Genomic DNA, 113,451 nt, shown 5'->3' with positions numbered 1-113,451 from the left:
CGACGGGCCTGTTCGTGTTCGTGGTGCTGCTCGGCGCGCCGCTGCTCTCCGGCGGGCGCGGCGGCCTCGGCGTGCTGGCAAGCCCCACGGCGGGCTTTCTCATCGGCTATGTCGCCGGCGGCTATGTCACCGGCCTCCTCGCCGAGCGGCTCGCCGCCCGCAATCTGCCCGCGTTGGCCACGGCGCTCATCGCCGCCATCGCCGGCGGCATCCTCACCGTCTATGCGTTCGGCCTTCCCGGGCTGGCGATGATGGCCAACATCAGCCTCGCCAAGGCCTTCATCGGCACGTCCGTCTTCCTGCCGGGCGACCTCATCAAGGCGGTGGGCGCCGCGGTGCTCGCCACCACGGTCCTGCGCAGCTGGTCGGTGGCGGCGCCGCACCGGCCGTGAGCATCACGCGCCACCTCGCCCGCCACGCTCTGGAGCGGCCGGAGGCGCCGGCCCTCACCTGCGGCGGTGAAACGCTCACCTATGCCGCCCTCGACGCGCTGGTGGCGCGCTGCGCCGGGCGGTTCGCGGGGGCGCCGGCGGGCGGCATCGGGCTCGATCTGCCCAATGGCGCGGCCCTCGCCCTGCTGTTCCTCGCCGCCGCCCGCGCGGGACGGGAGGCGCAGATCCTCGATCCCGGCTGGCCGGAGGGGCAGCGCCGGCAGGTGCTGGAACGGGTCCGGCCGGGCCTGATCGTGAGCGCGCAGGCGGGCGACATCCGCCTCGATCCGGGGCAGGGCGCGGCGGGGCTCGCCGAGGCGATCGGCGCCGGCCCGGCGAAGGCAATCGCCGAGCCCGCTCCCGACCTGCCCTTCTATGTGGGCTTCACCTCCGGCTCCACCGGCCTGCCAAAAGGCTATCGCCGCGCGCATCGCTCCTGGACCGCGAGCTTCGATGCGGACACGGCGGAATTCGGCATCGGCGCCCACGACGTGCTCCTCGCCCCCGGCGCGCTCACCCATTCGCTCTTCCTCTATGCGCTGGCGCGCGGCATCGATGCCGGGGCCCATGTGCTGCTCTCGCCCAGCTTCCGCCCCCGCATCGCCGCTGAGTTGGCCCGCGCTCATGGCGCCACCGTGCTCTATGGCGTGCCGACGCAGATCGCGCTGCTGCTGGACCATCTCGCCGCCGAGGGCGAGACCCTGCCGGGCCTCACCCTCGTGCTCTGCTCCGGCGCGAAATGGCCGCCGGGGCGGCGGCAGATGCTGGCGCACCTTCTGCCGAACGCGGCCTTTGCGGAATTCTACGGCGCCTCCGAACTCTCCTTCGTCACCGTGGCGAAGGAGGCGGAAAACGTGCCGGCCGGCTCGGTGGGCCGCGCCTTCACGGACGTGCGCCTCTCCATCCGTGATTCGGCCGGGCGGCGGCTGCCGGCGGGTCGCACCGGGCGGGTGTTCGTGGCGAGCCCCTTTTTGTTCATGGACTACGCCACCGGCGACAGCCCGGACCTGTACGTGCAGGGCGACGAGGTGAGCGTCGGCGACATGGGCTTCCTCGACGACGCGGGCTTCCTGCACCTCGTCGGCCGCTCCCGGCGGATGATCGTCACCTCGGGCAAGAACCTCTTTCCTGAGGAAGTGGAGCGCGTGCTGGAAACTCACCCCGCCATCGCCGCCGCCGCCGTGCTGGGCGTGGCGGACGGCAAGCGCGGCGAACGGCTGGTGGCCTTCCTCTCCACGGCCGACGGGGAAGCGCCTGCCCGCGCGGACCTCATCGGCTTCCTCAAATCCCGCCTGCCCCTGTTCAAGGTGCCGCGCCTCTATGCGCGGGTGGCCGACTGGCCGCTGACGCCCACCGGCAAGACCGATTTCCCCGCCATCGCCCGCCTGTGGCCCGAGCGCTGCGAGCTTCTGCCATGAAGGTCGCGCTCCTCGCCGCGAAACGCACGGCGGTCGCCCCGCGCCGCGGCGCCTTCCGCGACGTGCCGGCCCATGAACTTGCGGCGGCGCTGATCGGCCCGGTGCTGGAGGCGGCGGGGGTGGGGCCGGAGGACGTGGACGAGGTCATCCTTGGCAACGCTCTCTCCGGCGGCGGCAACATGGCCCGCGTCGCCGCGCTGGCGGCGGGGCTGCCGGAGGGCGTGCCGGCGCTCACCCTCGACACCCAATGCTGCTCCGGCCTCGATGCCATCCGTCTCGGCGCCGCGCGCATCGCTTCCGGAGAGGCGCGCTATGTGCTGGCGGGCGGGGCGGAGAGCTTCAGCACCGCGCCGTTGCGCGCCCACCGTCCGCGCGAGAAGGATGGGGCGCCGGATTTCTATCGCCAGCCCGCCTTCACCCCTTGGCCGGACCGCGAGATCGCCCTCGACGCCTCAGCCGCCGGCATGGCTGAGGTGGAAGGCATCTCCCGCGCCGATCAGGAGGCGTTCGCTGTCGAGAGCCACCGCCGGGCGCTGGCGGTGCCGGCGGGGGAGGGCGAGATCGTGCCGGTGGCCGGCCTTGCCGCCGATGCCTTCGCGCGCCGCCTCTCGCCCGCGCTGATGGCGCGCCTGCCGGTGCTGGCGGGGGATGCGGCCCATGGCGTCACCGCCGCCACCATCGCGGTGGAGGCGGATGCGGCCGGGCTCGTCCTGCTGGGACCGGCGCAAGCGGGGGACGTGACGATTGCCGGGAGTCTGGCGCGCGGCGGAGACCCGCTGGTTCCCGCGCTTGCGCCCATCGCGGCGGTGGAGGCTCTGTGCACTCGCCTCGGCATCGCCCCGGGCTCGGTGGATCATGTGGAACTGATGGAAGCCTATGCGGCCCAGGCCCTTGTCGCCATCCGCCGGCTGGGGCTCGATGCGGCGCGGGTGAATGCGGGGGGCGGCGCCTTGGCGCGGGGCCATCCCATCGGCGCGTCGGGTGCAATCCTGGCGGTACGGGCGTATCATCGGTTGAGAACGATGGAGACAGGCCGCGCGCTGTGCGCCATCGCTGGTGCGGGTGGCATCGCCACCGCCTTGATGCTGGACCGGGACGGAACCGGCCCGGTGTGCGACCGTTGAGCCCCGGTTCCGGAGCAAAAATGCCCATGCTGGATGTCGCGACCCCCGATGCCGAACGCGTGACCCCGCCCTTGCCTCCGCCCCGCGCGGCGGGCGACGCGCTGGCGGACGCTCTCGCGGCGACCATCGAGACCGTGGCCGCGGCGGTGGCCGATCCCGATCCGGTGGAGATGGTGCACGACGCCCGCAAGGCCATGAAGCAGTATCGGGCGCTGCTCCGCCTCATCCCGGGCGAGGACGCGAAGGCCGAGCGGCGCCGCACGGCAGAGGTGGCGCGCCAGCTTTCCGGCGCCCGCGACCAGGTGGCGGCCCGCGATGCGCTGGACGTGATGGCCCAGGGCGGCTTCCTCCTCGCCTGCGACCAGACCGACGCCGCGGCGGTGCTGGGCGATGACGCCGCCGAGGACGGCGGGGAGCATCGCGCCACGCTCGGCGGCTTTCTCGTCTCCGCCCGCGCCGCGCTGGCCGATACGCTGGCGGCACAGGCGCGGGAGGCGGACGTGGCCAAGGGGCTGGTGAAGGCCTACAGGCACGCCCGCCGCGCGCCCTTCGACACTCCCGAGGCCATGCACGAGGCGCGCAAGCGCGTCGTCACCCACCGCTACCAGATGAGTTTCCTCGCCGAGGCCTTCGGCCATGGGGCGAAGCGCGCCCGCGCCGCGCAGCGGCTGCGTGACCTGCTCGGCGCCTATCAGGACATCGAAACCCTGCGGCCCATGCTGGACGCGGCGGGTGATGCGCTGGCGGAGGGCACGCGGGAGCGGCTCGGCCTCGCCATGGACCGGGCGCAGAAGCGGCTGCGCAAGCGGGCGCAGCGGCAGCACGCGGCGCTGTTCCGCCGCAGCGCCAAGGCCTTTCGCGACAGCTGCCGGGAGACCGTGCGCGTGGCGTCCAATTGACGCGTATCATTGCCGGCTCAGCCTCGGCGCGGCCTGATCGTCATCAAAGCGCCGCGAGAAGCGGCAAAAGCTGAGGTCGCAAAGCTCAAGCGTCCGGCGCGCTGCCGGGCGAGGCTCCGGCATCCGTTTCAAGTCCCGGGCGCCTCCCGCGCCCTGAAGAGATCGGCCGATGGTCAACCTGCCCGCCAATTCGCCCCGTATCCAGCCCCAGACCGTGGGCGGTACGCCCGCCGCAGTGCCGGAGCCGGCTCCCGCGCCCGCCGTGTCCACGCCGGAGGCGCCGGCTCCCGGCGCCGATCTCGCCCGCGCCGCCATGGATTTCTCCAAGCTGCCCGAGGCCGGGCGGCTGATCGCCCAGGCCTGGGCGCGCATGGCCTGCCATGACGAGGAGGATTTCGAGCACGGACCGGGGCCGGAAGCCCTGCGCGCGGTGGACCGTGCCGCCGCCGCGCTCTCCGCCCGCGCCACCTCGGGCCTCTCGCCCACCGCGCTGACTCTGTCGCTGATGGACTGGTGGATGCATCTGGCCGCCGCCCCCGGCAAGCAGGCGGAACTGGCGCTGAAGGCATGGCGCAAGTCCGCGCGGCTCGGCGCCTACATGGTCGCCTCCAGCTTCGACCGGAGCTTTCCCAACTGCATCCAGCCGCTGCCGGGGGACGAACGGTTCAGCGCCCCGGCGTGGCAGGACTGGCCGTTCCGCTTCTGGTACCAGTCGTTCCTGCTGAACCAGCAGTGGTGGCACAACGCCACCCACGGCGTGCCCGGCGTCGCGCCCCACAATGAGGCGGTGGTGGCCTTCGCCGCCCGCCAGCTGCTCGATGTCTTCTCCCCGTCGAACTCGCCCTTCACCAATCCGGAGGTGCTGCGCCGGGCGCGGGAGACGGGCGGGCTCAATTTCGTGCAGGGCGCGCGCAATTTCATGGAGGACGCGGCGCGCAAGGCCTCCGGCCAGCCGCCGGTGGGCGCCGAGGCGTTCGAGGCGGGCCGCAACGTGGCGGTGACGCCGGGCGAAGTGATCTTCCGCAACCACCTCGTGGAGCTGATCCAGTATCGCGCGACCACCGCCACGGTCGCCGCCGAGCCGGTGCTGATCGTGCCCGCCTGGATCATGAAGTATTACATCCTCGACCTGTCGCCGGAGAACTCGCTGATCCGCTATCTCGTGTCCAAGGGCCACACGGTGTTCTGCCTCTCCTGGCGCAACGTGACGGCGGAGGACCGCGACCTCGGCTTCGATGACTATCGCCGCGAGGGCGTGATGGCGGCGCTCGATGCCATTAATGCGGTGGTGCCGGGCGAGAAGGTCCATGCGGTGGGCTATTGCCTCGGCGGCACGCTGCTCTCCATCACCGCCGCCGCCATGGCCCGCGCCGACGACGACCGCCTCGCCTCCGTCACGCTGTTCGCGGCGCAGACCGATTTCTCGGAAGCCGGCGAGCTGCAATTGTTCGTGGACCCCGGCGAGCTCTACACGCTCGAAAGCATGATGTGGGACCAGGGCGTGCTCTCATCCGGGCAGATGGCCGGGGCGTTCGAGATGCTGCGCTCCAACGATCTCGTCTGGTCGCGCCTCGTCCACGAATATCTGATGGGCGAGCGCACGCCCATGAACGACCTGATGGCCTGGAACGCGGACGCCACCCGCATGCCCTACCGCATGCACTCCCAGTATCTGCGCCAGCTCTTCCTCGACAACGACCTCGCCGCCGGCCGCTACAAGGTGGACGGGCGCCCGGTCTCGCTGCAGGACATCGGCGTGCCCCTGTTCGTGGTGGGTACGGAGCGGGACCACGTGGCGCCGTGGCGCTCGGTCTACAAGATCCACCAGCTGACCGACACGGACGTGACCTTCGTGCTGACCTCCGGCGGGCACAATGCCGGCATCGTCAGCGAGCCGGGGCACAAGCACCGGCATTTCCGCCTGCACGAAACCCGCCACGGCGACCACCATCTCGGCCCCGACCAGTGGGTGGAGGCGACGCCCACGCAAGAGGGTTCGTGGTGGCCGGCATGGGAGGCCTTCCTGTCCGCCCGCTCCGCCCCCGGCCACGCGCTGCCACCCTTGGGCGCGCCCGGCTATCCGGTGCTCTGCCCCGCGCCCGGCACCTATGTGATGCAGCGGTAGGGCATTTCACGATACGCATTTTCTTCACGCGAACCGGAATCCACTTCGCTTGAAAATGCTTCAAGGCACCAGCACGGCCGCCCCTTCCAGCCGCCCGCCGCGCAGGTCGTCCAGCGCGCGGTTGGCCTCGGAAAGGGGATAGGGTGTGACGTGGGTGGAAACGCCGGCCTTGGGCGCCAGCGCGAGGAATTCGTGGGCGTCATCGCGGGTGAGGTTGGCGACGGAGAGGATTTTCCGTTCCTCCCACAGCCAGCGATAGGGGAAGGCGGGGATGTCGCTCATGTGGATGCCGCCGCACACCACCCGCCCGCCCTTGCGCACGGCTTTCAGTGCCTGCGGCACCAGTTCGCCCGCCGGGGCGAAGATGAGGGCGGCATCCAGCGGCTCCGGCGGCGGGGCATCCGAGCCGCCGGCATAGACGGCGCCCAGCGTGCGCGCGAAGTCCTGCGCCCGCGTGTCGCCGGGCCGGGTGAAGGCGTAGATCTCGCGCCCCTGCCAGCGCGCCACCTGGGCGATGATGTGGGCGGCGGCGCCGAAGCCGTAGAGGCCGATGCGCTTGCCCTCACCCGCCATCTTCAGCGTGCGCCAGCCGATGAGCCCGGCGCAGAGCAAGGGCGCGAGCGCGATGTCCTCGCCGGCCTCACCGAGGGGATAGACGAAGCGCGCGTCCGCCACCGTATGGCTGGCGAAGCCGCCGTCGCGGGTGCAGCCGGTGAAGACCGGCGCGTCGCACAGGTTTTCGGCGCCCTCTTCGCAATAGGAGCAGCAGCCGCAGGCGCGGCCGAGCCAGCCGACGCCCACCCGCTCGCCGATCGTGAGATGGGAGACCCCCGCACCCAGCGCCGCGACGCGCCCGACGATCTCATGGCCGGGGATGATGGGCAGCCGCGTCTGCGGCAGCTCGCCGTCCACCACATGCAGATCGGTGCGGCAGACGCCGCAGGCGCCGACCTTGATGAGGACTTCCCCCGGCCCTGGCACGGGATCGGGCCGTTCCTCGGCGACAAGGGGACCGCCGACCACTTTCAGGACCATGGCGTGCATGAGGTGCCTCGCGATATCCGAGGCACCCTCTCACGCCTTGGGAGCGGGAGACATGATCTCCCGCAACGGCATATGGGTCAGCTGCCGCCGATGAAGATGCCCGCCGCCAGCACCAGCGCGCCGCCGAGCACCACCTGGAACACCGAGCGCCAGAAGGGCGTCTCCATATAGCGGTTCTGGATGAAGGCGATGGCCCACAGCTCGACGAACACGACGATGATGGCGATGGCCGTCGCGGTCCAGAATTCCGGGATGATGTAGGGCAGAGCGTGGCCGAGGCCGCCCACCGCGGTCATGATGCCGGAGGAGAGGCCGCGCTTCAGCGGCGAGCCCCGGCCGGAGATGACGCCGTCATCGTGCAGGGCCTCGGTGAAGCCCATGGAGATGCCGGCGCCCACCGCCGCGGCGAGGCCGACGAGCAGGGTGGTGTGGGAATCCTGCGTGGCGAAGGCGGTAGCGAAGATGGGGGCCAGCGTCGAGACCGAGCCGTCCATCAGGCCCGCGAGGCCCGGCTGCACGAAGGTGAGCAGGAACTGCCGGCGGGCCTTCTCGTCCTCTTCCTTCTTCTTGTCGGCGGGCAGATAGCGGTCGGCGAGGTTGCCGGCGATCTCCTCGTGCTGCAGCTCGGTCTGGTAGAGGCTTTCGAGCAGCTTGCGGGTGTCGGGATCGGACGTCTTCTTCTGCGCCTTCAGATAGAAGTTGGCGGCCTCGTCCTCCATCCGCCCCACCTCGGCGCGGATGCGCTCGATGCCGAGGTTCACCACGGCCCACACCGGCCGGCGGCCATAATAGCCGGCAATGCTCTCGCGGCGGATCAGCGGCACGGTGCCGCCGTAGCGCCGCTCATATTCGCGGGTGAGGCTGGTCTGGTGGCCGCGCTCCTGCGCCGCCATGCTCTCGAACACCTTGGCCGTGTCGGGATATTCGCTGCGCAGCGCCTCGGCATATTCCATGTAGATGCGCGCGTCGTCTTCCTCGGAGGAGATGGCGAGCGCGAGGATTTCCCGCTCCGAAAGGTCTGCAAACCGGCGGCGGCCGGAGAGAAACGACAACATGCCGGGTGACTCCTGTTTAGAACTCTTCTAACAATCTGATGTTCGCGCGACAACAGCGACGGCAGTGCGACCAAAGCGCCGCACCGGGGGAGAGATGACGGAGCCGGGGCATATCCAGAGCGAGGCCGCCGCCGGGCGGAACCGGTACCTTCTGCTCGCCGCCGCCGTGCTGCCCCTCGCCGTGGGGCTGCTGCTCCAGCTCGCCGGGATGAAGGGGGCCGCCTCGGCCGCCTTCGCCGTGGGCACGGCGCCGGTTCTGGCGGTGCTTCTCCTCGACATCGCCCGCTCCCTGCGCGCGGGCCGGTTCGGCCTCGACGTGCTGGCCGCGCTCTCCATGGCCGCGGCTCTGGCCTTCGGTGAGCCCTTAGCCGGCAACGTGGTCGCGCTCATGTATGCGGGCGGCCAGCAGCTGGAGCGGTTCGCGGAAGGCCGCGCCCGGCGGGAGATGACCGCCCTCGTCGCCCGCGCGCCGCGCGATGCGATGCTCCATCGCGACGGCGGGCTGGTGGTCGTTGCGGCGGTGGATCTGGTGGCCGGCGACCGCGTGCTGGTGCGCTCCGGCGACACCGTGCCCGCCGACGGCGCGGTCATCGGCGGGCCGGCGGTGCTGGACCTCTCCTCCCTGACCGGCGAGACGCGCCCGGCGCGGCTGGAGGATGGCGAGGAGGCCCCCTCCGGCGCGGTGAACGCCGGTGATGCCTTCGATCTCGCCATCCTGCGGCCGGCGGCGGACAGCACCTATGCGGGCATCGTGCGCCTCGTGGAGGAGGCCGCGTCCAGCCGCGCACCCATGGTGCGCCTCGCCGACCGCTACGCGCTCGCTTTCCTTTTCGTCTCGCTGGCCCTCGCCATCGGTGCGGCGATCCTCGCCCACGATCCGCGCCGGGCGCTGGCGGTGCTGGTGGTGGCGACGCCCTGTCCCCTCATCCTCGCCGTGCCGGTGGCGCTCATGGCCGGCCTGTCGCGGGCGGCGAAGCGCGGCGTTCTGGTGAAGAGCGGCGGCGCGCTGGAGAAGCTGGCGCGCGTCCGCGCCTTGGTGGTGGACAAGACCGGCACCCTCACCCACGGCCGCGCCGAACTGGAAGAGGTGCGCACCGCGCCCGATTTCGACCCTGAGGAGGTGCTGCGCCTCGCCGCGTCGCTGGATCAGGCGTCGAGCCATGTGGTGGCGCGGGCGCTGGTCCATGCCGCGCAGGACCGGGGGCTCCCGCTCTCGCCGCCCCTTGGGGTGAAGGAGGACGGCGGCGCGGGGCTTGAGGGATGGGTCGAGGGGCGGGCGGTGGCGGTGGGCGCCACGGCCTATGTGGCTGCCCGCGCGTCCGGCGACTGGAGCGAACTTCGCGCGCTTCTTCCCCCCGCGAGCGCGGTGGTGGCGGTGGCCGTCGATGGCCGTCCGGCGGGTCTGCTGCTGTTCGCCGATCCGGTGCGGGACGACGCCGCCGACATGATCGCCGCGCTGCGCCGGGGCGGCGTGCAGCATGTGGCGCTCGCCTCCGGCGACCGGGCGGAGGCGGTGGATGCGGTGGGCCGCGACCTCGGCCTCGACGCCTGGACTGGGGAATTGAAGCCGGAAGGCAAGATCGCGCACATCGCCCTGTCGCGGGAGACCGCCAATGGCGGCGCGGTGATGATGGTGGGCGACGGCGTGAACGACGCCCCCGCGCTCGCCGCCGCCGACATCGGCGTCGCGCTCGGCGCGCGGGGCGCGGCGGCATCCGCCGAGGTGGCGGATGCGGTGCTGCTGGTGGACCGGCTGGATCGCCTCGCCGAGGCCATGGCCATCGCCCGCCGGTCGCTGGCCATCGCGCGGCAGAGCGTGCGCTGGGGCATCGGCCTGTCGCTGGCGGGCATGGTGGCGGCGGCGTTCGGCTATCTCCAGCCGGTGCAGGGGGCGCTGCTGCAGGAGGCCATCGACGTGGTGGTCATCCTCAACGCCTTGCGCGTGCTCATTCCGGGGCCGGGCGAGGGCGCGGACTGAGCCCTAAGCGGCGGCCTGAACCTGCCTCCGGCGCCAGAAGGTCGCGTCGGGCCAGCGCGTCTCTGCTGCATAGAAGCCCGCGCGCAGCCGTACGCCGGCGGTGAAGCGGGCGAACACGCGGTCCTGATAGACGGTGAAAGCGCCCGCGTCCCCCGCCCGCGCCCCGGCGATGGCGTCGGCGGCGGCGATGCCGTCCTCCAGCGCGCGCGTCAGGCCCTGCGACAGCAGGGGATCGAGGCAGGCGGCGGCATCGCCCACGGCCAGCCATCCGGGTCCGGCGACGGCGCTGAGGATGGCGGTGGGCGCGATGGCGATGCGCGGCGACGTATCGGCGTCCAGCGGGCGGCCGCGCGCGATCTGGGGGCCGATGAGGCGGGTTTCGGCCATGGCTACGCGGAAGGCGGCGGCATCGGCGAAGCGGGCGCCGGCATCGGGATCGGTGGCGAAGCCCACCACCACGCGCCCGCCGGGAATGCTGCTCGCATACCACCAGCCCTCCGGCACGGCTTCGAGGAAGGTGCGGGCGGGCATCTCCTCCGGCTCGGCGAGGGCGAGGAGGCTCCAGTGGAAGGCGATGGCATCCACGGGATTGCGCGCCACCTTGAGGCTGCGGAGCGCCGCCGCGCGCACGCCGCTCGCGTCCACCACCAGCCCGGCCGTGACCTCGAACGGCCCGTTCGCGCCTTCGAAGCGGAGGCGGTGGCCGCTCCCCTCCGCCGACATCATCCGCAGGCGCCCCCCATGGAGCGGCACGCCCGCCGCCAGCGCCCTCAGATCGGCTTCGAAGCCGGCGCGGTCGAGGTGCCAGCCGCCGCCGAAGGGATTGGCGAAGCCGTCATTGTGGTGGGGCTCGACCTTCCCCCACACGGCGGTCGATCCCAGCGAGGGCAGGTGGCCGCGCGCGGTGAAGCGATCCATGAGGCCGAGGCGGGAGAGCAGCGGCAGCGCGGCGCCGGGAATGGTCTCGCCGATGCGGGGGGCATCCCCCGTGCCGGCTTCGAACAGCATGACATCCCCGATGCCGTGCCGCGCCAGCGCGATGGCCGTGGCGCAGCCGGCCGGGCCGGCGCCGATGATGGCGATGCCCACCTCCTCCGTCGATGCGCTCACGGCGCCGGAGGGGTGTTGAAGGTGGGCCAGGGGGCGACCATCTGGCTGGTGTCATTCTCGAAGAAGCAGGCGACTTCGAGGAACGGGTCTTCCGGCGCGGCGGGGCGGGCGTCCGGATTGATCCGGCTCGCCTGCACCACGAATCCCACCTTGTGCCAGTTGACGAGGAAGTCCGACCCCTTCTGGAAGCGCCCGGCATTCGCGGGATAGACGGTGGTCGTCCCCGCCCCGCGCACGGCGAAGAGCTGGCGCCCCGGCACCCACCCCGTGGCGGGATCGAAGCGCGCCAGCGCCTGCGGATAGACCGCCACCGGCCGCTCGGCGGGCCAGGACCAATAGAGCGTCTGGTCGTTGCCGGGGTTCGGATCGCGCAGGTGGGAGGCGCAATGGTTGAAGTCCGAGTGCCAGGGGACGGCCATGAACTTGGTCATGTCGCCCGGCTCCAGCGGCCGGTCCCGCAGGGGGATGTAGCCCACCGACAGGAAGGGCGCGTCGGCGCGGGCCTTCGAATAGTCGAGCACGGCGGCGTTGACGCGGAAGGCGCCGCCGGGGCCGTTCGCCCAATCCTTCACATAGAGATTGGGGTCGCGCACGGGATAGGAGACCTCGATGCCGGGGCTGAAGCGCCCGCCGAGGCAATTGGCGAGCGCCACCCGGTCCAGTTCCTCGCCCGCCCCGAGCTTCAGGCGGCGGCCGGGCGTGAACACGCCTTTGTGCCACTGGCGCAGCAGATGGTACTGGGTGGGCGTCAGCGTCAGGAACGGCCGGTTGGTATCGCCCAGCGCCAGCGGCATCACGGGCGCGCCCAGGACGAGGCTCGCCGGGTCCGAAGGGTTGCGGATGGTTCGGCTGAAGTCGGGAATTTTCTCGGTCGGGCTGTCGGCGGGGGTGATGGCGCCGATGCGGTTGTGGGCGGCGATGGCGGGCGCCGGCAGGTTGGTGTTCCAGCGCTGCTGCATGATGGCGCGGAACAGGGGCGCGGCATCGTCGGCGAAGGCGGCGGAGAAGCCGTCGTTGAAGGCGCCATCGGCGTAAAGCGCCGGCTCCAGCGCGAGCGCGCGCACGAAGGTGTCGTAGACCTCGTCCCAGGCAGTGACGACGTTGCGGGTCTGCGGCGCGAAGCCGGGATCGCCGCAGGTCGCCCAGGCGCCGGCCGCATCCTGCGACGTGCCATCCTCGAAGACGATCCGGGCCGAGACCGGGCCGTCGCTCATGTCGTCGAACCAGTCGGTATTTTCCGCGCCCCATTGATCGCTGACGGAGGGGGCGCTGCCATCGCTCGTGATGCCTTCCGCCGCGCCGAAGCCGGCGGCGAAGATGAGCCGGCCGGTGCCCGCCTCGGTCCTCACGTCGCCGAGCCGGGTCACCGGATCCGCCGGGGTGTGCAGCCGGAAATGGTCCTGCGGGAAGCTCACCGGATAGGCGGGCAGGGGATGCACCGGTGCTCCGCCGCCGCCCGCCTCGGCAAGGCAGCTCGCGGGCGTGGCGCGATCGAACGCCAGGACGCGCCCCTGATCCGTGCGGGCCGAGAGGGCGCGCGGGCCGGGATCGATGACGAGGCGCCTGAGGCGGTCCGGGCTCTCCAGCGGGCCGTCCTGCGGGCGGCGGATGGGCATCAGCTTGCCGTCCGCGAAGCCCGGCAGCGCGGGGAAATGCCCGATGGGGTTCATCATGCCGAAGGTGTTCAGCTTCTTGTTGGCGACGTGCACCTGCCACACGATGTCCACCACCCGCTTGCCGCCGATGACCGCGCCCAGCGTGATCTCGGTGCTCTCGCCGGTGGGCCAGCCGGTGCGGGTGTAGGCATAGATGCGGAAGCGCACGGCCTGCCGCTTGAGCCGTCCCTGTGCGTCGCGAAAGCCGTCCGCGGTGAGGGGCTGGCCGGTCGCGGCATCAAGGGGCAGGCCGCCCCACAGGCCTTCGCCGGAGGGCGGCAGTTCGCCGGCCGCGGTCTCGGGGGCGAGGTAATAGTCCGGGCTGTTGCCGATGCGGGCGACGCCGATGGCGGGATGGATGCGCAGCACCGGGGTCGGGGCATCATCGGCCGCCGCGAGGCCGGAGGTGGCCGCGAGCAAAGTGGAGCCCGCAGCGCCTTTCAGAAGGTCCCGACGATCCATGAATTCCGCCCCCTATCCGGGACGGAGTTTGTCCAAGCCGATGCCGGGGGCAAGCGCAAAAAAAAAGCGCCTGTCCCCGGCGGTCGCGATCCTATTCGGAGATCTTCCTCACTCGGAGATCTTGCGGGCGCGCGAGCCCAGCGTGCGCAGGCGCAGCGCGTTGAGCTTGATGAAGCCGGCGGCGTCGCGGTGGTCGTAGGCGACGGCGCCTTCCTCGAACGTGACCAGCTCCTGGTTGTAGAGCGAATAGGGGCTCTTGCGGCCGATGACGGTGGCGTTGCCCTTGTAGAGCTTCACCGTCACCTCGCCGGTCACATAGGCCTGCGAGTAATCGATGGCGGCCTGCAGCATCTCGCGCTCGGGCGAGAACCAGAAGCCGTTGTAGATCAGCTCCGCATAGCGCGGCATCAGCTCGTCCTTGAGGTGCGCCGCGCCGCGGTCCAGCGTGATGCTCTCGATGCCGCGGTGGGCCGCCAGCAGGATGGTGCCGCCGGGGGTTTCGTAGATGCCGCGGCTCTTCATGCCGACGAAGCGGTTCTCCACGAGGTCGAGGCGGCCGATGCCGTTGGCCTTGCCCAGCTCGTTGAGCTTGGTCAGCAGGCTCGCGGGGGAGAGCGCCTCGCCGTTGATGGCCACCGCGTCGCCCTTGTCGAAGGCGATGGTGATGATCGTCGCCTCGTCGGGAGCTTCCTCCGGCGAGATGGTGCGCTGGTAGACATATTCCGGGGCGTCGTCGGCCGGGTCTTCCAGCACCTTGCCCTCGGAGGAGGAGTGCAAGAGGTTCGCGTCCACCGAGAAGGGCGCCTCGCCGCGCTTGTCCTTGGCGATCGGGATCTGGTGCGCCTCGGCGAACTCCAGCAGGCGGGTGCGGGAGGTCAGATCCCACTCCCGCCAGGGGGCGATGACGGTGATGTCCGGCTCGAGGGCGTAATAGCCCAGCTCGAAGCGCACCTGATCATTGCCCTTGCCGGTGGCGCCGTGGGCGACCGCATCGGCGCCCATCTTGCGGGCGATCTCGATCTGCTTCTTGGCGATCAGCGGGCGGGCGATGGAGGTGCCGAGCAGGTACAGCCCCTCATACACCGCATTGGCGCGGAACATGGGGAACACGTAGTCCCGCACGAATTCCTCGCGCACGTCCTCGATGAAGATGTTCTCAGGCTTGATGCCGAGCAGCTCCGCCTTCTTGCGCGCCGGCTCCAGCTCCTCGCCCTGGCCGAGGTCGGCGGTGAAGGTGATCACCTCGCAATTGTAGGTGGTCTGGAGCCACTTCAGGATGACCGAGGTGTCGAGCCCGCCGGAATAGGCCAGCACCACCTTCTTCACGTCACGCGCCATCACGTCTCTCGGATGTTCGGGGAAAATCGGCGCGGACTATAGGCGCGCGCGGCGGCGTGGCAAGCCGTCTCGGTCAAGGATGGAGTCAGGCGGCGGGTCAGGCTGCTTGTCAGGCCTTGCCGAGAAGCCGGCGCAGGTTCGCCTGGAGAGCGAGGCCGGCATTGCCGATGGCGTCTTCCACAGAGGCATCGGTGGGGCTGCGCGACCGGTCGTAGAGCCAGAGCCGCATGGCGACGATGAGCAGGATGACCAGCACGCCGGAAAACACCACATCGGTGAAGAAGTGCCCGCCGAAGGCGATGCGCAACCCGCCGGCCAGCGCGCCGAAGGAGACCGCCGCCACCATCGCCACCGCCCCCGCCGGGCCGGACACGAGGCTCGCCGGGGCCACCAGCCAGAAGCCCAGCGAGCCCTCTCCGGAGACGAAGGAGCAGTTGCTGGGGCAGGTGCCGTCGGTGGCATACCAGGGGCGGAAGGTGTCCTTGCCGCCGAAGGAGTCCACATGCACCGGCCGCGGCCGGCCCCAATGCTCCTTCAGGATGCCGTTGACGAGGAGGCCCGGCCCCAGCGCCATGGTGACGGCGAGCAGCACCGCCGCCCGCGCCGGCATGAACATTTTACCCCGGGGAAAAATGAACTTGAGGAGGATGGCGGCGAAGGCCGGGCCGGCGAAGACCCAGGGCAGCCAGTTGGCGAGGGTGCGGATATTGGCCGCCCAGCCGAGGCCGGCCACGCCGAAAGTGCGCCGGCTGGCGTTCCAGAACAGGCTGGAGATGGCCATGTCCCATTCGGGGAACACCGTGAAGAGGATCGCCACCGCGGCCCCGATCACCAGCGCGAAGAACAGCACCCACTTCACCGCGTCGCCAGCTCCGATCCGGAATTGATTCAGCCGATTGATTCAGACCCTTGCACGCGGAGCTTCCCCCGCCGCACTCTTCCGCCGCGATGTACAGGCCGGAGACGCCCATGGCCAGCGGCAGCCTCGATTTCTATTACGAGTTCGCTTCGCCCTATTCCTATCTCGCCGCCTGCCGCATCGCCGCCTTGGCCGAGCTTGCGGACGTGCGGGTGCACTGGAAGCCGTTCCTGCTCGGCCCCATCTTTGCCGCGCAGGGCTACGCAAGCTCGCCGTTCAACGTCTATCCCCTGAAGGGTGCGCATATGTGGCGGGATCTCGACCGCCTCGCCGCCGCCCAGCGCCTGCCGCCCATCACCAAGCCGGCGACCTTTCCGGCCAACGGCCTTCTGGCGGCGCGGGTGGCGATGCACCTCAACGATGCGTGCCGCCCCTCCTTCACCCGCGCCTTGTTCTCCGCCGAATTTGCGCAGGGGCGCGACATTTCGGACCGGGAGACCATCCGTCAGGTGCTCGCCGGCCTCGGCCACTTCTGGGACGAGGTGATCGCCGACGCCGAATCCGAGGTGAACAAGGCGCGTCTGCGCGCGCAGACGGAGGAGGCGCAGGCCCGCGGCGTGTTCGGTGCGCCCACCTTCTTCACCACCGACGGCGAGCTGTTCTGGGGCAACGACCGGCTGGAAATGGCGCTCGACCACGCCCGGAGCCTCGCCCGGAAGGGATGAGGGACGACCGTTTGCCCCGGCGGCGATCTGCGGGAGCCGCATCCCAAGCCGCATCCCAGAAGAATGCGGTCCAGCACCGTTGCCCCTTTTCGGCCCGGAGTTGGCGGTACGTCGTTCATCCTTGATGAGCATGCCGTGCGTCAGCACCAAGGGGGATCGGTGGACGTTGTATTTCTGGACGGCGGTCTGAATGCCGTTGGCGGGCACAGCTACAGTCTGGTCAGGACGGTGGGGGCCGCGGTCGCGGCGCGGGGCCATCGCGTGCGGATCTTCGGCATGCGCAGCATGAATCGGGAGATGGCGGACGAGCTGGGTGCCATCCCCCATTTCAGCGCATCGCTCTATGACAGCGTCCAGCCGACGCGGTGGGAGATGGCCAGGCACCGCCTCGGGGGCGCCGTGCGCCTGCGACATGCCCGCTCGCACCTTCTGCGGGAGCGGCTCAGCGCGGAACGGCTCAATTCCGGCTTCCGCGCCGATCTGGAGGCCTTGCCCGCCGGTGTGCTGGCGCGGGGATCGCTCGTGATCTTCCCCAACGTCATGCAAAACCAGATCTTGGGTGTCGTCCAGGCGCTGAGCGCGCTGCCCGAGGCCGGACGGCCCCGCGTCGTCTGCCAGCTGATGTTCGCGCCCGACTGGCTTCCCTGGCGACGGTCCGGCCAGCTGGGACCGGGCATCTACAGGCAGGCGTTCGCGCTGGCGCGGCCGCTGCTGGGCCGCAGCCTCGTGTTCGGCACCGAAAATGCGGCCATCGCCGATCTCTACCGGGAGGGCTACGGCATCGATCCCATCCGCCTTCCGGTTCCGTTCGGCAATGTGGAGCGGGCGCGGCCGTTGCCGGAGCGGCCGGTGTTCGGCTTCTTCGGTGTTTCCAAGAACGACAAGGGGTTTCATCTCCTGCCCGAGGCCATCCGCCTGTGCCGGGCGCAGGGCCTCGCCGCGGATTTCGTGGTCCAGGTGCAGCAGTGCGGGCACGAGGCCGAGACGGCGGCGGCCGAGCGGGCGCTGCGTGCGCTCCCTTATGTGCGCGTCATCGACGGGGTTCTGACGGACGAGGCCTTCGCCGCGGAATCCCGCAAGGTGGATGCCATGCTGCTGCCCTATGACCCTGAGGTGTTCGGCATGCGCGGCTCGGGCATCTTCACCCAGTCCGCCGCCGCCGGACGGCCGGTGGTGGCCGCCGCCGGGACGTTCGCCGGCACATCGGTCGCCAGCGGCGCGGCCGAGGGGGAGGTCTTCGCCCCTTACGCCGCCGCCACCTTCGCCGGTGCGATCCTGCGGCTGGCCGGCCGACTCAGGGACAGCCATGCGCGCGCCGCGCAGCTCGCCGGCCGGTTCGCGCAGGCGACCAGCGCGGAGGCCTATGTGGATGCCTTGCTGGCGCAGGCGGAGCCCCCGTCCGCCTGAGCCCGGCCGGGCCGGCGCAGCCGGGGCGACCTGCGGCGCTTTTTCCCCTCGCGCGTCACCGGGCCTGTCGCAATGCCGCTCCGCTCTGATATATGCGCGTCACACACAAGCGACGAAACCGCGACGAAGGCTTCACTCATGGCGAATGTCACTGCTTTCCCGGACAAGGCTACCATCGCCGAGCAGACGGCGCGGATGCTGCTCGAGGTCGAGGCGGTGCGCTTTTCCTCCGGCGAGCCCTTCATCTTCACCTCGGGCTGGGCGAGCCCGGTCTATATCGACTGCCGGCGCCTCATCTCCTTCCCCCGCGTGCGCCAGACGCTGGTGGATTTCGGCATCTCCACCATCTACCGCGAGATCGGCTACGAGCAGTTCGACACGGTGGCGGGTGGCGAGACGGCGGGCATTCCTTTCGCCGCCTGGGTCGCCGACCGGATGATGCTGCCCATGCAGTATGTGCGCAAGAAGCCCAAGGGCTTCGGCCGCAATGCCCAGATCGAGGGCCACCTCGCCCCCGGCGAGCGGGTGCTCCTGGTCGAGGACCTGACCACCGACGGCAAGAGCAAGGTCAATTTCGTCAATGCCTTGCGTGAGGCCGGGGCGGAGTGCCAGCACTGCTTCGTGTTCTTCTATTACGACATCTTCTCCGAGGCCTCGGGCATCCTGGACAGCGCCGGCCTCAGCCTCCACCGCCTCGCCACCTGGTGGGACGTGCTGGCGCAGGTGAAGAAGATGAACCGCTTCGAATCGAAGCAGGTGGCCGAGATCGAATCGTTCCTCAACGATCCGCACAGCTGGTCCAAGGCCCACGGCGGCACCGCCACCACCGGCGAGTGACGCCCTTCATGGATCTCTACGCCCTTGTTCGGCCCTTCTTCGGGCTGGTGACCCCCGAGCGGGCGCACGGCTATGCCGTCCGCGCCATGGCGCGGGGGCTGATGCCGAACCTCTCCGGCCATGACGACCCGGTGCTCGCGACCCGCGTGTGGGGCCTCGATTTCCCCAATCCCGTGGGCCTCGCCGCCGGCTTCGACAAGCATTGCGAGGTGGCGGACGGCCTGTTGAAGATGGGCTTCGGCTTCGCCGAGATGGGCACCGTCACGCCCCGCCCGCAGCCGGGCAACCCGCAGCCGCGCCTGTTCCGGCTGGAGGAGGACGAGGCGGTCATCAACCGCTTCGGCTTCAACAGCGAGGGCCTCGCCCCGTTCGTCTACCGGCTGGCCAAGCGCCGCTCGGCGGGCGGCAAGGGCATCCTCGGCGCCAACGTGGGGAAGAACAAGGAGAGCGAGGACACGCTGGAGGATTACGCCGCCGGCGTGTCCGCCACCTGCCGGCTCGCCGATTATATCGTCTGCAACATCTCCTCCCCCAACACGCCGGGCCTGCGCGCCCTGCAGGCGCGGGCGGAGATGGAGGCGCTGCTCGCCCATCTCGTCGGCGTGCGCAATGCCTCGGTGCCCGACCCGGCCGAACGCCCGCCGCTGCTGGTGAAGGTGGCGCCCGACCTCGACGACGCCGGCCTCGCCGACGTGGCCGAGGTGGCGCTCGAGACCGGCATCGACGGCATCATCATGGGCAACACCACCCTGTCGCGCCCGGCGAGCCTGCACAGCGCGCACAAGGGCGAGGCCGGCGGCCTCTCCGGCAAGCCGCTGATGACGCTCTCCACAGAGCGGCTGGGCGCGCTTTATCGGCTCGTGGGCGGACGCCTGCCGCTGGTCGGCTCGGGCGGCATCAGCTCGGGCGCCGACGCCTATGCCAAGATCCGGGCCGGGGCGAGCCTCGTGCAGCTCTATTCCGCGCTGGTGTTCCACGGCCCCGGCCTCGTCGGCCGCATCAAGACCGACCTGGCCGCCCGCCTGAAGGCCGACGGCTTCGCCCATGTGGCGGACGCGGTGGGCGCGGACGTCCGCTGATCCCCCCGGTGGCACGCCGCGCTTGACCGCGGCGGCTACTCTGTTACCCCTGATGCTCCTTCCTCCTGACGGTGGGGCATCATGGCCGGGCTGGATCGACGCGCCTTCCTCTCTCTTCTCGGCGCGGCGGCGCTTCTACCGACCGTACGGCCTGCCGTGGCGCGGCCGGCGGTGTTTCCCCCGGCGGACCGGGAGCTGATGGTTCCGGTGAAGGGCGGGCGCATCTATGTGCGCACCAACGGGGTGAGCGCGGGCGGCAGACTGCCGGTGCTGCTCCTCCATGGCGGGCCGGGCGGGATGCATTCCACCTTCCACGACCCGCTGGAGCTGGCCGACGAGCGCATGGTGGTGCTCTACGACCAGCTCGACAGCGGCCGCTCCGACCATCCCGACGATCCCGCCAACTGGACCGTTCCCCGCTTCGCCGACGAGATCGACGCCGTCGCCGCCGCGCTCGGCCTCGCGCGCTTCCATGTGCTGGGGCACAGCTGGGGCGCGACCATCGCGCTGGAGTGGGCGGCGCGGAAGCCCGCGACGTTGGCCGGGCTGGTGCTGGCCAGCCCTTTCATCTCCGGCAAAAGCTGGATCGCCGATGTGACTGCCCGCCGCGCGGCGCTGCCGGCGGACGTGCAGGCGGTGATCGACGCCTGCGAGGGCAAAGCCCCGCCGCCGCAGGCCACCTGCGATGCCGCCGCCGGCGCCTTCTACGCCGCCTTCAACCGCCGCGAGCCGCTGCCGGCCATGCGCAAGGCCTATGAGGCGGCGCAGAACCTGAAACTCAACGAAAAGTTGTATGTGGCCATGAACGGCGCCGGCGAGTTCACCCAGACCGGCACGCTGAAGGATTACGATGGGGAACCCTTGCTGGCGCGGCTCGACGGGGCGCGCACCCTGTTCGTGATCGGCCAGTATGACGAGACGCGAATCTCCACCGTCGCGGCCTTTGCCGAGCAGGTGCCCGGCGGTGCCGAGTTCGCGGTGATCCCCGGCGCCGCCCACGGCATCTTCAATGACCGCCCCGACGAGTCGGTGGCGGTGGTGCGCGGCTTCCTGCGCCGGCAGGATGCGTTGGCGCAGAAAGATGCGCCGGCGGCGCAGGGCACCAAGCCCTGAGCCGCCCCGGTTTGGGCTTTACATGGTCGGCGGGGTGGGAGGGGTGGGCGACACCGGCGGGCGGGCGGCGGGCCGCTCGGAGGCGAGGATGTCGCGAATCTCCATCAGCAGGGCTTCGGTCTTGGTCGGCGCGGCCGGCGGCTTGCCGGCTTCGGCCCGGCGCAAGGCGTTGATGCCGCGCACCACGAGGAAGAGCACGCCCGCCACGATGATGAAATTGATGGCGATGGTGATGAACGATCCATACGCCAATACCGCGCCCTGCTTCTTGGCGTCGGCGAGGTTCGCGGCGGTGACGGACTTCGAGAGCGGAATGAAATAGTTCGAGAAGTCGAGCCCGCCCGTGACCGCGCCGATGACCGGCATGAACACGTCGCCCACCAGCGAGGTGACGATATTGCCGAAGGCGGCACCGATGATGACACCTATGGCCAGGTCCACCACGTTGCCGCGGACCGCGAACTCCTTGAACTCCTTGAGAATCGGCATTGCATGCTCCCGCCCGATATCGCGACCGGGGCGCCGATGCGTCCCGCCCCTTGGCGATACCATAGCCCAGTGCCCCAAGGGCAACGCCCGAGTTGCCGATCCGGTTCGCCCGGCGCGGCCGGATATCGCGCGCATCGTGCCACCCGTGACGCTTTCATGACTTTGAGCGCGCCCCTGCCTATGTTAGGGAGTGCCCGCCACCGATGGCGGGGGCGGCCCTTGCGGGCTCATCAACAGCAACCCTCGGCTGCCCTTGCGGGCGGTGCAGAGGCGGCAAACGGCGACACTGGCAAGAATGGCGGACCGGCAGACCAGCTTCGATTATGAGGATCTCCTCGCGTGCGGACGTGGCGAGCTGTTCGGGGCCGGAAACGCGCAATTGCCGCTGCCGCCCATGCTGATGTTCGACCGGATCACTGAAATCTCGGAGACCGGCGGCGAATTCGGCAAGGGCATGGTGCGCGCCGAGCTGGACGTGAATCCGGACCTCTGGTTCTTCGCCTGCCACTTCAAGGGCGATCCCGTCATGCCCGGCTGCCTCGGCCTTGACGCCATGTGGCAGCTCGTTGGCTTCCACCTCGGCTGGCTCGGCTCGTCCGGCCGCGGCCGGGCGCTGGGCCTTGGCGAACTGAAATTCTCCGGCCAGGTTCTCCCGGGCGTGAAGAAGGTGGTCTACGGCATCGAGTTCAAGCGCGTCATGCGCTCCAAGCTGGTGCTCGGCATCGCCGACGGCTGGCTGGCGGCGGACGGCGAGGTGATCTACCGCGCCAAGGATCTGAAGGTGGGCCTGTTCCAGGCCGAGACGGCACCCCAGCCCGCAGGCGCCGCGAGCGCCTGACAAGGCCTCGCCACGATCTGCGGCGACACTGGGTGCACTCCAATGGGGATTTGACATGCGGCGCGTCGTCGTCACCGGGATGGGCATTGTCTCGTCCATCGGCAACAACACGCAGGAGGTTCTTGCCAGCCTGCGCGAAGCCAAGAGCGGTATTTCCTTCGCCGAGGACTATTCCCGGCTCGGATTCCGGTCCCAGGTGCACGGTGCGCCGACCCTGAACGCGGAAGAGGTCGTTGACCGCCGCGCCATGCGCTTCCACGGCGGCGGCACCGCGTGGAACCACGTGGCCATGGAGCAGGCCATCCGCGATTCGGGCCTTGAGCCGAACGAGGTGTCCAACATCCGCACCGGCCTCGTGATGGGCTCGGGCGGCTCCTCCACCAAGACCATCGTCGACTCGGCCGACATCACCCGCGAGAAGGGGCCGAAGCGCGTCGGCCCGTTCGCGGTGCCCAAGGCCATGGGCTCCACCGCCTCGGCGACGCTCTCCACCTGGTTCAAGATCAAGGGCCTGAGCTATTCCATCTCGGCCGCCTGCGCGACCACCAACATCTGCATCGGCAATGCCTACGAGCTGATCCAGTATGGCAAGCAGGACATCATCTTCGCCGGCGGCTGCGAGGATCTGCACTGGACCCTCTCCGTGCTGTTCGACGGCATGGGCGCCATGTCGTCCAACTTCAACGACCGCCCGGCGGTGGCCTCCCGCGCCTATGACAAGAACCGGGACGGCTTCGTCATCTCCGGTGGCGCCGGCGTCCTCGTGCTGGAAGAGCTGGAGCACGCCAAGGCCCGCGGCGCGCGGATCTATGGGGAAATCGCCGGCTATGGCGCCACCTCCGACGGCGTGGACATGGTGGCCCCCTCGGGTGAGGGCGCCGAGCGCGCCATGAAGCTCGCCATCGCGGGCATCAAGGCGCCCATCGACTACATCAACCCCCACGCCACCTCGACGCCCATCGGCGATCTCAAGGAGATCGAGGCGATCCGGGCCGTGTTCGGCGACAAGTGCCCGCCCATCTCGGCCACCAAGTCGCTCACCGGCCACTCGCAGGGCGCCACCGGCGTGCACGAGGCGATCTATTCCATCCTCATGATGCAGAACGGCTTCATCGCCGAGAGCGCCAACATCGAGGAAATCGACCCGGCCTTCGCCGACATGCCCATCGTGCGCAAGCGGGTGGACAACGTGAAGCTCGGCCATGTGCTGTCCAACGGCTTCGGCTTCGGCGGCACCAATGCCAGCCTCGTCATCAAGCACGTGGATGCCTGACGCAGGTGGACGCCTGAGGCAGGTGGACGCCTGAAACTGCTGGACGCCCGCTGCTCCGATAGGGCGGCGTTCAGGATTGGTCATCAATGGTGAGCCGGCGCCGGCCGAAACGCGATGGCGTGGCCGGGCGCCGTCTGCTATCGGCGTCTCAGGCGCAAGAGGGTAGGTTATGCAGGACCTGATGAAGGGCAAGCGCGGCCTGGTGATGGGTGTCGCCAACGATCATTCCATCGCCTGGGGCATTGCCAAGGCGCTGGCGGGTCAGGGCGCGGAACTCGCCTTCACCTACCAGGGCGAGCAGGTGGCCAAGCGGGTGAAGCCGCTGGCGCAGAGCGTCGGCTCCTCCCTCCTGCTGCCGTGCGACGTGGAAGACCTCGCCAGCGTGGACGCGGTGTTCGCCGCGCTGAAGGAGAGCTGGGGCAAGATCGACTTCCTGGTCCACGCCGTCGCCTTCTCCGACAAGTCCGAGCTGAAGGGCCGCTACGCCGACACCAGCCGGGAGAACTTCTCCCGCACCATGGTGATCTCCTGCTTCTCCTTCACCGAGATCGCCAAGCGCGCCGCGGCGCTGATGCCGGACGGCGGCTCGCTGATCACCCTCACCTATGGCGGCTCCACCCGCGTCATGCCCAATTACAACGTGATGGGCGTGGCCAAGGCGGCGCTGGAGGCCTCCGTGCGCTATCTGGCGGCGGATTTCGGCCCCGTGGGCATCCGCGTGAACGCCATCTCCGCCGGCCCGGTGCGTACGCTGGCGGGCGCCGGCATCGCCGATGCGCGGGTGATGTTCAACTACCAGAAGCGCCACGCCCCCCTGCGCCGCACGGTCAGTATCGAGGAGGTGGGCGGCTCGGCCCTCTATCTCCTCTCCGACCTTTCGGCTGGCGTGACCGGCGAGGTGCATTTCGTCGATTCCGGCTACAACATCATCTCCATGCCGCACCCCGACGTGCTGAAGGCGCAGGAGGATGCGGAGGCGCAGGCGGCGGGCGAAGTGCCCACCAAGGCGGCCGAATAGGGCCGGCGGGCGTGGGCGCCCGGGCCGAGCAGCTTTGCCGTCCGCTGACCCGCCGGGGGCTTCTGGCCGCCGGTGCCGGCCTTCTTGCCGCAACGGCATCCCCCGCCGTCGCCGATCCCGTCACGCCCGACGCGCGCAAGCTGCTCGACGCCATGCCCGGCAAGGCCGTGCTGGGGGCGCAGAAGACCAGGCCCCTCGTCACCGAGCTGGTGGATTTCAACGCCCCCGACTGGCGCCGTTCCGCCTTCGACATGCGCGAGCTGCTCGCCGGTGACGCCAGGCTCGCCTATGCCATCGTGCAGACGCCGCGGGTGGACGTGGGCTCCATCGAGGCGGCGCGGGTGGCTCTGGCCGTGCTCGCCATGCAGCCGGCCAAGTTCGGCGACTTCTACCTCGCGCTCGCCGCCACCACCGGCGACATCGACGGGGTGAAGGCGCTCAACGTGGTGCGTGCCGAGGGGCTGGACCACTACAAGGTGTTCCGCGCCGCCAACCAGCCGGACATTACGGACATCCTTACCCAGGGGGTGGCGCTCGCCGCCGCGCTCCGGGTGCTCGATCCGCCCGCCTATGTGATCGGCGCGGACGTGGTCGCCGGCTATGCCGACCTTGCCCGCAAGCGGGCGCTGATCGCAGCCGCCTCCCGCTGATCGCCGCCCGATTTCGCCAGGGTCGGCCGCCCGCGCGCGATTTTCTCCCTTTACGCTACACAGCCGGCATCGTATCGGGCGATACGTTCGGTCGCCTGCGCCGATAATCAAGCAAGACTCAGACGGGAGTGCAGGCCGGGGGGAAGCCATGGAGGCTTGGCACGTCGCGTTACTGGTCTTCCTCGCGCTTGAGGGCGGCGCGCTGTTCGGCATGGGTTCGCAGCGCTGGCTGAAGGCCCATCACCTCTCCAAGGAAACGCAGGAGGCGGTGAAGCTGGGGGTCGGCATGGTCGCCGCCATGGCGTCGCTGATCCTCGGCCTGATGACCGCCTCGGTGAAGGGCAATTTCGACACCACCGGCAAGGACGTGCAGCAATATGCGACGTTCCTCACCATTCTCGATGCCACGCTCCAACACTACGGGCCGGCGGCCAAGCCGGCGCGCGAGGCCCTGCGCGCCTACACGGTCCACGCCATGAACGAGACCTGGCCCGACGCCAACAACGCGCCCGTGCTGGTCGCCTCCTTCAAGTCGGAGCAGATGCTGGAGCGCGTCGGCCACGAGATCCGCATCCTCGAGCCCTCCGGTGCCGAGCAGGCCGATCTCAAGGCGGAGGCGCTCGACCGGTTCAAAACACTGAACGCGTTGCGCTGGACGCTGATCGCCGAGGCCGTCACCGAGATCCCGCCGGTGTTCATCGTCGTGCTGATCATCTGGCTGACACTGATCTTCGCCAGCTTCGGGCTGTTCTCGCCGGTGAACCTCGTCTCGCTCATCGTCTTTCCCCTGTGCGCGCTGTCGTTGGCCGGCGCCATCTTCCTGATCCTGGAGATGAGCTCCCCGTTCGATGGCGTCATCATGGTGGGGCCGGAAGCCATCCAGCGCTCGCTCGAGCACATGAAGCTGCCCTAAGGGGCGGTGTAAGGCGGGTGTAACCTCCAGCTTGTCCGGGACTGCGACCCCGGCGCGGTTGCGCCGGGGCGCGGGGTTCGGTACGTCCTGCCGACCGCGCGGGACGGACCCGCGGCGCCGCCCCCGACGGCGTGCAGAATGGAGGCCGACATGAGCCGCAAGGTGCTCTGGATTGCGGCGGCGAGCGTGCTGGTCGGCGCCGTCGTCCTCGGCCTGAAGACGCTGGCATGGTGGGTCACCGGCTCGGTGGCGCTGCTGTCCGACGCGCTGGAAAGCATCATCAACGTCGCCGCCTCGGCCGCGGCGCTGTTCGCCATCACCGTGTCCGCGCGCCCCGCCGACGACAACCACCAGTTCGGCCATCACAAGGCGGAATATCTCTCGGCGGTGCTGGAAGGCGTGCTCGTGGTGGTGGCGGCCGTCACCATCATGCGCGAGGCCTATTACGGCTTCCTCGACCCGCACCTGCCCGACCAGCCCTTCACCGGCATGCTCATCAACGGCGCGGCGACGGTCATCAACGCCATCTGGTGCCTGGTGCTGCTGCGGGTGGGCAAGAGCATGCGCTCGCCGGCCCTCGTCGCCGACGGCAAGCATGTGCTGACCGATGTGGTCACCTCCGTCGGCGTGCTGATCGGCTTCGTGCTGGTGCCCGTCACCGGCTGGCCGGTGCTCGATCCGCTCATCGCCGGCCTCGTGGCGCTCAACGTGCTGTGGACCGGCTGGAGCCTGATGAAGGAATCCGTGGGCGGGCTGATGGACGCCGCGCCGCCGCCGGACGTGGTGGCGCGCATCCGCGAGCTGGTCTCGCTCCATGCCGCCGGCGCCATCGAGGCGCACGACCTGCGCACCCGCCATGCCGGGCGCATCACCTTCGTGGAATTCCATCTGGTGGTGCCCGGCGACATGACGGTGGCCGCCGCCCACGACATTTGCGACCGCATCGAGAACGCCTTCGAGCGCGACATGGACGATGCGATCATCACCATCCATGTGGAGCCCGAGGGCGAGGCCAAGCATCGCGGCGTGGTGGTGGTCTGAGGCGGCCTTACGCGCCTTTGGGCCGGAACGCGGCGCAGACGGTCGGATCGGTCTCGATGCGCCCGGCGCCGATGAGGTCCAGGCAATAGGGGATGGCCGGGAACACCGCCGCGAGGCACACCGCGATGGAGGCCGGCTTGCCCGGCAGGTTCACGATCAGCGTCTTGCCGCGCACCCCCGCCTCCTGCCGCGACAGGATGGCGGTGGGCACCTCGTTGAGGCTGATGCGCCGCATCTGCTCGCCGAAGCCCGCCAGCGGTTTCTCGATCACCGCCGCCATGGCCTCCGGTGTCAGGTCGCGCGGGGAGGGCCCGGTGCCGCCCGTGGTGCAGATGAGGTCCATGTGCTCCGCGTCGGCGAGGGTGATGAGGGTGTCGCGCACGCTCTCGAACCCGTCCGGGATCACCCGATAGTCGGCGACCCACGGGCTGGTGATGGCGCGGCGCAGCCAGGCCTCGATGGCCGGGCCGCTCAGATCCTCATAGGTGCCGGAGCTGGCGCGATCCGAGATGGTGACGATGCCGATGCGGGCAGGGGACGCGGCAGGGGTCATGGGGGAAAATCCGGCTGGAAAGCGTTCCGCCTGTGCTGGCGTGCCCGGCAGTCTAAAGCAAGCGCCGCACCAGCGGTGCCCCGTCGCAGGGTTACAATTTGGGCTTGCGACACGGCCGCCAGAGCACGCGCCGATCTGATTGCATCGCAATCAGATCGGATCACGCGTTTTCTTTCCTCGCGTGAGAGGGCGATTCACCGATCAAGTTGATTCAACTTGATCGGATCGCGCTCTAAGCCGTATTCATGTGAACATAAGAGAAAAGTGTCGTTTCCTCCGGCGCGCCCTGCGTGGTGGAGGCCAATCGGGCCGGGCCGGATGTCGGAATATCTCACCACCCGCGAGCTCGCGGCGCTGCTGAGGGTGCGCGAGCGCAAGGTCTACGACCTCGTCGCCACCGGCAGCCTTCCGGTGCGGCGGGTGACCGGCAAGCTGCTGTTTCCACGGCAGGAAATCCAGGACTGGATCGCCGGCTCGGCGGAAAGCGCCCCGGTCCACGCCGCCGCGCCGGATGGCGCCCACCATTCAGCGCCTTCGGACCATCACGCCCCGCCGGCGGTGATGACCGGCGGCCACGATCCCCTGCTGGAATGGGCGCTGCGCGAATCGCGCTCCGGCATCGCCTGCCTCATGGACGGCGCGCTCGACGGCCTCGACCGGGCGGACCGGGGCGAGTGCATCGCCGTCGGCCTCCATGTGCCGGAGGGCGACGACTGGAACGCGGGAGTGGTGGAGGAGCGCTTTGGCCGCGCGCCCTGGGTGCTGGTGGAATGGGCGCGGCGGGTGCGCGGGCTGATCTGCCGGCCGGGCCTTCCCCGTCCGCCCACCTGCCTCGCCGACGTGAAGGGCCTCAAATTCCAGACGCGCCAGAAGGAAGCGGCGAGCGAACTGGTGCTGGATCTCCTGCTCGCCGCGGAAGGGATGGGCCGCGACGCCCTCACCTGCGCCGGCACGGCGGAGCGCTCGGAGACCGACCTTGCCCTCGCCGTCGCCACCGGGCGGGCGGATGTGGGCCTCGGCATCGCCGCCGCCGCGCGCCTGCACAATCTCGATTTCGTGCCGCTGGTGGAAGAGCGCTTCGACCTCATGGTCTGGCGCCGGGCCTATTTCGAGCCCTCGTTCCAGAAGCTCGTCGCCTTCTGCCGGGAGCCCGCCTTCGAGGCGCGGGCGGTGGAGCTGGGCGGCTACGACGTCTCCGGCTTCGGGACGGTTCATTTCAACGGGGCGTGACGCCCTTTCGTCATTTCAACAGACAAAAAAGACCCGCCCGAGGGACCGGGCGGGTAAGTCAAGGGCAATGGGGGTGCCCTATCCGGGCGCGGCTCAGGCGAGCGGCGGCACGTCCAGCGCGCGGAAGATGGCGCAGCGGCGGAAGGCATCGATGGAGGGCGGCACGCCCTTCTGCGAGCAGTATTTCGCCACCAGCTTGGCGAGGCCCTTGATGTCGCGGCCCGAGGTCTCCGGGAACATCTCCACCAGCGTGTCGATGAGCTCGTTGGAGAGGATGAGGCCGAACTGGTCGCACATCACCCGCCAGATCTTGCGCCGGTCGTCCGGGCCGGGAGAGTGATATTTGATGAGGGCGATGCACCGCGAGACGATGGCCTCGTCGATGTCGTCCACCCGGTTGGTGGTGAGGAACAAGAGGCCGTTGAAGTATTCGAGCACGCGCAGGAACACGCCCACCACGGCATTCATGGTGAGGTTGTCCTGCCGGCGCTTGATGTAGACATCCGCCTCGTCGATCAGCATCACCGCGCCCCAGCGCTGGGCGCGCGTCAACGCATCCTTCAACGCCTGCTCCATGTGCGCCACATCGAGGCCGAGCTGGCCGGAATGCACGCGGTAGAGCGGGCGCTGGATGATCTCGGAATAGACTTCGGCGGTGAGCGTCTTGCCGACGCCGGGCGGGCCGGCGCAGAGCACGGTGGTGCCGCCGGACTTGCCCGCCACCACGTCGTCCATGAGCGTGTTCATCTCGGCGGTGAGGATGTCGATGAGGTCGGTCTGCTCCGGCGGCAGCACCAGCTTCTGCTTCAGTTCCGGGTGGTATTCGTAGGGCCTTATGTCGTCCACATGCACCCACACATGGTGGTGCAGCTCCAGATGGAACATCAGGATCAAGGGATGGACCGGCATGTCGGTGAAGGCACCCTTGGGGATGCTGTCCTTCGCCGCGCGTAGCGCCTCGTCCACGGCCATGTGGAAGAGGTTCTGCTTGTCCGCCTTCTTCACGATCTTGTCGAGGAAGAAGCCGGAGGTCTCCGTGCCCAGCGTGCGCTCGCCGAGCAGTTCCTCGTCGTTCACCAGCCGCGCCTCGCTGCCGGAGGAGGAGAGCACCACGGTCGCCTTGCGCGCCCAGTCGGTGTCGCGCCGGTTGGCGGTGGGGTCTTCGGCGAAGAGGCCGGTGCCACGCCCGGAGAACTGCTCGCCATAGCGGCCGCGCCATTCGAAATAGCGCACCATCTGGTCGTCGAAGGAGGCGAGGAGGCCGGCATCCTCCATCAGCCAGCCCTTGGCGGCGAGCGTGCCGGGAATGGTGAGGCCGCGCAGGTCCTTGGAGCGGATCAGCAAATTCTCGACGTGGGTCTTGCCGCGATTGTTGGCCTTCAGCTCCACGATCAGCCGCCCCGCCTCCTCCTCGCCGGGGGGCGTGTAGTCGAGGCGGGTGATGAGATAGGGCTCGGGCTTGCCGGCGGGGTTCATGCGGAACAGCCAGCCGCGAATGCAGTGCTTGACGAAGTAAAGCGCGATCGCCCCCGCCAGATCTTCCAGCTCGTCCGGGCCGAAGCGCCGGCCGTCGTCCCGGAACACGCCGACGAGGTTGGCGAGCTGCTCCTCCTGCCCGCGAATGGTGGTGCCGCCCGTCTTCAGCACCAGCTCGTGCAGGTGGGCCAGCTCATCGGGCTTCAGCGCATCGAGGCCCAGCTCCATGCGGCTCGAAAGACGCGGCTGGGCGAGGAGGTGCGCCTGGTCCGGGAAGGCGTCCACCAGGCTTTCGACCACCAGGCGTTCGACGATGAGTTTCATGGGGCAGCCTCATGTCTCGAACGATGTCGGGGCTTCGACATTTTTGGCCGACCTGTGACACGCCCTGGCATCGCGAACGGGGATGCAGGGGCGATAGCAAGATCGGGGCCGGAGCCCTGCAGGGCGTCGCCGGGCGCGGAAGGTTGGGCGCCGGGGCACCGGCCGCTCTGCCGCAGGCGTGTGCAGAAGGGCGCCCGCGCCGAGGGCAGGCGCTGCGCACGCAACCCTCTCAACTCGGCGCAAGCCCTTGGCGATGCAGCGCACAGGCGGGGAGGGCGCTTGCTGCGATGCAGTGAAATCCGCCTGAAATTTCAGCTTGAAGCCACGCCCAAAATAGCTTTGTATCAAACCTAATCGCTGCCCCGCTTCCGTGCCGTCCGCAATCTCCGGAGGGCGACGCCTCAGGCGGAGGGGGGAAGGGCAGCGCCCGCGTCACGGCGTACGAGAGGAAGGTTGCCCCGGCCCATGCTCGCGCAGCAGATCGTCAACGGCCTCATGCTCGGGGCCATCTACATGCTTGTGGCGGTGGCCTTCACCCTCGCCATCGGCGTGCTCAACTTCCTGAACTTCTCGCTCCCCGGCCTGTTCATGGTGGGCGGCATGCTCGCCTTCGGGCTGATGAAGGCGGGCTGGCCCTTCCTCATCGCCGCAGCGGGCGCGCTGGCGGCGGCGGCGTTCGTCTCGCTCCTGGTGGAGCGCTTCGCCTACCGGCCCATGCAGGGCGGCGACCCGGAAGTGCCGATGGTGTCCTCCCTCGGCTTCCTGGTGCTGCTCGAAAACCTGATGCTGATCCAGTACGGCTCGGACCAGCAGGCGTTCCCGGCCCTGCTGCCGGACCTCAACATCCGCCTCGGTGGGCTCGTCATCGGCATCGCGCAGCTCATCTCGCTGGCGCTCTCCCTCGGCCTCGTGGCGTTCCTGTCCTGGTATCTCTCCTCCACCGCCGGCGGCCGGCGCATTCGCACCGTGGCGGAGAACCGGGAGACGGCCCTGCTCATGGGCATCGACATCTCCCGCCTCGTGCCCCAGCTCTTCATCGCCTCGGCACTCTTGGCGGCGCTGGCGGGCATCCTCTTCGCCGTGAACTACCAGCAGGTGTCGCCCTTCATGGGCGAGGGCGTGGGCTTCAAGGGCGTCGCGGCCATGATCGTCGGCGGCATGGGCTCCATCTGGGGCGCGGTGCTGGGCGGGCTGGTCATCGGCCTCGCGGAGGTGCTGTCCATCTCCTTCATCGGCGCGGACGTGGTGAACATCTCCGTCTACGGCCTCCTGCTCCTCATCCTCATCGTGCGTCCGCAGGGCCTCATGGGCCGCGCCGCCAGCCGGGAGAAGCTGTGATGAGCGGCTATCTGACGGGCGTCCTCGTCGTCCTCGCCTTCAACGTCATCGCCGCCTATGCGGTCTATCTGCCGCTGGCGGCGGGGCAGCTGAACCTCGGCATCGCCGGCTTCATGGCCATCGGCGCCTATGCCTCGGCCTTCCTCACCAACGAATATATGTGGCCCATGTGGGCGGCCATCCCGCTCGGCGCGGGGCTCGCGGGGCTGGTGGGCCTGCTCATCGGCGTGCCGGTGCTGCGCACCCACGGCATCTATCTCGCCATGGCCACCTTCGCCCTGGGGCAGGTGATCTCCGCGATCTTCCTCAATCTGGAAGTGGTGGGCGGCGCGGCGGGCTATCCGGTCACGGACTATGCCGGCCCTTACGTGGTCTATGCGGCGGCGGCCGGCGTGGTGATGCTGATGCTGCTCGTCTCCCGCACCCGCTTCGCGCTCTGCCTCACGGCGGTGAAGAGCGACGCGACAGTGGCGGACCTGCTCGGCGTCTCGGTGCGCGGCATGAAGGTCGCGGCCTTCGCTCTGGGCGCGGCGGTGGCCGGCTTCGGCGGCGGGCTCTACGCGCACCATTACAGCTTCGTCGAAGCGCAGCATTTCAACGTGCTGCTCTCGGTCTTCACCGTGCTCTACGTGCTGTTCGGCGGCACGCAGACGGTGTGGGGGCCGCTGGTGGGCGCCGCCTTCTTCACGCTGGTGCCGGAGCTGCTGCGCGCCTCCGACCAGTGGCGCTACGCCCTGTTCGCCGTCTTCATCATCCTGTTCATGGCCGTGCGGCCGCAGGGGCTGGTGACGTCTTCCCTGTTCCGCCTGTTCCGGCGCAAGGCGGAGGCCGCGTGATGAGTGCCGCAGCCCTCGCCATCACCGGCCTGTCCAAATCCTTCGCCGGCGTGCGCGCCATCCGCGACCTGTCCTTCACCGTGCCGAAGGGCGTCACCACCGCCCTCATCGGTCCGAACGGGGCGGGCAAGACCACGGTGTTCAACCTGGTCAGCGGCGTCTACGGCGTCGATGCCGGGCGTATCGAGGTGAACGGGCAGGACGTGACGCACATGCCGTCGCGCAAGCGCATCTCCACCGGCGTCGCCCGCTCGTTCCAGAACATCCGTCTGATGCCGCACCTCTCGGTGCTGGAAAACCTGCTGGTGGGCCAGCATGTGCGCGCCTCTTCCCTCGGCGCACTGCTCACTCCCTACCGGCTCTTTCCCAACCACCGCTGGAAGCGCGAGGCGCGCGCGGCGCTGGAGGAGAGCGGCCTTGGCCGCTGGGCCGACGAGATGGTCTCCGCGCTGCCCTATGGCGTGCGCAAGCGCATCGACCTCGTGCGCGCGACGCTGGCCGGCGCGAGCCTCTTGATGCTCGACGAGCCCGCCGCCGGCCTCAATCCCAGCGAGACGAATGCCCTGCGCGATCATCTCAAGGCGCTGATGGCGAAGGGCGTCACCCTCCTCGTGGTGGAGCACGACATGCACTTCGTGGATTCGATCTGCGAGAACGTGGTGGTGCTGAACTTCGGCGAGAAGATCGCCGAAGGCCCGCTCTCCCGCGTGCGGCAGGAGAAATTGGTGCGCGAGGCCTATATCGGCACGGACGAGGAGGCCTGAACCATGGCGCTGCTCGAAGTCTCCGGCCTCTCCGTCGCCTACGGCCGCGTCGCGGCGCTCTCGGACGTGTCGCTGACCGTCAACGAGGGCGAGGTCGTCACCGTGCTCGGCGCCAACGGCGCGGGCAAGTCCACTTTGCTCAAGGCCATCCTCGGCGCGGTGCCGGCCAAGGCGGGGGGCATCACCTTCGCGGATGCCGACATCACCCGCCTGCCGCCGCACCGGCGCATGGCGGCCGGCGTGGTGCTGGTGCCGGAAGGCCGGCGCATCCTCATCACCCTGACGGTCGAAGAAAACCTGCGGCTCGGCGCCCACATGCGGCGCGACACGGCGGCGGTGGAGCGGGAGATAGCGGCCATCTATGACCGCTTCCCCAACCTCGCCGAGCGCCGCCACATGGCCGCCTCCTGCCTCTCCGGCGGCGAGCAGCAGATGCTGGCCATCGGCCGCGCCATGATGGCGAAGCCCCGCCTGATGATGCTGGACGAGCCGTCGCTGGGCCTCTCGCCGCTGTTCGTCTCCAAGCTGTTCGATCTCATCCGCGAGCTGAACGGGGACGGCCTCTCCGTGCTGCTGGTGGAGCAGAACACCGGCAAGGCGCTGAAGGCGGCGCATTCCGCCACCGTGCTGGAACTCGGCCGCGTGGCCATGGCCGGCGCGCCCGACGTGCTCGCGGCCGATCCCCGTTTGCAGGACGCGTATCTGGGCGGCGGGTCGGCCGCCCATTGAACCACGGTCCGAGGGCCCATGGGCCCTCGGGGCAAGCCCGCGCGGCGATTGAGCGTGCGCACCCGGCGCCGGTCGAAGACCGGGGCCGGGAAACAAAAGCCAAGAGGAGAACGGGACATGAAGAAGAGCGTGCTGTTCGGCGCCGGCCTTCTGGCGGCGCTGGTCGCCTCCGGAGCGGCGCGGGCGGAGGGCGAACTGGTCCTCGGCTACATGATGGCCAAGAGCGGCCCGTATGTGAGCCTCGCCAACACCAATGAGGTGGCCGTCGACATGGCGGTGGAGGAAATCAACGCCAAGGGCGGCATCAACGGCAAGAAGATCAAGGTGGTGAAGTTCGACACCGCTGGCGATCCCAAGCAGGCCACCACCGCGCTGCGCTCCTTCGCGCAGGATGCCAATGCGCTCGCCGTCATCGGCCCGTTCTCGTCCTCGGAAGTGCGCACCACCTTCCCGGTGGGCGAGCGCGAGGGCATCTCGCAGATGTCCATGGCCTCCTCGGCCCCCGGCCTCACCAAGGGCTTCACCTACGGCTTCCGCAACACCACGGACGAGGGCAAGGTCATCGACCAGGTGCTCGGCTCCATCAAGGACAAGAAGCTGCCCATGGCCTCGGGCGCGGCGGCCTATGCCACCGACGACGTGGTGTCCAAGTCCATCGGCACGGTGGTGGTGCCCAAGATGTTCGAGAAGTACGCCATCCCCTCCAAGGGCGCGGTGGACTTCCAGCTCGCCGCCTTCGACCTGTCGCCCCAGGTGGCGCAGCTGAAGCAGATGGCGCCTGATATCGTCGGCCTCGGCTCGCCCCCCGAGGGCGCGGTGAACCTCGCCAAGGAGCTGAAGCGCCAGGGCGTCTCCACCCGCATCGTCGGCGGCACCACCATCGCCGATCCCGAGCTGCCCAAGCGCATGGACGGCGCCGGCGACAACCTCACCATCGGCACCACCTTCTTCCCCGAGGTGAACGACAAGACCAAGGCCTTCACCGCCGAGTTCGGCAAGCGCACCAAGGCCGCCGGCCTGACCCGCACCGACCCGAACCAGATGGACGCCTCGGTCTATGACATCGTCTACCTCTATTCGGAGGCGATGAAGCGCGCGGGCGTGACCGGCGACAAGGCGAAGCTCGCCGAGGAGCGCGCCGCCATCCGCGACCAGCTCGCCAAGCTGAAGGACTACCAGGCGCTCGAAGGCGCCATCTCCTTCACCGACGGCGACGCCGTGAAGCCCGTCTACATCCTTGAGGTGAAGGGCGGAAAGTGGACCCTTCTCGACACGCGCACGCCGAACTGACCAGGGCACGCGCCGATCAGCTTGCATCGCAGGCTGATCGGGTAGCGCGTTCTCTGTCTTAGTTTGGAGGGCGATTCACCGAGCAGATTGCCCTGCCCGGATCGCGCTCCAGGTTGGCGCGTCGGCCGGCGCCTCCTTTCCTCCCCCTTTCGGAGGCGCCGGTCACTTCCCTGTCTTCTGAACGAGAGATCCCGATGGGCACGAAGCTCACCTTCACCCTCCACGCCGGCGGCGAGAGCCGCACGGAGACCCTCGCCATCCGCCATGCGGTGATCGCGGGCTGGACCGGCCGCGACAAGGTCGCGCTGGAGAAGCACATCGTGGAGCTGGAGGAGCTGGGCGTCGCCCGTCCGGCCTCGACGCCCATCTACTACCGCGTCGCCGCCGCCCGCTTCACCACGGCCGGCGAGATCGAATCCACCGGGCCGGAGTCCTCCGGCGAGGTGGAGTTCATGATCCTCCAGGCCGGCGGCCGCCGCTGGCTCGGCGTCGGCTCCGACCATACCGACCGCAAGGTCGAGACCTACGGCATCACCGTGTCCAAGCAGATGTGCGACAAGCCCGTCGCCGCCGACCTCTGGGCGCTGGACGAGGTGCTGCCGCACTGGGACAGCCTGCTCATCCGCTCCTATGCGGTCATCGATGGCGCGCGCGTGCTCTACCAGCAGGGCTCGGTGGCGGCCATGCTGCCGCCGGAGGAGATCATCGCCGGCTATGAGCCCGGATTCTCCGATGGCACCGCCATGTTCTGCGGCACGCTCGCGGCCATCGGCGGCATCCGCCCGGCGGCGCGGTTCGAGTTCGAGATCGAGGACCCGGTGCTGGGCCGGATCATCCGCCATGGGTATGACGTGACCGTCCTGCCCATCGCCGGCTGAGCGGGGGCAGGACAGGGGGCAAGGACCTCGGGGCGAGACCTTGGGGCAGAACGACCGGCACCGGTCAGGGAGAGGCGCCATGCAGCTCGATGCGCGCGACGTGGGTCGGGAGATCGCCGAGGATGTCGGGCCACCGCAGGTCCGCTCCCTCCGCGACACGGCCTATGACGTCATCAAGCAGCGCATCATCATGTGCGCCTTCCGCCCCGGCGAGGCGCTGAGCGAGGCGCAGGTGGCGGCCTCCCTCGGCCTCGGCCGCACGCCCGTGCGTCAGGCCTTCGACCGGCTCATGCGCGACGGCCTCGTGGAGGTGCTGCCGCGCAAGGGCATCATCGTGCGCCCCATCTCGCAGGACGAGGTGCGCGACATGGTGGAGGTGCGCCTTCTCAACGAGAGCTTCTGCGCCCGCCTTGCCGCCGAGCGGGCGGATGCAAACGTCATCGCCGCGCTGAAGGAGAATGTGCGCCGGGGCACCGCCGCCGCCGGGGACGGGGACATCACCGAGCTGATGGCCCTCGACCGCGAGTTCCACCTCACCATCTCCGGTGGCGCGCGCAATCCGGTGCTGGGCGAGATCCTGCGGAACCTGCACGAACGGGCGCAGCGGGTGTGGTTCGTCTCCCTGCGCGATGTCGCCCACCACCGCCGCGTGGTGGACGAGCACGCCGCCATCGTCGACACGCTGGCCGCCCGCGACGCCGACGCCGCCGAGCAGGCCACCCGCGCCCACATCCTCTCCTTCGCCGAAAACCTGAACCGGCAGCTTTAGGCCGGCTTCGTGCCCACCACCCCGTGGTGGGGGAAGGTGACGAACAGCTTGCCCTCGGCCTCGGCGGTCGCGAGGGCCGCGCGGAACACGGCCAGTTCCTCGGCCGAGAGGCGCGGCTCCAGCCGGCCGACGACGAAGCGCCAGAAGCCGCTGCCGTTCTCGAAGGACGGCATGGCCGGGCAGGGCACGAGATCCACAAGGCCCGCAGCCCGCATGCGCCGGTAGAGGCTGGCGTCGGCGGCGCCCCCGGGCGACACCATGGGCGGCACCATCTCCACCTTGGCGCGGATCGCATCGGGCAGATCGGCGCTGAAGATGTGCCGGCCGTCGATGGCGCGGACGATGACGCCCACCCGCCCGCCGGGCTTCACCACCCGGAACAGCTCGGCGAGGGCGCGGTCGGCGTCGCATTCCTCCAGCACCGTCACGCTGTAGGCATGGTCGAAGCTCGCGTCCGCGAACGGCAAATGCCCGGCATCCGCCTCGCGGAAGGTGATGCGATCCGACAGGCCGGCGCTCGCGGCGAGGTCCGCCCCCTCCCGCACCATGTAGGGATTGATGTCGCAGGCGGTGACATGACCCGCCCGCCGGGCCGCGATCCGCGCCAGCGCGCCGGAGCCGGTGCCCACGTCGAGGATGTGATCCGCGGGGCCGGGAGCGAGGATGTCGAGAAGCGTCCCGAACATGCCGCGATAGCTGGGGCTGCTGGCGCGGTCCTCCAGCAGGGAGACGCCGCCGAGATGCGCGCCGCCCAGCCGGATCACGGTGAAATGCGCGGCGAGGCGGGGCAGCGCCGCGTCCCATTGGGTGGGGGCGAGGAAGAGGGGGAACAGCACGAGGGTCGGCCCCGATCCCCTGATGTCGTAGCTGATGCCGGCATGGGCGCCGCATTCTGTCGTGCGCGTCAGCACGCTGGGCGTGCCCGGCAGATCCCTCAGGGCGTCCACCACCGCGTCCGTGCGGTCGCGCACATGGTCGGCCCATCCGGGCTGCGCATAGTTTTCGAGGACGCGCCGACGGCTCTCGGGAAGGGCCGCCGCGATCACTCCGGCGATCTGAGAGGAGGTGCCGCCATCCCCGGCGAGAACCGTCAGGCGGTCGGCAACGGATGCGAAGGCGGCGGGCTCGCAGCCCACCGGCTCATGGAACAGCAGACCCGCGATGCGCGCCGGATGGGCCGCCGCGAAGCCGGCGAGGCTGCCCGGCATCTGCGTCGCCACATGGGCGGCGTCGAGCCCCAGATGATCCCACAGGTCCGCCAGCCGGTCGGCGAGGCTTGCGCTCTGCGCCCCGGCATTGGGTGTTTCGCTCGGCATGGTCCCCCTCCGCGCCATCGAACCGGATCAAGCCGGGTCGCTGACGGCCATGCTAGCGCATCCCTGCGATGAGGCGACAACGGTTGCGCTGCCTTGCTTCACCTCCGTCGCCCTCCGGCGGGACCGGAGGGCCCATGTCGACGTTTGCACCGGCGGCGGGATGGGTCCTCCGATCAAGTCGGAGGACGACGGCGGTTCCAGACGGCGCATGGCCCTCAGCCGGCGAGCCGTTCCCACCCTGCTCCGGCGGAGAGGAACAGCGTCGGCGTGTCCACCTCCACGGCGAAGGCGTAGGCGGCGGCGGGCAAAGCGCCACTGCCGGTGAGGAAGGCGCGGCCGGCGCGCACCACGAGGCCACCGCCTTCGGGCAGGCGCACGCCGCGGGCATCGCCGGCGAGGCCCTCGCCCGTCGCCTTCAGCACCGCCTCCTTGCCGCACCATTGGCGCAATGCGGACGGGGCGCGATCGGCCTCGGGGAGGGCGGACCAGCGGGTGCGGTCGGCGTCATGCATGAAGTCGGGGGCGAGGCGGGTCCACAAATCGAGCCCACGCGCCTTTTCCACATCGACGCCAATGGTGCCGCCGCGCGCCAGCCCCACCGCCACCCAGCTCCCGGAATGGGTGAGGTTGAAGTCGATGTCGGAGGGCGCCACGAGTTCCGGCCGCCCGTTCGTCCCCCGCGCCACCGTCACCTCGGCCGGCGCGCGGCCGAGGGCGGCGCCGAGCAGGGTGCGCGCGAGGCTCCAGGCGGCGCGGCGGGCGGCGCGGTCGTCGGCCTTCACATGGCGGGCGATGCGCGCGTCCTCGTCGGGCGGCAGCACGATGTGGAGGTCCGGATTGACCAGGGCATCGGCGACCCGCGCGATGGCGAGGAGGCTCGCGCCCGGCGCAAGGCGCGCGGCGTCCGCTGGCGAAGAGGGCTCAGGCACGGGCGGCGCGCCAGACGGAGAGGGTGCGCTTGAGCAGAGTGAGCAGGCGTTCCTCGTCCTCGCGTACGAAGAAATGGCCGCCGGGCCACACCTCCACCGCCACCGGGCCGGCGATCACCTCGCGCCAGGCATGAAGGCTCGGTTCCGGGGTCCCGGCATCGTCCGCGCCGCCGAGGATCACCGCCGGGCAGGCCAGCGCCGGGCCGGGGGCGAAGGCATAGGTGTCGACCATGCGGAAGTCCGCCTTCAGGGCGGGCAGCGCCATGGCGAGGATTTCGGGGCGGCGGAACAGCACCTCGGGCGTGCCGCCGAAGCGCTTCAGCTCCTCGATGAGCGCGGCATCGCTCATCAGGTGCCGGTCCTGCCGGGGAAACGGCAGATGCGGCGCCGCCCGGCCGGAGAGCACCAGCCCGGCCACGCTGACGCCTTGGCGGGCCAGCGCCCGCGCCATCTCGAAGGCCAGCAGCGCGCCCATGGAATGGCCGTAGAGCACCACCGGCGCGGGACGGTGGAGGAGGGGGGCGGCGATGTCCTCGGCCAGCGCCGCAAGGCTCGCCGGCACGGGCGCACCGTGGCGGCTGCCGCGACCGGGCAGCTCGGGGCTGTCCACGGTGGCAAGGCCCAGGAACGCGGCCTTCCAGGTGCGGTAGAGCACGGCGGAGCCGCCGGCATGGGGCAGGCAAACGAGACGCACGGCTCAGGCGTCCCCATTCCGGGGCAGTCTCGCCCGTGTGTCTGGACAGCGACGCGGCATCGTGGAAGCCTCCCTTACCGAGATAAGCGGGAAAGGGCCGTCGGCTCAAGGCTTTCGCTGCAGTGCGGCGAAGATGCGGAAGAAAATAGGGCTCTCGCGCTACCGCGGTGCCGCCTTGGCGGGGCCGGATGGGCTTGACAACGGACGCGCCGGGAAATGTAATTCACTAGTTAGTTAAAACGGGACCGCAGAGTCCCGGCCGGGCTGAAACGCAACCTGAGGGAGGAAGCCGCATGGCGTCGCCGCGCCACAGGAATCCCGTGCTCGCCGTCATCGACGCGCCGTGGGCGCGGCCGGTGGGCCTGCTGGTGATCCTCATCGCCATCTGGGATCTCTCGGTCCGGATCTTCCAGATCCCGGCCTATCTCATCCCCACCCCGTGGGACGTGATGCTCGCCTTCCGCAACGATGGCGCCATGCTGGCGCGCGAGGCGGTGCCGACCACCATCGCGACCCTCGCCGGCTTCGCCCTCTCGGCAGCCATCGGCATTCCGCTGGCCATGCTGATCGCGGGATCGCGCACCATCGAGGCCTATCTCTATCCGCTGCTGGTGTTCTCCCAGTCCATCCCCAAGGTCGCCATCGCGCCCCTGTTCGTGGTGTGGTTCGGCTTCGGCATCGTGCCCAAGGTGATTTCCGCCTTCCTGCTCGGGGTGTTCCCGGTGGTGGTGGCCGGGGTGCAGGGTTTCAAGTCGGTGGAGGCCGACATGCGCGACCTCGCCCGCTCCATGAAGGCCTCGCGGCTCCAGACCTTCGCCATGGTGAGCCTGCCCCACGCCATGCCGGCCATCTTCGCCGGCCTGAAGGTGTCGGTGACGCTGGCGGTGGTGGGCGCGGTGGTGGGCGAGTTCGTGGGCTCGAATTCCGGCCTCGGCTTCGTGCTCCAGCGCTCCATCGGCAATTTCGAGCTGCCCACCATGTTCGCCGCCCTCATCGTGCTCGCGCTCATCGGCGTGGTGCTGTTCTGGGTGATCGACCTCGTGGAGCGCCTGATCGTGCCGTGGCATGCGAGCCAGCGCCATGATGCCTTCGTCACCGTCTGAGGAGGGCGCCATGGCCAGACCCAACACCCTGCGCGTGATCGCCCGCAACGAAGGCCCCTCGGCCCGCCGCCGGCTCATCGACATCCGCGGCCTCGCCAAGACCTATCGCACCCGCGACGGCGAGGTGCCCTCGCTGAAGCCCATGGACCTCGACATCACCGAGGGCGAGTTCATCTGCGTGGTCGGCCCCTCCGGCTGCGGCAAGTCCACCTTGCTGAAGCTGGTGGCCGGCCTCATCCCCGCCTCGGCCGGCGAGATCCTCATCGACGGCAAGGCCGTGACCGAGCCGCCGGACGATGTGGGCATCGTGTTCCAGAGCCCGGTGCTGCTCGCCTGGCGCACGGTGCTGCGCAACGTGATGCTGCCGGTGGAGGTGCGCCGGCTGGACCGCGCCAGCCATCTGGAGCGGGCGCGCCAGCTGCTCAAGACGGCGGGCCTCAACGGCTTCGAGAACAAGTATCCCTGGCAGCTCTCCGGCGGCATGCAGCAGCGCGCCGCCATCTGCCGGGCGCTGGTGCACGACCCCAAGATCGTGCTCATGGACGAGCCGTTCGGCGCGCTCGACGCCATGACGCGCGAGAAGATGAATCTCGAGCTTCAACGCATCCAGTACGAGACGGGCAAGACCATCATGCTCATCACCCATTCCATCCCCGAGGCGATCTTCCTCGCCGACCGGGTGGTGGTGATGACCGACCGCCCGGGCTCGGTGGCCGCCATCTATGACGTGCCGCTGCCCCGCCCGCGCGCGCTGGACATGATGGCGAGCCCCGTCTTCGCCGAACTCGCCAAGACCATCCGCGGCCACTTCTACGCCCAAGGCCATCTGGACTGAGGTCTCAGGCCATCGTCCCGGTCGCGACCGGGACGATGGGGCCTCGCTCAAACGCCGCGCGGGCTTGAGATCCGCAGGACAGAGAGGACGAACATGCCCTTTCCGCGCATCACCATCCGCGAGGTGGAGATCGGCGAGCGGCTGATGCCCTTCGTCCGCCCGTTCCGCTTCGGCCCCTCGGTGGTGGAGACGGCGCCGCAGGCCTTCGTGAAGGTGGCGGCTGACGTGGAGGGCTTCGGCCCCGCCACCGGCATGGCCGCCGAGATGATGATGCCGCGCTGGTTCGACAAGGCGCCGGCAAAGAGCCCTCTCGACACCGTGGACGATTTGCGCCGGGGCCTCGCCCAGGCGGCCCGCATCTATGCCAATGCGCTGCCGGCCAGCGCCTTCGGCCTGTCGGTGGCGGCGCGGGCACCGCAGCTCATGTGGGGCCAGCGCGAAGGCGTTCCGCCGCTCGCCGCCGGCTTCGGCCCGGCGCTGCTCGACAAAGCGGTGCTCGATGCGCTCCTGCGCGCCATGGGCCTCGGCCTCGTGGCCGGCCTCAAGGCCAATGTGATGGGGCTCGACGGGCGCCTCTCGCCCGATCTTTCCGCCGGCCAGATCGGCGCCTTCCTCGCTGCGCTTGTGCCCGCCCCGGCGGTGGCGCTGCGCCACACCGTGGGGCTCATGGACCCCCTCGACGGCCCGCACGGCCTCGCCGCCGAGATCGCCGCCGCGCGGCTCGCCTTCTTCAAGATCAAGATCGGCGGCGACCTTGCCGCCGACATCGCCCGGCTGGAAAAGATCGCCGCCATCCTCGCCGCCTCGGCGCCGGGCTATGTGGCGACGCTGGACGCCAACGAGCAGTACGACCCCGACCGCCTCATGGCCCTCGCCGAGGCGTTGAACGGCCCGCGCCTTGCCGCCTTCCGCGCCCGGCTCCTCTACATCGAGCAACCGTTCGACCGCGCCCAGACCTTCGCCGCGCCCCTGCCGCGGCTGGATGGCCTGCCCGTCATCATCGACGAGGCGGACGATGCGCCGGACGCCTTCCCGCGTGCGGCGGCGCTGGGCTATCGCGGCGTCTCCTCCAAGAGCTGCAAGGGGCTCTACAAGGCCATCCTCAACGCCGCGCGGGTGAAGGCGTGGAATGCGGGCGGGGCGCGCGCGCCCTTCCTCATCTCGGCGGAGGATCTCACCTGCCAGCCGGGCCTCGGCATCGAGCAGGACACGGCCCTCGTCGCCGCCCTCGGCCTCGCCCATGGCGAGCGCAACGGCCACCATTATGTGGACGGCTTCGGCCCGGCCCCGGAGCGGGAGGCCCGCGCCTTCTTCGACGCCCATCCGGATCTCTATGCCCAGCGCAACGGCCGGCTCGGCCTCGATGTCTCGCGCGGGCTGCTGCCCACCCGCAGCCTGCTGGAGGCGCCCGGCTTCGCCCGCGCCGCCGAGCCCGACTGGACAAGCCTCACCCCCATCGCGCCGGCCGCGGTGCCCGAACCCATCCCGCACGGGACGCTCGCCTGAGCGCCCGCGCCGCCTTTTCAGGATCGCCACCATGAACGAGCACGCCCGCGCCACCGCCCTTTCGCTCCGCCTGCCCGTGGCCGGCGGGGGGCTGGAGACCTTCCGCCTCTCCGCCCCGCGCGACTATCCCGCCCGCGCCTCCGGCCCCATGAATCGCATCGCCTTCTCCGCCGCCCATGTGGTGGCGGACCCACTGAAGGACTGCGACCCCTGGCTCGACGCGGCCATCGACTGGGACAGGACCATCGCCTACCGCGCCCGCCTGTGGGACCTCGGCCTCGGCGTCGCCGAGGCGATGGACACGGCGCAGCGCGGCATGGGGCTCGACTGGCCGACCTCGCTGGAGCTGATCCGCCGCTCCGTGGAAGCCGCGAAGGCGCACGGGCCGGAGGCACTGGTCTTCTCCGGCGCCGGCACCGACCATCTCGCCCCAGAGGCGGCGACCTCGCTGGACGACGTGATCCGCGCCTATGAGGAGCAGATCGCGGCGGTGGAGAAGGTGGGCGGGCGCATCATCCTCATGGCGTCGCGCGCGCTGGCCCGCGTGGCGAAGTCGCCCGAGGATTATGAGCACGTCTATGCCCGCGTGCTGTCCCAGGTGTCGGCGCCGGTCATCATCCACTGGCTGGGCGACATGTTCGATCCCGCGCTCGCCGGCTACTGGGGCACGCGCGACCTCGACGCGGCCATGGACACGGCGGTCGCCGTCATCAACGCCAATACCGCGAAGATTGATGGCGTGAAGATCTCCCTCCTCGACAAGGACAAGGAGATCGTCATGCGCCGCCGGCTGGACCCGGCCGTGCGCATGTATACGGGCGACGATTTCAACTATGCGGAGCTGATCGCGGGCGACGCGCAGGGTTATTCCCACGCGCTGCTCGGCATCTTCGACGCCATCGCCCCGGCCGCGTCCGCCGCCCTCACGGCGCTGGCGGCGGGGGACACCGCGCGCTTCCACGACATCCTCGGGCCGACGGTGCCCCTGTCGCGGCACATCTTCAAGGCGCCGACGCGCTTCTACAAGACGGGCGTGGTCTTCATGGCCTATCTCAACGGCCATCAGGACCATTTCACCATGGTGGGCGGGCAGGAGAGCACCCGCTCCACTTTGCACCTCGCCGAGCTGTTCCGCCTCGCCGACGCGGCCGGGCTGCTGACCGATCCCGACCTTGCGGTGACGCGCATGAAGGCGGTGCTCGCCGTGCGCGGCGTGGAGGGCTGAGGCGTCGCTGGATCAGCGGCACGCGGCCGAGAACAGGCGCGCCCGCCACAGCAGGGCGCCGGCGCGGCTCGGATGGATACCGTCCGTGGTGGAGACCGATTGCGGCGCCGGCACCACCACCGCGCCCGTCTCGGCGCCGATGGCGCGGATGGCAGCGTTCTGCTGCGCCACGTAGGTCTGGTCCAGCATGTCCGCATAGGGCGAGCGGCCGTGCTCCACCGGGTTCACCTCCACCAGCACCAATTGGCTGCCGGGAAAGCGGGAGATGATCTCGCGATAGAGGGTCCGCCACTCCGCGATGGAATGCTTCGGCTTCACCGCATCGTTGGCGCCGATGGCGATCACCACGCGCGCGGGCTGAAGGTGGGCTTCCAGCGCGCCGGCGCGGGAGACGAGATCGTCGATCTTGTCGCCGGGAACGGCGGCGTTCAGCACCTCTTCACCGCACAGGCTGCGCGGGGCGGCCTGATAGGTGATGCTGTCGCCGATGGCGAGCACCGGGGCGTTGCTGAAGCGGGCGCGCACATCCGCCTCCAGGGCAATGCGGGCGCGCAGGGGAATCTGATGCAGGGCCAGCGCCGCCAGAGCGGCCGCGCCACCGGCCACCGCGAGGGCCATCAGCCAGGGCCTGAGGCGCGCCCGCTGGCGCTGCGAGAGAGCGGGGACCAGCTTGCGGAGAGAGGGGAGGGTCCGGCTGCCGGCGTCGGGCCGGCCGGGATAAAAGCTCATCGGGGCTTCACCTTTCATCTGGAAGGCAACGCCCGGAACACCCTTCGGTGTCCGGTCGCAGCGTCGGGTGCCGCCCCTCGCTGTGTGGTCCGAACCAAATTCCCTCTTTCCAACACTCCTCTTCCTCCGCGCCGCGCCGCAGCGAGCCGGAGACAGACGCCATTTTGCCCCTCCGCATGTCGCAAATTGGACCGCGCCGCGGCTTTTGATGTCACGGGTGTGAACAAGTGTTTCCGGGTTGCGGGCATCGGAAATGAACGTTTTGGCCCCGTCCGACGTTCCTCCCTCCGCAGGCACTGTGAAGCCCAAGCGCCGCAGGCGCCGAAAGCCTGAGCGCCGCAGGCCCTGCAAAGCCCCGGCGCAGCTCTGCGCGGGCCATCAGAGCGAGGAGACGACCATGGCGATCGTGCGCAGCGGTTCGGCGGAATGGAGCGGCGGCATCAAGGACGGGCGGGGCAAGATCTCCACCGAGAGCGGGGCGCTGGCCGGCTTTCCCTACGGCTTCGCCAGCCGCTTCGAGGGCCAGCGCGGCAGCAATCCCGAGGAACTGCTCGGCGCGGCCCATGCCGCCTGCTTCACCATGGCGCTCTCCCTCATCCTCGGCGAGGCGGGCCTCACCGCCACGCAGCTGGAGACCACGGCGAAGGTATCGCTGGAGAAGCAGGACGCGGGCTATGCCATCACCCAGGTGGACCTCACCCTGGTGGGCACCGTGCCCGGCGCGACCGCCGAGCAGTTCGCCGAGCTGGCCGGCAAGGCCAAGGCCAACTGCCCCCTGTCCAAGGTGATCCGCGCCAACATCACGCTGGATGCCCGGCTGGAGGGGTAGCGGAAGGCAAGACACTGCAAGAGCCGTCATCGCCCGGCGCGTCCGGGCGATCCACGGTTGGGCTGGTTCGGCTTTTCGGGCATTGCACGGGCGGATGGGTGGATCGCCCGGACGCGCCGGGCGATGACAACGGAGAGGGAGGGCGACGCGGAGTCCGTCCTGCCCCGACGCTCACACCGCCGCTGCCTCCGCCTGCGTCCCGGCCAGAGCGCCCGTAACCTCCGCGATCATGCGGTAGGAGGCGAGGCGCTTGTCGTGGTCGAACACGTCGGAGACCACCATCACCTCGTCCACTCCCGTCTCGCGCACAAAGGCGGCGACGCCCTCGCGCACGCGGTCCGGTCCGCCGATGACCGAGCGGGCGAGGAAGCGCTGGGCCTGCGCCTTCTCCATGGGGGTCCAGTAGTCCTCGATGTCGTCGATGGGCGGCTTCGACAGGCCGCGCGCGCCGCGGAAAATGTCGGCCACCGACATCTGCTGGGTGCTGGCGAGGCGGCGCGCCTCGGCGTCGGTCGGTGCCGCGATCACGTTCAGGGCGGCCATGGCATAGGGCTTGGCGAGCACGTCCGAGGGCTTGAAGCGCGCGCGGTAGATCTCCAGCGCCGGCAGCAGGTCGGCCGGGGCGAAGTGGGAGGCGAAGGCGTAGGGCAGGCCCAGCGCCGCCGCGAGCTGCGCGCCGTAGGTGCTGGAACCGAGAATCCACAGCGGCACGTTGGTGCCCGTCGCCGGCACGGCAAACAGCGTCTGTCCGGGCTGGGCGGGGGCGAGATAGGCCTCCAGCTCCTGCACATCCTGCGGGAAGTTGTCGGAATTGGTGAGCGAGCGGCGCAGCGCCCGCATGGTCATCTGGTCGGTGCCCGGCGCGCGGCCGAGGCCGAGGTCGATGCGGCCGGGGAAGAGATGCTCCAGCGTGCCGAACTGCTCGGCGATGACAAGGGGCGCATGGTTCGGCAGCATGATGCCGCCCGCGCCCACCCGGATGCGCTTGGTGCCCGCCGCGATATGGGCGATGACCACCGCCGTGGCGGCGCTGGCGATGCCCTGCATGTTGTGGTGCTCGGCCACCCAGAAGCGGCGATAGCCCCAGTCTTCCGCATGGGCGGCAAGGTCGCGGGCATTGTCCAGGGCCTGGCGGGGGCCGAACCCCTCCCGCACCCGGACGAGATCAAGAATGGAAAGCTGGGCCATCAACTGCCTCGTCCGCCCCCGAACGACATATGGCCGTGAGATAGGGAGCGCGGGGGCGAAGCGGAAGGGGCGCCGCCGTCCGCCTGGCGCCGGGAGCGCACCGCGCGCAGGCGCCAGTCGGGCAGTGGTTGGACTTCAGTCCGACGCTCCTATCAGTTTGACGACTCCTGGATTCTGCATGTGCCACCGCTTATGGTGACGCATATCTGTATCGCTCTTGCGCTGGCCGACTGGACGTTGTTCTTGGCCCATGCGGCGCCGCAGTGCTTCCTGTCGGAACTGAGAGCAAAAGCTTTAGGACCCTTGCCCTTCATGTATTGACGGTAAATGGATAGGCACGCGGCAGTCAGAGGCTGACTTCCGGGGTTTTGGACAGCCGGCCCCGGATTGGAAGCGGTGCACTTTTTGAGATAAGCCTCACGCTCGGAGGTTCCAGCGTAGGCCCGGTTGGCATCAACGCGCAGGCACCAAGAGTAGTGCACGTTATAGTCCGTCGAGAAAACGCCCGCATGCAGGTTGCCGGTGTTGCACTTGGGATTGGAGCGCACCAGCTGGACGTCGTGAATGGCTTTCGACGCGTATTGATTGCAGAAACTGGGGGTTTCCGCGTAGGCGGCGCCGGATGCGCAGGCGGTGAGAGCAATAACAAGAGCCTGGCGTGACAACATTTCCATTTTCTCCGGTCGGCCGGGAGCCGGACCACGTTGGGTTCGAGAAAATGAGGCCGCCCCCGACGCCAACCTCGACCTTCACCTTATGGATTTGGGTTCGGTTTTCAACGGACAGGCGCAGCCGTTGTGCGCATCATAAATTGACAGTTCGGCATAAGTGGTGGTGGTGTTCGCCGGTTCGGCCCAGCCGCGCGGCGCGTTCCACATGACCATGGACGCGAACGACGCGCTGGAGACCGCCCGCGTCTTCCCCTGCGCGACGCTGTTCGCCGCCCATACGGACGGCTGGGTGCCCTTCAAGCAGAGCGCGGAGCGCCTCGCTGCGGCCTTCGCCAGCCTCGGCGTCGGGCACAGGCTGGCAGCGCCGGAGCCGGGGCGGCCCGTCGCCTTCGTGCTGTGAGCGTCAGGTCCCCGCCGGGCAGATGGGGGCGGTGACGATCGTGCGCAGGCCGGGGGCGTTCTCCTCGTCGGCGAGCACGCCGTCGAGGCCCTGCACCATGGCCTTGATCATGATGGTGCCGAAGCCCTGCCGCTCGCCCACCTTGCCCCCGCCGTGGTCGGCGACGATGAGGCGGAAGCGCTCGCGGTGCTGTTCCAGCGCCACCCTGAGCGGGCCGGGGGCGCCGCCATAGGCATATTTGGCGGTGTTGAGCACCAGCTCGGTCAGGATCAGCCCCAGCCGCACCGCGCGGTCCGCCGCCATCAGCACCGGCGCCACATCGAGCATGATGTGGGCTTCCCATTCCTTGCCGAGGGCGCTCGTCACCTCGCGGGTGAGGTCGATGAGATAGCGCGAGAGGTCCACCGCCTCCACCTGCTCGCCGGCATAGAGCTGGCGATGCACGAGACCCACCGCCGCCACCCGCCGTTCGGCCTCCGTCAGCGCCGTCGCCGCCTCGCTCTCGCCGAGCCGGCGCGATTGCAGGCGCAGGAAGGAGGAGACCAGTTGCAGGCTGTTCTGCACGCGGTGGTTCACCTCGCGCATCAGGAAGTCCTTGTGCTGCAACAGTCGCTCGTTCTCCACCACGGTCAGGGAGAGCTGGCGGTTGAGGTCGCGCACGCGCCGGTTCTGGCGCGCCTGCAACACGGCATGGCCGAGGCGGTTGATGGTCTCCACCTCCGCCAGCGACCAGGCGCGGGCCTTGCCGCGCACGGTCTCGCTCCACGCCTCGAACGAGGCGCGCGGGGTGAGCAGGGTGGAGGGATCGGCCGCGCCATCGCGATGCGGGTTGCCGGCCCAGTTGACCACCTCCACCTGCTCCGCGCGCAGCCACAGCAGCATCAGCGGCGTGTCGCCGGGGATGCTCACCGCCGCCACGCCGCTGGCCAGCGCGGCGAACTCGGCGGCGGCGGGCAGGAGGGAGGGCAGGGCATGGGTGCTGAAGGCCCGCGCCTGGGCCTTGCCCTCCGCCCAGCGCGCGATGCGCCTGAGCGCCGCTTCGTCCGGGCAGCGGCCGGATGCGCGCACGCGGTCGGCCTCCACCACGGCGAAGCCGTCGGCGCCCAGCGCCCGGCGCAGATCGTCGCCGTGGCGGGCCAGCACGTCCTCCACCGGAGCGTCGGCGGAGAGATAGTCGGCGAGGGAATCCTCGGCGCCGCGCAGCCGGATGCGGTCGCGATACTGCATCGCCTCCTCGCGGGCGCGGATCTGGCGGGCGAGGTTGGCGGCCAGGGACTGGCAGGCCATGCGCAGTTCGTAGGGCAGGCGGCGCGGCGTGCGGTTGTGGCAGGCGACGAGCCCCCACAGCACCCCGTCCTTGACGATGGAGACCGAGGCCGAGGCGCCCACCCCCATGTTGCTGAGATACTGGATGTGGATGGGCGAGACGGAGCGCAGCATCACGTCGGACAGATCGAGTTCCGCGAGCCCGGCCTCGGCCGGACGCAGCGGGGCGGGCTCGTAGGCCACGTCCGGGATCACCCGCACGCGGTTGCGCACATAGAGCGCGCGGGCCTGCCGGGGGATGTCGCTGCCGGGGAAGTGGTGGTTGAGGAAGGAGCTCATCTCCTTCACCTTCGCCTCGCCGAGCACCGTCCCCGCCTCGTCGTCGAGGAACTGGTAGATCATCACCCGATCGAAGCCGGTGATGCGGCGGAACACTGCGGCGGCTTCTGCACACAAATTGCGCAGGTCCGGCGCGCGCTCGAAGCTTACGAAAGCGGCATCGAGCCCGGCCAGCACCTCGGCGGCGCCAAGCCGCACCTCCGGTGCCGGCTCCAGCTCCACCAGGATGCCCTGCGGGGCGCGGTGCAGCAGCACCTCGAAAGTTTCGGCGCGCCCGGCGACGAGGCCGAGGCGGGTGACGCCGTTCTGCGGCGCCTCACGCAGCGGCGCCGACAGATCCTGTCCGAGCAGGGCGTCGAGGGGGGCGCCGAGCCAGTCCCCGGCGAGGCGGCCTTCGATGTCGCCGGCGCCGCCCACCACCGTGCGGGTGCGCGGGTCGGCCACGAGCAGAAGCCCGTGCGGCTGGATGGAGCCCGGAATGTGGATCGGCTCGCGGTCGCAGGCGCCGAGATCCGGCGTGGTGCGGGGCGCGGTACGGCTGGCAGAGGCATCATTCATGCGGGGCAGTTCGCGCTCGTGCTCGCGGCGCGGGCGATCCCGCGCCGATGATGGACCGGAGCCGGCCGCGCCCCCCGGCGAAGCCCCCGATGCCTGCGTCCCTCGCCGGCGGTAACCGAAGGCGGTGGACGCAGTTTGTTCTCCGTTCATCGCACGGCATCTGCTGCCAAGCCAAATGCCAAGCCGCGGCAGAGCCGCATTCTCCCTCACATATCGCGCCGAAGGCGTGCCATGCCGTACCCGGGGAAGGCGGGTGCCCCGTGGCGGGCACCCATGGGAATTGGCGCGGTTCCTGCTTAAATAGGGACAGCCATGAAGATGCATTCTCTCACCCGCGAACTCATCGAGGCCGGCGGCATCGACGCGCTGGTGGCGCGCGACGCGCCGGACCTTGCCGTGCTCACGGAGGCCGAGCGCGCCGCCTCCCTCAACGCCACCCTGGCGGCGCGGCCGGAGGGGCCGGCCTGGCTGTTCGCCTACGGCTCGCTGATCTGGAACCCGACCGTGCGGGTGGAGGAATGCCGCGTCGGCCGCATCGACGGCTGGCACCGTGCCTTCTGCCTGGAGACTGTGGTGGGGCGCGGCTCGCCGGCCTATCCCGGCCTGACCCTCGCCCTCGATGCGGGCGGCGACTGCACCGGCGTCGCCCTCCGCCTGCCCGAGGAGGGGCTGGAGCACGAACTTTCCCTGCTGTGGCGGCGGGAAATGCTGGCCGGCGCCTATGTGCCGCGCTGGCTGGAGGTGAGCGATCCCGCCGGCGGGCACATCGGCTGCGCCATCGCCTTCACCATGGACCGCACCAACCCGCATTATGCCGGCGGGCTGAGCGAGGCGGAGGTGGTCGACCGGCTCGCCAATGCCCAGGGCGCCATCGGCTCCGCCGCCGACTATCTGTTCGCCACCTGCGAGGGACTGGCCGGGCACGGGGTGCGCGATCCCGCCCTCGACGCGCTCGCGGACGCGGTGCGCAAGCGCCGGAAGGCGCAAAGCTCGCAAGGATAGCGCCGGCAGGCGCTCTAATCCCAGGATGACGCCGGAAGGCGGTCAGCCTGCCTGGCTGACGTCGGCCCGCTCGGCGCGGGCGACGCCGGCGGCCGCCTGGTTGGCCTCGGTGCGGAAGGCCGAGGGGGCGCGGCCGAAGGTGCGGCGGAACAGCCGGTTGAAGGTGGCGATGTCGTTGAAGCCGGCCTCGAACGCGATGTCCGACACCTTCTTCCCGGCATTGACGGGATCGAGCAGAGCGGCGCCCGCATATTTCAGGCGCGCGGCGGTGATGTGTTCCCTGAGCGTGGTGCCGTGCTTCTGGAACATCTTCTGGAGCGTGCGCACGTTGAGCTTGTAGCGCTGCGCCACCTGGGCCACGCCGTAATCCTGCTGGCGGCAGTTGGCGGCGATGTCGGCGAGGATGTCGCGGAAGAGATGGTCGCCGGTGGGCGGAGTGCCGCTCTCGTGCTCGCGTGCAACCGACAGTAGCGCGAGAAGGCCGGCCTCGCAGGCCCGCGCCAAAGCCGGCGGCAGATCGCGCCCGACAATGCACTGTGCCTGCGTGATGAGCAGGTCCACCGATGCATCCGGCGTCGTGGACAGCGCGCCGCCGCCCGCGCCCGCCTCTCCGGCGCCCGAAGAGCGGTCCGGGGCCGCCACCAGAATCACCGACCCGGCGGGAAAGTGGATGTCGGCGCCGCGGCGAACCGTTGCAAGGAAAGGCATATTGGCCGGGATCGGCTGGGCCGGCCCTTGATCGAGCGCGATGGTGGAGGATTCGCTGGCCCGCCCCGCCAAGGTCAGAGGCAGCTCCAGTACGGTCATGCGCAGGGCGCCCAATTGTGGCGCGTCTGCGCAAATAATCGCCACATTCGGTAACAGCGTCTGACGCACGGTTAACCGCTTGTTAACCGCTTTGACCTTGGGCAGAGCCTCATCGCTACCTTGCAACAGCGCACGATGAGACTGTGAATCTGGTGCAGAGCAATCATGAATACTCAAATATTGCGTCTGCGAAATCTTTTGAAATTCCCCCATGACTGGCCGCCACGCCTCCCTTGACGGGCGTTACAACACGTCAAACAGAGTCTAAACGCAATCCAGGCTACTAAATTACCGCCACCTATTCTGTCTGTGGCTGAGCTGTGGAGTGGTTGCAGGCAACCGCCATGCGTCGATTTTATGGTTAACTCATTGATTTAAAATCATAAATTAGACTATGGCAGAAGTGCAACACCTCACGCGAATATGAAGAAATTCGTATTTTGAGCAGTGATGATTCGCGTCCTGCGGAGAGGCGATTGCATCCGCTGGGTAAGTTCGCCTTAGTTCGAGGAGTGTGAGAATCGCTCCACAACCAATGGTCGCACAATGTGGCGGCCGAAACAGGTTCTGGCTGGCGGAGGGCTTCCTCCTGCCGCCACATGTTGGGGGTGAAGATGGTCAATACGGGCGGCACCATCCTGTCTGGCGCGAATGTTCGGTCCTCTGCAAAGGGGGCATCCGTCACCCGCGGCCGGACCCGGGCGCTCCTCCTCTCCTCGGCACTGGCGACGGTGCTTGCAGGCGTCATCCAGCCGGGAACGGCGGATGCGGCGTGCAGCGACGCGATCAATCTGTTCGGTAACGCGACGCTGAATTGCGACACCACCAAGAGTGGCGGCGTCATCGGTACGGCCGGGACGATTGGCGTGTTTAGCGGCAACCTGACCGTCAACCTCAATAACGGCGCCAATGTCACCAATTCTGGCGGAACCGGAATTGGTCTTCTTGGTGCCGCCAACGGTACCATCACCGTTAATTCCTCCGTCACCAACTCTGTCTCCGGCACGAATACCGGTATATCGCTGACGGCCGTTGGCGCCATCACGATGAACAACTACAACGGAACCGCGACAGGCACCGGCGGTTCGAGCACCGGCATTGCGGCCACGGGCACCGTTCTCACCTTCAACAACTTCTCGGGTACCGCGTCCGGCGGCGCAAATGGTTTGGTGCTGACCGGCACGACCATCAACCTGAACAACTTCTCCGGCACGGCGACCGGCACCACCGGGGATGGCATCCGCCTCACCTCGGGCAACGGCATTTCGGCCACCGGCTTCCATGGCACGGCCACGGGCGGCGACAACGGCATCTACGGCCTCGCCGCCACCGGCGACATCACCATGACGGGCTTCGCCGGCTCGGCGACCGGTACCGAAGCCGGCAGCAACGGCATCAACCTCACCGCCACGCTCGGCAGCGTGAACTTCTCGTCCACGTCGGCCGGCATCATCCAGGGCGGCACCAACGGCCTCGTGCTCAACGGCACGACCGGCGTCACCGTGAACAACTTCGCCGGCAGCGCCACCGGCACCACCGGCAACGGCATTCAGATCCTCTCCGGCAACGGGATCAACGCCAACAACTTCACCGGCTCGGCCACCGGCGGCACCAACGGCATCAGCGGCACCTCGGTGCTGGGCAACATTTCCATGACCGGCTTCGCCGGCTCGGCCACCGGCACCGGCGCCACCGGCAACGGCATCAACCTGAATTCCCTGGCCGGCGATATCACCTTCTCCTCGACGCCTGCCGCGTTCGTCAGCGGCGGTACCAACGGCCTGAACTTCAACGCCCTCGGCACCGTCAACGCGACCACCAACAGCGGCTTCTTCTCCGGCACCACCGGGTCCGGCGCCAACTTCCTCGCGCAGGACGTCAACCTCACCGCGAACAACTCCTTCTTCACTGGCGGCACCAACGGCGTGGCCGCCGCGGGCACCGACCTTGACCTGAAGTTCATCGGCGGCACCGCCACCGGCACCAGCGGCGACGGCATCAACGCCACCGCCGTCGGCGTCTCGGCTGGCCCGCTCCAGCTGCCGGCCATCTCCAGCGTCTCCACCAACGGCACCTTCGTGCAGGGTGGCACCAACGGCATCAACGCCTCGGCCTCGGCGGTCGGTCTCGGCGGCGTGGGCGTTGACGCCACCACCACCGTCACCGCCAACGGCGGCAGCGTGATCGGCGGCACGGGCGCCGGCATCAACGCCTCCGCCATTACCGCGCCCGTCTCGGGCGGCCCGAACACCGCCACCACCACCGTCCAGGGCTCTGCTGACGTGACCGGCGGCTCCAACGGCATCTTCGCCCTGGCCGGCAGCCTCAACGGGAATGCCAACACCACGGTGAACGTCTCCGGCGACATCGAGGGCACCAACGGCAACGGCATCTCCGCCATCGGCGCCAGCGTCGGCGACTTCTCCGGCTTCAACCCGAGCGACCCGTCCACCTGGAATTCGGCGGTCGGCACCGGCAAGGCCACGGTGGACGTCACCACCAAGGACAATGTCACCGCCGGCAACGGCACCGGCATCCTCGCGGTGGGCATCGGCACCGGCAACTCGGTGAAGGTGGACGCCCGCGACAACGTGGACGCCACCGGCGGCTTCGGCGTGCTGGCCGGCTCGGTCGGCACCGGCGGCGACGTCAACGTCAAGACCAAGGACGTGTCGGGCACCCTCGGCGGCGTGCTCGCCTTCAACACGGACGGCAACACCACCGTCAACACCACCGGCAATGTGAGCTCGGACGGGCTGATCGGCGTCGGCGCGATTTCCAACAACGGCAACGCGACCGTCAACTTCTCCGGCACCATCGACCCGCCGCTGATCGGCGTGGGCTCGGTGGCCATCGGCAACGGCACTGCCACCGCCAACACCTCGGGCAACATCGACGCCAACCTCATCGGCGTCATCGCGCTGAACGTGGGCGACGGCCGCGCGGTGGTGGACAACAACGCCTCCGTGGAATCGAGCGTCGGCACCACTCCGCTGCTCGGCGTCGGCGCCATCAAGGTGGGCAACAACAGCGCCCTTCCCGGCGCGGACGTGGATGTCCAGAACAAGGGCGTGGTCGAGGACTTCGCCATCGGCGTGGCCGGCCTCGCGGTGGGTGATGGCAACACCGTCGCCGTCAAGAACCTCGGCGTGGTGGATGCCGGCTTCCTGGGCGTGGGCGGCGCCGGCATCGGCGACGGCAACTCCGTCGGCGTGCAGAACTACGGTGTCGTCACCTCCGGCGGCGTGGGCGTGCTCGGCCTCACGGTCGGCGAGGGCAACGCGGTCAACGTCCAGAACTTCGCGGTGGTGAACGCCAACCTCGTGGGCGTCGCCGGCATCGGCATCGACAACGGCCCGGGCGCCGGCGTCACCAACGTCTCGGTGGCCAACAGCGGCGCCATCAACACCAACGGCATCGGCGTGATCGGCGCCGCCATCGACCTCGACGGCTCGGGCTCGGCGATCACCTCGGTCAGCAACGGCGGCGTCGTCACCGGCGGCTTCCTCGGCGTGGCCGGCATCGCGGTCGGCCAGGGCCAGGCCAACGGCCTGACGGTCACCAACAACGGCGCCATCGTCAACAACAGCGGCGTCGGCGTGCTCGGCCTCGCGGTGGGCGACAATTACGGCGCCACCGTCAACAACACCGGCGCTATCGACGCGGATGTGGGCGGCGTGCTCGCCGGCATCATCGGCGACAACGGCACCTTGACCGTCACCAACTCCGGCGCCATCACCACCCAGGGTGCGGCGGTCGCCGGCCTCGTGGTGGGCGACGAGGGGCAGGTGAAGGTCACCAACAGCGGCGCCATCACCGGCGGCGTGCTGGGCGTGGGCGGCATCGTCATCGGCGACAACACCACCGGCATCGCCACCACCGTGGAGGTGAAGAACTCCGCGTCCGTCACCAATGACGGCATCGGCGTGCTGGGCGGCGGCATCGGTGACAACCAGGTGGTGAAGGTCTCCACCTCGGGCGCCATCGACTCCGGCCTCCTCGGCGTGGGCGGCTTCTCCATCGGCGCCAACGGCAATGTGGACGTGAAGACCACCGCGGCCGTCACCTCCGGCGGCGCGGGCGTGGTCGGCGCCGGCATCGGCGACAATTCGGTGGTCAAGGTCACCACCGGCGAGCAGGTGGACGGCACCTTCCTCGGCGTCGGCGGCCTCATCGGCGGCGCGGGCTCGCAGCTCACCATCGTCACCGAGGACAAGGTGACCTCCTCCGACGGCTTCGGCGTCGCGGCCCTCGGCCTCGGCACCGGCCAGACCATCAACGTGACCACCCAGCAGGAAGTCTCCGGCGACCTGCTCGGTGTCGGCGCGCTGAACCTCGGCGGCGGCGGCACCACGGTGAACGTCGAGACGCAGGCCAAGGTCACTTCGGCCTCCGGCTTCGGCGTGCTGGGCGGCTCCATCGGCACCGGCGCCAACACGGTGAACGTCACCACCCAGAAGCAGGTCTCCGGCGACCTGCTCGGCGTGGGCGGCGTCATCGGCGGCACGGGCGGCACCCTCACCATCAAGACCATGGACACGGTGGACAGCGCCAACGGCTTCGGCGTGGCGGCGCTCGGCCTCGGCTCCAACACCATCGACGTGACCACCGACAAGGCGGTGACCGGCCGCTACCTCGGCGTCGGCGCGCTGGCGCTCGGCGACAGCAACAGCGTCACGGTCCACACCAAGGACACGGTGAAGTCCGCTGACGGCCTCGGCGTGTTCGGCGGCGCCATCGGCACCGGCGCCAACACGGTGAGCGTCACCACCGACAAGGCGGTCGAAGGCCGCTACCTCGGCGTCGGCGCCCTCGGCATCGGCGACACCAACACCGTCACGGTCCACACCCTCGACACCGTGACCTCCTCGGACGGCTTCGGCGTCTTCGGCGGCGGCCTCGGCACCGGCGCCAGCACTGTCTCGGTCACCACCGACAAGGCGGTGACGGGCGACCTGCTCGGCGTGGGCGGCCTCATCGGCGGCACCGGCGGCACCCTGACCGTCGAGACCAAGGACACCGTGGACAGCGCCAACGGCTTCGGCGTGGCGGCCCTCGGCTTCGGCTCCAACACCATCGACGTGACCACCGACAAGGCGGTGACCGGCCGCTACCTCGGCGTCGGCGCTCTGGCGCTCGGCGACACCAACGCGGTGACGGTCCACACCAAGGACACGGTGAAGTCGGCGGACGGCTTCGGTGTGTTCGGCGGCGCCATCGGCGGCGGCGCCAACACCGTGAAGGTCACCACCGACCAGACGGTCGATGGCCGCCTCCTCGGCGTCGGCGGCATCCTCGGCGCCACCGGCGGCTCGCTGGACATCAACACCAAGGCGGCCGTGACCTCCACGGACGGCTTCGGTGTCGCCGGCCTCGCCTTCGGCAACAACAACACCGTGAAGGTGCTCACCGAGGGCACCGTGAGCGGTGACCTGCTCGGCGTCGGCGCCCTCTCCATCGGCGACGGTGGCACGGTGGACGTGCACACGCTGGCGGCCGTCACCTCGGCCAACGGCATCGGCGTCCTCGGCGGCAACATCGGCGCCGGCCAGCAGGTGACCGTGGTCACCGACGGCACGGTCAACGCCGCCATCGCCGGCGTCGTCGGCTTCAACACCGGCGGCAACACCGACGTGACGGTGAACCAGAAGGTGTCGGTCGCGGCCGGCGGCTTCATCGGTGCGGCGGCCATCGCCGGCGGCACCGGCAACGCCACCCTGACGATCAACGGCGTCATCGACCCGCCCGCGATCGGCGGCGGCGCGCTGACCATCGGCTCGGGCACCGCCACGGTGAACGTGAACGCCGAGGTCCAGGCGACCACCATCGGCATCGTCGGCGCCAACATCGGCAACGGTGCCATCGACGTGAACGTCAATGCGGGCGGCACCATCAAGTCCGACGGCATCGGCATCCTGACCGTGAAGCTCGGCGACGGCCCGACCACCATCGACGTGGATGCGGCGGTCGGCGGCCTCAGCGGCGCGGCCACCGGCGGCGACGGCATCCATGCCTATGCCATCGGCGAGAGCCCGGTCACCATCCTCACCACCGCCAACGGCACCATCAATGCGGGTGACGACGGCATCGCGGTGAGCCAGCTCGGTGGCGGCAACGTCATCGTCACCACCAACGGCACCATCACCGCCGGCGACGAGGGCATCCAGGTGCGCTCGCTGGCGCTGACCACCGGCGACGTGACCGTGACCAACAACGCGGCCATCACCGCCACCGACAACGGCATCTTCATCCTGAAGGGCGGCGACGGCGCGGTGCTGGTGAACGCCAACGCCAACGTCACCTCCACCACCGCCAACGGCGTCGAGGCCAACGTCCTCTTCGGCACCGGCGACGTGACGGTGAACCAGGGGGCCTCGACCACCATCGCGGCCCAGGACTTCGGCGTGATCGCCTCGAAGACCTTCGGCACCGGCAACGTGTCGGTGACGACGGGCACGGCCTCGGCCATCAATGCCACCGCGGGCGGCATCTTCGCCGGCCGGTTCGCCGGCACGGGTGACGTGGTGGTCACCACCGGCCTCCTCAGCAACATCACCACCGTGGGCAACGGCATCGAGGCCCAGTCCATCGGCTCCACCGGCAACGTCACGGTCACCACCGGCACCACCAGCGGCGTGACCGCGGGCGGCGACGGCATCGTGGCGAACAAGTTCGCCGGCTCCGGTGACGTCTTCCTCACCACCGGCACTTCGAGCGCGGTGGCTGCGGGCGACGATGGCCTCACCGCCACCAACTTCGCCTTCGGTCCGGGCAACGACATCTTCGTCGCCACCGGCGTCAACTCCGTGGTCCTCGCCAACGACAAGGGCATCCGCGCCGGCGGCTGGGACAACGTCACCGTCAACACCTCCGACGGCAGCATCATCCGCGGCGACGCGGACATGACCGGCGTCGGCAACGCCATCCGCATCTTCTCGGCCGACTTCGCCACGGTGAACATCGGCACCAACAATGCGGTGATCGGCTCCGGCAAGAGCTGGGGCGAGGCGGTGATCTCGGTCAACAGCGATGATGGCACCATCATCAACGTGGGCGCCGGCACGCTGGTCAGCTCCTGGAGCTACCTGGGCGGCAACAACCTGCCCGGCCTGATCGTGGCGGCGAGCGACATCGTCATCGACACCGACGGCGGCGCCACCACCATCACCAACTACGGCACCATCGTCGGCCGCATCGGCCTCACCAACAACGACGACACCTTCAACAACCTGTCGTCGAACACCTGGATCACGGTCGGCAACAACTACTTCGGGGGCGGCAACGACACCCTGAACAACACCGGCCGCATCGTCACGGCGCTGCAGGGCGGGGTGGCCGAGACCACCACCTTCAACAGCCTCGAGACCTTCAACAACGGCGATCCGCTCTTCCTCCAGAGCGGCCTGCTGACCATGATCGACGAGACCCCCGGCCAGATCGCCGGCAACGGCACCCGCGACGTGACCTACGTGAGCGGCACCTGGAACGGCGTCGGCAACAGCAAGGTGGGCCTCGACAGCTACCTCGGCGCGCCGGGCTCCACCTCGGACCAGCTCGCGGTTGGCGGCCTCGACGTGAACGGTGTTGAGATCGCCGGCCTCGTCACCACCGGCTCCACCGGCCTCGTCATCCACGACGTCAACGCGGGACCGGGCGCCTTCAACCTCGCCGGCATCAAGGTGGTGGACGTGCAGAGCGCGGCCGGCACCACGGACCCGACGAGCTTCTACATCTCGCCCGGCTCCACCAACTACTCGCCGAAGTTCGGCGGCGTGATCGACAAGGGCCTGTTCTTCTATGACCTCACGGTCATCGGCAACGACCAGTACCTGATCGGCCTCCCGGACCAGGAAGTGTTCGAGCTGCCCAAGCTCGTCACCGGCGCCCAGGCCATCTGGCACGAGACCACCGGCGTGTGGCTCGACCGCCAGGCCGACCTGCGCACCTACCTGCAGGGCACGCCCACGCAGCTCGTCACCAAGGAAGGCATCAAGACCATCGACGGGGCTCCGGCCTCCGTCACCCCCGGCATCTGGGGCAAGGTGGTCGGCAGCTGGGGCTCTCGCGACGCCTCCAACACCTTCGCGGCTGGCGGCGGTCTCTACGGGTTCGACACCGGCTACAACCAGAGCATCTACGGCTTCATGGCCGGTGCCGACTTCGGCAAGGAAGGCGTGTTCGCCACCAATGACGCGGTGGTGTTCGGTGTCCTCGGTGGCTACGTCGGGTCCAACCTGAACTTCAGCAATTCGCCCACCTCGGCGGATTACTCGGGCGGGACGGTCGGTGCCTATGCCACCTACATCACCGGCAACTGGTACTTCGACGCCCTCATCAAGGCCGACTTCCTCTCCATGGACTACAACGCGCCGACGCTCGCGGGCATCGGCTACTTCGGAAAGTCCACGGACGCCCGGAACGTCGGCTTCGCGCTCGATACCGGCTACCGGCTCTACACCTGGGCCAATGGCGGGTTCGTCGACGGCCTCGCCACCCTGACCTACGTGAACACCAACATCTCCAACCTCGCCATTGCCGGAAACACCTTCGTGGACTTCGGCAACAACGACAGCCTGCGCGGCAGCCTCGGCGCCCGCGTCGGTGGCCAGATCTACGACGCCGCCACCTACAAGGTGCAGGCGAGCGTGACCGGACGCCTCTGGTACGAGTTCCTCGGCGACAACGCCGTCACGATCTTCAATCCGGGCGTGCCCTTCGGCACCGTCGACAACTTCGACGGCCTGTTCGGTGAAGTCGGCGTCGGGTTCAACGTCTTCGCCAAGGACTCGGGCTGGAACAGCTTCGTGAATGCCGACGTGAAGTTCGGCGACAACTACACGGCCGGCAGCGCCAAGGGCGGTGTCCGCTACCAGTGGTGAGCGGCACCTGATCCTCGATCAGTCCGGCGGGCGGCGTGCCTTGAAGGTGCGCCGCCCGTTTCTTCTCCGGGGACAAGATCGTGACGGAGCTTGGCTTTCGTTCCAGGCCGTCCCATCCTTCCCGTTCGGGTCAGAGCTGCGGGCGCAGGCCGCCCAGTTCGGGGCCCGCGTTTTCTGGCCCGTGTTTCGGGGCCGCGTTTCCTGGCCCGTGATTTCTGGCCCGCGTCGCGTCAGTCCCCGCATTTCGTCCCTTCTCCGGATTCCTTCTGTCCCCGGGTCCTCGTCCACGGAGGCGTCTCGTGATCCTTTCCCGTCTGTTCCGCACCACCTCTTTCCGCGCCAGCCCCTTTCTCGCCCTTGCCGCGCTCCTCGCGGCGACGCCCTTCGCCGTGCTGTTCTCCGAGGACACGGGCGCCGTCACCGTGGCGCAGACCCAGCAGGCTGCGCCGGCCCAGAACCGCATCGCCCAGAATCGGACTGCCCAGAACCAGCCGGCCGCCCCGGCCGCGCCCGCCGGCCCGGTGAAGACCGAGACCCAGTCGTTCGACAATTGGGTCCTCACCTGCCAGGAGGTGCCTCCGGCCGCCGGCGCCAAGGCCGGCAAGAAGACCTGCTTCGCCGTGCTGCGCATCACCGACAACCAGTCGAAGCGCGTGGTCGTGGTGTGGAAGATCGGCAAGGACGGCAAGGACGTGCCGACCATCGCCATCACCACCCCCACCGGCGTGCTGGTGCGCGACGGCGTGGACCTGGTGCTCGGCCAGAACACCCGCAAGCTCGCCTACCAGTGGTGCAACGGCACCGAGTGCGAGGCGAGCATTGCCTACGACGCGGCCCTCGCCAAGGAGCTGTCCGCCGCCAAGGAAGCCACCATCGCCTTCCGCCTGCAGGACGGCCGGCAGGTGAACGTCAAGGTGGGCGTCACCGGCGTCGACAAGGTGCTGGCCGGGCTCGCCAAGAGCTGAAGGGCCGGCTGAGCCAACGGGCTGAGCGGGCCGCCCCCCGTCGCCCTGTCGCTTCTGTCACGCATCCTCACCACCGTCATCCCCCGGCTTGTCCGGGGGATCCACTTTGCCGCTTGTCCGCTTCATCCGGCCTGACCCCGCTCCGGCGGAGAGGTGGATCGCCCGCACGAGGCGGGCGATGACGGCGCTCTTCTGGGCAGGCCGGGGCACGCTGGCCCGTGCGGCGAGACTCCTCCCAGCCCCTCCGTCCGCTCGCACCCCGCCGATCTTCACGCCGGGCCCCACCCGCGTTGCGCGCGCGGCGGCAGCTCTTTAGGGTCGCGCGCGAGTTGAGACCCGCGCCCCGGAGGCCCTGTTGCGTCGCCGTATCCTGATCGCCGCGTTCGTCCTGATCGCGGCTTGTGTCGCCATCCGGGCCGCCGTCGTCGCCAGCAACCTGCCCGAGGCGCTCACCGCCGCCCATTTCGAGGCGCTGCGGCCGGAGCCCAACCGCCAGCGCGCCTTCCTCCATCGCATGCCCAAGGGCGGCGACCTGCACACCCATCTCTCCGGCGCGGTCTATGCCGAGCGGCTGATCGCCTGGGCCATCAAGGATGGCCTGTGCCTCGATCCCGCCGCTATGAACATCCTCTCCCCGCCCGCCGATGCGAGCGCGGATAAGCCCTGCGGCACCGACCCGAAGATCGTCCCCATCGCCGATGCGGTGGCCGGCTGGCGCGGCCAGACCACCTTCGATCTTCTGGTGGATGCGCTCTCCCTGCGCTGGTTCCTGCCAACCCCTCAGGTGCCCTCGGGCCACGACCAGTTCTTCGCCTCCTTCTCCAAGTTCAATCCCGCCGCCGGCGGGCCGGACTGGACGCGCACCCTGGAGCGCACGGCCGAGATGACGGTGGACCAGCTGCGCCAGTACGGCGCCGACAACGTGCAATATGCCGAGCTGATGGTGACGCTGATCGAGGGCGAGGATCGCCGCCGCCTCGGCCAGGCCGTCGGTGCCGAGCGCGATCCCAAGGCCATGCTGGCGGCGCTGGACAAGGCCGGCATGGCCGAGGTGGTGCGTCGCCGGGTGGAGGACATCAAGGCCCTCGTCGCCCGGGTGGAGGCGCTGCGCGGCTGCGCGGCGGACGCGACCCGCCCCGGCTGCGGGGTGGATTTCCGCTACATCGCGCAGGTGAACCGCAATGGCGCGCCGGCCGAGGTGTTCGCGCAGACGGCGGTGTCGGCGGCGCTGGTGCGGACGATGCCGGACATCGTCGCCGGCTTCAACTATGTGGGGCCGGAGGACTACCGCACGGCCCGGCAGGACTACCGCGCCCACATGCAGTGGATCGGCTTCCTCGCGGGCAAGGACGTGCCGGTGGCGCTCCATGCGGGCGAGCTGTGGATCGGGCTGGTGCCGCCGCCGGATCTCGATTTCCACATCCGCGATGCGGTGGAGACGGCGGGGGCGCGGCGCATCGGCCACGGCACCGCCATCGGCTTCGAGCGCGACATGGACGGGCTGCTGGCGGAGCTGAAGGCGCGCGGCGTGGCCATCGAGATCGCGCTCACCTCGTCCGACGTCATCCTCGGCGTGCGCGACCGCCGCCACCCCATCCGCACCTATCTCTCGGCCGGCGTCCCGGTGACGCTGGCGACCGACGATGCGGGCGTCTCGCGCATCGACCTCACCAACGAATATCTGCGGGCGTCGCAGGACCACGGCCTCGGCTATCGCCGGCTGAAGGGCTTCGCTGAGACCGCCATCGACAAGGCCTTCCTGTCGCCGCCGGAAAAGGCCCGCCAGCGCTCCCGCCTCGATGCCGCGTTCACCGCCTTCGAACGCGAGGTGACGGACGCCCTGCCGCTGGGCACCCGCGTCAGCGCCTTCCTCCGCGCGATGGTGGGCGCGGGCGGGCATTGAAGGCGGGGCCGTTCCCCGCCATCCTCCGCGCAACGGGGGAGGGGTGATGGCCGGGGATGACGAGCGGGCCGCAGGCCCGGCGCCCATGCAGGGGGGCGGGTTCTACAATGACCATGCCCAGCATCAGGCGAAGGGCGGCGCCCACGGGCTGCCGCTGATCGACCGGGCGTTCGAGGGCATGGCGCTGCACGCGCCCGTCACGCTGGCGGACTATGGCAGCGCCACGGGGCGCAACTCGCTGGTGCCCATGGGGCTCGCGCTCGGCCATGTGCGCCGGCGGCTGGGGCCGGACGTGCCGGTGAGCGTCGTCCACACCGACCAGCCGGGCAATGATTTCTCCGCCCTGTTCGCGCTGCTGCGGGACGATCCCGAAAGCTATCTCCGGCGAGATGCGCGCGCCTTCGCCTCCGCCGTGGGGCGCACCTTCCATGAGCAGGTGCTGCCGGATGCCAGCGTGGATTTCGGCTGGTGCTCGTTCGCCGCCCACTGGATGAGCCGTGCGCCGGTGATGCCGGCGGGCCATGTGTGGCCGCGGCAGGCGGTGCCGGAGGTGCGCGCCGCCTTCGCCGCGCAGGCGGCGGCGGACTGGCAGGCCTTCCTCGCGGCCCGTGCGCGGGAGCTGAAGCCCGGCGGCGCCCTCGTGGTGGTGCAGCCGAGCCTGCCGGAGGACGAGCCCACCACCTTCCCGGTGCTGATGGCGTGGGTGGAGGCGGAGCTGGATGCCATGGCGCTCGGCGGCATGCTTACAAAAGACGAGCGCGGGCGCATGACCATCCTCGTCTTCGAGCGCACCGCCGCCGACGCCCGCCTGCCGTTCGCGGACGGCGCCTTCGCGGGGCTCACCCTCGTCGCCGAGGAGGCGCGGGAGATGCCGGACCCGTTCTGGCCGGCCTATGGGGTGGACGGGGACGCGGCGGCGCTGGCGGACAAGCACCTCGGCTTCTTCCGCGCGCCGTTCCTGCCCTCCCTGCTGGCGGCGCTCGATCCCGGCCGCGATGGCGCCTTCCGCGAAGCGTTCACCGCTGGGCTGATGGAGGCGCTGGGCCGGCGCATGCGCGCGGCGCCGCAGCCGCTTCTGTCCCCCATGGTGATCCTGACCGGGCTGTACCGGAAGGCGGGGGCAGACCCTCACGTCGGCGCGGAAAAGCCTGCCGCCAGCGCCACCGGCACGCCGTAGCCGTCGCGGGCCATCGCCGCGGCCTCGGCGATGGGGAGGGGGCGGCCGAGCAGGAAGCCCTGCGCCTCGGCGCAGGAGGTGCGGACGAGCAGCGCCCACTGCGCCTCGGTCTCGATGCCCTCGGCGACAGTGGCGATGCCGAGCCGGCCGGTGAGCACGGTGATGGCCTCGACGATGGCGGCGCTGGCCGAGCCCTCGGTGGCGTCCTGCACGAAGGAGCGGTCGATCTTGATCTTGTCGAGGGGCAGAAGGCGCAGCCGGCTGAGGCTGGAATAGCCCGTGCCGAAATCGTCGAGCACGATCTTCACGCCGATCTCGCGCAGCCGCTGGAGCACGGCGAGGCTGGTCTGCTCGCTCTCGAACAGGGCGGTTTCGGTGATCTCGCATTCGAGGCGGCCGGGCGGCAGGCCGCTGTCGCGCAGCGCCGCCTCCACCGTGCCGACGATGTCGCCGAAGGCGAGCTGCACCGGCGAGAGATTCACCGCGACCTTCAGATTGCCGGGCAGGGCGGCGATGTCGGCCACCGCCCGCCGCAGCACGAAGGCGCCGATCTCCACGATGCTGCGGGAATCCTCGGCCAGCGGCACGAAATCGGAGGGCTCGACGATGCCGCGGCGCGGGTGGTTCCAGCGCAGCAGCGCCTCGAACCCGGTGAGCGCGCCGGTGAGCACCGAGAAGATCGGCTGGTAGGCGAGATCGAACTGCCCTTCGGCCAGGGCCTCCCTGAGGTCCTGCTCCATCTCCAGCCGGGCGCGCAGATGGGTGTCCATCTCCGGCTCGAACACGCACATGGTGCCGCGGCCCCACGCCTTGGCGCGGTAGAGGGCGAGGTCGGCCTGCTTGAGCAGGGTGTCGGCGTCGATCCACGCCGCCTCGGCCACCGCGATGCCGACGCTGACGCTGACCGCGATGGTATGGCCGAGGGCCGAATAGGGCTCCCCGAGCAGGCCGATGATGCGCTCGGCCAGCTCGGTCGCCGCCTGCGGCTGCTGCGGCCCGATGCTGATGATGGCGAACTCGTCGCCGCTGAGGCGTGCCACCACGTCGGTGGCGTGAACGCAATTGGTGAGGCGGGCGGCGACCTTCCGCAGCAAGGCGTCGCCCACGGGATGGCCGAGGGTGTCGTTGACGTCCTTGAAGCGGTCGAGGTCGAGATAGAGCAGGGCCATCTTCTCGCCCCGCTCGGCGGCCTCGTAGAGCGCCTTGCCGATGCGCTCGCGGAACACCACCCGGTTGGGCAGGCCCGTGAGGTCGTCATGATGGGCGAGGAAGCGGATGCGCCCCTCGCGCTCGATCAGCGCCATGTTCTGCCGCTGCGCCTCGGCGGCGGCCTCGGTGGCGCGCAGGTTGGCCTCGGCAAGCTCCGCCTGCACCGCCTTGAGCGCGGTGACGTCGGTGCGGATCGCGACCACGCCGCCGTCCGCGGTGCGCCGGTCGGTCATCAGCAGCCAGCGCCCGTCGGACAGCCGCCGCTCCACCGGGCTGTGCTCGGGACGATGCCAGCGGGCCCGCTCGGCCACCTGCTCCTCGCTCAGCGGACCGGCCGTGGGGAGATGACGGGCCGCGACGCTCGCCCGCATGATCTCCTGGAAGCGGGCGCCCGGCGTCAGAAACGGCGCGGTGATGGCGAACAGCTCGCGGTAGCGCTGGTTGCAGGCGACGAGCCGGTCCTCGCCGTCCCACAGGGCGAAGCCATCGGACATAGCTTCGACCGCATTGGCGAGCACGGCCGTGGCGCGGGCGCGCTCGGCATCCACCCTTTCGCGCTGGCGCAGTGCCAGGAAGAGGGCCCCGGCGAAGGCCGTCACGAGCGTCCCGCCCATGGCGGCGGCTGCGATCAGGCGATCGCGGAAGCGCCGCCATGGCGCGAGGGCCTCGTCGAGGTCGGTGACCAGCACCACGCGCAGGTCCCCGGGCAGGGAGCTCCGCACCACGGCCAGTTCCGGCTGGCCCTTGTCGCCGGTGGCGACGAAGGCCCTGCCGTCGGGCGGTCGCGTGCCCAGCGCACCGTGCCGCCACTCGCCGACGGCCAGCTCGTCATGGGGCAGCGAGGCCACCAGCTGGCCGTTCGGCCGTTCGATGCGGATGCGCATGCCCGGGGCGAGGCCGGTCTCCGCCAGGATCTTCATGAGGGACTGGGTCGAGACGTCGGCGACGGCGACCACGCCGTCCCATCCGGGAACCGCCCGGACGGCATAGAGCGACCAGTCGCCGTTCACCGGATTCTGCACCGGCCCGATCATGGCGGCGGGCTGGATGCTGGTGGGCTGGGTCACCATGGGCAGCGAGCGCAGCGCGCCGCGTGGCCGGGCCGAGGCGATGATGGTGCCGTCGGGGGCGACCAGCATCATGTCGCGATAGGCGATGGTCTGCAGGTTGAAGCCGCGCAGCAGCTCGTTGGCGGCGGGCGAGGTGGCCGTGACCCCGGCGGCGGCGAACAGCGGCCGGATGGCGGCGAGCGCGCCATGGATCTGGAGCAGTTGACGGTTGAGCGCATTCTCCACGCCCTGGGCGGAGCGCTCGATGTCCGCCTCGGCGATGAGCCGCGTCGCCATGAGGCCGCGATGGGCGAGCAGGGCCGCCCCGACCATCAGCAGGCCCAGGATGACGATGGTCCCGGCGATGACGGAGAGCTTGAGGCGGTGCCAGATCATCGTTGGCGCCAGTCCCCAGGCTTGAGGGCGCCGCCGTCCCCGCCGGGGGAGGCCCTTCCGCCCGGATCATCCGGCCGGCTGCGATCACTCGGCTTTGGCGGTCGTCGCGTGCAGTTCGGCAAGATAGGCATTCCATGCATCGGCGCAAGCCGCGCCACACCGCTCGATCCAGCGCGGCAGGATGGTATTGGAGAGCAGGGTCAGGCGGCGGGCGGCATCGGCCTCGGATTGCGGCACCACCGCCAGCCGGTGGGTCATCGGCCGGCCGCATGCGACGGCGCCGGTGTTGCAGTCGAGCCCGCGGGCGGTGTCGGCCTGGGCCTGCTGCCAGATGCGGCCTTCGAGATCGGCGAGGCCTCCGCGGATCTGGGCCCGCACGTCCTCCGGCAGGGCCATCCAGGCGTTGACGTTGGCGCCGAAGAAGGAAAGCCCCCAGCTGATCGCCATGCTGTGGACGTGGGTGGTGACGTCGCCGAGGCCGATCTCGTGGCCGCTGAGGGTGCCGGTGATGGCGCAATCCACCACCCCCTGCCGCACCGCATCCACCACATCCGCGAACGGCACCACCACGGGAATGGCCCCGAGCGCCTTCATGAGGTCGGACTGGGCCACCGAGGAGGTGCGGACCCGGCGGCCGGCGATGTCGTCAAGGCCGCGGAAGCCGGAGCGGCAGAACAGCACCTGCGCCGGATAGGCATAGATGGCGAGCAGCTCGATGTCCCACCGGTCGCGCAGGATGTTGATGAGATGCACGCGGAAGGCGGCGACCGTCTTCTTCAGGGTCGCCATGTCAGGGTTGAGGATGGGCAGGTCCACGGCGTTGAGCTCCGGCTCCTCCGCCGAGACCACCGACATGAGGCCGGTGCCGAACGGCACCACGCCGAGCTGCATGAGCTGCAGCATCTCCTGCCCGCGCAGGCCGCCGCTGTCGTTGGGGATGATGGTGGCGACCACGCGCCCGCTGGTGCGCTCGGTGATCTCGCGCTCCCAGAACGGCTGCTCCAGCCGGGTGAACTGGGTGACGCCGCCGAGCCCGCCCACCACCTGCAGCCGGATGGGTTCATTCTTGGCGCTTGCGGGCGAGGCCGGGAACAGGGCCATGAGGATGAGGGCGAGGGCGGCCATGAGCTGCCGCAGGCCCGCCCGTGCCGTCCCGATTCGCCCGTGAACCGCCTTCCGCCCGCGTCGCGCCCGCATCTTCCGGCCCCGCCTTCAGGCCAGCCGCCCGCCCCGAACCGCAACGCCGGGAAGGGATATTTCTGTGAGAGTGAGCGCATGGGCGGGGGATGCGCAAGCACAAGCTTGCCCCGTGGATGCCGCTTTCAGCCCTCAATCGGCGGAGGAGCGTTGTGCCTTCTCGTATTTGCGGACGACCCGCTCCCGCTTGAGGCGCGACAGGCGTTGCAGCCAGAAGATGCCGTCGAGCTGATCGCGCTCGTGCTGGTGGCAGACGGCACGCAGCCCCTCGGCTTCTTCCTCCTGAAAGGCGCCGGCGAGATCCTGGTAGCGCACCCGCACGCGGGCCTTCCGCTCCACCTCCTCCACCGCGCCGGGCATGGAGACACTGCCCTCGGCATGGCGGATGGTCTCGGGCGAGGACCACACGATCTCGGGATTGATATAGGTGCGCGGGCCGTCCTCATGGGACAGCTCCAGCACCACCACCCGCGCGGGCACGCCCACATGGGGCGCGGTGATGCCGATACCCGGCGCGGCGCGCATCGTGTCGAGGAGGTCCGCCGCGAGGTCCGCCAGCGCCGCGTCGAACACCGTCACCGGCGCGGCCGGCAGCCGCAGCCGCGGGTCGGGGAATTTCACGATCTGGCGTACCGCCATGGGGGGCCTCCGTGTCGCGTCCCGATGCCTCCCGCCCGGACGCGCAGCGGGGACTCGGGGCAGGGGCGGGGATGTAATTTGATACCGTTTGAGGGGAGGCTGGGCGCGACGGCCTCGATCTTGGACCCGGCAGGAGCTGAACCCGTCCCGAACCGGTCCCGAATCCCGCCGATACCCCTGGTGCTACCCCCACTGAATCTGCCGATATGGGCCCCTATTGCGGCCGCCGCTCCCGCTCGTCCCAGCCGCCGATGACGTCCTGTTCCGGCTCCGGCGGACGGGGCATTCCGGCGAGGCGCAGGGTGCGGTCGAGCAGCACTTCGTAGATCGGCCTGCCGCCAAGTCCTTCTGCCACAAGGTTTGCGGTGACGCAGGTGAGGATGGTCGGCAGCAGGAGATCGTAGGCCCCGGTCAGCTCCGCCACCAGCACCATCCCCACCAGCGGCGCCCGCACCGTGGCCGAGAACAGGCCACCCATGGCGGCGATGCCGCAGGCCGCAAGCATCTGGGGCGGAAGGGGAAAAAGGCTCCCGAGCAAGGTCGCGAACAGCACCCCGACCGCCGTCGCCAGCGCCAGGATGGGGGCGAAGATGCCGCCGGGAATGCCGGTGGAATAGCTCGCCATGGTCATGGCGAACCGGATCAGGACGATCCCCGCCAAGGTCAGCGCCGGCAACCCCATGCCCGGCAAGGACACCGCCAGCATCTCCCCCCCGAACGTCGCCTCCGGCCGCAGCACCAGCAACGGCCCCACCGCCGCGCCGACCACCACCGGCAGGACATAGGGCGAGACCTTCAAAGCCAGTCCCCGTGCGGCATCCAGCGAAAACACCAGCGCCGCGTTGAAGGCGATTCCCACCCCCCCGAGAACCACGCCAAGCCCGATGAATGCGGGCAGGAAATGCAGCGGTACGGCCGCCACATCCATCTGCATGTCCGGCGCGGTACCGCCGATGACCTGGGCCACGATGGCGCTCGCCGCCGAGCAGATGATGACCGCGCTATAGGTCCGCAGCCCATAGGGAAACTGCCGCCGCGTCTCCTCGATGACGAACAGGATGGCCGCCAGCGGCGCGTTGAACGCCGCCGCCAGACCCGCCGCGGCGCCGGCCGCCAGCAGGCCCCGGCTGTCGCGGGTGCTGAGGCCGGCGGCGTCCGAGATGGCCTTGGCGATGGAGGCGCCCATATGGATCGTCGGACCTTCCCGGCCCGCCACCAGCCCCGACCCGAGGGCCAGCACGCCGCCGATGAACTTCACCGGCAGCACCCGCTTCCAGCGCACCTCGCGCAGGCCTTCCAGCGCGCCCTCGATCTCCTGAACGCCGGAGCCCGCCGCCTCGGGGGCGAAGCGGCGCACCAGGAAGACCGCGAGGGCCACCATCAGAGCGGCGCCGGCCGAGAGGGCGGCATAAAGCTCCGGCCCCTGGAAATGCTCGCGCAGCAGCAGCGGCCACTCGCCGGCCTTCACCGTCGCCCAGTGGAAACCGGCGCCGACGCCGCCCCCGATGAAGCCCACCAGAGCGGCGAGGGCGTAATAGACGATGTCACGGGGCTTCTGGGCGGGCTCGGCGGTTGTCACGCGGGACCTCGGGGCGGGGCAGCTGGGCAGCCTGATGCACTGCAGCAACAGACTTAGCTGAGGCGTGCGGTGGGGGGCAAGGACTACCGACCCGTCCTCGTCCCGCCCCGCCCGGTTTCAAACCGCCTTGAGCGCCGGGGGCGCGGCCGGTCCCAGCATTCGCGGCGATTCCTCGCCGTGGAGGTGGAGCACCCGGTCATGCAGGTCCACCAGAGTGTTGCGATGGCCGATGGAGATGAAGGTGCTCTCCGGCAGACGCTCCCGCAGCAGGCGGTAGAGCGCCGCTTCGGTCGCCTCGTCGACGGCGGACGTGGCCTCGTCCAGCAGCAGCACCTCGGGCTCTTCCAGCAGTGCGCGGGCGATGGAGATGCGCTGCTGCTCACCCAGCGAGAGCTCGTGCGGCCACAGGGCTTCCGCATCCAGCCGGCCGGCGAGGTCGGCGAGGCCGACGGCGGTCAAGGCCTCGGCGATGCGGGCCCGCGGCACATCGGCGACGGGGCGGGGATAGGCGAGGGCCACATCCAGCCGCCCGGCCGGGACATAGGGCTTCTGCGGCAGCACCATGAGGCGATGCTCGGCGTGCCGGTGCACGGAGCCTGTCGAGTAGGGCCAGATACCGGCGATGGCGCGCAGCAGGGTGGTCTTGCCGGCGCCGGAAGGGCCGGTGATGAGCACGCATTCCCCGTGCGCGATATGGAGTTCGTCGGTGGCGATGAGGGGCGCGCCGCCCGGCAGGCGCACATCAAGCCCGCGCAGCGCCAGGGCCTTGGTGGCGGGAAGGGAAGCGAGGCTCTCGGTGGGGCGGTTGGTCTGCGCCGCCGCGATGGCCTTTTCGAAGCCGGTGAGCCGCTGCACGACCGAGGTCCATTCCGCCAGCGTCACGTAACTGGAAATGAAGAAGGAGAACGATCCCTGCACAGAGGAGAAGGCGCTCGCCGTCTGCATCAATTGGCCGAGCTGGATCTGGCCGGAGAAATAGGCCGGGGCCACCACCACGTAGGGGAAGATGGTCGAGATCTGGTTGTAGCCGGCGGTGAACCAGGTGAGGCGCTTCTGCGCCTTCATCAGCTCGACGAAATTACCGAAGATGTGGGAGAAGCGCCCCTCGAGCTTGCGCTCTTCGGCCTGCGCGCCGTCCAGAAGGGCGATCTGCTCGCCATTCTCGCGCACCCGCACGAGATCGACGCGGAAGTTCGCCTCATAGCGCTGCTGCTCGAAATTGAGCTTCACCAGTGGTCGGCCGATGAAATGGGCGAGGAGCGTTCCGCCCGCGGCATAGATCAGAGCCGCCCAGAACAGGTAGCCCGGCACGTTCAGCTCGCGCCCGAACAGGTGCAGCGGCAGCGAGCCGGACAGATTCCACAGGATGACCGAGAAGGAGATGAGGGACACCACGGTGCCGAGCAGACCGACGCCCACCGAAATCGTGCGGCTGATGAAGGACTGCACATCCTCCGCGATGCGCTGGTCGGGATTGTCCGCCTCATCGCCGCCGAGCCGCAGGCGATAATGCACGTCGTCACCCAGCCACGCGCCGAGATAACGCCGGGTGAGCCAGCGCCGCCAGCGCACCTCCAGCCACTGCTTCAGGTAGATCTGGTAGACCGCCACGACGATGGCGCCTGCGGCGATGGCACAGAAGATCAGGATCTGCGTCTTGAACGCGGCGAAGTCCTTCTCCTGTATGGCGTTGTAGAAAGCCACGTTCCACTCGTTCAGCATCACCGTGGCGAATACCCACGCGAGCTCCAGAGCGATCACCGCGGCGAGGAGGCCGATGGCGATCCAGCGTTCCTCGCTCTTGAAATAGGGCACGGCGAGGCGGCGGATGTCGCCGAGAAGGGATAGAAGGGCACGCAAGGCCGGGCTCTCCGGGAGGGCTTCGCGGCAAGCATTGAACCCCCGCGCATGGCTGAACCATGGCCGCAGGATGAAGGATTGGAAAGGTGCCGGTGCGGCAGGGGAGGCGGGGTTACAGACAGGATTGCAAATCGTGTCTGTAACCCCGGGTCATCGGGCAATCACCCAGGGGGGAGCCTGACCAGTCCTCCCGAAATGGGGCGCGCTGGACATGGCTCGCGTCGTCCAGGTGACGCGCTCAGGCCTTCTTCACGAACTCCGTGCGCAGCACGAGGCCCTTCACCTTCTCCACCTTGCAGTCGATTTCTTCAGGGTCGCCGGTGAGGCGGATGCCTTTGACCAGCGTACCGCGCTTCAGGGTCACGGACGTGCCCTTCACCTTGAGGTCCTTGATGAGAGTGACGTTGTCGCCGTCCTTCAGGACGGCGCCGTTGGCGTCGCGGACTTCAATGTCGGACATCTTCCTCAAACCTCCTTGGCCAGCTCGCGCAGGCGGAACTTCTGGATCTTGCCGGTGGAGGTCTTGGGGATTTCCTCGAAAACCACGTGGCGGGGGCACTTGTACGCCGCCAGATGAGCGCGGCAATGGGCGATGATGTCCTCGGCCGTCGCGCTCATGCCGTCGCGCAGCTCGACGAAGGCGACGGGCGTCTCGCCCCACTTCTCGTCGGGCTTGGCCACCACGGCGGCCGCGGCGATCGCGGGATGCTTGTAGAGGGCATCCTCCACCTCGATGGAGGAGATGTTCTCGCCGCCGGAGATGATGATGTCCTTGGAGCGGTCCTTGAGCTGGATATAGCCGTCGGGATGTTTCACCCCGAGGTCGCCCGAGTGGAACCAGCCGCCTGCGAAGGACTTCTCGGTGGCCGAGGGGTTCTTGAGATAGCCCTTCATCACCACGTTGCCGCGGAACATGACCTCGCCCAGCGTCTCGCCATCGGCGGGGACCGGAACCATGGTTTCGGGGTCCATCACGTCGAGGGCCTCCAGCGCGCTGTAACGCACGCCCTGCCGGGACTTGAGGAAGGCCCGCTGCTTGGCGTCGAGCGCATCCCACTCCGCATGCCAGTCGTTGACGACCGCCGGGCCGTACACCTCGGTGAGGCCGTACACATGGACCACGTTGAAGCCGGCGTCCTGCATGGCGGCGAGCACGGCCTCCGGCGGCGGGGCGGCGGCGGTGATGAACTCCACCCGGCCGGGCAGGGGGCGCTTGTCGGCTTCGGCCGCGTTGAGCAGCGTGGACATCACGATGGGCGCGCCGCACATGTGCGTCACCTTGTGGTCGGCGATGGCGTCGAACATGGCTTTCGCCCGCACCTGACGCAGGCACACATGGGTGCCGGCCACCAGCGTGATGGACCAGGGGAAGCACCAGCCGTTGCAGTGGAACATGGGCAGCGTCCACAGATACACCGGATGCTTGCCCAGAGCGCACGTCACCACATTGCCGACCGCCAGCAGATGCGCGCCGCGGTGGTGATAGACGACGCCCTTCGGATCGCCCGTGGTGCCGGACGTGTAATTCAGGGCGATGGCGTCCCATTCATCGGCCGGCGTCTTCCAGGCGAAGTCTTCGTCGCCGGTGGCGAGAAAATCCTCGTATTCCATCACCCCGATGCGGTCGCCCGGACCGGTGAACTCGGGATCGTCATAGTCGATGACGAGCGGCTTGCAGACGGCGAGGGCGAGGGCCGCCTTGATGACCGGAGAGAATTCGCGGTCGGTGATGAGCACCTTCGCCTCGCCGTGGTCGAGGGTGAAGGCGAGGATGGCGGCGTCGAGCCGGGTATTCAGCGAATTGAGCACCGCGCCCACCATGGGCACGCCGTAATGGGCTTCCAGCATGGCCGGCGCGTTGGGCAGCATCACCGCAACGGTGTCGCCGACGCCGACGCCCACCTTTGCGAGCGCCGAGGCAAGGCGCCGGCTGCGGGCGTAGAAATCGCGGTAATTGCGCTTCAAATTGCCGTGCAGGATGGCGGTGTGGTCCGGAAAGACGCTCGCCGCCCGCTCGAGGAAGCCGAGGGGCGTCAGCGGCTGGTAGTTCGCCGCATTCCGATCGAGATCCTGGTCGTAGATGCCGGCCATCGTGTCTCCCCCCTCGTCCGAAAGCTTGTGTTCGCGCCGGGATTCCGGTCGAATTGGAGCGCGAACCTAGCCGAGGGCGGCAGGGCGGTGCAATCAGCGGTGCCCGATACCAAAGTACCAGTTCGCCGCATGTGGTTGCAGACCCGGGCGACAAACGTCTTACGCATTTGTGCGAGCTTGCGCTGTAAAAAAGCACCCGGCACTACCGGGCCAAAGAAGACCCTTGAGGGAGACGTCCATGTCCATTGATCGCGCGAGCCGCTACGCGCAGGCCTATGCCGGCTGGAAGACCGATCCGTCCGCCTTCTGGGCCGAGGCTGCCCGCGGCATCGACTGGACCCGGCCGCCGGAGACCATCTTCGATGCCGATGCCGGCGTCTATGGCCGCTGGTTTCCCGATGCGGTGGGCAATGTCTGCCACAACGCCCTCGACCGCCATGTCGCGGCCGGCCGTGGCGATCAGGCGGCACTGATCTACGACAGCCCGGTTGCCGGCACCAAGCGCACGCTCACCTATGGCGAGATGCTGAAGGAGACGGCGACGCTGGCCGCGGTGCTTCAGGACATGGGCGTCACCAAGGGCGACCGCGTTCTGATCTACATGCCCATGGTGCCGGAAGCGATCTGCGCGATGCTGGCGTGCGCCCGCATCGGCGCCATTCATTCCGTGGTGTTCGGCGGGTTCGCCGCCAAGGAGCTCGCCACCCGCATCGAGGATGCCGAGCCGAAGGTGATCCTCGCGGCCTCCTGCGGCATCGAGCCGAACCGCGTGGTGCCCTACAAGCCGCTCCTCGACCTCGCCATCTCCATGTCGGCCGTGAAGCCGGAGCACTGTCTGGTGCTGCAGCGGACCCAGGGGCCGGGCGCGCTTGTGGAGGGCCGTGATCTCGACTGGCAGGCGGCGGTCGATGCCGCAGCCGCGGCAGGCAAGGCCGCCCTCTGCGCCGACATGCTGGCAACCGATCCGCTCTACATCCTCTACACGTCAGGCACGACCGGGAAGCCCAAGGGCGTCGTGCGCGACACCGGCGGCTACATGGTGGCGCTCGACTGGAGCATGAAGAACCTCTACGGCATCAAGCCCGGCGAGGTGTTCTGGACCGCCTCCGACATCGGCTGGGTGGTCGGCCATTCCTATATCGTCTACGCCCCGCTGATCCTCGGCGCGACCACGCTGGTCTATGAGGGTAAGCCGGTGGGCACGCCCGACGCCGGCGCCTTCTGGCGGGTGATCGAGGAGCACGGCGTCGTCGCGCTGTTCACGGCGCCGACCGCGCTCCGCGCCATCAAGAAGGACGACCCGGACTGCCTCCTGAAGCAGGGGCGCGATCTTTCGCGCTTCCGCACCCTGTTCCTCGCCGGCGAACGGGCTGATCCTGATACCGTCGTGTGGGCACAGGAGCAGTTGAAGGTGCCGGTGGTTGACCACTGGTGGCAGACGGAGACCGGCTGGGCCATCGCCGCCAACCCCGTGGGCCTCGGCCTCCTGCCCATAAAACTCGGCTCGCCCACGGTGCCCATGCCCGGCTACGACGTGCAGATCGTGGACGAGGCGTCCAAGCCCGTTCCGGCCGGCACCATGGGCTCCATCGTGGTCAAGCTGCCTTTGCCTCCCGGCTGCCTGCCCACCTTGTGGCAGCAGGACGACCGTTTCGCCGAGAGCTACCTCGCCGAGTTCCCCGGCTACTACAAGACCGCCGACGCCGGCTTCGTCGACGATGACGGCTATGTCTTCGTCATGGGCCGCACCGACGACATCATCAACGTCGCCGGCCATCGTCTCTCCACCGGCGGCATGGAGGAGGTGCTGGCCTCCCATCCGGACGTGGCCGAGTGCGCCGTCATCGGCGTGAAGGATGAGCTGAAGGGCGAGGTGCCCTGCGGCTTCGTCGTGCTCAAGGCCGGCGAGCGGCGCGCGCCGGACGTGATCGAGAAGGAACTGGTGGGGCTGGTGCGCGACCGCATCGGGCCGGTGGCGGCCTTCAAGCTCGCGGTCACCGTGAACCGCCTGCCCAAGACCCGCTCGGGCAAGATCCTGCGCGGCACCATGAAGAAGATCGCCGATCACGATCCCTGGACCGTGCCCGCCACCATCGACGACGCGGGTGTGCTGGAGGAGATCGAGGGCGTGCTCAAGGAGCGCGGCATCGCCTGAGCAAGGTGCCGCTTTTTGACCCTATCGAGGCCGGGCGATTGCCCGGCCTTTTTGCGTCCGACAGCCGGGATTTCGGCCCCAAAACTTTAACGCCGACCGCCGCCGCGGGAGGGCACATAGCAGCTGTAGCCGATGAAGCACTGGGGATTGTCGCGCGTGGGCACCCATTCCGGGCGGGTCTCCTGGTCGTAGACGCAGAAGCTCTGGTCCCGCACATAGCGATCATAGAGGGTGGGGGAGGTGGCGAGCACCACGGCGCCCTTCGATTGAATGAGGGCCGCGGCCTGGGTGCAGGTGAAGGATCGGCTCTGCGTCTGCGCCGCCGCAGGCCCGGCGAGGGCGGCAAGGCCGGCCGCCATCACAAGGCCGAGAACCGGGCGGACCCGGCTGGTGGTGCACGTCGTCATGGCATCCTCCTTCGTGACGGACCTTTCGAGCCGGTCGTTCCTCACCGGAAGGAATTGTCCCGAGTCGGCACGTAGCAGGTATAGCCCACGAAGCATTGCGGATTGTCCTTCGTCTTGATCCATTCCGGCTTCAACTGCTCGAAGCCGGAGCAGTAGCGCAGCGAAATCACGTAGCGGTCGAAGATGTTGGGGCCGGTACCCATGACGACGGCGCCCTGGCTCGAGACGAGGCCGGCCGCGGCGGCGCACGTCATCGTGAGGCTGTCTGGCCGCGCCAGCGCGGCGCCGGAGGTGATTGCGGCGAGCGCCGCCCCGGCCGCGACCGACCGCGCAAAGGCGGGGAATCGGTAAGGTTGCATGGCGTCCTCCTTCGGGAGACCTACGAATCCAGACTAAATCCGGGCCTCTGAACGCAGCTTGAAGGCGATTGTTTTTACGAACAATTTACCTTTCGGATCCGGTCACCGCGCCGATAGCCGGCGAAGGGCGGCCAACACCGCTATGTAGCGGTAGCATACTAGGAATTTGGCTCCAGGGCGTGCTGATTTGGGGCGACTGTGGCAAGAATGTTACGGCATTCCGGCGAGACCCCTGCTAGATAGATGTCACTGGACGAAAGGACTTGTGGCCCGAGACGGTCGTCGGTGATTTCGCCCAAAGCACAAGTTACCCAAGCAAGGGGGTTTTGGTCATGAAGCGGTTCCTTCTCGCCACTGTCGCGCTGGCGGCGCTCTCGGCTCCGGCCGCGGCTGCTGACCTGGCGACGAAGTATCCCGTCAAGGCGGTTGCCGTCGTTCCGGTGTTCTCCTGGACCGGCTTCTACATCGGTGGCAACGTCGGTTACGGCGGTGACTCGTTCACCTACGACGTCAACTACTTCGGCGCCCCGGTCGCCTCGGCCAGCCTGAACTCCTCCGGCTTCTACGCCGGTGGCCAGATCGGCTACAACTACCAGTTCGCGAACAACGTCGTGCTCGGCATCGAGACCGACCTGCAGTGGGCCAACATCGCTGGCACCGTCAGCGCTTCCGTCCTCGGCCTGCCGGTCGTGAGCGCTGGCACCACCATCGACTACTTCGGCACGATCCGCGCCCGCCTCGGCTACGCGATCGACCGGTTCCTGCCCTACATCACCGGTGGTGTGGCCTACGGCAAGACCGCGACCACGGCTTCGATCCTGGGCGTGCAGGTGTTCGACCAGTCCAGCACCAACTGGGGCTGGACCATCGGTGCCGGCGGCGAGTTCGCCATCACCAACAACTGGACGTTCAAGGCCGAATACCTCTACGTCGACCTCGGCTCTGCCAACGTGGACGCCGTCGCGATCGCGCCCGGCCTGAGCGCTGGTACGGACTCCAAGTTCAACTCGTTCCGCGCGGGTGTGAACTACAAGTTCTGATCGAAGCTCTGCTTCATCGTGAAGCCCGCTGCCTCGGCAGCGGGCTTTTCTTTTGCCTGCGCGACCCCGGCTTGGCGATCCGATCCCGTTCCGGTCCAGGCCGCCGTTTCCGAACCATCCAAGCGCATCAGCGCGCGCCGATCCGCCCGGAGCCCGCCACCGCCGCGGGTTGTCGCTGAAGCCTCAACTGGGCTAGCGTTGCCCCATGAGCGACGAAATCGCCTTCGACCGAAGCTTTGACGTTCCAGCCGGCCGCCTCGATCAGGTGACGCCGTTGGTCCGGCGCATCGTGGCGCCCAATCCCTCGCCTTTCACTTTCACCGGAACCTGCTCCTACATCGTAGGCAGAGGCACGGTGGCGATCATCGATCCGGGGCCGGATGATCCCACCCATATTGCGGCGCTGCTCGATGCCGTGCGCGGCGAGACCGTCAGCCACATCGTCATCACCCATACCCATCGCGACCATTCCCCCGCGGCGCGCGCCATCCAGGCCGCCACCGGTGCGCCGACTGTTGCGGAGGGGCAACATCGCGCCGCCCGCCCGCTCGCCATCGGCGAGGTGAACCCATTGGACGCCAGCGCCGACATGGACTTCCGGCCGGACGTCGTCCTGCCCGACGGTGAGGCGGTGGGTGGTCCGGGCTGGACGCTGACGGGTATCGCGAGCCCGGGGCATTGCGCCAACCACATGGCCTTCGCGCTGGCCGAGGAAGATCTCATCTTCTCCGGCGATCATGTGATGGCATGGGCCACCTCCATCGTCGCGCCCCCTGACGGCTCCATGGGCGACTACATCCGATCGCTCGAGCGCTTCGCGGCGCGTACCGAGTCGGTCTACCTCCCCGGCCACGGCGGGCCCGTGCGCGGCGCCCCGGCGTTCGTGCGCGATTACCTCGCCCATCGCGTGGCGCGGGAGGCCGCGATCCTGCGGGCGCTGGACCGGGACGTGGAGACGATTCCCGATCTGGTGCGGGGCATCTATATCGGCCTCGACCCCCGATTGGTGGGAGCGGCATCGCTCACTGTTCTGGCGCATCTCGAGCATCTGGTGGCCAGCGGCCGGGTCGTTACCGACGGGACGGCAGCCATCACCGGCCGATTCCGCCGGGCGGCCTGACGCGAGAGAGACCGGCGCGGCCATGTGCGGACGGTTCGTCCAGCTGACGCCCCCAGCGGCCCTCGCCGCCCTGTTCGGGGTTGATCCGACGCTGGCGCCTCTGCCCAACGTCCCGCCCCGCTACAACGCGGCGCCGACTCAGACTCTCATGGTCGTCCGCCGAAATCCCGAGACGGGGCGACGTCATCTCGATCTGCTGCGTTGGGGATTGGTGCCGTCTTTCGCCAAGGACCCATCCGGCGGTGGCAGCCTCATCAACGCGCGTTCGGAGACTGTTGCCGAAAAGCCGACCTTCCGTGGGGCCTGGCGCGCCCGGCGCCGCTGCATCGTCCCTGCCGACGCCTTCTATGAGTGGAAGGCCGTGGACAAGCGGCGCCAGCCCTTCGTCATTTCCCGCGCCGATGGCTCTCCCATGTCCTTTGCCGGTCTGTGGGAGGGCTGGAAGGATCCCGGCACGGGCCAATGGCTCCGCACCTTCACCATTCTCACCTGCCCCGCCACAGAACGCCTGCGCCCGCTGCACGAGCGCATGCCGGTGATCCTGCACGACTCGGAAATCTCAGCCTGGCTGGAGGGGGAGGAGGGCGCCGCCCTGATGCACTCCTATCCCGGCGGGGCTCTTCGCCTGACCCCGGTTTCGGCCAGCGTCAATTCCGTCCGCAATGAAGGCCCGGGTCTGGTGGAACCGTTGCCACCGCAAGAGGCGGCGGCTGCCGTCGCGCTTCTGGGAACGCCTGCGGTCTGAGACTCAGCGCCGCCGCCGCTCGGCCGCCAAGTCCGCCATCAGCGCCTCGATGCGCTGGGCGTTGGTGCCAAGGTCATGGATGCCATAGCGGGCGGAGGACCGCACATCGACCCGCGCCCCCTTCGCGGTTGGCCGAATGCGGATCGAGACATCGCTGCGGAAACCCATGACGGGCGAAACCGCCACGGCCTCGATCTGACCGTCGCGCCGGGTTCCGCGCGGGGGAATCGCATCGAGGATGTGCCAGCGCCGCTTCTGCACCAGGGCAAGGACCGTATTGAACGCCTCTTCCGGCGTCGCCGTGAGGTCGACAGGCTTGATGCCGGGATAGGCCATACGCTGGGTCTCGGCCGCCGCCGACCCGCCGAAGGCAAGGCTGTTGGCATCCCGGGGGTGGGCCAGCATGAGGGCGCGAAAGCGGGGCGGATCGGTGGGGTCCGTCGCGATATCGGTGAGCTTCGGCAGCATCATGCCACGCGCGAGAACGGCGGCAGGCCCCGCGAGAACCAGGCCGCCTATGGCGACCGCAGCAATGGCGCGGCCTATGCCGAGCCATCCCGTTTCCCAGGTGATGAAGAAGGCGACGATACCCATGGCGGCGGCGATGAGCGCCATGCCGAGCCCCGCCGACAGCGTGGCGATGGCCGGTTGGAAATCCAGCATTCCCGCGCGATAGAGACCGGCTGCAAGCGCCACCACGGGCACCGAGAACAGCGCCAGCCGGAAGCTCCAGCGGGCCAGCGGTGAATAGCGCTCCTCGGTGTAAAGCCGGCGTCTGATCATCCTGCGGCCTGTGGTGCGCGTCCTGCGCCGTTGCCGGTTGGTTAGACCGCGTTTTCGGCGGCGAGGGAAGAGGCTTTGCCCCCCGAGGCGAGGAGGACCTCGGGCAGGTCGTCCACGCTGTCCACCACGAGATCCGCATCGGTGACGAGATCGTCCACCGGCGCCGGCCCGCTGCGCACCAGGATGAAGCGCGCGCCCGCCCCACGTGCGGCCGCAAGGTCGTGGGCACTGTCGCCGATCACTGCCATTGCGTATGGGCGGTGGCCGAACCGCTCGGCGAAAGCCGCCACCATTCCCGGACCCGGCTTTGAGCCGAAGCCGGAATCATAGCCGTGAACCGCGTCGAGAAGATCGAGAAAGCCGAGGGCTGCCGCCTGCTGACGGGCGTTCTCTTCCGCGTCATTGGTGACGATACCGAGGGCGAAGCCTGCCGCCTTCAGCCGTTGCAACGCCCGGGCGGGATGGCCAATGGGCGTGAGGTTGGCGAGGCCCTCGGCCGCGAACAGGCGATCAATCTCCGCGAGGAAACCGGCATCGGCGGGGCGACCCAGAGCGTGAGCCCAGAGCGGGCCATAATGGGCCGACGAGCCGGAAACGAGGGGCGAGGTGGGCAGGAAGCGCTCCTCGTCGGGGAGATAGTGGCTCACCGCCTCGAGCCGGGCGACGGCATGGGCGTCATCGCGTGCCATCTGCCGCATGACCGCACCGGCCGCCCGACCCCAGGTGCGGTCGAAGTGCACCAGGGTGCCGTCCTTGTCGAAAAGCAGCGCGGTCAGATCCTGCATGGGTTCATCCGCTGGGCGGGGAGGGGCTCCCGCAGGCCGGCTCGACCGCGGCGGAGGACGTCTTTAGTATCACGTGTATGTCATCCAGACGACCCGCCGCTCCGAGCCGTTCCCTGACCATGCCCGACGCAGCGCTGCGGAGGGCGGTGCCGTGGACGGCGGGGATACCGCTCGCCGTATGCATCGGCCTGGTCGCATTCACGATGCCCGGCCCATCCAGCGCGGCGACCCCGCTGCCACCCGTCAAGCCCAAGGATCTCAAGGCGTCCTCCTCTTCGGCGGTTGCGCGGGTGCCCTCCCTGCGCGCGGCCCCGCTTCCGCCGCGGCGTCCGCCGGAGCTGGCGGAAGAGGACAGCGCGGCTGAGGCCGATGGGCAGGACGCCGCGCGGCAGGAGGGACCGGTGGACGTAGGCAGGGCCGATCGCTTCGTGCGGGATCCCGTACGGCCTGCGCAGCGGCCGCAGGTGGCCTCGCGGGAGACGGCGCCCGACGCCGCGGTGACCTCCGGCGGCCCGAGAGTCCCGACTCCATCGGCCGTATCTCCGAGCGTGGTGCCGTCGGCACCGGCCGGCCCCATGGTGATGCCCGCCGCCTGCGCCGATCTGATCGCGGAGGGGGCGATCGAGGCCAGCCTCGAGACGTCCCTCACTCCCAGTCCAGTCTGCGGCACGTTCATCCCGGTCAGACTGACCGCGGTTCGGCTGGCCGATGGACGGATGCTTCCGCTGAAGCCGGCGGCGATCTCGCGATGTGAAATGACCATGGCTGCCGCGGCGTGGATGAGTGAGGCTCTGGCCCCCGCCGTCGCTGACGCCGGCGGGGAGCTGACGGCGATCCGCATCGCCGATTCCTACAATTGCCGCCCGCGCAACCGGGTGGCGGGCGCCAAGATGAGTGAGCACGGCCGCGGCAATGCGGTGGATGTGGGCGGCTTCGAGCTGGGCGACGGGCGGGTGTGGACGGTCGCGAAGGGGGGCCTGCCGATGGCCCTGCGTGCGTCCATGAAGGACAGTGCCTGCACCCGTTTCGCCACGGTGCTCGGCCCCGGCTCAGACGGTTATCACGAGGATCACATCCATGTGGACCTCGCCCAGCGCCGGAATGACTTCAAGCTGTGCCACTGGAATCTCGACGCCGGTTCAGCCGTGGCGTCGCGCAAGGACAAGCCTGCGGCGACCGCTCCGGCGGCTTCGACCGGGGGAGGAGATGACGAGGCGGCGGAGAAGGTCGGGGCAACCGCCGCCGGGAATGCCGAGTCCGAGCCCCAGGCCCAGAGTGCACCACTTCCCCCGCCCAAGGGCGGGGCTGCATCCGGCAAACCCGCCACCGGCAAACCCGCTACCGGGAAGGGCACGGCGAAAAGTGACGCGCCGGGCGCGGATCGCGCCGCAAAGCCCGGCCAGACGAAGACATCCCCAGCCAAGAATACTCAGACCAAGGATGGTGGCTCAAAGGGCTCCCAGCCAAAGCAGGGGCAGGCCGACTGAAGGCTTTGCCATCTTCCGTAAGGAGAGCACGCAAACAAAAAAGGGCGCGGCCAAGCCGCGCCCTTTTTGCGTCAGACAGCCGTCGGGCTCAGAGCACCACGACCTCGGCACCAACCGGAACCCGGCTGTAGAGATCGATCACGTCCTCATTGAGCATGCGGATGCAGCCCGAGGAGATTGCCTGGCCAATGTATTCCGGCTGGTTGGTGCCGTGGATACGGAACAGGGTGTCCTGATTGCCTTGGTAGAGGTACAGGGCGCGGGCGCCCATGGGATTGTGGGGACCGGGCGCCACATAGGAGGGCAGGCCGGCAATGCGCTGGTGGATTTCCGGCGTGGGAGTCCAGCTCGGCCATTCGGTCTTGCGACCGACCTTGGCCTGGCCGCGGAAGGCGAGGCTTTCCTCGCCGACGGTCACGCCGTAGCGGATCGCCTTACCGTTGCCTTCCACGTAGTAAAGGTACTTGTTCGGGGTATCGACGACCACCGTTCCCGGCTTCTTGTTGGTCGGATACTCAACGATATGCCGCGCATACTGACCCGAAGGCTTCACATTCGGGTACGGCTTGTTTGCAAGAAGCTGCTTGTCACGCGCCGTCATCGCCGTTTCCGGCGCCGGCGCAATTGTCTCGGACACGCAGCCGCTGAGCATCAATCCCGTCAGCAGTGCCCCGACGACCCGCCACATCATAGCTCGCCTCTTTAACTCTTCCCTTGACGCACAAGGAGGATTCGACCCGCAAAAATGAATTAACCCAATGTCCGCTCCGCTAGAAGGGTGTTCAGTTGAGGAGCGGATGCTTGTGAGAAAGCGTTGCAGAAATGCCTCACAGATTGCCCTTTCGGCACCCTCTTTGGAGTTTCGCAAGCTTTGGGGCGCCTACTCTTCGTATGACCGCGGAGAAGTCGCATCGGCTGCACAGTTTTGACGCAGTTGATCGCCATCTCTGAAGGGGTCACGCGAAGGTGCCGCTGCGTAACGGCGCACCACACAGGAGTTGGGACATGTCTACCGGACACCAAGGGCTCAGCCCCCGGGAGGAATCGGATCTGAAGCGTACGGCGCAGAGCCAGCAGTGGCGCGACATCGGCATTTCCGCCGTAGCCGCGGCCGCCCAGCAGGCGAGCGACAAGAAGGCGGTCGAGGCCAAGGCGGCGCAGGCCAACAAGGTCGTCACCCTCAAGGACATCGACTTCCTCGCCGCCTGAGGCGGGAGCGATGGTCCACCCGGAACCGGCGCGGGGGCCGGACCGGGGTGGTGAAAGCGGTGCGCTGGCCGCAAGATGTCACGCATCGACACCCCCACGTCCCGATCGGCGGCGACACCGTTTTGCCGCCGGACGTCCGGATGGGTGGTATCCGTAGCGGGGAGTGGAAGCGGCGGCGGTCGCACCTCCCGATCGGCTCGGTTCCCACACGCCTCGCGGCGGGCTAGAAGGGCGGGCCGATCAAGGACCGCCGCATGCTCTTCGCCTATATCGCCAGACAAGGAAGCCTTGAGGCCGTTCCGGTCACGGACGGACCCATCCCCGAGGCCGCGGTCTGGGTCGACCTGATCTCCCCCTCCGAGGCGGACGACGACCGGGCGGAATCGTTCGCCGGCATCTCCGTGCCCACGCGCGAGGAGATGGGCGAAATCGAGCAGTCGAGCCGCCTCTATGTGGAGGACGGCGCGCGCTACATGACCGCCACCATACTCTGCGGCGCCGATACCGAGACGCCGGTGATGCTGGCCGTCACCTTCATCCTCACCCGCGGCCGCCTCATCACCGTGCGCTACGGCGAGCCCCGGGCATTCCCCTCGGTCTCCAACCGGCTGGGCAAGTCGTGCCCTGCAACGGTGAAGGGCGAGGATATCCTCATCGAACTGCTGGAGGCCGTGGTGGACCGTTCCGCCGACGTGCTGGAACAGATCGGTGCGGACGTGGAGCGCATCTCTCGGCGCATCTTCGAGCGTTCCAGCGGTCGGGAGAATGCCAACCAGCGCTACCGCGCCATCCTGTCCCACATCGGCCGCAAGGAGGGTCTCGTCTCCTACGCCCGGGAAAGCCTTGCTTCCCTGCAGCGGCTCATTTCCTTCCTCGGCGCGGACACCGACGGCTCGACCATCGCGAAAGACGGCAAGGCCAACATCAAGTCCATGAGCCGGGACGTGGCCGGACTGTCCGACTACGCCAATTTCCTCGGCGACAAGCTGCAGTTCCTGCTGGACGCCACCATCGGCATGGTGGGCCTGGAACAGAACAACATCATCAAGATCTTCGCCGTGCTCTCGGTGGTGCTGATGCCGCCGACGCTGATCGCCTCGATCTATGGCATGAACTTCCAGCACATGCCGGAGCTGAGCTGGACCTATGCCTATCCGGCGGCGCTCGTCGCGATGGTGATCTCCGGCATCCTGCCCTACGTCTTCTTCAAGTGGCGCGGCTGGCTGTAGACCGCCGCGTCAGACGTGCTGGCCACCATTGATGTGGATCTCGGCGCCGTTGAGGTAGGAGGAGGTCTCCGTGCATAGCACGTAGATGATCTTCGCCACCTCGTCCGGCGTGCCGAGGCGCTGCATGGGAATCTGCGCCACGATCTTGTCCGTGCCCGGCGAGAGGATGGCGGTGTCGATCTCGCCCGGCGCGATGGCGTTCACCCGGATGCCCCTGCGACCAAAGTCGGAAGCCATCTCCCGCGTCAGGGAGGCCAGCGCCGCCTTCGAGGTGGCATAGGCCGCCCCCGCGAAGGGGTGCACCCGCGATCCGGCGATGGAGGTGACGTTCACCACCGAGCCCTGCGCCTTCTCCAGTTCCGCCGAAAGCCCGCGGGCGAGGATGATGGGGGCGAAGAAATTCACTTGGAACACGTCCACCCAGGTCTCGAGGTCGGTGTCCAGCGTACCGAGGCGGGTGCCGCCCTCGCCCTTGGGCGAGATGGCGGCGTTGTTGACCAGCGCGTCGAGCTTGCCCTCTGGCAGGCGGCTCTTGACCTCGGCGATGGCCGCCTTGGTGCTGGCAGGGCTCGAAAGGTCCACCTGCAGATGGTCTTCGGGGCCGGCACCCCACGGGCACTTCTCCGGAAAAGCATGGCGCGAGCAGGAGATGACGCGCCAGCCGGCGGCGGAGAAGCGCTTCACCGTGGCGTGGCCGATGCCGCGCGAGGCCCCGGTGAGGAGCATGATGCGCGGCCGGTCTTCGGTTTCGGATGTCATGATGTCAGCCTCGGCCACAGCGGGCGAACGTGATGCAGCATCCGCCCACGTCCGGGTCAAGTCCCGTCAGCCCCGCCGCCAACCCTTTCGGTCAGGGATAGAGCCGCGTCTTGGTCCAGGCCTCGCCCTCGCCGGCGCGGCGGAACACCACGCGGTCGTGCAGGCGGAAGGGTCGATCGTGCCAGAACTCGATGGCCACGGGCAGGATGCGGAAGCCGGTCCAGTGGGGCGGGCGCGGCACGGTGCCGAGGGCATATTTCGCGGTCGTCGTCGCCACGGCGGCCTCGAGCGCAAAGCGGCCTTCCAGCGGGCGCGACTGGGTCGAGGCCCAGGCGCCGATCTGCGAGAGGCGGGGGCGGGTGGCGAAATAGGCGTCCGCCTCCGCGTCGCTCACCTGCTCCACCGGACCGCGCACCCGCACCTGCCGGCGCAGCGACTTCCAGTGGAACACCAGCGCCGCCTTCGGATGGGCCGCCAGTTCACGTCCCTTGGCGCTGCCGGTGTTGGTGAAGAAGACGAAGCCGCGTTCGTCCAGCCCCTTCAGCAGCACCATGCGCGCGTCCGGCAGCCCGTCCTCATCCACGGTGGCGAGGGTCATGGCGTTCGGATCGTTGGGCTCGGACTTGCCGGCCTCCTCGAGCCATTCGGCAAAAAGACGGAAAGGCTCGGAAGATTCGGTGAAATCACCGGATGTTAAGGGATCACGGGGTTCCATGGTGTCGCTCGCCGTCATGTGGAGCCCCTCGTGTCTGACCGTTCGCACGCCTCTCCGGGCGGCTTCATCGTTCTATATAGAAGTGTCGGGCGCCCGCGCGAAGGGCTCGCGGCCATGGCAGGCGCGTGTCTTCTCGCCGCGCTCCTGTCCGGTTGCGCCAGCGCGCCGTTCCATGACGACGATTCGCTCGTCACCGGCTCCATCAAGGCGACGCAGGTCTCCCTGCCGGTGCCGGAAGGGCCGGCCCCGAAGGGCATCACCGCCGGCGACTGGACGCAGGCCAAGCTCGCCCTCGACCAGGCGCTCGCCGCCCGGGATGGCGACGTGTCGGTGCCGTGGGACAATCCGGAGACCGGCGCCCGTGGCACGGCGACCCCGGTCGGCCCGACCCAGGCCGGTTGCCGCGGCTTCATGATCTCGCTGGTGGACGGCAAGTCCGCCGACCGCTGGGTGCAGGGCGAGGCGTGCAAGGGCCGCACCGGCACAACGCTCAACCAGGTCCGCCTGCTCGGTCGCGCCTGAGCCTTCTCCCGAGGAGTGGCGCGGAAAACGGGCATGGCGCACAAAAGCGCAATCGGGTTGAGCGGTGCCGTTGCATTTTCTGCGCCGCGAACCACATGTTCCCTGCGGCTGGCCGCCTGAGTGCCGGCCGGCGAGGTGACTATTCATGCGTGATCCCTACGACGTCCTCGGTGTTTCCAAGACCGCCGACGAGGCAGAGATCAAGCGCGCCTACCGCAAGCTCGCGAAGAAGCTCCACCCGGATGCCAATGCGTCCGATCCCAAGGCCCAGGACCGCTTCGCCGAGCTGAACACGGCGCACGAGATTCTCTCCGACAAGGAGAAACGGGGCCAGTTCGACCGCGGCGAGATCGACGCGGAGGGCAAGCCGCGCGCTCCGGAATTCACCGGCTTCGGCGGCGGCGGCCCTCGGCGCGGGCCCGGCGGCTTTTCCGGCTTCGACGGCGACACGATTTTCGAGAGCTTCTCCTTCGGTCCCGAAGGAGCCCGGCGCACGTCCCGTGGCGGCGGTGGCGGGTTCGAGGATATCGGCGACATCTTCGGTTTCGGTCGGCAGCGACGGTCCGCCGGTGGCGGCTTCGCGCCCCAGCCGGGCGCCGACATGGAAATCACGCTCCCCGTCTCCTTCGAGGAGGCGACGCAGGGGGCGTCCAAGCGTGTCGGGCTGCCCAACGGCAAGCAGATCGATATCAAGATCGCCCCCGGCACCCGCGAGGGGCACCGGATGCGCCTCAAGGGGCAGGGCGAGCCGAGCCCCATGGGCGGCCCGGCCGGCGATGCCTACGTGACTATTTCCTATGCCAGCCATCCGCTGTTTGAGCGTGATGGCGACGACCTCAGGCAGTCTCTGGACGTGCCGCTCGCCGATGCGGTGCTCGGCGCCAAGGTGCGGGTGCCGACGCTCACCGGCGCGGTGGAACTGGCCATTCCGGCCTGGACCTCCGGCGGGCGCACCTTCCGCCTGCGCGGCAAGGGCCTGCCCAATGCGACAGGGGGCCACGGCGACTTGCTGGCGCGGGTGAACGTGGTGCTGCCGGCGGAGAAGAGCGCGGAGCTGGAAGAGCTGATGCGCAAGCTCAAGGGAGAGGCGGCCTAAAGGCCGCCTCCTTCTGCCATACGGCTTGCCTGCGACGTTCCGGCTTACCATTTCGGCCGGCTTTCCACCCGTGCGGCTGCCTTCTAGAGTGCGCGCCCCGACAAGCATAACGGAAGCGCGCCCATGTTCCTCGAATTGCAGAACCTCTTTTTTGAAGACCTGACGGTGGGGCGCATCGAGCGCATGTCGAAGACGGTTTCGTCGTCCGACATCGTGGGCTTCGCCGAGCTGACCGGCGATCGCAATCCCATCCATCTGTCCCAGCATTTCGCCGCGCGCACGCCCTTCGGTGGCCGGATCGCCCATGGCCTTTATACGGCGAGCCTGATCTCCGCCGTTCTCGGCACCCGCCTTCCGGGTCCGGGCGCGGTCTACATCTCCCAGACGCTGAACTTCCGTGCCCCCGTGCGCATCGACGACACGGTGGAGGTGGAAGTGCGTGTGGTGGAGCTGATCCCCGAGCGCTTCCGCGCCCGCCTCTCCTGCATCTGCACGGTGAAGGGCGAGGTGGTGCTGGATGGCGAGGCGTGGGTGAAGGTGCCGTCCGCCGCCACCCAGAAGGTTGCATCGGCCTGAGCGGTCGTCCACGCTGCCTCCCCCGGCACGAGGAGAGGCGGCATGTTCGAATCCGCGACGTTCGCGCACCATCTCGACAAGGCAGCCTTCAAGGCGATGGAACCCAGCCTGCGCGAGGATTTGCTCACCGCGCAGTTCCAGCTGATCGAGCAGAAGCGGCGCAGCCTCATCGTCCTCATCCATGGCCCCGATGGCGCCGGCAAGGGGGCGGTGCTGAACCGCCTCTATGGCTGGCTGGATGTGCGCAAGCTCCAGACGCTGACCTTCGACATGCCCTGCGCGCCGGAAGATCGTCCGGCCATGTGGAAATACTGGCGCGAGCTGCCGCCCTTCGGCCAGATCGGCATCATGCTTGGCTCCTGGTATCACGCGCCCCTGTGCAAGCGGGCGCTGGACGAGATGAAGCGCGGCGACTTCATGGCGGCGCTGGAGGAAATCCAGCGCTTCGAGGCGATGCTCCACGCCGAGGGGGTGAGCCTGCTCAAGATCTGGCTCTATCTGGATGCGGAGGAGGCGCGCGTCCGCCTCAAGGGCGTCACCAAGGGCGACTGGCAGCGCCCCGTGGTGCGGGAATGGGAGGAGCTGAAAGGCGCCGGCCCGCGCAAGCGGCTGCTCGCCATCTCCGAGGACGCCGCCCGGGCCACCTCCACCGAAACGTCGCCTTGGCATGTGGTGCCGGCGGCCGACGAGGAGTATCGCGACGCCATGGCCGGCAGCCTGCTGCTGGAAAAGCTGCGCGCCCTGGTCGCCGAGCCCGAGCCGGCACCCCAGCCGCTCGCGCCCAACCCCACGCGGCTGCCCCCGGCGCTGCCGACCTTCTCCATCCTTTCCACGCTGGACCTGTCGAAATCTCTCAGTGAGGACGATTACGACCGCCAACTGGCGCAGGAGCAGAGCCGCATCACCCGCCTCACCAATTCCCCGCGCTTTGCCGATGCGGGGCTGGTGGTGGCGTTCGAGGGCTCGGATGCGGCGGGCAAGAGTTCCACCATCATGCGGCTGCGGCGGGCGCTCGATCCGCGCCGCTTCCGCGTCCATCCCATTGCCGCCCCGACCGACGAGGAGCGGGCGCGGCCCTATCTCTGGCGCTTCTGGCGGCACATTCCGGCCCATGGGCGCACGGTCATCTTCGACCGGTCCTGGTACGGCCGCGTGCTGGTGGAGCGTGTGGAGGGCCTGTGCGGGCCGGACGACTGGGGCCGCGCCTATGGCGAGATCAACGATTTCGAGGCCCAGCTCTCGGCGGCGCACTATGTGGTGGTGAAGTTCTGGCTCGCCATCAGCCAGGAGGAGCAGGCCCGCCGCTTCGAGGAGCGCGAGACCGTCGCCTACAAGCGCTTCAAGCTGACCCCCGAGGACTGGCGCAACCGCGAGAAATGGCCGCTCTACGAGGCGGCCGTGACCGAGATGGTGGACCGGACCTCCACCCGCGTCGCCCCGTGGACGCTGGTGGAATCCGAAGACAAGCGCTACGGCCGGGTGAAGGTGCTGAAGACCATCGCCGACCGGCTGGAGGCGGCGCTCGGCTAAGCGCGCGCCTCCCACACCTGCCCCGGGTGAAGTGGCAGGAAAAGATGCCGCGCGATGCCCGCGGCGTCGAGTGCCTCGCCCAGCGCCCGCTTCGGCGCATCCTGCCCTTCGTCCGTGAGGCGGAACGTGCCCCAGTGGATGCCGAGGCCCTGCGTGGCGCCGGTGTCCTCCAGGATGCGGACGGCCTCCTCGGGATTGGTGTGCTGGGGTGCCATGAACCAGCGCGGCTCATAGGCGCCGATGGGGATCAGCGCCACGCGCGGCGCGCCGAACGCGCTTTTGACCGACCGGAAGATGGCGCCGGTGCCATAGCCCGTATCGCCGGCGAAATAGATCAGCCCTTCCGGCGTCGCCAGCACGAAGCCGGCCCACAGGGCAAACCGCCGGTCCCTTATGCCGCGCGCCGACCAGTGGTTCGCGGGATGGACGATCGCCTCCACGCCCGTGCCGAGATTGAAGCGTTCCCCCCAGTCTCCGGTGGTGATGTCGAGGGCCTTGAACTGCGGGCGCAGGATCTTGTCGTTGCCGAGCGGCGTCAGCACGCGCGGGCGATGGGTGCGCTGGAGGCGACGCAGCGTCGCGAGATCCATGTGGTCGTAGTGGTTGTGGCTGAGCAGCACCCAGTCGATGGGCGGCAGCGCGCCGAAGTCGATGCCGGGCGGGGTGTGTCGCTTCGGCCCCAGAAACCGGAGCGGGCCTGCGCGCTCCGACCAGACCGGATCGGTGAGGATGTTCAGCCCCGCGACCTGGATGAGCACGCTGGCGTGTCCGACCATGGTGATGCGGATGCCGGACGTCACGCGCGGAGGCGGCGTCTCCTGCCGTGCGGGGAGTCGCGGCTCGGCCGGCCAGCCGACGGGCACGGGCTCCTGTCCCCGCTTGGCGCGGCGCCAGGCGAGAAGATCCTTCAGGCTCTTGTCGGTGGAGGGGTGGTCGGGATTGAAGAAGCGCGTGCCGTCGAAATGATCCGAGGGCGGGCCATGATGGTACGGACGGGGCATGGCTCGACACTAGCCGAATTTGGTGGTGCTGGCGCGCTATTCGGCCGCCAGCGCGTGCTCGGCATGGGGAAACGGGCAGGCCGCGCCCTGCAGATGGTCACGGCCGAAATCGGCCAGCGCTTCCACGACGCCGCGCAGGGCCTCGCCCTTCTGCGTGAGCCGGTAGCCGACTTGCGGCGGCACCGTGGGATAGACCCGGCGCAGCACCAGCCCGTCCGCCTCAAGCTCCCGCAGCGCCTTGGAGAGGATGCGCTGGGTGACGTTCGGCATCCTCCGGCGCAGCTCGGAGAAACGCAGCTCGCCGCCCATGAGGTGATGGAGGGTTGCGCCCTTCCACTTGGCGCCGATCAGCGCCAGCGTCGCTTCCACGGGGCATCCCGTTCCCGGATAGGTCACGTGGCGCGTTGCCAATGCTCGTCCCTCCTACCGCCGCTATGGCGGCGAAGTATGGCGGAGGGCGATCGCTCACGCCACACGGCGTATCATGACTGATACCAGCCCACCCGATTGTGCCGTCTTGCGCCGCGCGCCGGACGATCAAGATTAGGGGACACCGGCGCGCGCTGCGCCAGCTTCGAGAGAGATCGTCATGAAGGCCATCGGTTACGTTGCCTCCCGTCCCGCCGACAGTCCGGATGCCCTGTTCGCCTTCGAGGCGCCGAACCCCGTTCCGGGCCCGCGCGACCTGCTGGTGCGGGTGAAGGCCATCTCGGTCAATCCGGTGGATACGAAGGTGCGCATGCGCCGCCAGGGGGCGGCCGAGGCACCGGTGATCCTCGGCTGGGATGCGGCCGGCGTGGTGGAGGCGGTGGGCGCCGACGCCGGAGCGTTCGCGGTGGGCGACGAGGTCTATTATGCCGGTGCCATCACCCGGCCCGGCACCAATGCTGAGCTTCACCTGGTGGATGCCCGCATCGCCGCGCGCAAGCCGCGTACCCTCTCCTTCGCCGAGGCCGCCGCCCTGCCGCTCACGGCGCTCACGGCCTATGAGAGCCTGTTCGACCGCCTGCGCCTGCCGCGCGGTGTCGCCGACGACAAGACGGTGCTGCTGATCGTCGGGGCCGCCGGAGGCGTTGGCTCCATGGCGGTGCAACTGGCGCGCCGGCTCGCCTCCGCCACCATCGTCGGCACCGCCTCCCGCCCCGAGAGCATCGCCTGGGTGAAGGAACTCGGCGCCGATCATGTGATCGACCACACCAAGCCGCTCGCGGGCGAGCTGAAGGCGCTCGGCCTTGGCGGCGCGCACCGCATCTTCAGCATCACCGGCACCCAGCAGCACTGGCCGCAGCTGGTCGAGGCGCTGGTGCCCCAGGGCGCCATCTGCGTCATCGACGATCCCGCCGCGCTCGACGCCACCCTCCTGAAGCCCAAGAGCGGGGCGCTCGCCTGGGAGTCCATGTTCACCCGCTCCATGTTCGAGACCCCGGACATGGACGCCCAGCACCGCATCCTCTCCGAGGTCGCGGGACTGGTGGACGAAGGCCTCCTGCGCACCACCCTCGGCGCCCACTTCGGCGCCATCACCCCGGACAACCTCCGCCGCGCCCACCTCGCGCTGGAGAGCGGGCGGTCCATCGGCAAGATCGTGCTGGAGGGCTGGGAGTAGGCTGCATGGCGCGGTGGCTGGGGCGCCTGGATTCGAACCAGGGAATGGGGGAATCAAAATCCCCTGCCTTACCACTTGGCTACGCCCCAACGCGGCGGCGGAACATATAGGCGTGGGGGGCTCATGTCCACGGATCGGCGTGTGATTGCCGATGCGAATGGAGGATGCCGGGCGTGGTGGTTGATGTGCCCGGCACAACGGCGGCGCGGCAGTTGTGCATTGGGATAAATTACGCAGCGTCATCAAGTGTTTGTGCCGCGATTTCGCCTTTGTCGCATGGCGTGCTGACGCGGCGTCCGAAACCGGACCGTGCGCCGCGCCGCTTCGCGCGGCCCTCTTTGGAGGCCTGCACCCATGCGTGCACGTACTGCCATCCTCGCCTTCACCGTCGCTGCCGCCTTCGCCATGCCCGCCTTCGCGCAGAGCACGACAGCCCCCGCCACGACCAAGCCGGCCGCAACCACGCCGCCGGCGGCCGCGACCACGACTCCTGCGCCGACCGCTCCGGCGGCCTCGACGGCCAAGCCGGCGGCAACCGCTCCGGCCGCCACGGGCGCCGGCACTGCGGTCAAGCCGGGTGCGCAGCCCTCGGCTGCGAAGACGGCTGCGCACCAGCGTCAGGAAGCCTGCGGCGCAGAGTGGCGCGCGGCGAAGGCCGCGGGGAAGATTCCCGCCGGTCAGACCTGGCCGAAATACTGGAGCGCCTGCAACACGCGCCTCAAGGCGCAGGGAAAGTAATGGCGCTGGCCCGGGCGCATCGCGTCCGGGCCTTGCCGGCCGACGGCGCGATACGAACAGGTCCAGCCGGCTCTCAGGCGTCGGCTGGTACGGGTGCCGTGCGGGTCAGCTGCCCGTGAAACGGGGCGCCCGCTTCTCGGTGAAGGCGAGGCGGCCTTCGCGATAGTCGGAGCTGGCATTGGCGAGGGCGGTGGCGCGCTTCGCCTCGGCGGTGAGCGGTTGGCTGCCGCTTTCGGCCGCGCGGATGGCGAGCTTGGCAGCCTTGAGCGTCAGGGGTGCGTTCTCGGCAATGCGGTGGAGCGTGCGCTCGGCCAGCGCCTCCACCTCGGCGGCTGGCGCGATGAGGTCCACCGCGCCGACCATGTGAGCGCGCTCGGCCGGGAGGCGATCGGCGGTGAAAAACAGCTGCCGTGCGCCCTGGCTGCCGAAGGCCCGCAGCACCCGGCCGAGGCCGCGCGGATCGTAGCCAAGGCCGAGGCGCGCCGCGGGAATGGCAAAGAAGGCGTCGTCGGCGGCGATCCGCATGTCGCAACTCGCCGCCAGCGCGGCTCCCGCGCCGACGCAGGCGCCGCGGATGAAGGCGACCGTCGGGAAGGCCAGCCCCTCGATGGCCGAGCACGCCTGCTCCACCAGATCGTCATAGCTCTGCGCACCGGAGGCATCCGAGCGGGCGCTGTCGAAATCCGAGATGTCCGCACCGCCGGAGAATGCGAGGTCGCCCGCGCCGCGCAGCACCGCCACGCGGATGTCCGAGCGGCGGGTCGCCTCCTGTGCAAAGGCCGAGAGTGCACGCCACATGGTGCTGGAGATGGCGTTGCGGCGCTCCGGATTGGTCAGCGCAAGGCGGGCGATGCCCCCCTCGACGGTGATGGCGATGCTACCGGCCAAGGTCGTCTCCCTGCTCCCCGCCGACGCTCCTTGCGGGCGCGGCTTCTCGCCAGTCGGCGATCGCCGGTGGCTGAGACGTTCCTAGAGCACGGGCCGAGCCCATTGCAACGCCATCGGGCCGAAACGGGATTTCCCGCGGCAGAGCGGTGAAATGACCGGGCCGCATTCTGGCGCTTGATGCGGTAAGGGGGTCCGGGACGGCGCATGCGCGCCGTCCCGTCCCCTACGGGCGCCGGTCAGGGCTTGGCACCCGAAGCACGTCCTTCAGGGCTGCGCGACAGCTGCAAATGCCCTTCGGAAGGTATTATATTATTATGACTATCCCTGCCCCTGTGTGGACGGGGATCAAAGCAGGTTCAAGGAAAAAATGTTCGAACAGCTCTAAATTTCGGGGCTGGTACTCGCATCCGTCTGTTGATCTTCGTTCCGGTTGCATACCAAATCACATCCGACGGCCGCTCTTCACAGCTCATTCCTTGCGGAACAATATGTTGGCGATGAAGCCGACAACCAGACTGCCTAGGGCCACGGCCAGTCCATATAGCAGCGCATCGTTGAGGGCGAACTCTGCTACACGTTGCTCGAAGCCGATCTTCCGCACGTCGAAATGGGCCTGTTCCGTCGCGGAAATCAGCCCGTTTCGCAGCAGCTTGACCTCGATCTGGTACTGACCGATGGGCGCTGCACCGGGGATGCGGACCTCGGCGCGAAACACGCGGGGCGCGAGGAAGGTGACGCCCTTCGGGTTTTCCTCATAAAGCCCCTGCGCCGATTGCAGGCGGAGGAAGGCGGCCCGGAACGGATCGGTGGGCACCACGTCGGCGAAGTCGCTGCCGACCCGCTGGACGAAGATGTTGCGGGAGAGGCCGATCTGTTCCCGGCGCAGGATCGTGAGGCTTGCCATTTCGTCCGTTGGACGGTTTGACAGCACAGTGAGAAAGGCCGGCACGCCGATGAAGGTGCGGCTGTCGGTGTTCACCCACAGGCCGAGCACCTGGGCCTTGCGCCAGGTGGTGAAATCCTCAGCCGGCCCGCGCACCGTGACGACCACGTCGGGCGCATCGTCAAGCGGGGCGCCATCGGTGGTCTCGGCAACGCCGAACACGACGAGCTCGGCACCGGAGAAGCTGGAGGAGATGCTCACCATCTGCTGCGACACCGACAGCACCAGCCGGTCCGCACGCGCCGGCGAGGTGATCACGCCAGCAATCAACGCCAGGGAGAGGATCGCGAACCGGGCGAGCCATGCCCGTCCCGCTCCGGAGCGGCGGCGGACGGGGCTCATCGGATCGTCTCCACCACGGTGACGGCGAAGGTATCGGCCGGCGCGGTCACCAGTTCGGCGCCCACCCGCACCGCCACCGACAGCACCAGAAGTCCGAGCAGCAGCCGCAGGTTCTCCGCCTTCAGCGTCTGTCCGGTGCGGGCTCCGAACTGGGCGCCGACGGTGCCGCCGATCATCATCACCAGCGCCAGCACGGCATCCACCGTGCCGTTGGCGACCGCGTGCAGCACGGTTGCGGCCGCCATGGTGACGAGCGTCAGCACCAGCGAGGTGCCCACCGAAGTCTGGGTGGGGACCCGCAGCAGGTAGATCAGCGCGGGCACCAGGATGAAGCCGCCGCCGACGCCCAGCACCGCGCCGAGCAGGCCGATGACATAGCCGATGGCGATCACCGGCAGGGCCGAGATGTAGATGCGCGAGCGACGGAAGCGCATCTTGAAGGGCAGGCGCATGAACAGGGGGCGTGTGCCGGGGCGGCGCACCGGCCGCGGCGCACCGGATCGTTCCCGCAGGATGGCGCGCACGCTCTCCACCAGCATCAGGGATCCGATGGCGCCCAGCAGCAGCATGTAGGAAAGGCGGATGGCGAGGTCCACCTGCCCGATGGAGCGCAGCCAGAGGAAGAGCAGAACGCCCGACAGGGTGCCCACGAGGCCGCCGGAGAGCAGCACCCCGGCCAGCGTCGTATCCACCATGCCCTTGCGCCAGTAGGACAGGGCTCCAGAGAGGGACGAGGCCGCCATGTAGGGCGAGACGCTGGCCACGGCCACCGCCGGGGGAACGCCGGTGAAGATGAGCAGGGGCGTCATCAGGAAGCCGCCGCCCACCCCGAACATGCCGGAGATGAAGCCTACCGCGAGGCCCATCGCGAGGATCGAGAAGATGGCGACGGGCAGCTCGGCGATGGGCAGATAGATCGTCACGGGCCGGCTTTCGGTACGCGGGGATGGGCGAGCCTATAGCGGTTCATGCCCGAAGGCGAAAGCTGTAGCTATTCCATCGACTTAAAGGCGTCAGAGCGGACGGCGGCGGAGGGGCGCCGGGCCTGGGCGGCGAGGGCGAGGACAATCTGCGACAGGCCGCGCCCCATCCGTGCCCGCGAGACGCCGGCTGGCCGGCCCTCGTGCCGCGGCAGGTGAACGAACAGCACCGGCCGCGGGCGCCCGCTCTGCCGCCCAGCCCAGGCGAGGGCGTGGAAATAGCTGGCGTTGCACAGATATCGCCCGGCATCCTGCGAGGGGGCAGCAGGGATGCCGGTCCGGCGTAGGGCATTCGCCAACGGCCCGGCCGGGACGCAGGCGCGGAGGAGGGGCGGTCCGTCAGCCGCGAGATGGCGCGCCGGGGGATGCCGCCGGGCGGCATCGGGCGCGGCGCGCGTGGCGTTGACCGCCCGCATCTCGATGGAGACGCGGCTCCGTCGGGCTGCAACGCCGAGGAGCAGCACCGCGTCCGGATCGAACGCCGCGAGGCGCGCATCGAGCCGCGCCAGCGCGTCCCAGCGGGTGGGCAGGATTTCCAGCGCGATCTGGATACCGCAGAGGGCAGGGCGGCGCAGGCGCAGGAGGTCCGACGCGAGCTGCTGCGAGGGGTTCACCGCCACGCCCGGAAACGGGCCGAAGGCGCAGATGAGGATGCGCATCGGCCTGTTCACGGCCTTACAGCCCGATCAGCCCGGCGATTTCGGCCGCGGCGAGGGCCGGGGAGAGGGCACCCTCGGCGACCTCCCGCTCCAGCGCCGGCAGCCGGGCCTTTACGCCGGGATCGTGGGCGACCTTCTCGGCCAGGCGCTCGTTCAGCAGCGTCCACATCCAGCGCACCTGCTGGGCGCGGCGGGTGGCGGCGAAGGTGCCGGCCGCCTCGCATTTCTGCCGGTGCAGGACGACCTGCTCCCAAACGCCTGGAATCCCGTCCCCGGTCAGCGCGGAATAGGTGAGCACCGGCGGCGACCAGTGCGCCTCCCGCGCCCCGAGGAGGTGCAGCGCGGCGCGATATTCGCCGGCCGCCGCCCGGGCGCGGGGAATGTTGTCGCCATCGGCCTTGTTCACGGCCACGATGTCGGCGAGTTCCAGCACGCCCTTCTTGATGCCCTGCAGCTCGTCGCCCGCGCCGGGCAGCATGAGCACGAGAAACGTGTCGGTGAGATCGGCCACCGCCGTTTCCGACTGGCCGACGCCCACCGTTTCCACCAGCACCACGTCGAAGCCGGCGGCCTCGCACAAAAGCATGGTCTCGCGCGTCTTGGCCGCGATGCCGCCCAGCGTGCCGCCGGACGGGGAGGGGCGGATGAAGGCGGCGGGGTCCACCGAAAGGCGGGCCATGCGCGTCTTGTCGCCGAGGATGGAGCCGCCGGTGCGGGTGGAGGAGGGGTCCACCGCCAGCACCGCCACCCTGTGGCCCAGCCCTGTCAGATAGGTGCCGAGCGCGTCGATGGTGGTGGATTTGCCGACCCCCGGCACGCCGGTGATGCCAATGCGATAAGCGTTGCCGGTCTTCGGCAGCAGCGACTGGAGGAGGGCCTGGGCGCGGCGGCGGTGGTCCGCGCGACGGGATTCCACAAGTGTGATGGCCCGCGCCAGCGCGGCCCTCTCTCCCCTCGCGACGCCTGCGGCCAGCTTCTCGTCGTCGTACACCGCGGCGCTCATCGATCTTCCCCTATTACGCAAAACTTAGCGGAACTCTCGGCCGAGCGTGAACGTTGTTGTCGCATATTTCCACTGCTACGGAGGACGAGCCGATGAATTGGGATCGTGTTGAAGGCAACTGGAAGCAGTTCACGGGCAATCTGAAGGCCCAGTGGGGCAAGCTCACCGACGACGACCTCACCGAGATCAACGGGAACCGCGAGGTTCTCGAAGGCAAGCTGCAGGAACGCTACGGCTATGCGAAGGACGAGGTGAAGCGCCAGGTCGATACCTGGTCCACCAACATCCGGACCATGTGAGCCGAACGCTCCTGCAAGGACGGGCCTCGCGCCCCGGCCCCGCGTCTCTCGGCGCGGGGCATTTTCATGTATGGGACGCGCTGTCTTCGTGACGCGTGATGCCGCTCTGGTCCAGCTTTGCCAGCGCCTCCGATGTGCGCACGCCGCCGACCACGATGTCGGGCGCGATCTCGGTGAGCGGCACGAGCGCGAAGGCCCGTTCCATGAGGCGGGGATGGGGGATTTCGAGATCCTCCTCCCGCACGGTCTCATCCCCGAACAGCAGAATATCGATATCGATGCGGCGCGGGCCGAAGCGTACCTCGTTGGGCCGGTCACGCCCCAGCATGCGCTCGACTTCAAGGCCCAGCGCTAGAAGGCTTTTCGGCCCGATGGGGCTGTCCACCTCCACCACCTGGTTCAGATAGGGCCCCTGTGGCACTGGCCCCCAGGGCGGTGTCTCGTAATAGGAGGAGCTGCGGCGCAGGGTGAGGCCGGCGCGGCACAGGGTGGCCAGCGCCTGCGCCATGGTCTGCGCGCGATCGCCGACGTTGGAGCCAAGGCAGAGATAGGCAACGGTCATGATGCGTCCCGGATCGCCTCGGCGACACGGGCCGCCTGCACATGGGCCGCCACGTCGTGGACCCGGATGATCTCCACCCCATCCATGATGGCGATGACGTTGGAGGCGATGGTGCCGGGCACCCGCTCCTGCGGCGTCGTCTGGATCACTTTGCCGATCAGGGACTTGCGCGAGGTGCCGAGGAGGATCGGCAGGCCCAGCACACGCAGCTCCGGCAGGCGGCGGATGGCGGCGAGGTTCTGCGGGAAGCTCTTGCCGAAGCCGATGCCGGGGTCGAGCACGAGCTTTTCCCGCTTCACGCCGGCGCGGTCGGCGATTTCCAGCACCCGCTCGAAGAAGCCCAGCATCTCGGAAACGATATCGAGGGATTCATCTACCTCGGCGCGATTGTGCATCACGACCGCCGCGGCATCGTAATCGGCCACCACTTTGGCCATGTCGGGATCGTGGGTGAAGCCCCACACGTCGTTGACGATGCTGGCTCCGGCTTCCAGCGCGCGGCGGGCCACCTCGGCCTTGTAGGTGTCCACCGAGACCGGCACACCCATCTCCGCCACAAGGGCGGGAATGACGGGGGCGATGCGCGCCCACTCGTCCTCCGCCGCAACCGGAGTATGGCCCGGCCGCGTCGATTCGCCGCCCACGTCGAGGATTTCAGCTCCTTCGGCGACGAGACGCCGGGCATTGGCCAGAGCGTCGTCGGGCGCAGCGCTGCGGCCGCCGTCCGAGAAGGAATCGGGCGTCACATTGAGGATGCCCATGATGAGGGTGCGCGGCCCAAGGTGCAGGGCGTGGCCGCGCGCGAGGAGGGTACGGGAAGGAGCAGCGGGCATGATGGGGACCAGATGAGAGGCGCCCACTCAAGCCCGCCGCGTGTCGATTTGGCAAGGCGGCGCATCAGCGCCGCCAAAACCGTCGATACCCGGCGCATCAGCGCCGCCAGACCCCGTCAAGGTCAGGGGCGTCAGCGCAGCTTCGCGTTTGCCCTACTGCGCGGCGACGCCGGTGCCGATGGGGCAGGAGACGCCGGTGCCACCGAGCCCGCAATAGCCGTTGGGGTTCTTCGCCAGATACTGCTGGTGATAGCCCTCGGCGAAATAGAACGGTCCGAGATCGACAATCTCCGTGGTGATGGCGGGGAAGCCCCGCGCCTTCAGCGCCGGCTCGTAGGCCGCCTTCACCGCCTCCGCCTCGGCGCGCTGCTCCGGCCCGGCGACATAGATCCCCGAACGGTACTGCGTTCCGACGTCATTGCCCTGCCGCATCCCCTGTGTGGGGTCGTGGCTCTCGAAGAACAGCTTGACCAGTTCGGCGTAGGACACCACGGCCGGATCATAGACCACCAGCACAGCCTCGGTATGGCCGGTGCGGCCGGAGCAGACCTCCTCATAGGTCGGGTTCGGCGTATGGCCGGCGACATAGCCGACCGCCGTCGCCCACACGCCGTCCTGCTGCCAGAACTTGCGCTCGGCGCCCCAGAAGCAGCCGAGGGCGAACACGGCGGTCTCGAAGCCCTTCGGATAGGGCCCCTGCAAGGCGTGGCCGTTGACGTAATGAACTTCGGCGGTGGGGATGGCAGCGGCGCGGCCGGGCAGGGCCTCGGCGGCGGTGGGCAGGTCGAGGGACTTCTTCTGCCAGAACATGGCGGGCTCCTCGTCTCGCAACCGGAGGGCATCGGACCCTGCGGTCACGGCATGGTGTTGGATGGGGCAGGGGGAAAAACCCCGCTGGATCCCCAATATGGGGATGCGGCCGTGCTTGCGCGAGGGGAGGGGTTGGCAGATCAGCCGATCTCGAAGCGCGAGCGCTCGCGCACCCGGCCGAGGCCCATCAGGATCAGCCCGATCAGCAGGAGAAGCGCGAAGGCCGGCATGGAGAGGAGCGGGAGCAGAACCGTGTTCCACACCGCCGGCATCCCGGCCTTGGCCGAGGTCTCCGCCCGCTCCAGGCTGCCCGGCGCCAAGGCGAACCAGGCATCTCCGGCTGAGGTGAAGACGAGGCCGGAGGCCGCAATGGAGCGCGTGCCATCCACGATGAGCGCGACGAAGCCGCCGGCAAGCAGCCAGAATCCGGTGAAGCGGAGCAGGAAACGGATCATGGGGCGGCGCGCGGCTCCTTGCAGCGAAGGCTCAACGGCACCCATTTAGGCAGGATCGCGGGCAAATGCACCCCGGTACGTCGGCCCGCGCCTACCGCTTGTGGGGCGCGTCGCCACCATCCGCGCTCCCGGCGGGCGCGTCCGGTGCGGATGCGATGAGCGCGTCGAAGCGGTCGATGTCCATGGGGCGGCCGAACAGATAGCCCTGGAACACCTGACACCCGGCCTCCACCAGGCATCTGAACTGCTCCTGCGTCTCGACGCCTTCGGCGACGGACACGAGCGAGAGCGTATCGGCGAGGGAAATCATGGCCTCCACGATGTGGAGGCTGGATTCGTCGGCCGGCAGGCCGCGCACGAACGACTGATCGAGCTTGATCTGGGCGAAGGGAAACCGGCTGAGGGCCTGAAGCGACGAGTAGCCCGCGCCCAAATCATCCAGCGCCCAGACGAGGCCGATGTCGCACAGGGCCTGCATCCGGGCGGCCATGTCGGGCATGTTCTCGGCCAGCATGCTCTCCGTCAGCTCCAGCTTCAGCCGCGACACGTCGCAGCCGCTCCGCGTCACGATGTCGGTGACGTTGCGGACGAAGTCGGGCTGGAGGAACTGGGCGACGCTGATGTTGACCGACAGCGTCAGATGCGCGGTGCCGGGCTGCGCGTTCCACTGGGCGAGTTGCGCGCAGGCGGCGCGCAACACCCAGTCCCCGATGGGAACGATCTGGCCGGTTTCCTCCGCCAGCGGAATGAACTGGCTGGGCGGAACGTCGCCGCGCTGGGGACTGTGCCAGCGAACGAGCGCCTCCGCGCCCACCAAACGGCCACTGTGATCCACCTGCGGCTGGTAGGCGAGGCGGAACTCGGCTCCCGCGATGGCCCGGCGCAGGTCGTGTTCCCAGCCGCGACGGTCGGAGAGATCGGCGTGCATCAATCCGAGGGTGAAGACCAGGGCCGCGAGGGCCGACACGGTATTCACCCACGCCGCCACGAGCGCCGCCTCGGCCGGGACGATGAGAGCTGGGTCGCTGATCGCCAACGGCAGGAGGCTGAAGGCGACAAAGGCCAGGAGGTAGAAGGCCGGAAGGACAAGCCGCAGATAGAGGTTGTCGCGCTGGAACACGAAATAGCTGCCGGTGGCGATGGGCAGGAAATACAGGAGCGTGGCCTTCGGCAGGCCGGCTGGAGGATTATCGAACAGGCATGACGCGGCGACCGCCAGAAGGGCCAAGTGGGCGGCGAGGATCGTCGCGAGACGCAGCCGCCCCCGTCGCAACAGGACCAGCAGGCATGCCCCGAAGGCGGCCATGGCGAGATTGATTCCGGCCAGAAGCGGCCGGTCGATCGCCATCAGGGCAACGAACCAGAGGCAGCCGAAGCCCATCAGCAGGAAGGCTTCGAGCAGCGTCATCGCGCGCACGCGCCGACTGTGACTTTCATCCCAGGAAGGGTGTGCCATCAGACTGCCGATCCGTTCCGGTCGTCCAACCTCGCGCATTGGTTACGACACTGGGGCCGGGTTCGGCGAGCCGCGCCCTCCTTGCCGGGGGCCGTGCGCACCGTGGCCAAGACGGTCCTTAGGATGCCTTGGCGTATGGTCATTCCCTAAAGTTGTACCGTGTGTTGGTCAAGAGAGCTGGAGCGGAACCTTGAGGATCGGCGTGTGCGCATGGCTTTCGCTCGCGTGGCTTTCCGCGTCGTGATGGTGGCCTGCCACGCGGCGGTGTTTCGACCGTCCAAATCACATCGAATGATCGATGAATGAATTAAAACAAATTCTATTGACTTTATATTTTAAAGCCCGCTTCCTTGATGGGGAATAACGGAGTTCCCCATGAGCGCGTCCCAGTCTCCCGCCGCCCCTCCGGACCTGTTCTGGTTCATCCCGACCCATGGAGACGGCTCCTATCTCGGCTCGGAGACGCAGCAGCGGCCGCCGGAATTCGCCTATTTCCGCGAGGTCGCGCAGGCGGTGGACCGGCTGGGCTTCAAGGGCGTGTTGCTGCCCACCGGCCAGAGTTGCGAGGATAGCTGGATCACCGCCGCGGGTCTCGCCACCGCCACCGAGCGCCTGAAATTCCTCGTGGCGCTGCGTCCGGGCGTCACCTCGCCGGCCTTCGCCGCGCGGCAGGCGGCGGCGCTCGATCGGCTCAGCGACGGCCGGCTGCTGTTGAACGTGGTGGTCGGCGGCCATCCCGCCGAACTCGGCGCCGACGGCATCTTTCTGGAGCATGACGAACGCTATGCTCAGGCGGACGAGTTCCTGACGATCTGGCGGGATCTCGTGGCCGGCAGGACGGTGGATTTCGAGGGCAAGTATTATCGCGTCGCCCACGGACGGCTCGATTTCCCGGTGGTGCAGAAGCCGCACCCGCCTCTGTGGTTCGGAGGCTCTTCCGAGGCCGGCCACGAGGTCGCGGCCGAGCATGTCACCACTTATCTCTCCTGGGGCGAGCCGCCCCACATCCTGAAGGACAAGCTCGCCGACGTTCAGGCCCGTGCCGCGAAGCGCGGGCGCAAGTTGAAATTCGGCCTGCGCATCCACTTCATCGTGCGCGAGACCGAGGCAGAGGCCTGGGCCGCCGCCGACAGGCTCATCTCCCGCGTCTCCGACGCGCAGATCGAGAACGCGCAGAAGCGCTTCAAGGTGGAGATGGATTCCGTCGGCCAGGCGCGCATGGCGGCGCTCCAGCCGGGCGACCGCAACAAGCTGGAGATCGCGCCGAACCTGTGGGCCGGCATCGGCCTCGTGCGTCGCGGTGCCGGCACCGCGCTGGTGGGCGATCCCAAAAGCGTCGCCGCCCGCATCCGCGAGTATCAGGAGATCGGCATCGAGACCTTCATCGGCTCGGGATACCCGCATCTGGAAGAGGCCTACCGGGTGGCGGAGCTGCTGTTCCCCGAACTCGGCATCGACGGCCGCCGCCGCAAGGTTTCCGACAACATCGTCAACGAATTCGCCGTGGGCTCCCACAGCGCAGAGCGGCGCCTCGCCGCCGTTTCCTGAGCATTCGAGAGGTCTTCGAGATGAAAACCCGTCGCACCGTCCTCGGTCTTGCCGCCGCTCTCGCCCTTGCGCCGGCGCTGGCTGCCGCGCCCGCCCAGGCGGAGGGCGTGCTGCGGATCGCCCAGCAGTTCGGCACCCTCTACACGCCCTTCCACGTGATGAAGGAGAAGGGCCTCGTCGAGCAGCACGGCAAGGCGCTGGGCATCGACATCAAGGTGGAGTGGATCCAGCTTTCTGGCGGCTCTGCGGTGAACGATGCGCTGCTCGCCGGCAATATCGACATCGCCTCCGCCGGCATCGGCCCCTTCCTCACTCTGTGGGACAAGACGCGCGGCTCCTCCAACGCGGTGAAGATCGTCGGCGCCTTCGGGGCGCAGCCCAACTATCTGCTCACCAACAATCCCAACGTGAAAACCATCAAGGACTTCACGGAGAAGGACAAGATCGCCATGCCGGTGGCCGGCGTGTCGGTTCAGGCGCGCATCCTTCAGCTCGCCGCCGAGCAGACCTTCGGGCCGGGCAATGCGAAGAAACTCGACGCGCTGATGGTGACGCTGCCCCATCCGGACGCCACGGCGGCCCTCCTCTCCGGCTCCACCGAGATAACAGGCTATCTCTCCAATGCGCCGTTTCAGAACCACGCGCTGAAGGACCCGAAGATCCACAAGGTGTTCTCCTCCTACGACATCTTCGGCGGCCCGGTGACGCCCACCGTGGCCTATGCCACCGTCAAGTTCCGGCAGGAGAATCCGAAGACCTACAAGGCCTTCCTCGAAGCCTTCGAGGAAGCGACCAAATGGGTGGAGCAGAACAAGAAAGAGGCGGCGGACATCTATGTGAAGGTCGAGAAATCCAAGCTCGATCCCGCCTTCGTCGCCGAGGTGCTGAGCGATCCGGACACGCAATACACGCTCGTTCCCCTGGGCACGCTGAAGTTCGCGGATTTCATGAACCGCATCGGGGCCATCAAGGCGAAGCCGACGAGCTTCAAGGACTTCACCTTCGAGGACCTGCACTCCGCGTCGGGCAGCTGAGGGGGAAGCGATGACCATTCACGCCCCCGTTTCCGCCGCCGTGCCTCCCGTCGTCCACACCGCGCCGCCCGTGCTGGAGGCGTGTGGCCTGACGCTCGACTATGTCGGGCAGGCCGGCCGCCACCGGGCGGTGGAGGATGTGAGCTTCACTGTCCACGCGCGTGAGCGTCTTGTGCTGCTCGGCCCCTCGGGCTGCGGCAAGTCCTCCATCCTCAAGGCGCTGGCTGGATTCCTGAAGCCCGCCGCCGGCACGGTGAGCCTGCGCGGCAAGGCGGTGACCGGGCCGGGGCCGGATCGCCTCGTGGTGTTCCAGGAATTCGACCAGCTGCTGCCGTGGAAGAGCATCACGGACAACGTGGCCTTCCCGCTGCGCGTCGCCCGCAAGGTGCCACTGAAGGAAGCCCGCGAGCGGGCGCGGGCGGCCCTCGCCAAGGTGGGCCTCGCGCGCGCGTTCGATGCTTATCCGCACACCCTTTCCGGCGGCATGAAGCAGCGTGCCGCCATCGCCCGGGCGCTCGCCGCCGAGCCGGACGTGCTGCTGATGGACGAGCCTTTCGCGGCGCTCGATGCGCTCACCCGGCGCACGCTTCAGGAAGATCTGTTGCGGCTTGCGGAGGAACAGGGCTTCACGCTCGTGTTCGTCACCCACGCCATCGACGAGGCGGTGCTCATCGGCACGCGGCTGCATCTGCTGGCCGCCCATCCCGGCCGCACCATCGCCAGCTTCGACACCTCCGGCCTCGGCCTTGCCGAGCGGGGCTCGCCGGCCTTCGAGGGCGTGGTGCGGGACGTGAGCGACCTTCTCTTCGCCGATGGAGCCCGCCATGACTGACGTTTCCCTGTCCGGCGCGCCGGGCGCCGCCACGCGCCGGATCTTCTCGCCCGCCGGGCTGTGGCGCTTCACCTTGGTGCGCCGGCTGGTGGTGCTCGCCGGCCTCGCCGTGCTGTGGCAGGTGGCGGCGACATGGCAGAACAGTCCGCTGCTCTTTCCCACCTTCACCGACACCATCTCGGCGTTGGTGGAGGCGCTGCGCCATGAGGATCTGTTCCCCGCCTCGGTCGCCTCGCTCACGGTGCTGGTGAAGGGCTATGTGCTGGCGCTGGCCCTCGCGCTGGTGTTCGTCTCGGTGGCCATCGCGGTGCCCTTCGTGAAGGAGGTGCTGCTGACCCTGACCGCCATGTTCAACCCGCTGCCGGCCATCGCCCTCCTGCCCCTCGCCATGATGTGGCTCGGGCTCGGCGAGGCGAGCCTGCTGCTGGTGATGGTGCATGCGGTGCTCTGGCCGTTCGCGCTGGCGGCGCTGACCGGCTTTGAGCAGGTGCCGGAGACGCAGCGCCTCGTCGGCCGCAACTACGGGCTGAAGGGGCCGGCCTATGTGGCGCTCATCCTCGTTCCGGCGGCGCTCCCCTCGCTGCTGTCGGGCCTGAAGATCGCGTGGGCGTTTGCGTGGCGCACGCTGATCGCGGCCGAGCTGGTATTCGGCGTCTCCTCCCGCTCGGGCGGCCTCGGCTGGTTCATCTATCGCAACCGCAATGAACTGCTGACCGACCGGGTGTTCGCCGGCCTCGTCACGGTGATCCTGATTGGCCTTCTGGTTGAGGTGCTGTTCCGCCTCGTGGAGCAGCGCACGGTGCGCGCCTGGGGTCTCCAGCGCTGAGGTTGTAACGCTAAAGAAAAGGGCGCCCGGCTCATCACCGGGCGCCCTTTCTGTTTGCCGGGGGACGTTCAGACGGCGGCGAGAATGCGCCGCTGGAGGTCGAGCGCCTCGGTGGAGGCGATGCCGCTGCGCGGGCGGGGCAGGTCCACCGGCACGTCGAGGGCGATCTCGCCTTGCCGCAGCACCACCACCCGATCCGCCAGCGCCACCGCTTCGGCCACATCGTGGGTGATGAGCACCACAGTGAAGCCGTGCTCGGTCCAGATGCGCTCGGTGAGGCGGTGCATCTCGGTGCGGGTCAAGGCATCAAGGGCGCCGAAGGGTTCGTCCAGCAGCAGCACGCCGGGGCGCGAGACCAGGGCGCGGGCCAGCGACACGCGCTGCTTCTGCCCGCCGGACAGGACGGACGGCCAGTCCCGGCCACGATCGGCGAGGCCCACGTCGCGCAGCGCCGCATGGGCCTCTTCGCGCCAATGTGGGCCGCGCGCGATGCCCACATTGGCGAGCACCCTCTGCCACGGCGCGAGGCGCGCATCCTGGAACAGCAGGCGCACCTGCGGCATCAGGCCGGTGACGGGGCTTTCCCCCACCCGCACGGTGCCGGAGGTGGCGAGGTCGAGCCCGCAGATCAGGCGCATGAGCGTCGTCTTGCCACCACCGGAGCGGCCGACCACGGCGAGGAACTGCCCGGCCGGAACGTCCAGATCCAGCCGCCGCAGCACGGGCCGGGCGCCGAAGCTTTTGGTGACGGCGGACAGGTGGATCGACTCGCCCTTCCAGCGCGGGGCGTTCGCGCGCGGTTCGGGCGGGGCGAAAGTGGCGCGGATTTCGTCCGCACGCACCTTCGCGGCGACGTCGGCGTCTGCGGCGGCGAAGATTTCCATCAGGCCGCTCCTTCCGAACCGTTCTGATAGGCGGGATGCCACGCCAGCGCCCGCCGCTCGATGGCGCGGGTAAAGCTGTCGGCGAGCTTGCCGAGGAGGGCGTAGGCGAGCACGCCGAGCACCACCACGTCGGTCTGCAGGAATTCGCGGGCGTTCATGGTCATGTAGCCGATGCCCTCGGTGGAGGAGATGGTCTCGGCCACGATCAGCGTCAGCCACATGATGCCGAGCGCATAGCGCAGTCCCACAAGCACCGAGGGCAGCGCCCCGGGCAGCACGATGCGCCAGAACAATGCGGTGCTGGACAGGCCATAGACCCGCGCCATCTCTACCAGCCCGCGGTCCACCGTGCGGATGCCGTGGAAGGTGTTGAGATAGATGGGGAAGGCGACGCCGATGGCGACGAGGAAGATCTTCGCCTCCTCATCGATGCCGAACCACAGGATCACCAGCGGGATGATGGCGAGGTGCGGCACGTTGCGCAGCATCTGCATGGTGGAATCGAACGCGGTCTCGGCCGGCCGCACGATGCCGTTCAGCACCCCCAGCGCAAAGCCGATGGAGCCGCCGATGGCGAGGCCGATCAAGGCGCGCCGGGTGGAGACGGCGACGTTGGTCAGGAGTGAGCCGTCGCCCAGCGTCCGCCAGAAGGCGACCGCCACGTCGCTCGGCGCCGGAAGCACGCGCGAGGAGAGAAGGCCAAGGCTCGCCCCCGCCTGCCACAGGGCCAGCACCCCGAGGGGAAGCGCCCATGGCAGGAGCGCGCGGCCCAGCGCGGCGGCACGGGCGCCGGCGAGGCGGCGGATTTCCGCGGGTTCCGCGGCGAGGGATGCGGAAGCCGCCGGAAGAACGGCGGCCTCACTGTGGGCGGGCGGGCTCATGGATGGCTCCTCGCGTCCCGGTCACGACTTCGGCGCGCGTAGGGCGTCGGCGATGCGGATGGGCTTGGGGATGAGGCCGAGGGCGAGGAAGGCGTCCGCCACCTGCTGCTGTGCCGCCGCCACCTCGGGGGTGATGGGCTTCACGTCATACTGCTGGCGGGCGAGGGCGACCTCCAGGATGGGGGCGGGAATGCCGATGAGCGGCGAGAACTCCGCGGCGGCCGCCTTCGGGTTTGCCTTCACCCATGCGCCGACCTCGGCGACGCCCTTGAGCAGCACGTCCACCACCTGCGGCGCCTGGTCCGCGAAGGCGCGGGTGGAGAGATAGAACTGGTAGTTGGAGACGATGCCGGTGCCGTCGGCGAGCTGGCGCGCGTCGATGGTCTTCTCCGCCGCCGCCTGGAAGGGGTCCCAGATGGCCCAGGCATCCACCGAGCCGCGCTCGAAGGCGGCGCGGGCGTCGGCGGGGGTGAGATAGGCGGTCTTGATGTCGGAATAGGGCACGCCCGCCTTCTCCAGCGCCTTCACCAAGAGATAGTGGACGTTGGACCCCTTGTTCAGCGCCACCGTCTTGCCCTTGAGGTCGGAGACGGTCTTGAGCGGGCTGTTCTTGGGCACGAGGATGGCCTCGCCCTGCGGGGCGGCGGGCTCGTAGCCTACATAGACGAGCGGCGCGCCGGCCGCCTGGGCGAAGATGGGCGGCGCCTCGCCGGTGTTGCCGAAGTCCACCGCGCCGGCATTGAGCGCTTCCAGCAACTGCGGACCGGCGGGGAACTCGGCCCATTTCACGGAGTAGCCGAGCGGCTTCAGCAGGGGCTCCAGCAGGCCCTTGTTCTTCAGCAGGATGAGGGTGCCGTACTTCTGGTAGCCGATGCGCACCACCTTCTCCTGCGCGCGCGCAGGAGCTGCGCCGAGGGCAAGCGCCCCCGCGAGGCCGGAGGCGAGGACGGCGAAGTGTCGGCGCGTGATGCCCGTGCTCATGTCGGAGGTCCTTTGAATGGGGATCAGAGGGAGAGGCCGCGATAGCTGCCGGCCCAGTAGAGGAGGGGCTCGGCGCTCTCGGTGATGCGGGAGGCGACCACCCGGCCGATGACGATGAGATGCGAGTGCCGCTCGATGGCGTCTTCCAGCTCGCAGTCGAAGGCGGCGAGCGCGTCGGCGAGCACGGGCGCGCCGGTGGAGAGGCGGGTCCAGTCGGCGCCATCATAGCGGGCCGGCCCCTTGAGACCGCCCTTGCCGGCGAAGCGGTCCGCCACCGGCTCGTGATGCGGCCGCAGCACGTTGATGGCGAAGGCACGCTCCTTCAGCAGCGCCACGACCGAGGAGGTGGCGCGGTTCACGCAGATCAGGAGCGTCGGCGGCTCCACCGAAAGGGAGGTGACCGATGTCGCGGTGAGGCCAGTGCGCTCGTCGCCCTGGCCCACCGTGAGCACGCTCACGGCGCCGGCCAGCTTGCGCATGGCACTGCGAAAGGCGAGCGAGGCGGCGGAAAGCTCGGGAGCGGGGGCGGGAGCGATTTGGGCCGGCTGGCTCAGGGCGGCGGAGACGTGCGCGTTCATCGATCTGCCTTCTTCGAACGTGCGGGAGAACAAGGGTCATGCCCGCGTTTCAGCCCCTCGGGGCGACACGGTCCAGCGCGCCTCCGGAGGAAACCGGAGGGGGTGGATCGGAGAAAAGAATAGACAGGCAGATCAAAGCTGGTCAATAAATTCTATAAAGTTTATTGAATTAATGCCGGAGGGCGTGGCCCCGACGCTCCCGGCCCCATCCGGAGCCTGTCCATGACCCTCGCCCCGTCCTCTCCTGTCGCCGATCCGACCCTGCCTGCCGCGACCGAAGCCAACGTGCTGTGGTTCCTGCCCACCCATGGGGACGGCCACTATCTCGGCACGTCGCACAAGGCGCGCGAGGTGAGCCTCGGCTATCTCCGGCAGATCGCCCAGGCGGCGGACCAGCTCGGCTATTTCGGCGTGCTCATTCCGACCGGCCGCAGCTGCGAGGACAGCTGGATCGTGGCTTCGGCCCTTGCGGGCCTCACCGAACGCCTGCGCTTTCTGGTGGCGGTGCGCCCCGGTCTGCTCTCCCCGGCGGTGGCCGCGCGCATGACGGCGACGCTTGATCGCATCTCCGGCGGTCGCGCCCTGATCAATGTCGTCACCGGCGGCGATCCGGTGGAGAACAAGGGCGACGGCTTCTTCGCCGACCATGCGGAGCGTTACGAGATCACCGCCGAGTTCCTCGACATCTACACCCGCCTTCTCAAGGGCGAGGACGTGAACTTCGAGGGCAAGCACTTCAGGGTAGAGGGCGGCAAGCTGCTTTATCCGCCGGTCCAGCAGCCGCACCCGCCCTTGTTCTTCGGCGGCTCCTCCGCTCCGGCCCATGACGTGGCGGCGCGGCAGGTGCAGAAATATCTCACCTGGGGCGAGCCCCCGGCGCAGGTCGCGGAGAAGATCCGGGACATCCGCGCCCGCGCTGCCGCGCTCGGACGCGAGGTGACGTTCGGCGTGCGCCTCCATGTCATCGTCCGCGATACGGCGGCGCAGGCGTGGGCGGCGGCGGACGACCTGATCCGCTACGTGGACGACACCACCATCGCCGAGGCGCAGAAGGTGTTCTCGCGCATGGATTCCGAAGGCCAGCGCCGCATGAGCGCACTACATGGCGGCCGGCGCGACAGGCTGGAGGTGGCGCCCAACCTCTGGGCCGGCGTCGGCCTCGTGCGCGGCGGCGCCGGAACCGCCCTCGTGGGCGATCCGGAGACCGTGGCCGAGCGGCTCAAGGAATACATGGCGGTGGGCGTCGATACCTTCGTGCTCTCGGGCTACCCTCACCTGGAGGAGGCCTATCGCTTCGGCGAAAGCGTGCTGCCGCTGCTGCCGCGCGCAGCCGGAACCGGCGCGCCGGGCGTTGTCACCAATCATCGCGGTCCGTTCGGGGAGATC

At 69.0% G+C, this 113,451-nt stretch carries 102 protein-coding genes and 1 tRNA gene (2 of these 103 only partly in view); 55 read left to right on the top strand and 48 right to left on the bottom strand.

The genetic code is table 11. The annotated features are described in order from the left end of the window. From A37E_RS0106225 to A37E_RS0106205, 5 genes are all read left to right on the top strand, one after another. On the top strand, positions 1–392 hold the 3' portion of the coding sequence (locus tag A37E_RS0106225) for a BioY family transporter (RefSeq protein WP_029555820.1). It extends 184 nt beyond the left edge of the window; only the last 392 of its 576 coding nucleotides appear in the window; its start codon lies off the left edge, out of view; its stop codon occupies positions 390–392. Continuing rightward, entirely contained in the window at positions 389–1,849 is a 1,461-nt protein-coding gene (locus A37E_RS0106220) for an AMP-binding protein (RefSeq protein ID WP_029555819.1), read from the top strand. The genes A37E_RS0106225 and A37E_RS0106220 overlap by 4 nt, the downstream gene beginning before the upstream one ends. After that, positions 1,846–2,973: a thiolase family protein gene (locus A37E_RS0106215; protein ID WP_029555818.1), complete on the top strand. Its 1,128-nt coding sequence runs from the start codon at positions 1,846–1,848 to the stop codon at positions 2,971–2,973. Before A37E_RS0106220 ends, A37E_RS0106215 begins: the two co-directional genes overlap by 4 nt. Positions 2,974–2,993: 20 nt before the next feature. Continuing rightward, a complete protein-coding gene (locus A37E_RS0106210) occupies positions 2,994–3,872 on the top strand; it encodes a CHAD domain-containing protein (protein ID WP_029555817.1) in 879 nt (292 codons plus the stop codon). Between the two features lie 370 nt (positions 3,873–4,242). Further along, positions 4,243–5,997, top strand: a complete 1,755-nt coding sequence (locus tag A37E_RS0106205; RefSeq protein ID WP_245279432.1) for an alpha/beta fold hydrolase — start codon at positions 4,243–4,245, stop codon at positions 5,995–5,997. A gap of 60 nt (positions 5,998–6,057) precedes the next feature. Here the strand turns inward: A37E_RS0106205 and A37E_RS0106200 are convergent, their stop codons facing one another. Together A37E_RS0106200 and mbfA are read right to left on the bottom strand one after the other, a co-directional pair. Further along, a complete protein-coding gene (locus tag A37E_RS0106200) occupies positions 6,058–7,041 on the bottom strand; it encodes a zinc-dependent alcohol dehydrogenase family protein (RefSeq protein WP_029555815.1) in 984 nt (327 codons plus the stop codon). 77 nt (positions 7,042–7,118) lie between these two features. Next, a complete protein-coding gene (mbfA, locus tag A37E_RS0106195) occupies positions 7,119–8,096 on the bottom strand; it encodes an iron exporter MbfA (RefSeq protein ID WP_029555814.1) in 978 nt (325 codons plus the stop codon). 94 nt (positions 8,097–8,190) lie between these two features. On the opposite strand from mbfA, the gene A37E_RS0106190 reads away from it, so the two are divergent. Further along, positions 8,191–10,074, top strand: coding sequence for a heavy metal translocating P-type ATPase (locus tag A37E_RS0106190; RefSeq protein WP_051678829.1), 1,884 nt, complete (start codon positions 8,191–8,193; stop codon positions 10,072–10,074). Between the two features lie 3 nt (positions 10,075–10,077). Here A37E_RS0106190 and A37E_RS0106185 read toward each other — a convergent pair whose 3' ends face one another. From A37E_RS0106185 to A37E_RS0106170, 4 genes are all read right to left on the bottom strand, one after another. Beyond that, complete coding sequence (locus tag A37E_RS0106185) at positions 10,078–11,184, bottom strand: tryptophan 7-halogenase (protein WP_197022939.1); 1,107 nt, start codon at positions 11,182–11,184, stop codon at positions 10,078–10,080. Continuing rightward, positions 11,181–13,301 (bottom strand): LodA/GoxA family CTQ-dependent oxidase, encoded by a 2,121-nt coding sequence (locus A37E_RS0106180; RefSeq protein ID WP_197022938.1) that lies wholly within the window; start codon positions 13,299–13,301, stop codon positions 11,181–11,183. The genes A37E_RS0106185 and A37E_RS0106180 overlap by 4 nt, the downstream gene beginning before the upstream one ends. A gap of 108 nt (positions 13,302–13,409) precedes the next feature. After that, positions 13,410–14,639 (bottom strand): argininosuccinate synthase, encoded by a 1,230-nt coding sequence (locus tag A37E_RS0106175; protein WP_029555810.1) that lies wholly within the window; start codon positions 14,637–14,639, stop codon positions 13,410–13,412. Between the two features lie 109 nt (positions 14,640–14,748). Beyond that, complete coding sequence (locus A37E_RS0106170; protein ID WP_038192694.1) at positions 14,749–15,498, bottom strand: phosphatase PAP2 family protein; 750 nt, start codon at positions 15,496–15,498, stop codon at positions 14,749–14,751. Between the two features lie 110 nt (positions 15,499–15,608). On the opposite strand from A37E_RS0106170, the gene A37E_RS0106165 reads away from it, so the two are divergent. The 5 genes from A37E_RS0106165 (at position 15,609) to A37E_RS0106145 (ending at position 20,659) form a co-directional block, all read left to right on the top strand. Next, positions 15,609–16,223 carry a 2-hydroxychromene-2-carboxylate isomerase gene (locus A37E_RS0106165; RefSeq protein WP_029555808.1) on the top strand — a complete coding sequence of 205 codons (615 nt, stop codon included), beginning with the start codon at positions 15,609–15,611 and terminating at the stop codon, positions 16,221–16,223. Positions 16,224–16,499: 276 nt separating this feature from the next. After that, positions 16,500–17,630 carry a glycosyltransferase gene (locus A37E_RS0106160; RefSeq protein WP_156026255.1) on the top strand — a complete coding sequence of 377 codons (1,131 nt, stop codon included), beginning with the start codon at positions 16,500–16,502 and terminating at the stop codon, positions 17,628–17,630. A gap of 138 nt (positions 17,631–17,768) precedes the next feature. Next, complete coding sequence (locus tag A37E_RS0106155; RefSeq protein WP_024280914.1) at positions 17,769–18,467, top strand: orotate phosphoribosyltransferase; 699 nt, start codon at positions 17,769–17,771, stop codon at positions 18,465–18,467. 8 nt (positions 18,468–18,475) lie between these two features. After that, on the top strand, positions 18,476–19,546 hold the full coding sequence (locus tag A37E_RS0106150) for a quinone-dependent dihydroorotate dehydrogenase (protein WP_029555806.1): 1,071 nt from the start codon (positions 18,476–18,478) through the stop codon (positions 19,544–19,546). Between the two features lie 81 nt (positions 19,547–19,627). Then, complete coding sequence (locus A37E_RS0106145; protein ID WP_051678827.1) at positions 19,628–20,659, top strand: proline iminopeptidase-family hydrolase; 1,032 nt, start codon at positions 19,628–19,630, stop codon at positions 20,657–20,659. Positions 20,660–20,677: 18 nt separating this feature from the next. On the opposite strand, the gene mscL is transcribed toward A37E_RS0106145, so the two are convergent. Beyond that, positions 20,678–21,142, bottom strand: a complete 465-nt coding sequence (gene mscL / locus A37E_RS0106140; RefSeq protein WP_051679375.1) for a large conductance mechanosensitive channel protein MscL — start codon at positions 21,140–21,142, stop codon at positions 20,678–20,680. 301 nt (positions 21,143–21,443) lie between these two features. Here mscL and fabA point away from each other — a divergent pair, with 301 nt between their 5' ends. The 6 genes from fabA (at position 21,444) to A37E_RS0106110 (ending at position 26,881) form a co-directional block, all read left to right on the top strand. Next, complete coding sequence (fabA, locus tag A37E_RS0106135) at positions 21,444–21,986, top strand: 3-hydroxyacyl-[acyl-carrier-protein] dehydratase FabA (protein ID WP_024280910.1); 543 nt, start codon at positions 21,444–21,446, stop codon at positions 21,984–21,986. Between the two features lie 55 nt (positions 21,987–22,041). Further along, positions 22,042–23,259, top strand: a complete 1,218-nt coding sequence (gene fabB, locus A37E_RS0106130) for a beta-ketoacyl-ACP synthase I (protein WP_029555803.1) — start codon at positions 22,042–22,044, stop codon at positions 23,257–23,259. 169 nt (positions 23,260–23,428) lie between these two features. Beyond that, positions 23,429–24,277 (top strand): enoyl-ACP reductase FabI, encoded by an 849-nt coding sequence (fabI, locus tag A37E_RS0106125; protein WP_029555802.1) that lies wholly within the window; start codon positions 23,429–23,431, stop codon positions 24,275–24,277. Positions 24,278–24,288: 11 nt separating this feature from the next. Beyond that, the gene (locus tag A37E_RS0106120; protein ID WP_029555801.1) at positions 24,289–24,927 is read left to right on the top strand and encodes a hypothetical protein; all 639 of its coding nucleotides are present in this window, start codon (positions 24,289–24,291) and stop codon (positions 24,925–24,927) included. Between the two features lie 148 nt (positions 24,928–25,075). Beyond that, on the top strand, positions 25,076–25,840 hold the full coding sequence (locus tag A37E_RS0106115) for a DUF4239 domain-containing protein (RefSeq protein ID WP_038192692.1): 765 nt from the start codon (positions 25,076–25,078) through the stop codon (positions 25,838–25,840). A 150-nt stretch (positions 25,841–25,990) separates the two neighbouring features. Next, a complete protein-coding gene (locus A37E_RS0106110; protein WP_029555799.1) occupies positions 25,991–26,881 on the top strand; it encodes a cation diffusion facilitator family transporter in 891 nt (296 codons plus the stop codon). A 7-nt stretch (positions 26,882–26,888) separates the two neighbouring features. On the opposite strand, the gene mog is transcribed toward A37E_RS0106110, so the two are convergent. Continuing rightward, entirely contained in the window at positions 26,889–27,434 is a 546-nt protein-coding gene (gene mog / locus A37E_RS0106105; RefSeq protein ID WP_029555798.1) for a molybdopterin adenylyltransferase, read from the bottom strand. Positions 27,435–27,752: 318 nt separating this feature from the next. On the opposite strand from mog, the gene A37E_RS0106100 reads away from it, so the two are divergent. Beyond that, positions 27,753–28,664: a helix-turn-helix transcriptional regulator gene (locus tag A37E_RS0106100; RefSeq protein WP_029555797.1), complete on the top strand. Its 912-nt coding sequence runs from the start codon at positions 27,753–27,755 to the stop codon at positions 28,662–28,664. 93 nt (positions 28,665–28,757) lie between these two features. Here the strand turns inward: A37E_RS0106100 and A37E_RS0106095 are convergent, their stop codons facing one another. Continuing rightward, positions 28,758–30,464 (bottom strand): ATP-binding protein, encoded by a 1,707-nt coding sequence (locus A37E_RS0106095; protein WP_029555796.1) that lies wholly within the window; start codon positions 30,462–30,464, stop codon positions 28,758–28,760. Positions 30,465–30,929: 465 nt separating this feature from the next. Here A37E_RS0106095 and A37E_RS0106090 point away from each other — a divergent pair, with 465 nt between their 5' ends. The 7 genes from A37E_RS0106090 to A37E_RS0106060 all read left to right on the top strand — a co-directional run bounded on the left by A37E_RS0106090 (position 30,930) and on the right by A37E_RS0106060 (position 37,068). Beyond that, complete coding sequence (locus tag A37E_RS0106090) at positions 30,930–31,802, top strand: branched-chain amino acid ABC transporter permease (RefSeq protein ID WP_029555795.1); 873 nt, start codon at positions 30,930–30,932, stop codon at positions 31,800–31,802. Beyond that, complete coding sequence (locus A37E_RS0106085) at positions 31,802–32,638, top strand: branched-chain amino acid ABC transporter permease (protein ID WP_029555794.1); 837 nt, start codon at positions 31,802–31,804, stop codon at positions 32,636–32,638. The genes A37E_RS0106090 and A37E_RS0106085 overlap by 1 nt, the downstream gene beginning before the upstream one ends. Next, complete coding sequence (locus tag A37E_RS0106080; protein ID WP_029555793.1) at positions 32,638–33,402, top strand: ABC transporter ATP-binding protein; 765 nt, start codon at positions 32,638–32,640, stop codon at positions 33,400–33,402. Before A37E_RS0106085 ends, A37E_RS0106080 begins: the two co-directional genes overlap by 1 nt. Before the next feature lie 3 nt (positions 33,403–33,405). After that, entirely contained in the window at positions 33,406–34,131 is a 726-nt protein-coding gene (locus A37E_RS0106075) for an ABC transporter ATP-binding protein (RefSeq protein ID WP_029555792.1), read from the top strand. 117 nt (positions 34,132–34,248) lie between these two features. Beyond that, positions 34,249–35,421 (top strand): ABC transporter substrate-binding protein, encoded by a 1,173-nt coding sequence (locus A37E_RS0106070; RefSeq protein ID WP_029555791.1) that lies wholly within the window; start codon positions 34,249–34,251, stop codon positions 35,419–35,421. Positions 35,422–35,615: 194 nt separating this feature from the next. Next, positions 35,616–36,299 (top strand): DUF2848 domain-containing protein, encoded by a 684-nt coding sequence (locus tag A37E_RS0106065; RefSeq protein ID WP_029555790.1) that lies wholly within the window; start codon positions 35,616–35,618, stop codon positions 36,297–36,299. 79 nt (positions 36,300–36,378) lie between these two features. After that, the gene (locus A37E_RS0106060; protein WP_081837477.1) at positions 36,379–37,068 is read left to right on the top strand and encodes a GntR family transcriptional regulator; all 690 of its coding nucleotides are present in this window, start codon (positions 36,379–36,381) and stop codon (positions 37,066–37,068) included. Here A37E_RS0106060 and A37E_RS25845 read toward each other — a convergent pair. The 3 genes from A37E_RS25845 to A37E_RS0106045 all read right to left on the bottom strand — a co-directional run bounded on the left by A37E_RS25845 (position 37,065) and on the right by A37E_RS0106045 (position 40,007). Continuing rightward, on the bottom strand, positions 37,065–38,384 hold the full coding sequence (locus tag A37E_RS25845) for a methyltransferase domain-containing protein (protein WP_051678826.1): 1,320 nt from the start codon (positions 38,382–38,384) through the stop codon (positions 37,065–37,067). The two genes, A37E_RS0106060 and A37E_RS25845, sit on opposite strands and share 4 nt — an antisense overlap. A gap of 215 nt (positions 38,385–38,599) precedes the next feature. Further along, complete coding sequence (locus A37E_RS0106050) at positions 38,600–39,313, bottom strand: 4'-phosphopantetheinyl transferase superfamily protein (protein ID WP_051678825.1); 714 nt, start codon at positions 39,311–39,313, stop codon at positions 38,600–38,602. After that, positions 39,306–40,007, bottom strand: a complete 702-nt coding sequence (locus tag A37E_RS0106045) for an alpha/beta fold hydrolase (protein ID WP_051678824.1) — start codon at positions 40,005–40,007, stop codon at positions 39,306–39,308. Before A37E_RS0106045 ends, A37E_RS0106050 begins: the two co-directional genes overlap by 8 nt. Before the next feature lie 293 nt (positions 40,008–40,300). On the opposite strand from A37E_RS0106045, the gene A37E_RS0106040 reads away from it, so the two are divergent. The 4 genes from A37E_RS0106040 (at position 40,301) to A37E_RS0106025 (ending at position 44,676) form a co-directional block, all read left to right on the top strand. After that, entirely contained in the window at positions 40,301–41,110 is an 810-nt protein-coding gene (locus A37E_RS0106040; RefSeq protein WP_029555785.1) for an ABC transporter permease, read from the top strand. Positions 41,111–41,120: 10 nt separating this feature from the next. Next, positions 41,121–41,945 carry an ABC transporter ATP-binding protein gene (locus A37E_RS0106035; protein ID WP_024280890.1) on the top strand — a complete coding sequence of 275 codons (825 nt, stop codon included), beginning with the start codon at positions 41,121–41,123 and terminating at the stop codon, positions 41,943–41,945. A gap of 93 nt (positions 41,946–42,038) precedes the next feature. Further along, entirely contained in the window at positions 42,039–43,451 is a 1,413-nt protein-coding gene (locus tag A37E_RS0106030; RefSeq protein WP_029555784.1) for an enolase C-terminal domain-like protein, read from the top strand. A gap of 31 nt (positions 43,452–43,482) precedes the next feature. Next, the gene (locus A37E_RS0106025) at positions 43,483–44,676 is read left to right on the top strand and encodes a dihydrodipicolinate synthase family protein (protein ID WP_029555783.1); all 1,194 of its coding nucleotides are present in this window, start codon (positions 43,483–43,485) and stop codon (positions 44,674–44,676) included. Between the two features lie 12 nt (positions 44,677–44,688). Here A37E_RS0106025 and A37E_RS0106020 read toward each other — a convergent pair whose 3' ends face one another. Next, entirely contained in the window at positions 44,689–45,405 is a 717-nt protein-coding gene (locus A37E_RS0106020; RefSeq protein ID WP_029555782.1) for an SGNH/GDSL hydrolase family protein, read from the bottom strand. A 397-nt stretch (positions 45,406–45,802) separates the two neighbouring features. Between A37E_RS0106020 and A37E_RS0106015 the strand changes: the two genes are divergently transcribed. Beyond that, the gene (locus A37E_RS0106015) at positions 45,803–46,234 is read left to right on the top strand and encodes an OsmC family protein (RefSeq protein WP_029555781.1); all 432 of its coding nucleotides are present in this window, start codon (positions 45,803–45,805) and stop codon (positions 46,232–46,234) included. 171 nt (positions 46,235–46,405) lie between these two features. Here A37E_RS0106015 and A37E_RS0106010 read toward each other — a convergent pair whose 3' ends face one another. Then, complete coding sequence (locus tag A37E_RS0106010; RefSeq protein WP_029555780.1) at positions 46,406–47,422, bottom strand: LLM class flavin-dependent oxidoreductase; 1,017 nt, start codon at positions 47,420–47,422, stop codon at positions 46,406–46,408. 152 nt (positions 47,423–47,574) lie between these two features. Next, positions 47,575–48,090 (bottom strand): hypothetical protein, encoded by a 516-nt coding sequence (locus A37E_RS26820; RefSeq protein ID WP_156026252.1) that lies wholly within the window; start codon positions 48,088–48,090, stop codon positions 47,575–47,577. A gap of 163 nt (positions 48,091–48,253) precedes the next feature. Between A37E_RS26820 and A37E_RS0106005 the strand changes: the two genes are divergently transcribed. Continuing rightward, positions 48,254–48,493 carry a hypothetical protein gene (locus A37E_RS0106005; RefSeq protein WP_197022937.1) on the top strand — a complete coding sequence of 80 codons (240 nt, stop codon included), beginning with the start codon at positions 48,254–48,256 and terminating at the stop codon, positions 48,491–48,493. Between the two features lie 3 nt (positions 48,494–48,496). Here A37E_RS0106005 and A37E_RS0106000 read toward each other — a convergent pair whose 3' ends face one another. Beyond that, a complete protein-coding gene (locus tag A37E_RS0106000; protein WP_029555778.1) occupies positions 48,497–50,656 on the bottom strand; it encodes a histidine kinase dimerization/phosphoacceptor domain -containing protein in 2,160 nt (719 codons plus the stop codon). 312 nt (positions 50,657–50,968) lie between these two features. On the opposite strand from A37E_RS0106000, the gene A37E_RS0105995 reads away from it, so the two are divergent. Further along, positions 50,969–51,658 carry a gamma-glutamylcyclotransferase gene (locus A37E_RS0105995; protein WP_029555777.1) on the top strand — a complete coding sequence of 230 codons (690 nt, stop codon included), beginning with the start codon at positions 50,969–50,971 and terminating at the stop codon, positions 51,656–51,658. A 42-nt stretch (positions 51,659–51,700) separates the two neighbouring features. Here the strand turns inward: A37E_RS0105995 and A37E_RS0105990 are convergent, their stop codons facing one another. Next, a complete protein-coding gene (locus A37E_RS0105990; protein WP_081837474.1) occupies positions 51,701–52,678 on the bottom strand; it encodes a helix-turn-helix transcriptional regulator in 978 nt (325 codons plus the stop codon). Between the two features lie 401 nt (positions 52,679–53,079). Between A37E_RS0105990 and A37E_RS0105985 the strand changes: the two genes are divergently transcribed. The 4 genes from A37E_RS0105985 (at position 53,080) to A37E_RS0105970 (ending at position 65,389) form a co-directional block, all read left to right on the top strand. Further along, positions 53,080–61,344: a hypothetical protein gene (locus tag A37E_RS0105985; protein ID WP_156026251.1), complete on the top strand. Its 8,265-nt coding sequence runs from the start codon at positions 53,080–53,082 to the stop codon at positions 61,342–61,344. A 299-nt stretch (positions 61,345–61,643) separates the two neighbouring features. Continuing rightward, a complete protein-coding gene (locus tag A37E_RS0105980; RefSeq protein WP_029555774.1) occupies positions 61,644–62,309 on the top strand; it encodes an invasion associated locus B family protein in 666 nt (221 codons plus the stop codon). Between the two features lie 355 nt (positions 62,310–62,664). Next, positions 62,665–64,212, top strand: a complete 1,548-nt coding sequence (locus A37E_RS0105975) for a hypothetical protein (protein ID WP_051678823.1) — start codon at positions 62,665–62,667, stop codon at positions 64,210–64,212. 46 nt (positions 64,213–64,258) lie between these two features. Then, a complete protein-coding gene (locus tag A37E_RS0105970; RefSeq protein ID WP_051678822.1) occupies positions 64,259–65,389 on the top strand; it encodes a hypothetical protein in 1,131 nt (376 codons plus the stop codon). Here the strand turns inward: A37E_RS0105970 and A37E_RS25840 are convergent. The 7 genes from A37E_RS25840 to A37E_RS0105935 form a co-directional block, all read right to left on the bottom strand. Next, positions 65,341–68,043 (bottom strand): EAL domain-containing protein, encoded by a 2,703-nt coding sequence (locus A37E_RS25840; protein ID WP_051678821.1) that lies wholly within the window; start codon positions 68,041–68,043, stop codon positions 65,341–65,343. The genes A37E_RS0105970 and A37E_RS25840 overlap by 49 nt on opposite strands. Before the next feature lie 84 nt (positions 68,044–68,127). Continuing rightward, positions 68,128–69,168, bottom strand: a complete 1,041-nt coding sequence (locus A37E_RS0105960) for a TRAP transporter substrate-binding protein (protein WP_197022936.1) — start codon at positions 69,166–69,168, stop codon at positions 68,128–68,130. A gap of 204 nt (positions 69,169–69,372) precedes the next feature. Continuing rightward, on the bottom strand, positions 69,373–69,879 hold the full coding sequence (locus tag A37E_RS0105955) for a peptide deformylase (RefSeq protein WP_029555769.1): 507 nt from the start codon (positions 69,877–69,879) through the stop codon (positions 69,373–69,375). A 214-nt stretch (positions 69,880–70,093) separates the two neighbouring features. Continuing rightward, the gene (gene clcA / locus A37E_RS0105950) at positions 70,094–71,458 is read right to left on the bottom strand and encodes a H(+)/Cl(-) exchange transporter ClcA (RefSeq protein WP_029555768.1); all 1,365 of its coding nucleotides are present in this window, start codon (positions 71,456–71,458) and stop codon (positions 70,094–70,096) included. Between the two features lie 117 nt (positions 71,459–71,575). Next, a complete protein-coding gene (locus A37E_RS0105945; protein WP_038192689.1) occupies positions 71,576–73,318 on the bottom strand; it encodes an ABC transporter ATP-binding protein/permease in 1,743 nt (580 codons plus the stop codon). A gap of 238 nt (positions 73,319–73,556) precedes the next feature. After that, positions 73,557–73,769: an alkylphosphonate utilization protein gene (locus A37E_RS0105940; RefSeq protein WP_024280870.1), complete on the bottom strand. Its 213-nt coding sequence runs from the start codon at positions 73,767–73,769 to the stop codon at positions 73,557–73,559. A 14-nt stretch (positions 73,770–73,783) separates the two neighbouring features. After that, on the bottom strand, positions 73,784–75,409 hold the full coding sequence (locus A37E_RS0105935) for an acyl-CoA synthetase (protein ID WP_029555766.1): 1,626 nt from the start codon (positions 75,407–75,409) through the stop codon (positions 73,784–73,786). Between the two features lie 238 nt (positions 75,410–75,647). On the opposite strand from A37E_RS0105935, the gene A37E_RS0105930 reads away from it, so the two are divergent. Continuing rightward, positions 75,648–77,564, top strand: a complete 1,917-nt coding sequence (locus tag A37E_RS0105930) for a propionyl-CoA synthetase (RefSeq protein WP_029555765.1) — start codon at positions 75,648–75,650, stop codon at positions 77,562–77,564. An 86-nt stretch (positions 77,565–77,650) separates the two neighbouring features. Here A37E_RS0105930 and A37E_RS0105925 read toward each other — a convergent pair whose 3' ends face one another. Both A37E_RS0105925 and A37E_RS0105920 read right to left on the bottom strand, forming a co-directional pair. Continuing rightward, complete coding sequence (locus A37E_RS0105925) at positions 77,651–77,971, bottom strand: hypothetical protein (RefSeq protein ID WP_029555764.1); 321 nt, start codon at positions 77,969–77,971, stop codon at positions 77,651–77,653. 41 nt (positions 77,972–78,012) lie between these two features. After that, complete coding sequence (locus A37E_RS0105920; RefSeq protein WP_029555763.1) at positions 78,013–78,330, bottom strand: hypothetical protein; 318 nt, start codon at positions 78,328–78,330, stop codon at positions 78,013–78,015. Positions 78,331–78,662: 332 nt separating this feature from the next. Here A37E_RS0105920 and A37E_RS0105915 point away from each other — a divergent pair, with 332 nt between their 5' ends. The 3 genes from A37E_RS0105915 (at position 78,663) to A37E_RS0105905 (ending at position 81,235) form a co-directional block, all read left to right on the top strand. Next, entirely contained in the window at positions 78,663–79,370 is a 708-nt protein-coding gene (locus A37E_RS0105915) for an outer membrane protein (protein ID WP_029555762.1), read from the top strand. A gap of 205 nt (positions 79,371–79,575) precedes the next feature. Continuing rightward, positions 79,576–80,490, top strand: coding sequence for an MBL fold metallo-hydrolase (locus A37E_RS0105910; protein WP_029555761.1), 915 nt, complete (start codon positions 79,576–79,578; stop codon positions 80,488–80,490). A gap of 22 nt (positions 80,491–80,512) precedes the next feature. Then, positions 80,513–81,235 carry an SOS response-associated peptidase gene (locus A37E_RS0105905; protein WP_051678819.1) on the top strand — a complete coding sequence of 241 codons (723 nt, stop codon included), beginning with the start codon at positions 80,513–80,515 and terminating at the stop codon, positions 81,233–81,235. Positions 81,236–81,238: 3 nt separating this feature from the next. On the opposite strand, the gene A37E_RS0105900 is transcribed toward A37E_RS0105905, so the two are convergent. Further along, the gene (locus A37E_RS0105900) at positions 81,239–82,018 is read right to left on the bottom strand and encodes a DUF1499 domain-containing protein (RefSeq protein WP_024280863.1); all 780 of its coding nucleotides are present in this window, start codon (positions 82,016–82,018) and stop codon (positions 81,239–81,241) included. A 41-nt stretch (positions 82,019–82,059) separates the two neighbouring features. Next, positions 82,060–82,803, bottom strand: coding sequence for an HAD family hydrolase (locus tag A37E_RS0105895; RefSeq protein WP_029555759.1), 744 nt, complete (start codon positions 82,801–82,803; stop codon positions 82,060–82,062). A 575-nt stretch (positions 82,804–83,378) separates the two neighbouring features. Here A37E_RS0105895 and A37E_RS27145 point away from each other — a divergent pair. After that, complete coding sequence (locus A37E_RS27145) at positions 83,379–84,290, top strand: extensin family protein (protein WP_197022935.1); 912 nt, start codon at positions 83,379–83,381, stop codon at positions 84,288–84,290. Positions 84,291–84,378: 88 nt separating this feature from the next. Here A37E_RS27145 and A37E_RS0105885 read toward each other — a convergent pair whose 3' ends face one another. Beyond that, positions 84,379–84,981 carry a L,D-transpeptidase gene (locus A37E_RS0105885; protein WP_029555757.1) on the bottom strand — a complete coding sequence of 201 codons (603 nt, stop codon included), beginning with the start codon at positions 84,979–84,981 and terminating at the stop codon, positions 84,379–84,381. 314 nt (positions 84,982–85,295) lie between these two features. On the opposite strand from A37E_RS0105885, the gene A37E_RS0105880 reads away from it, so the two are divergent. Together A37E_RS0105880 and A37E_RS0105875 are read left to right on the top strand one after the other, a co-directional pair. After that, positions 85,296–85,499, top strand: coding sequence for a hypothetical protein (locus tag A37E_RS0105880; protein ID WP_024280859.1), 204 nt, complete (start codon positions 85,296–85,298; stop codon positions 85,497–85,499). 254 nt (positions 85,500–85,753) lie between these two features. Then, a complete protein-coding gene (locus A37E_RS0105875; protein ID WP_029555756.1) occupies positions 85,754–86,728 on the top strand; it encodes a magnesium transporter CorA family protein in 975 nt (324 codons plus the stop codon). A gap of 9 nt (positions 86,729–86,737) precedes the next feature. Here A37E_RS0105875 and A37E_RS0105870 read toward each other — a convergent pair whose 3' ends face one another. Together A37E_RS0105870 and pdxH are read right to left on the bottom strand one after the other, a co-directional pair. Beyond that, on the bottom strand, positions 86,738–87,454 hold the full coding sequence (locus tag A37E_RS0105870) for an SDR family oxidoreductase (protein WP_155982467.1): 717 nt from the start codon (positions 87,452–87,454) through the stop codon (positions 86,738–86,740). Between the two features lie 124 nt (positions 87,455–87,578). Beyond that, complete coding sequence (gene pdxH / locus A37E_RS0105865; protein WP_029555755.1) at positions 87,579–88,220, bottom strand: pyridoxamine 5'-phosphate oxidase; 642 nt, start codon at positions 88,218–88,220, stop codon at positions 87,579–87,581. Between the two features lie 12 nt (positions 88,221–88,232). Between pdxH and A37E_RS0105860 the strand changes: the two genes are divergently transcribed. From A37E_RS0105860 to pap, 4 genes are all read left to right on the top strand, one after another. Continuing rightward, on the top strand, positions 88,233–88,724 hold the full coding sequence (locus tag A37E_RS0105860) for an RT0821/Lpp0805 family surface protein (protein WP_156026249.1): 492 nt from the start codon (positions 88,233–88,235) through the stop codon (positions 88,722–88,724). 145 nt (positions 88,725–88,869) lie between these two features. Continuing rightward, positions 88,870–89,820: a J domain-containing protein gene (locus A37E_RS0105855; protein ID WP_029555754.1), complete on the top strand. Its 951-nt coding sequence runs from the start codon at positions 88,870–88,872 to the stop codon at positions 89,818–89,820. Positions 89,821–89,943: 123 nt separating this feature from the next. Further along, positions 89,944–90,396 (top strand): MaoC family dehydratase, encoded by a 453-nt coding sequence (locus A37E_RS0105850; RefSeq protein WP_029555753.1) that lies wholly within the window; start codon positions 89,944–89,946, stop codon positions 90,394–90,396. A 42-nt stretch (positions 90,397–90,438) separates the two neighbouring features. Continuing rightward, positions 90,439–91,926 (top strand): polyphosphate:AMP phosphotransferase, encoded by a 1,488-nt coding sequence (pap, locus tag A37E_RS0105845; RefSeq protein ID WP_029555752.1) that lies wholly within the window; start codon positions 90,439–90,441, stop codon positions 91,924–91,926. Here pap and A37E_RS0105840 read toward each other — a convergent pair. Together A37E_RS0105840 and A37E_RS0105835 are read right to left on the bottom strand one after the other, a co-directional pair. After that, a complete protein-coding gene (locus tag A37E_RS0105840) occupies positions 91,923–92,927 on the bottom strand; it encodes an MBL fold metallo-hydrolase (RefSeq protein ID WP_029555751.1) in 1,005 nt (334 codons plus the stop codon). The genes pap and A37E_RS0105840 overlap by 4 nt on opposite strands. A 36-nt stretch (positions 92,928–92,963) precedes the next feature. After that, positions 92,964–93,338, bottom strand: a complete 375-nt coding sequence (locus A37E_RS0105835; protein ID WP_038192681.1) for a helix-turn-helix domain-containing protein — start codon at positions 93,336–93,338, stop codon at positions 92,964–92,966. A gap of 178 nt (positions 93,339–93,516) precedes the next feature. Between A37E_RS0105835 and A37E_RS0105830 the strand changes: the two genes are divergently transcribed. Continuing rightward, positions 93,517–94,533 (top strand): zinc-binding alcohol dehydrogenase family protein, encoded by a 1,017-nt coding sequence (locus A37E_RS0105830; RefSeq protein WP_029555749.1) that lies wholly within the window; start codon positions 93,517–93,519, stop codon positions 94,531–94,533. 14 nt (positions 94,534–94,547) lie between these two features. Here the strand turns inward: A37E_RS0105830 and A37E_RS0105825 are convergent. Next, positions 94,548–94,622, bottom strand: a tRNA-Gln gene (locus tag A37E_RS0105825). 265 nt (positions 94,623–94,887) lie between these two features. Between A37E_RS0105825 and A37E_RS25170 the strand changes: the two genes are divergently transcribed. Next, the gene (locus tag A37E_RS25170; protein WP_156026248.1) at positions 94,888–95,271 is read left to right on the top strand and encodes a hypothetical protein; all 384 of its coding nucleotides are present in this window, start codon (positions 94,888–94,890) and stop codon (positions 95,269–95,271) included. Positions 95,272–95,376: 105 nt separating this feature from the next. Here A37E_RS25170 and A37E_RS0105815 read toward each other — a convergent pair whose 3' ends face one another. The 5 genes from A37E_RS0105815 to meaB form a co-directional block, all read right to left on the bottom strand. Then, positions 95,377–96,159: an enoyl-CoA hydratase-related protein gene (locus A37E_RS0105815; RefSeq protein ID WP_029555747.1), complete on the bottom strand. Its 783-nt coding sequence runs from the start codon at positions 96,157–96,159 to the stop codon at positions 95,377–95,379. A 469-nt stretch (positions 96,160–96,628) separates the two neighbouring features. Next, complete coding sequence (locus A37E_RS0105810) at positions 96,629–97,444, bottom strand: TIGR02186 family protein (protein WP_038192678.1); 816 nt, start codon at positions 97,442–97,444, stop codon at positions 96,629–96,631. Continuing rightward, positions 97,441–98,367, bottom strand: a complete 927-nt coding sequence (locus A37E_RS0105805; RefSeq protein WP_029555745.1) for a sulfite exporter TauE/SafE family protein — start codon at positions 98,365–98,367, stop codon at positions 97,441–97,443. Before A37E_RS0105805 ends, A37E_RS0105810 begins: the two co-directional genes overlap by 4 nt. Positions 98,368–98,435: 68 nt before the next feature. Beyond that, positions 98,436–99,083: a hypothetical protein gene (locus A37E_RS25165; RefSeq protein WP_038192675.1), complete on the bottom strand. Its 648-nt coding sequence runs from the start codon at positions 99,081–99,083 to the stop codon at positions 98,436–98,438. Positions 99,084–99,099: 16 nt separating this feature from the next. Beyond that, the gene (gene meaB / locus A37E_RS0105795) at positions 99,100–100,086 is read right to left on the bottom strand and encodes a methylmalonyl Co-A mutase-associated GTPase MeaB (protein WP_029555743.1); all 987 of its coding nucleotides are present in this window, start codon (positions 100,084–100,086) and stop codon (positions 99,100–99,102) included. Positions 100,087–100,178: 92 nt separating this feature from the next. On the opposite strand from meaB, the gene A37E_RS0105790 reads away from it, so the two are divergent. After that, on the top strand, positions 100,179–100,385 hold the full coding sequence (locus A37E_RS0105790) for a CsbD family protein (protein WP_029555742.1): 207 nt from the start codon (positions 100,179–100,181) through the stop codon (positions 100,383–100,385). A gap of 64 nt (positions 100,386–100,449) precedes the next feature. On the opposite strand, the gene folK is transcribed toward A37E_RS0105790, so the two are convergent. The 5 genes from folK to A37E_RS0105765 all read right to left on the bottom strand — a co-directional run bounded on the left by folK (position 100,450) and on the right by A37E_RS0105765 (position 104,453). Then, entirely contained in the window at positions 100,450–100,947 is a 498-nt protein-coding gene (gene folK, locus A37E_RS0105785) for a 2-amino-4-hydroxy-6-hydroxymethyldihydropteridine diphosphokinase (RefSeq protein WP_029555741.1), read from the bottom strand. Continuing rightward, the gene (gene folP / locus A37E_RS0105780; protein WP_029555740.1) at positions 100,944–101,780 is read right to left on the bottom strand and encodes a dihydropteroate synthase; all 837 of its coding nucleotides are present in this window, start codon (positions 101,778–101,780) and stop codon (positions 100,944–100,946) included. The genes folK and folP overlap by 4 nt, the downstream gene beginning before the upstream one ends. Before the next feature lie 153 nt (positions 101,781–101,933). Next, positions 101,934–102,590: a peptide-methionine (S)-S-oxide reductase MsrA gene (gene msrA / locus A37E_RS0105775; RefSeq protein ID WP_029555739.1), complete on the bottom strand. Its 657-nt coding sequence runs from the start codon at positions 102,588–102,590 to the stop codon at positions 101,934–101,936. Between the two features lie 140 nt (positions 102,591–102,730). After that, positions 102,731–103,045, bottom strand: coding sequence for a hypothetical protein (locus A37E_RS0105770; protein WP_024280838.1), 315 nt, complete (start codon positions 103,043–103,045; stop codon positions 102,731–102,733). Positions 103,046–103,136: 91 nt separating this feature from the next. After that, entirely contained in the window at positions 103,137–104,453 is a 1,317-nt protein-coding gene (locus tag A37E_RS0105765) for an EAL domain-containing protein (RefSeq protein ID WP_051678817.1), read from the bottom strand. Between the two features lie 423 nt (positions 104,454–104,876). Between A37E_RS0105765 and ssuD (A37E_RS0105760) the strand changes: the two genes are divergently transcribed. The 4 genes from ssuD (A37E_RS0105760) to A37E_RS0105745 are packed head-to-tail and all read left to right on the top strand — an operon-like array spanning position 104,877 to position 108,741. Continuing rightward, complete coding sequence (ssuD, locus tag A37E_RS0105760) at positions 104,877–106,049, top strand: FMNH2-dependent alkanesulfonate monooxygenase (RefSeq protein ID WP_029555737.1); 1,173 nt, start codon at positions 104,877–104,879, stop codon at positions 106,047–106,049. Between the two features lie 20 nt (positions 106,050–106,069). Next, entirely contained in the window at positions 106,070–107,083 is a 1,014-nt protein-coding gene (locus A37E_RS0105755; protein WP_029555736.1) for an ABC transporter substrate-binding protein, read from the top strand. Between the two features lie 10 nt (positions 107,084–107,093). Further along, complete coding sequence (locus tag A37E_RS0105750; protein WP_029555735.1) at positions 107,094–107,915, top strand: ATP-binding cassette domain-containing protein; 822 nt, start codon at positions 107,094–107,096, stop codon at positions 107,913–107,915. Beyond that, complete coding sequence (locus A37E_RS0105745; RefSeq protein WP_029555734.1) at positions 107,908–108,741, top strand: ABC transporter permease; 834 nt, start codon at positions 107,908–107,910, stop codon at positions 108,739–108,741. The genes A37E_RS0105750 and A37E_RS0105745 overlap by 8 nt, the downstream gene beginning before the upstream one ends. A 68-nt stretch (positions 108,742–108,809) precedes the next feature. Here the strand turns inward: A37E_RS0105745 and A37E_RS0105740 are convergent, their stop codons facing one another. From A37E_RS0105740 to A37E_RS0105725, 4 genes are read right to left on the bottom strand one after another with little or no spacing between them, the layout of a single operon-like run. Further along, a complete protein-coding gene (locus tag A37E_RS0105740) occupies positions 108,810–109,625 on the bottom strand; it encodes an ATP-binding cassette domain-containing protein (protein WP_029555733.1) in 816 nt (271 codons plus the stop codon). Continuing rightward, complete coding sequence (gene ssuC / locus A37E_RS0105735) at positions 109,625–110,506, bottom strand: aliphatic sulfonate ABC transporter permease SsuC (RefSeq protein WP_081837470.1); 882 nt, start codon at positions 110,504–110,506, stop codon at positions 109,625–109,627. Before ssuC ends, A37E_RS0105740 begins: the two co-directional genes overlap by 1 nt. Positions 110,507–110,527: 21 nt before the next feature. After that, a complete protein-coding gene (locus tag A37E_RS0105730; RefSeq protein ID WP_029555731.1) occupies positions 110,528–111,487 on the bottom strand; it encodes a sulfonate ABC transporter substrate-binding protein in 960 nt (319 codons plus the stop codon). A gap of 23 nt (positions 111,488–111,510) precedes the next feature. After that, a complete protein-coding gene (locus A37E_RS0105725; protein ID WP_029555730.1) occupies positions 111,511–112,065 on the bottom strand; it encodes a flavin reductase family protein in 555 nt (184 codons plus the stop codon). 222 nt (positions 112,066–112,287) lie between these two features. Between A37E_RS0105725 and ssuD (A37E_RS0105720) the strand changes: the two genes are divergently transcribed. Continuing rightward, a protein-coding gene (gene ssuD, locus A37E_RS0105720; protein WP_051678816.1) for an FMNH2-dependent alkanesulfonate monooxygenase crosses the window boundary here: on the top strand, positions 112,288–113,451 show its 5' portion. The gene runs 48 nt beyond the window's last position; 1,164 of the gene's 1,212 nt are visible here — the first part of the coding sequence; its start codon is at positions 112,288–112,290; its stop codon lies off the right edge, out of view.

The organism is Xanthobacter sp. 91 (genome assembly GCF_000702385.1).
GTDB lineage: Bacteria > Pseudomonadota > Alphaproteobacteria > Rhizobiales > Xanthobacteraceae > Xanthobacter > Xanthobacter aminoxidans.
This window is presented reverse-complemented; position numbering and strand designations above follow the sequence as displayed.

Bases quoted from the DNA above. Each gene is read 5' to 3' on its own strand.
- A37E_RS0106190 (WP_051678829.1), top strand. From the start codon at position 8,191: ATGACGGAGCCGGGGCATATCCAGAGCGAGGCCGCCGCCGGGCGGAAC.
- A37E_RS0106010 (WP_029555780.1), bottom strand. From the start codon at position 47,422: ATGGCCCAGCTTTCCATTCTTGATCTCGTCCGGGTGCGGGAGGGGTTC.
- A37E_RS0106100 (WP_029555797.1), top strand. From the start codon at position 27,753: ATGTCGGAATATCTCACCACCCGCGAGCTCGCGGCGCTGCTGAGGGTG.
- A37E_RS0106115 (WP_038192692.1), top strand. From the start codon at position 25,076: ATGGAGGCTTGGCACGTCGCGTTACTGGTCTTCCTCGCGCTTGAGGGC.
- A37E_RS0105990 (WP_081837474.1), bottom strand. From the start codon at position 52,678: ATGGGGGAATTTCAAAAGATTTCGCAGACGCAATATTTGAGTATTCAT.
- A37E_RS0106180 (WP_197022938.1), bottom strand. From the start codon at position 13,301: ATGGATCGTCGGGACCTTCTGAAAGGCGCTGCGGGCTCCACTTTGCTC.
- A37E_RS0105985 (WP_156026251.1), top strand. From the start codon at position 53,080: ATGGTCAATACGGGCGGCACCATCCTGTCTGGCGCGAATGTTCGGTCC.
- A37E_RS0106025 (WP_029555783.1), top strand. From the start codon at position 43,483: ATGAACGAGCACGCCCGCGCCACCGCCCTTTCGCTCCGCCTGCCCGTG.
- A37E_RS0106085 (WP_029555794.1), top strand. From the start codon at position 31,802: ATGAGCGGCTATCTGACGGGCGTCCTCGTCGTCCTCGCCTTCAACGTC.
- A37E_RS0106030 (WP_029555784.1), top strand. From the start codon at position 42,039: ATGCCCTTTCCGCGCATCACCATCCGCGAGGTGGAGATCGGCGAGCGG.
- A37E_RS0105885 (WP_029555757.1), bottom strand. From the start codon at position 84,981: ATGATGTGGCGGGTCGTCGGGGCACTGCTGACGGGATTGATGCTCAGC.
- A37E_RS25845 (WP_051678826.1), bottom strand. From the start codon at position 38,384: ATGCCGAGCGAAACACCCAATGCCGGGGCGCAGAGCGCAAGCCTCGCC.
- A37E_RS0105770 (WP_024280838.1), bottom strand. From the start codon at position 103,045: ATGATCCGTTTCCTGCTCCGCTTCACCGGATTCTGGCTGCTTGCCGGC.
- fabA (WP_024280910.1), top strand. From the start codon at position 21,444: ATGGCGGACCGGCAGACCAGCTTCGATTATGAGGATCTCCTCGCGTGC.
- A37E_RS0106000 (WP_029555778.1), bottom strand. From the start codon at position 50,656: ATGAATGATGCCTCTGCCAGCCGTACCGCGCCCCGCACCACGCCGGAT.
- A37E_RS0106165 (WP_029555808.1), top strand. From the start codon at position 15,609: ATGGCCAGCGGCAGCCTCGATTTCTATTACGAGTTCGCTTCGCCCTAT.
- A37E_RS27145 (WP_197022935.1), top strand. From the start codon at position 83,379: ATGGTGATGCCCGCCGCCTGCGCCGATCTGATCGCGGAGGGGGCGATC.
- folK (WP_029555741.1), bottom strand. From the start codon at position 100,947: ATGACCGTTGCCTATCTCTGCCTTGGCTCCAACGTCGGCGATCGCGCG.
- A37E_RS0106200 (WP_029555815.1), bottom strand. From the start codon at position 7,041: ATGCACGCCATGGTCCTGAAAGTGGTCGGCGGTCCCCTTGTCGCCGAG.
- A37E_RS0105905 (WP_051678819.1), top strand. From the start codon at position 80,513: ATGTGCGGACGGTTCGTCCAGCTGACGCCCCCAGCGGCCCTCGCCGCC.
- A37E_RS0106020 (WP_029555782.1), bottom strand. From the start codon at position 45,405: ATGAGCTTTTATCCCGGCCGGCCCGACGCCGGCAGCCGGACCCTCCCC.
- A37E_RS0105970 (WP_051678822.1), top strand. From the start codon at position 64,259: ATGGCCGGGGATGACGAGCGGGCCGCAGGCCCGGCGCCCATGCAGGGG.
- msrA (WP_029555739.1), bottom strand. From the start codon at position 102,590: ATGTTCTGGCAGAAGAAGTCCCTCGACCTGCCCACCGCCGCCGAGGCC.
- A37E_RS0105875 (WP_029555756.1), top strand. From the start codon at position 85,754: ATGCTCTTCGCCTATATCGCCAGACAAGGAAGCCTTGAGGCCGTTCCG.
- A37E_RS0105830 (WP_029555749.1), top strand. From the start codon at position 93,517: ATGAAGGCCATCGGTTACGTTGCCTCCCGTCCCGCCGACAGTCCGGAT.
- A37E_RS0106060 (WP_081837477.1), top strand. From the start codon at position 36,379: ATGCAGCTCGATGCGCGCGACGTGGGTCGGGAGATCGCCGAGGATGTC.
- A37E_RS0105755 (WP_029555736.1), top strand. From the start codon at position 106,070: ATGAAAACCCGTCGCACCGTCCTCGGTCTTGCCGCCGCTCTCGCCCTT.
- A37E_RS0106075 (WP_029555792.1), top strand. From the start codon at position 33,406: ATGGCGCTGCTCGAAGTCTCCGGCCTCTCCGTCGCCTACGGCCGCGTC.
- A37E_RS0105725 (WP_029555730.1), bottom strand. From the start codon at position 112,065: ATGAACGCGCACGTCTCCGCCGCCCTGAGCCAGCCGGCCCAAATCGCT.
- A37E_RS0105900 (WP_024280863.1), bottom strand. From the start codon at position 82,018: ATGATCAGACGCCGGCTTTACACCGAGGAGCGCTATTCACCGCTGGCC.
- A37E_RS0105855 (WP_029555754.1), top strand. From the start codon at position 88,870: ATGCGTGATCCCTACGACGTCCTCGGTGTTTCCAAGACCGCCGACGAG.
- A37E_RS0105850 (WP_029555753.1), top strand. From the start codon at position 89,944: ATGTTCCTCGAATTGCAGAACCTCTTTTTTGAAGACCTGACGGTGGGG.
- A37E_RS0105740 (WP_029555733.1), bottom strand. From the start codon at position 109,625: ATGGAAATCTTCGCCGCCGCAGACGCCGACGTCGCCGCGAAGGTGCGT.
- pap (WP_029555752.1), top strand. From the start codon at position 90,439: ATGTTCGAATCCGCGACGTTCGCGCACCATCTCGACAAGGCAGCCTTC.
- A37E_RS25165 (WP_038192675.1), bottom strand. From the start codon at position 99,083: ATGCGCATCCTCATCTGCGCCTTCGGCCCGTTTCCGGGCGTGGCGGTG.
- A37E_RS0105935 (WP_029555766.1), bottom strand. From the start codon at position 75,409: ATGGCCGGCATCTACGACCAGGATCTCGATCGGAATGCGGCGAACTAC.
- A37E_RS0105920 (WP_029555763.1), bottom strand. From the start codon at position 78,330: ATGCAACCTTACCGATTCCCCGCCTTTGCGCGGTCGGTCGCGGCCGGG.
- A37E_RS0105930 (WP_029555765.1), top strand. From the start codon at position 75,648: ATGTCCATTGATCGCGCGAGCCGCTACGCGCAGGCCTATGCCGGCTGG.
- A37E_RS0106095 (WP_029555796.1), bottom strand. From the start codon at position 30,464: ATGAAACTCATCGTCGAACGCCTGGTGGTCGAAAGCCTGGTGGACGCC.
- A37E_RS0105765 (WP_051678817.1), bottom strand. From the start codon at position 104,453: ATGACGCTGCTCGAAGCCTTCCTGCTGATGGGCTTCGGCTGCCTCTGG.
- A37E_RS0106145 (WP_051678827.1), top strand. From the start codon at position 19,628: ATGGCCGGGCTGGATCGACGCGCCTTCCTCTCTCTTCTCGGCGCGGCG.
- mog (WP_029555798.1), bottom strand. From the start codon at position 27,434: ATGACCCCTGCCGCGTCCCCTGCCCGCATCGGCATCGTCACCATCTCG.
- A37E_RS0105840 (WP_029555751.1), bottom strand. From the start codon at position 92,927: ATGCCCCGTCCGTACCATCATGGCCCGCCCTCGGATCATTTCGACGGC.
- A37E_RS0106155 (WP_024280914.1), top strand. From the start codon at position 17,769: ATGGCGAATGTCACTGCTTTCCCGGACAAGGCTACCATCGCCGAGCAG.
- A37E_RS0106215 (WP_029555818.1), top strand. From the start codon at position 1,846: ATGAAGGTCGCGCTCCTCGCCGCGAAACGCACGGCGGTCGCCCCGCGC.
- A37E_RS0106090 (WP_029555795.1), top strand. From the start codon at position 30,930: ATGCTCGCGCAGCAGATCGTCAACGGCCTCATGCTCGGGGCCATCTAC.
- A37E_RS0106205 (WP_245279432.1), top strand. From the start codon at position 4,243: ATGGCCTGCCATGACGAGGAGGATTTCGAGCACGGACCGGGGCCGGAA.
- A37E_RS0105870 (WP_155982467.1), bottom strand. From the start codon at position 87,454: ATGCTCCTCACCGGGGCCTCGCGCGGCATCGGCCACGCCACGGTGAAG.
- A37E_RS0105910 (WP_029555761.1), top strand. From the start codon at position 79,576: ATGAGCGACGAAATCGCCTTCGACCGAAGCTTTGACGTTCCAGCCGGC.
- A37E_RS0106015 (WP_029555781.1), top strand. From the start codon at position 45,803: ATGGCGATCGTGCGCAGCGGTTCGGCGGAATGGAGCGGCGGCATCAAG.
- A37E_RS25840 (WP_051678821.1), bottom strand. From the start codon at position 68,043: ATGATCTGGCACCGCCTCAAGCTCTCCGTCATCGCCGGGACCATCGTC.
- A37E_RS0106175 (WP_029555810.1), bottom strand. From the start codon at position 14,639: ATGGCGCGTGACGTGAAGAAGGTGGTGCTGGCCTATTCCGGCGGGCTC.
- folP (WP_029555740.1), bottom strand. From the start codon at position 101,780: ATGCCCGCTGCTCCTTCCCGTACCCTCCTCGCGCGCGGCCACGCCCTG.
- meaB (WP_029555743.1), bottom strand. From the start codon at position 100,086: ATGAGCGCCGCGGTGTACGACGACGAGAAGCTGGCCGCAGGCGTCGCG.
- A37E_RS0106065 (WP_029555790.1), top strand. From the start codon at position 35,616: ATGGGCACGAAGCTCACCTTCACCCTCCACGCCGGCGGCGAGAGCCGC.
- A37E_RS0105810 (WP_038192678.1), bottom strand. From the start codon at position 97,444: ATGAGCCCCGTCCGCCGCCGCTCCGGAGCGGGACGGGCATGGCTCGCC.
- A37E_RS0106160 (WP_156026255.1), top strand. From the start codon at position 16,500: ATGCGCAGCATGAATCGGGAGATGGCGGACGAGCTGGGTGCCATCCCC.
- A37E_RS0105745 (WP_029555734.1), top strand. From the start codon at position 107,908: ATGACTGACGTTTCCCTGTCCGGCGCGCCGGGCGCCGCCACGCGCCGG.
- A37E_RS0105995 (WP_029555777.1), top strand. From the start codon at position 50,969: ATGAAGATGCATTCTCTCACCCGCGAACTCATCGAGGCCGGCGGCATC.
- A37E_RS0105895 (WP_029555759.1), bottom strand. From the start codon at position 82,803: ATGCAGGATCTGACCGCGCTGCTTTTCGACAAGGACGGCACCCTGGTG.
- A37E_RS0105790 (WP_029555742.1), top strand. From the start codon at position 100,179: ATGAATTGGGATCGTGTTGAAGGCAACTGGAAGCAGTTCACGGGCAAT.
- A37E_RS0106080 (WP_029555793.1), top strand. From the start codon at position 32,638: ATGAGTGCCGCAGCCCTCGCCATCACCGGCCTGTCCAAATCCTTCGCC.
- A37E_RS0106035 (WP_024280890.1), top strand. From the start codon at position 41,121: ATGGCCAGACCCAACACCCTGCGCGTGATCGCCCGCAACGAAGGCCCC.
- ssuC (WP_081837470.1), bottom strand. From the start codon at position 110,506: ATGAGCCCGCCCGCCCACAGTGAGGCCGCCGTTCTTCCGGCGGCTTCC.
- A37E_RS0106150 (WP_029555806.1), top strand. From the start codon at position 18,476: ATGGATCTCTACGCCCTTGTTCGGCCCTTCTTCGGGCTGGTGACCCCC.
- A37E_RS0105730 (WP_029555731.1), bottom strand. From the start codon at position 111,487: ATGAGCACGGGCATCACGCGCCGACACTTCGCCGTCCTCGCCTCCGGC.
- A37E_RS0105915 (WP_029555762.1), top strand. From the start codon at position 78,663: ATGAAGCGGTTCCTTCTCGCCACTGTCGCGCTGGCGGCGCTCTCGGCT.
- A37E_RS0105750 (WP_029555735.1), top strand. From the start codon at position 107,094: ATGACCATTCACGCCCCCGTTTCCGCCGCCGTGCCTCCCGTCGTCCAC.
- ssuD (WP_029555737.1), top strand. From the start codon at position 104,877: ATGAGCGCGTCCCAGTCTCCCGCCGCCCCTCCGGACCTGTTCTGGTTC.
- A37E_RS0105880 (WP_024280859.1), top strand. From the start codon at position 85,296: ATGTCTACCGGACACCAAGGGCTCAGCCCCCGGGAGGAATCGGATCTG.
- A37E_RS26820 (WP_156026252.1), bottom strand. From the start codon at position 48,090: ATGTTGTCACGCCAGGCTCTTGTTATTGCTCTCACCGCCTGCGCATCC.
- fabI (WP_029555802.1), top strand. From the start codon at position 23,429: ATGCAGGACCTGATGAAGGGCAAGCGCGGCCTGGTGATGGGTGTCGCC.
- A37E_RS0106110 (WP_029555799.1), top strand. From the start codon at position 25,991: ATGAGCCGCAAGGTGCTCTGGATTGCGGCGGCGAGCGTGCTGGTCGGC.
- A37E_RS0105925 (WP_029555764.1), bottom strand. From the start codon at position 77,971: ATGACGACGTGCACCACCAGCCGGGTCCGCCCGGTTCTCGGCCTTGTG.
- A37E_RS25170 (WP_156026248.1), top strand. From the start codon at position 94,888: ATGCGTGCACGTACTGCCATCCTCGCCTTCACCGTCGCTGCCGCCTTC.
- A37E_RS0106070 (WP_029555791.1), top strand. From the start codon at position 34,249: ATGAAGAAGAGCGTGCTGTTCGGCGCCGGCCTTCTGGCGGCGCTGGTC.
- pdxH (WP_029555755.1), bottom strand. From the start codon at position 88,220: ATGACGGCGAGCGACACCATGGAACCCCGTGATCCCTTAACATCCGGT.
- mbfA (WP_029555814.1), bottom strand. From the start codon at position 8,096: ATGTTGTCGTTTCTCTCCGGCCGCCGCCGGTTTGCAGACCTTTCGGAG.
- A37E_RS0105960 (WP_197022936.1), bottom strand. From the start codon at position 69,168: ATGGCCGCCCTCGCCCTCATCCTCATGGCCCTGTTCCCGGCCTCGCCC.
- A37E_RS0106040 (WP_029555785.1), top strand. From the start codon at position 40,301: ATGGCGTCGCCGCGCCACAGGAATCCCGTGCTCGCCGTCATCGACGCG.
- A37E_RS0105955 (WP_029555769.1), bottom strand. From the start codon at position 69,879: ATGGCGGTACGCCAGATCGTGAAATTCCCCGACCCGCGGCTGCGGCTG.
- fabB (WP_029555803.1), top strand. From the start codon at position 22,042: ATGCGGCGCGTCGTCGTCACCGGGATGGGCATTGTCTCGTCCATCGGC.
- A37E_RS0106210 (WP_029555817.1), top strand. From the start codon at position 2,994: ATGCCCATGCTGGATGTCGCGACCCCCGATGCCGAACGCGTGACCCCG.